The following is a 115,100-nucleotide window of genomic DNA, read 5'->3' on the forward strand; positions in this document are numbered from 1 at the left end:
CGTCGAAGCAGGTAATTCTTTTCCAATGCTTCCTGTTCCTGCTCCGAAGTGTCTGCGGGAAGATCGATTTCCTCACCGTGGTCGTCGGGAACCGAGTGGATCCGATGCAGCGCGGTCGTCCCGCCCCAGGCGATCGGCCGCTTCTGGTCGCGGCGGATGTGATCGCGGCAACGATTCAGGCAAACGGTCTTCAACCATTTTCGAAAGCTGTCTTCGGGCCGTTTCTTCGCGAATTGCTCCAGTTTTTGAGAAACGATTTGGAAGACGTCCTGAGAGACGTCGGCCGCATCGTCCCGCGACAGGCCAAATTGACGGCACCAGCTGTACACCAAGGGGCCGTACAGCTGCGAAAAGCGATTCCAACTGGCTGGCTCTCCCAACTCCATCTGCCTGAGCAGACTGAGCGAAGTGGTCCGCGAGTTTCCCGCCACGGGGTTCTCACTGGATGGAACGTGGGGGCGTTTCATGAAAACATTGCGACGCCGGTGGCGTCTCGGGTTTGGATTCGGAAAGTTCTTGATGCAAAGGACTTGCGTCAATGAAAGGGTTCCGGGCCGGATCGATCGTCCGGACAAGCCGGACGCCCAATCAAACCGGAGGCATTTTGGGGACTGTTTCATTGAGAGCCCCTGGTTTCGAGTTCCACAGCGCGCAATCTTCTCCGTAAGGGGGACAGAGCACCTGGGGACCGTCGCGGGGACCATTTCCGCCACGGGGACAGAGCACCTTGGCAAGGGACGGTGGGAAGGAACGGGGCAACGCCCCGATGTTTGCCCAGCCCGGTCCGAAGGGCCGGGGAAAGGAACGAATAACAAACCGAGGGCCAGCGGCCCGGCCATTTATTTGTGGGGTGTTGTCGGCTCGACGAGATTTTGCGGGTGCAAACGGCCAGGCCTTCGGCCCTCCACGTTTCGATGATGTGGAGGCACCAGCCCTGGCGGGCTGGGCTGGGCAAACCCCCGGGCTTTCAGCCCGGCGAATCCGCCGAATGGATCGCGTCGACTTGCTCTGTCCCCAAATGCTGCCTTCTTCGACGTGCTCTGTCCCCAAATGCTGCCTTGCAATCTTTCTCCATTCGTCAGAATCCGATCGCTCCCACCAGACATCCCGCACGAGCGGGGGATTGGTTGTTCGCACGGATCGCAATGCGACGATTCGGGTACGGCTCGGAATGGACTTCGGGGATGGCTTCAAATCGGAAGGTGCAAGGATGTCTCAACGATTACTTATCAAGGTGACCGTCATTTGGATCACGGTCGTCGCATTCGCGACGGGGAGTGCATCTCAGGCATCCGCGCAAACCTTCGGTATTGAACTGCACAACACCATGATGCCGGCATCGGGCGGGATGGCGGGGGCCAGCTTGGCACGCCCCCAAGACTTGCAATCGGCCATCTACGGCAATCCCGCAACGCTGACGCAGTTCAAAGGCACCCAGTTTTCCGTCGCCGCGGGCTGGGCCGAGCCGACCATCAATATCGACCAGCAGGCGGCCCTTCCGCTGGTCGGCGTGACACCCTACGCCGCAAAATCCGATACGCCGGGGAGTGCGATCCCGAACATTGGCGTGACGCAGGACGTGAGTGCTCTGGGGTTGCCGATCACATTGGGGATGGGGTTGATGACCAATGCGGGCCTGGGGTCCGAGTACCGCGGGGTTCCCGAATCCGGCGGAACGTCATCTCAGTACTTGGCGCTGGACGTCGTCAGCGGGCTGGGGGTGGAATTGACGGAACGATTGTCGGTGGGCGCCACGGTCGCAGTGGGCAGTTCGTACTTGGATGGGCCATTTGTCGATCTGGCCGCCATGACCTCTGCCTACGGTCTGCGGGGCACCTTTGGTGTGACCTATCAGGCCGATCATTGCACCACCCTCGGTGCCTACTGGCAAACACGCAAAAGCCTGGAATTCGAGAACGCAGTCCTGTTGCCGGTTGGTCCCGCAACCGCGAGGGACCTGGATTTTGACCATCCGGAGAACTTCGGTTTGGGGTTGGCCAACCAGTCACTGATGAACGGTCGGTTGCTGCTCGCGATGGATGTGCTGTTTAAACGCTACAGCGATGCCGATTTTTTTTCAGCGATCTACGACGACCAGTGGGTGTACCAGTTCGGTGCCCAATACGCGCTCAATCAACGCGTGCGATTGCGTGCCGGCTACGCCTACAACGAGAACCCGATGCGTCAAGATGCGACGTTCACGTCGATCGGCGGAGTGCCACTCCCGGACGGCGTCCCAGCACTCCGGTACATTCAGGGGCAATTCGCGGCAATCAGTCAACACCGGATCACCGGCGGGATTGGGGTTCGTGACGTCCTTCCCGGCATTGATTTTGACTTGTATGCCGGTGGCATGTTCGAGAACACCGACCGATTCGCCACCACCTTCGCGTCCGTGGAGGGCTACTGGCTGGGTGCCGCGGTGACCTGGCGATTTGGACGGGGAGCCGATCACTGTCTGCACATTCCCGACAGTTGGGATTAGCCGGGCAACGCCACGCAGTGCTGCGGGGAAAGCGCGGCGGGGACAGCGCACGTTGGTCGGTGACGGTGCCGAAGAACGGGGCAACGCCCCGTCGGTTTGTCCAGCCCGGCCCGCAGGGCTGTCGTTTATACACAAGTCAGGGCTCGCCCGGTCCGGTTGGCCCGAATGCTCTGTCCCCGAATGCTGCCCGTTTCCGCTCTATGTCTCCGATTCCATTGCCGGAAGTTTTGCTTTCGCTTTTCTGAGTGGTACTTTTTACCGACGGGGCGGTCACGAAGCATTCATTTACCGAAGACATTCAGAGTGGGCATCAGAGATCTTTGCGTTGCTTGGTTTGTGATTCTGATCACAATTTCTCCTGCGACGGCGGCGACTGTTTCCTTCGTCGGCTTGCTCAATAACGGAAGTTCCGGCTCGGCCCTGGGAAGTCTTCCGCGTAATTTCGAGCTGACCTTGAACTATTCTGCCAATCCGGTGGGCGGGCCGACATTCGCTTCGGGGAGCTTGTTCTTCCCGGCGACGCCGAACGCCGACGTGAGCAACCCGAGCTCGCATCCCAGTTTCTCCACGGCAACTTCGGGAAACCTCACGATTAGCAATGCGGCTGGGCCGGGCGGCAACGATGTGTTGACGTTCGATGGAAGTATTGCCGCCAAGGTTCTGGCGAATAACAACCACGCGGTCACCTATTCATTCAGTTTTTTCAATCCTGCCGCGACCATCGACAATCAGGCGGTGAATCCTGCCAACATCGCGGCGCTGATCAACGGCCAATCTTCGATCGCATTCGTCAACAACCAGTTCAACGCTTCTGGGACGATTTCGGGCGTCGCAGCCGTTCAAAACACGCCCGAGCCTCGGACGACCATCGCGCTGGTCGGACTGGTGCTGTCAGGCGCCGTCATCGGATACCGGCGACGAAAGCCCGGCCGCCAACGGCTCGCCGGCTCCCAGTCGTCGACCTGAACACGTCGACCGCTTGCCCGGTTACCAACGCCGTTCGCGAATCGAGCTTCCTCACTCTCGTTGGCCGATACTGCTTCGCTGGACAGCGACATTGCGGCGGTGCTTCGAAGAACGCACCGCCTGCAAATAGCACGTTGCCTCAGCGCCTCGCCTTGATCGCAGCGCCGCTAATGTCTGGTACCACGCCCTTGATCGCTCCGGCAACCAAGGCTTGCAGGAGGAATTCAACAGCGGCGCGATGTCCACGACGAGCCACTCGGCGTTTGGCCCGGATCGGGTACACTGTCGCTCGCGGAACCTCTGGAACGATTGCGAGAATCTGACATGGGCGAACCGGATAATAAACCATTCAATGTTGGGGAAGGGAATTCAGTCGAACGTCCTTCCGACGCGCTTGGGGAGACGATGGACGGTGGTGGCGACACCACGTCGGGCGGCGCGAGTCCTCCGCGGTCCGACCCGGAGTCTTGGGTGGGCCGACGCATCGGCAAATACCAGATCACTGACCTTCTGGGGGTTGGTGGCATGGGCGTCGTGCTCAAGGGTTACGATGCGACGATTGAACGCAATGTCGCAATCAAAGTGTTGCCCGAGGAACTGTCAGCCAATCCACAATCGTTGAATCGGTTTCTTGCCGAAGCGAAGAGTGCCGGCAAACTGAATCACCCCAACACGGTGACCATTTACGAGATTGCTCAAGACGGTGGCAATCACTTCCTGGTCATGGAAGTCGTTGCGGGTGGCAGCACCGAAGACCACCTCGAGAAGTCGGGTGCCTATTCTGTTGGCGAGGCGACACAAATCGTCATTGACTCCTGCCGCGGGTTAGCAGCGGCGCACAAGTTGGGCCTGGTTCACCGCGATATCAAGCCGGGGAATCTGCTGTTGACCGAGACCGGGACCGTGAAGGTTGCCGACTTTGGGCTCGCAAAGCGAGCGCAAACCCAGACGTTGCAGCTGACGCAACAAGGGCAGATCGTCGGGACTCCCTATTTCATGAGTCCGGAGCAGTGCGAATCACGTGACGTCGACGCGCGAAGCGACATCTATTCGCTCGGTGCAACTTACTACGCGTTGCTGACCGGCAAGAGTCCCTATCAGGATAGTGGCAGTGTCGTTCAAGTCATGTTCGCGCACTGCAACTCGACGCCGCCCGACCCGCGTGAGATCCGCAAGCACATTCCCGCCGCTTGCTGCCAGATCATCGAGCGCGCGATGGCAGCGAAGCCGGAAGACCGATACCAGTCGATGGACGAGATGGCCGAGGATTTGGAGTCCGTGTTGGCTGCGATATCAGGCGTCGGGATTACACTTCCGAGTCAATCCGGTGTGTTTAACCCGACATTGACCGGCGAAAAAATGAGGTCCCAGGGCAACCCGAACCGCAGGAGCCTGCTTGTCGCGGGTGGCGCCGGCGTCGCGCTGCTGGGACTGATCGGCTTCGGCGGTCGACTGCTGATGGGCCGAACAAGCGGGGGCTCATCGGAAAAGCCGACTTCTGGAGTCGTGCCGCCCACCGGAGAACCGATCAAGGTCGGAATCCTGCACTCGCTTTCGGGGACAATGAGCGATAGCGAGTCACCGGTCGTTGATGCCGCTCTGTTGGCGATCGAGGAACTGAATGAAGAGGGTGGGCTGATCGGTCGCCCGCTCATGGCCGTTGTTGCCGATGGGCGTTCCGATTCAGCGGCCTTCGCCCGCGAAGCCGAGCGGCTGATTCTTCAAGAGAAGGTGTGCACGGTGTTTGGTTGCTGGACTTCGGCCAGTCGCAAGACCGTCGTGCCGCTGTTTGAAAAGTTCGATCATCTACTGGTCTACCCTGTGCAGTACGAAGGAATCGAAGAGTCACCCAATGTGATTTACACCGGAGCTACTCCGAACCAACAAATCATCCCCGCGGTGAAATGGGCTTACGCGTTCGAAGGCAAGCGTCGTTTTTTTCTCGTCGGAAGCGACTACGTTTTTCCTCGCGTTGCGCATGAAATCATCAAGGATCAGCTGAGCGAATTGGGAGCCGATCTGGCCGGAGAAGAGTTTTTTGCGTTGGGCAGCACCGATGTTCAATCGGCGGTTGAGATGATCCTGCAATCGAAACCCGATGTCATTCTCAGTACGATCAACGGTGACAGCAACACAGCGTTTTTCGCGGAGTTGCGAAAGGCGGGCGTCACAGCAGAGGAAGTGCCGACGATCTCGTTCAGCATCGGTGAAGAAGAGATTCGGCACTTGGATGTCGATGCGATGGCGGGGGATTACGCCGCATGGAACTATTTTCAGAGCATTGAATCCCCCGAGAACGAGCGGTTCATCGCGAACTTCCGAAGCAAATACGGTCCCCAACGTCTGGTCACCGATCCGATGGAAGCGGCGTACTTCGGGGTCAAACTTTGGGCTTCGGCCGTTCGTGACGCACAGAGCACCGGCACCGCCGAGATTCGCCGGTCCATGCGAAACCAACGGATGCGCGCTCCCGAAGGTGAGGTGCGAATCGACGCGGCAACTCAGCACACTTTCAAAACGCCACGGATCGGCCAGGTACGGAACGATGGGCAGTTCGAAATTGTCTGGACGGCTGCAACGCCGCAAAGCCCCGATCCCTATCCGGCGTCTCGAACCACCGAGCAATGGCGCGCCTTCCTGCACGATCTTTACGCTTCCTGGGGCGACCACTGGTCGGCGCCGGCCGCTCAGTGAGACGCTTCGGCGGAATTGCCCAGATTGGCATGATGTCGCTGACGTGTGAGACGGGGCCACCGCCGTTGGCGGTCCTGGTTGCCACGGGACCGCAAACCCATTTGATCGCCTTACCGAATTGATCGCAGCTGGTTGGCAATCGCGTTCATCGGGGCCATTCGATCGTCTCACGTCCCATTCTGGTCGACAGGTTGCGCCAAAGCTCATGATCAATCGAGTCGGAAATGAATGTGACCGATCCGTCGGTCATGCCGATCTGCACTCCGCCGATGTGATAGCTTCTTGAGGTGACGGCGGCGTAAGTTCGTGCCGGGTTGGTGAGGTCCTTGCCTTCACGCATGCTGGTCCAATCGACGTCGTATTCGGCCCCGGAGACCGTACACAGGACTTTGCGGTTCGGGGTGAAGACGGTCGTGAAACCGGCTTGATGCACACGCCCATCCACCCACTCGGTATGCCCGGTTTCGGTTTTGAAGCTCCCGCCCAAAGCACAGATTTCGGTGGTGGCTTCTGGAAGGGGAATGTTCCCGGATGTTGCCACGTCCCGGAAGTACGGTGTCCAGCCTTTGACCTCCGCCATGGCAATGGTATTGCTCAGTCCGTCCAGACAGTCACGAAACTTGAAATACCGGCCGGGGGCAAACATGCCGTCGCCAATCTTGGAACGGTCCATCGGGTCAAACACGAACCAGGTGCCTTCGTTGGCCGCGTAGTTGAGTTTGTAGTATTCAGGACCGGTGGAGCCAAAACGAGGTTCATCCAGCGGATCACTGGGGCACTGCAAGGTTGGCACCCGGATTGACGACACTGGAACGGCATCGCCATCGATCACCAGAGTCGACTGGCCGTACCCGTGGTCAAAACGAATCCCGTCGGCCAATGCGACCTCTTCGACGAACGGAAGAATCCTCGCCTGCATCGACCAGCCTTTTCCGTCGGGGGTCACCGACCAAGCGGCCGGTAGCGATTTGTACGCCGACTCGTAGTTGTGCGTCGCGAGAAGCAATTGCTTCATGTTATTGCTGCAACTCATTCGCCGAGCGGCGGCTCGGGCGGCCTGGACGGCTGGGAGCAGCAGCCCCACCAGGATCCCGATGATCGCGATCACGACGAGTAATTCGACAAGCGTGAAGCCGGTGCGGTTTGATGTGCTCGAGCGGTGATCAACACGTTGGCGGCAAGAGAAATTCACTGCGGTGACTCCGAGTTCTAGGGCCGGATGGGGGGGCAAGTTTCTGGCTGGCTAGATCACGAAGTCCGTGCCGTCGCTGGCTACGGAAAGATGGTAATGCGAGTCATTCTCAATAGCAAGCAGGGGCGTCAGTGCGGGGATCGCCTCGATCCGGAGCACGCCCGCAGTAGGCATTGACGACCGAATCGTAACCAGGGGACAGAGAAATCCGGTGACCCCGGGGACAGAGCACCACCGGGAGCATCACCGGGGGGCAGAGCACCACCGGGGACAGAGCACCACCGGGGACAGAGCACGAGGGTAACCGAAGCGGTAAAGAGTCACCCGCTGACGACGTGGCGCGGCTTCAACGATTGCGACCACGCCGATTCTTGCCCGGGGAAGCCTTGCCCTGGCCACTTCCATTTTGCGAACCGAAACCCGGTCCGGCGTTTCCTTCGGGGGGCGTTCCGAGTTGCCGACCATTGGATTGCGCCTGCTGGCCGCGGTCGTTGATCCCACGTCCGTTGCCCGCGGGTCCCTCCCCCTTTCCGGAAGCCTTCGCGATCGCGTCGAATTCTGCCTGCGTCAGAAACTCGGCGCGATAGCTCGCGCCCTGCCCTGCGATCTGCCCGGCAAACGCTCGCAAATGGTTTTCCGATCCACGCATCAAGCGGTTGAGAGTTTGCCGAGCTCTCGGTTCAATCGTCTGAGCCGCCAAACGCTTCAAATCCGCAATGTCCATCTCTTCGATCCGCGCCCCCACCATCAACGCATCCAGCGGGCTTCGCGACCCTGCGGCAATCAGTGATTCGTAAAGTTGCTGATTCTCGGCGAATGCAAACAACCCGGGCTTGTCGTTCAATTGACCCGCGTTTGCGCCGCCGGTGCGGATCAATCGCTCGATCGACTGCATGTGCTGGTTTTCCGATCGGGCGATGTTTCGAAAGATCGTCAGTTTGGAGGTTGTTGCCAAACTTGAGTACACGTCGCGAGCCAACTTCTCTTCTTCCCAGATGCGCAGGAAGTCAGGTTGCCCGCTGTTGGGCGACTGAGAACCGAGTTGCTTCTGGCCCTGGTTTTGTCGCAGCGCGTTGGGGCCTTTTCCAGCTTGTTGCGAACCACGGTCTGGCTGGCCTCCACGGCCATCTCGCGTTTGCGTTGCTGATCCGCCGGACCCGCCACCACGCTTGCCCGCGCCACCGCGACCTTGTTGCGCGACCGCGTCGGAGGTGACCAATGTGAAGACCAGTAGGATGCCGCAAACGTATAGAAGGATTTTCATCAGATTCTGCTGTTCCGTGTGCTCGTTTTCGTCGGCATTCGAATCCGAATGCGCGTCAAAGCTTTGAATTGGCGTCAACGCAAATCGGGTGCCGCTTTGTCCAGCGCAGCGAGAACGACGCGCAAGAGGCGGCGATGCGGAGAAGGTTCAACCAACACCCTGCGTCGGATCATTGCCCGGAGGTGCTGTTCTGTAACCGCAGCAAGGTGCGGCGATTGAACGCTGCGGAATCTCGACGCTTCGAGCCAGGGGGCTTTCATTCGGCGAAAGCACGGGGAACGCGAATGGCTCAATGTGTCAAAAGAGCACGTAAAAACGCACATCGGAAAAGCCAACTCTTCGGGACCGTAGAGAGCGGGAAGCGTTGACGAGAGGGCGTCAATCGGGAGGGGGAGCTGACTCGCCTGGAGATGGCACTCAGGTCATTGTGACCGCGAGAGAGGCTCCCAGGGTCAATGGACCGGAGACAGTAAACTGTCCAGTTCCAAGACACGGCGGTGGGAAGAGGAGCGATCGAGAGATATCCATATTGGCAATGCGGTTGTAGGACGCTGATTGCCTGACTTTACGGGGATTCCTCCAAGGTCTTCAATCCAAATATGAAGTCAGAACGTCTGCGGACTTTTTCGCTAGACTACCGAGAACGAAAAGAACTCGCGGAGCGAAAAATCTTTGTAATCTGGGGCGAAATCTCGATGGCACTTGAGGGCGCATGAATTGCTACGTATTACTCAGATTCTCGAACGAATTGAGTCGGGCGACGATCAGGCTGCTGAGCAACTGTTGCCGATTGTTTACGACGAGCTTCGCCGGCTCGCGAGAGCGAAGATGTCATTGGAACGTCCCGATCACACGCTCCAGACCACGGCGTTGGTCCATGAAGCTTACGTGCGACTGGTCGACCAGAATCAGGTCCAGCGTTGGGAGAACGCCGGTCACTTCTATGCCGCCGCTGCTGAGGCGATGAGAAGGATACTCGTCGAGCATGCTCGACGAAAACTTGGCAAACAGCGAGGCGGTGACCGCGCGAAAGTCGATTTGAAAGACGACTTTGGAGGCAAGATGACCAATCCAGAATTGGTGATGGACGTTCACGAATCCCTGGAAAAGCTTGCTGCTCACGATCCGCAAATCTCCCAGCTGGTGAAATTGCATTGCTTTGCGGGGTTCTCAGTGCCCGAGGCCGCAAAATTGCTGGGGATCCCGACGTCCTCGGCCTACCACCATTGGAACTACGCCAAGGCTTTGATGGCAAGAATGCTGGCTTGAGTAGGCCTATGGGGTTGCTACCGAAAGCAAATGCAAGGAATCTCAATTTACGATGGAAGATTGGCGGACTTTTCTCGCATAGCATCCGGAGACTGAACCAGACCGAGCTTAGTCGTACGTCAATTTCCAATGCCCGAACCAGATCCATCATTACCAATTTCGATCGCGGCAGATGCCAAGCGACTATTTCTGGAGTACTTGAACGCCTCAGACGACGCGGCGCGCGAGCGGATTCTCAATTCGGCCGACCCGCCAATCGCCGATGAAGTCCGCCGACTGCTGGGCGATATCGCCCGCGGCGGTGCCATCGATCGGATCTTCGAGATGACGGGTATCGCCGATCTTAAGGCGACTCAGGCAAGCCACGCCGAGGCTTCGCCGACCAGTGCGGATTTCTGGATGCCGAGCCTTCAAGGGCCGGAAAGTGAATTTGGTAAGTACAAGCTACTGGAGCAAATCGGCGAAGGAGGAATGGGCACCGTTTTTATGGCCCAACAGACCCGGCCGGTCAAACGCCGCGTGGCGATCAAGATCATCAAACCCGGGATGGATAGCCGTCAGGTCGTTGCCCGGTTCGAAGCCGAGCGGCAAGCACTCGCTTTGATGGAACATCCGAATATCGCTCGTGTCTTCGACGGCGGTTCGACCGACCAGGGGCGACCCTATTTCGTGATGGAACTGGTCAAAGGCATTCCATTGACGGACTTCTGTCAACGAAAGAAGCTGTCCCTCCGACAGCGACTCGAGCTGTTTGTCGACGTCTGTCACGCTGTCCAACATGCACATCACCGCGGGGTGATCCATCGTGATCTAAAGCCGAGCAATGCTCTCGTGACGTTGCACGACGGAAAGCCCGTCGTGAAGATCATCGACTTCGGCATCGCCAAAGCGGTCAATCAGGAACTTACCGACAAAACGCTGTTCACGCAGTTCGCGTCGATGGTCGGAACGCCACTCTACATGTCCCCCGAGCAGGCGGAGATGAGTGGCCTGGACGTCGATACCCGCAGCGATATTTATTCACTCGGAGTGATGCTGTACGAACTTCTGACGAGCACGACACCATTCGATCGTGAACTACTGAAGAACAAGGGATTGGACGAAGTTCGTCGGATGATACGGGAGACGGAACCGCCACGTCCGAGCCAAAGGATCAGTACCGTCAAAGCAGCGGAATGTGATACGCTGCCGGTTGAGACGCTGCGTGAAATCAAGCGTTCCAAATCAGAGCTCAGCGGCGAACTGGACTGGATCGCGATGAAGGCGCTCGAAAAGGACCGCGAGCGACGTTATCAATCGGCCTCCGATTTTGCCGATGACATCAATCGCTACCTTGAAGGCGATGCCGTCAAGGCTCATCCGCCTTCGGTGCGGTATCGTGTCGGTCGATATGTGCGCAAACACCGTTTGCTGCTGACGTGCGCCGGTCTGGTGATGTTTGCTGCCGCTCTGGGAACTTCGGCAAGTCTGGTCTTTGCAGCTCGGGCTCGATCGAATGCTGCGGATGCCGTTGCCGCGAAGAGCTCGGCTGATCAGGAACTTGCACGCGCCAATAGATTGGCCGAGGAACGTGACGCAACCGCAAAGCAACTCGCCGCGGAAGCACAGCGAGCGAAAGACGCTGCTCAAAGAGAGTCACTCCAACGGCGCGTTGCCCAGAGTGCGCTCTACCGTGCGGATGTCCGCGTGGCGGATGGCTATCTGCGCAACGGAAACGACGCCGATGCACGACGCACGCTGCTGGCGCAGTTCCCGCAGAACGGTGAAGACGATTTGCGATCCTGGGAGTGGTATTACCTACTCGGAAAAACCCGGCTTTGCGATCGAGTCTGGTACACGGGATCCGTCGGAAACTCAGCTGAATGGATCGACGACGGCGATCGGATCTTCACTGCGGGTCGAACGGAAACCAGTTTAACACAAGGCTCCGGATATCCAGAAAGTAAAGTCTGGGACACTCGTAGTGGAAAGTTGCTGAAACGAATTGGCGGATTGTGGGGTGTCACACGCCGAAGTCCCGATGATTCAAAGCTCGCGATCACCTTACACGCAACGGGTATCTACGGGAGACTTGTTGGCGACAGGGGGGTGATACAGATTCTTGATCTGGAAACCAACGAGCAATTTCCGATCACGCTCCGGAAAGCAACCAATCCGACGCTGCTGGAGTGGAATCGTCAAGGAAATCGAATCGCGGTCGCTTGTAGAAATGACGGGACCGTCGCCGATCTTCAGGACGACTCAGGCGAGGTATTCGTCAATGTGCTTCAAGTTCGGGGCGATCAAGCGAAATGGGAAGTAAAATACGAATTCAACGATGTTCATCTCCCGGTGGGCTGGAGTCGCGATGATGAGTTGTTCGCCGCGACCGTCCGCGATGACGAATCGACGCTGCAGTTGTACGATGGTCGAACGCTGAGACCTGTTAGAAAAATTCGGGTGGAAGATGACCTTCTGGTAACCTCAGGTCCATTTGCCCATTGGCATCCTAGTGAGCCGTGGATCGCCCTGCCCACGGTCAAGCATCAGTTGGTCGTCCTGAACGCGGAATCCGGAGAAGTCACTGCTCGCCTTGACTTTGGCCAGGATTCCCGGGATCTGCGTTGGAGTCCCAATGGCGCGTATTTAGCGGCCATCGGAAATCAGGGAATGATCAACGTCTGGAAGGCTGGTGAGTGGGAAATCGTTGATCGCATTTCCGCGCACGATACCTTTGGTGAATCGGTTTCGTGGTCTTCCGATTCCGATCGTCTTCTGTCGATGGGGGCCGACGGATACTGTGCCATCTGGTCATTGAATCAACCCTCAACTGAGATCCACGTTGATGTATCGTCCCGCACAGAACCTGGCGGCATCGCGTGGGCGGGAAATGACACGATTCAGTACACCGACGGTGATGATAATTCCGTCGTTGCGGTCCAGCTTTGCAACGGATCGCGACAACGTATTGCCTCATTCCTCGACGGCGAGAATGGGAGGATGGACCAAGCGAATCTGGCGTCCCAGCTTTTGAACATTGGCCAGACAGGTTACGTCGATATCCGTGACCTTGCCAATAGACGAAATTGGCGCTTAGAAGTTTCGCAAACACCTGAGTATGAAAGTGAGTGGGCAATCAGCCGCGACAAACAAAAAATTGCTATCGCAACGAACCACCGCCTAACGCAGAAGCGCAAGATCATCGACATCGGATCCGGGCAGTCGACGGAAATCAACGTTCTATCCAGCCGACAGCTTCCCAGTGTTCATTGGTCCCCCGACGGCAATCGGGTGGCCTTTGCGGGTAATGAAGATCACCATCGTCCCGCAGTCTTCATTCACGATGCGCTCAGCGGTGAAAAGCAGATTGAGTCATTGATCGGTACTTTAGACTCTGGAAATGCCCTGGAATCCCTGGCATGGGCACCGGATTGCACCAAACTTGTTGTAGGTAGTCCCGATGGCCACTGTCACCTCGTAGATGCGAATTCTGGAAGCATCGAACTAGCTGTCCGACCTTTCGGTGGCCGCGTGCGGGCGCTCGCCTGGCATCCCAGCGATGACCGAATCGCGGTGGGAGGGGGCACGGGTTGGGTCGTTGTTTTGGATGCAATTTCAGGCGAGGTGTTGTTGAAGTTCGAGATCGACGAAGTTCCCCACCAACTTGAATGGTCACCTGATGGACAGCGGCTTGCGGTTCGACTTGCTAACGGTGGGATCCAAGTTTGGGATGCCGCTGTAGGTTACGATCGAAGCCGATCTCCCGCCATCGAGGACTACCGGCGAGAAAGTTATAAAAAGGATGCCTGGTCGGCCACGGCCGAGGCAGTCACGTTCTTCAGAAAAGGAAAACTGACCGAGGCGATTGAGGTCCTCCGGCCCTGGGTCCTGTCCGATGCGACAGGTCCCAAAGCGGAGGAATTGCATCCATGGGCACCGGACAAGATTTGTTCGCTGTACTTTCTACTAGAAAGTGTCCTCGCAAACCAGCAAAACAGGCAAGACGATCAGGTCGATGCGATGGTGAGGGCAGCACGCTTCGATCGGTTTGACCGAGGCGAAGTGCAACAGCTTTCGCATTTGATTGAGTCAGGCGTCGAAGTGGAAGGTTTCGAATCGCTTGTCGATGAGTGCTACCAGGCCTTTCGAATGTACTTTTTTGAGCTGTACCGTCTGCTGGATGCCGGAGACGAAATGCGCGTAAGCGCGAGCACGAAAGTGCATGAAGAGATCGCGTTGATCGAAGATCAGTTCGCGTCGATCTACAAGCGAGGAAAGTGCACTTTGGCCAAAGTGATTGAGCATCGTGAACTCTCCGTACGCTACCAGCCGAACAATGCGGAGTATCTCCATCGTCTGGCATCGGACTATTGCGAGGATTCCCAAATTGATCGGGCAATTAAAACTGAAGAACGAGTTCTCGAAATAAAGCCTGACTGGGATGCGGCAATTCAGCAACTTGACGAGTACCGTGCAGTCCTCGACGAATAATCCCTGAAGCTTCACGACGGCTCACTTCTTCACTTCCGCTCTAGCGAATGAGGGCACTCGCGGTCGGTGCTGTTCGTCAGTATTTGAGAGAGGGCGGAACTCCCGCTGGCTTCGGCGACCATCGCTTCAATTGAGCCGAGGCACCGATTCCTCTTCCTGTTCTGGGAAAACAGAAAAGCTTCAGGGATGAAAGGCCCGATCATCATTGGCGGTCTCCTTTCTCGAAAATCCCTGGAATTTGTTGGAATCAACGCAGCGAACTTTCGCATTGGTAATGGCGTTTGGCCGAAGCCGGGTTAGCGAAGACGTTTCGTTGATCTCAGGCATGTCTCAACGTCGCTCGATATCAGCGAGCTGGTCGGTTCCGTGATATCAGAGCAAACTTCCCGCCGACCGACACCAAAACGAAAGAGAAAATGCCATGAAACGATTTGCACTCTTCGCAAATGCGCTGCACATCGTCCTGCTCATGACTCTGTTGGCACCATCGTCATTTGCCGGCAAGCCGAAGGATGCAGGTGGGGGTAACGGCGGCGGAGGCAGCGATGGTGGTGGAGGCGATCCGCCACCCGTGACGGTTTCGTTCCATTACGAAGTCACTTGGCTTGCTGCGACCGATGATTATTCAGTGAAGTCCGAACTCACATTGATCGACTGCAATAACCATGGAGTCATGGTGGGGTATCGAGCAGTTGGCACGGTGTTTGATCCCACGGGTTTCATCGCAACCAAGCAGGGAGTGATTGAGGCCGAGGAGTACATCGGTGGATTTACAGCTTTACCTGAAGGCTACCCATTGGTAATGGTTGTGTCGATAAACGATGCGGGGCAGTTACTCTGCATGGCCCGAGAGGGAGCAATAGCCGACGGCAATTTCCGCCTTTACCGCTTCACTCCTCCTCTCGAGAATCCAGATGGCAGCATCGCGCCAGCAGCACTCGAATATCTCCCGGAGTCCGGAAACTACGCCGGGGCTCATCTCCTGGAGAATGGAGATGTTGTCTATGTTTCCGCCTTAACTGGGGAATCCGTTTGTTTTCCAAGCGACGGCTCGCAAGCTCTGACATCTTTTTTTCCGACGGCTGTGGAGGATGTCAGTCAATTGGGGCAGTTCATCGTCAACGATGATTCGGGTTGCTACCTCTACGAAAGTCTGGGCGGCGGAGATTTCCAGCTTGAACACTACTTTTCACGCTTCGCGGCAAATTGTCTGAATGATCTCGGAGAAATTGGTGCGAGAGCGACAGGAGGCCGATTTGCTCTCGATGCCTATCGTCTAAACGGACCAGATGGAGAGAAACGAGTCGCTGACGAAGCTAACTGCGAAGCGATCAATTCGTTCGGAGATATCGCTGGAACTCTCAAGTTGCAACATGTAGGGTATTTCCCTTACATCGATACGCTAGATTACGGCTTCTTAGATCTGGACAATCTTGTTGTAGGAGAAAGGGAAAAGTGGAATGCCGCTTTGTCCCTGAACAGACTTGCCAGGTACAACCTGGCGATCACGGAGCGTGTTGATTTGGAGATCGACGGGCAAACGGTTTCCGCCCCAATCATCTGTGGCTCGACTACCGTTCAGGGGCTCATTGGGGGCGAGTTACCCCTTGTCTACGAGACTTTCATTCTGAATCCAGTGCCATAACCGTTTGCATCCCAAGACGGTCAGGCAAGCCGAACGCGACCGGGGACAGAGCACCTGGCGCGACTGGGGACAGAGCACAGCAGCGGCGCGACCGGGATCTTGCGATGGTCGAAGTTCTTGCCGGTGAGCGTGTCTTCACCGAGCCGATCAGGCTCCACGTGATCTGATGCGGCCTACCGATTTGCCGCGGGTCGATGCTGCGCCTTGGGTTCGTTCGAACGCGAACAAAGGGCCGGGCCGTTGGCCCTACCGGTTCCTGGGTGTTCCGTTTTTCCCGGCCCTGCCGAGCCGGGCTACGCAAACGCTTGGGGCGTTGCCCCGTCGGGATGCAAAATAGACGGACAAACGTCTTTTAGGAAGGTGCTCTGTCCCTGTGAGTGCCTTTCATCGGAAAAACCAACACTTCGGGACGGAAGAGAGCGGGAAGCGTTGACGAGAGGGGTGTCAATCGGGGTGGGAACTGAATCGCCTGGGAATGGCACTCCGGTCATTGTGACCGCGAGAGTGGCTCCCAGCGGACCTTGATACCGGGACGCAACCGACGCAACTCTTCGGCTCCTTCGGCAGTGACCTTGCAGCGTCGAAGGACGACGTTTTTGAGCCGTGGAAGTGCGGCCAAGTAATCAATCGAATCGTCGGAGACTCGGGTGCGCGTCAGGTCCAGATACTGGACCGCGGGCATCGGGCCGAGCGACTGGAGGCTGTGGTCGTTCAGACGCGTGCGGTGAAACGACAGCCACTCGAGCGTTGGCGACGCTGACGTGTTCAGCGTGTCACCGATGGGTGTTTCAGAGATTCCCAGGCTTTGCATGGGCAACGCGAGCAGTCTCGCTGCATCCTTCTCGCTGATCCGCACATGGACCACCAGTTTCTCGATCGACGGATTGCGGCCGATGATCGCGAGCAATTCGTCGGTCTCGGAAGTACTCAACGCGTCATTGTAAAGACGGATGTACGTCGGGTAGCCCTTGAACTCCGGCGCATATCGGGAGAGGAAGTGATCGCTTGGCGTCTCCAGGTCCACCACGAACCCCAATCGATCGAGTCTTTCCACATCCCGACCGATTTGCTGGTAGCGATTGATTCGACCGCGGGCGACCATCAAGCCGATGGCGGCCACGGCCACCGACAACAAGAGCACGCGCGTCGAGAATCTCAGTCGTTGCATCGCGAATCGGAATCGGTTGAGCCCGCCTAAAGGACCAACCGACATTGTAGAATTGACGTCCGGTTGCCACGGGCGCAAAGAAAAAGCCCGCACTTTTGCGGGCTCTTTCGGGGAGCGGAGGACACGGGACTCGAACCCGCAACCGCTTGCGCGGCAACTGATTTCGAATCAGTCTGCTAGCCAATTCGCATATCCTCCTGGCACCATGCGACCGGCCAAATGCTCGGCCGCCGCATGAAGGATAGAGTGTAAATCACAGCCCGGGTTCGCGGCAATGGGCCCGGCGAGTTAGATCGACCTCAAATTCTCGCTCTTCGCCCCGATTCTCGACAGCACCCGAGTCCCGTCGACGTCGCGCTTTGTGCCCACCGTGTGTGCGCGTGCACCGGGGCCCATTCAATCCGATGACATCAGCCAGCGGTAATTCCAGACCGGGTTGCCGCACACGTCGCATTTTTCGCCGTTGTCCAGGACGTCGCCGTGACAGGCTTGGCAGTCCATGATGCCCGGCAACCAGAAGGCTTGCCGCTTTCGTTTGGAATCCGCGTCGTCGGTCTGGTCGAAAGCGATCGAAACGACGATCTGCACCGCCAGCGGCATCAGTTGAAACAGAACCAGGGGACACCGACTGGTGTTGGGGTACACCTTTCCCAACGATTGAAGCAGCCGCCGCCGACGATCGTCACTGTTGCCGGCGCGGTAAGCGGCCAGGCGTTTTCGAACGGAATCGTTCTGGATGTTCCGGCCCAGACGCAATTCGCCCAGCCACAGACAGCCCCATTCCTGATCGTCCAAATAGCCACAGCTTTCGGCATGGAGCACCGCTTCGGCCACCTGCCAAATCTCGATCTCGGCCTTGGCCCGATCTTCGTTCCCGTCCGTCGAAAGCGGGATGCTCATCGAGTCCATTCCGAAACTGACGACGACATCCTGGTCGACACGCTGGACCAGTTCCTTCCGCGTCGTGTTCAAACCGCTGGCAAGGCTGTCGACGATCTTGCGGCCCTGCCGAGAATCGTAGCGCTCGTCAAAAAGCTTTGCCGCGCGCTCCCGCCGTTTGGGGTGATGAAGCACTTTCATCGTGGCATTCCTCCGGTAGCAGTCGGCAGGAACCCTAGCAAAGCCACGTCGCACGAACAAACAAATTCCCCGGCGGAGAATCTAAGGGCTCTCCGCATGCCGTTCCTGGGAGTGTGGGGAGCTTCAGTCGCCGCCGAAGAAGGCTCGATTCGAATGGTCGCTCGCCTAAATCGACGGCGGTCCGCGCCTCGTTTGGCGAATACGTGCTGATCGATGCGTCCGTTGACGAGCCATCAAATGCGACCGTCGAACGATTGCCGTGTTCGGGCAGCGTGCGGCGAACGGATCAGTGGGTGTGGTACACCTTGAAGCCGTATTCCTTGAACCACTTTTCCCACTTGACCGCTTCCTCGTGGGTTTTGACGGGCAATTGTCGTTCTTTTTCGCAGCGGTACTTCAAATCAATGTGTCCGTCGTGGCCGCTGGATTGAACTTCGCATTTCAGCTTTTTCAGCGTCTCGGCAATGGTTTTGGCCTTGTCGGTATCGTGAATGTGCTTGGCTTTCCATTCTTTGCACTGATAGTGCACGACTTCGGCTGCTGAGATAGCGGGGGGATTAGCGAGCGACAGTGCGGCACCGGCCAAAACGATCAGGAGCAATTGGGCTCGGATCATGGGTGGGAGTCCATGGGGTAATGCGATTGGGGGTTCGAAGCTCGGGGCCGACATCCGTGGCCGCCGGGCGACTGAGGGTCCTGATATCGGACATCGCAGGCCCGGGTCAAGAGACTTGTCCGACGCTCGCCTTGTCAAACCAGGGTCGCCCCTCGACAATCGCCCCCTTCACGAGCCCGATGATTCAGCCCGCCCAGCCAGGGGCGGCGGTCCCCTCCGACGACAGATATGAACCAATCTTCCAATTCAGCCGGCACCTCGTCCGCAGCCACCGGCGACGACGCGTTGACCGATCCGCGAGCGGCACGGCGAGAAAAACTGCGTCAGATCGAAGCGATGGGGATCGACCCCTTCGGATCTCGTTTCGATGACCGCACGCTGATCGCCGATTGCCGCCGCCAGGCGTCCGAAATCAAGTTCAAAACCAACGACGGTGAACTGCTGGCGCTGCCAGATTTCGATGCCGAGGTGGATTACCGTCAATGGAAAGCCGATCATGGCCCCGGTGAGGAGATCGGACCGACGGTTCGAGTCGCCGGGCGGATCATGCTGTCTCGACCCACCGGCAAGCTGATTTTCTTGAACATCAAGGATTGGACCGGCTCGATCCAAATCTTCGTCGGAAAAAAACAGGTCGGGGACGACGATTTCTCGCTTGCGAAGCTGTTTGACCTGGGCGACCTGGTTGGCGCCGAAGGACGGTTGGGACGCACCAACACCGGAGAACTGACGGTGTTCGCGGAGAAACTGTTCTTCCACACCAAAATGCTGGAGCCGCCGCCGGAGAAGCACGCCGGTTTGACCAACGCGGACCTGAGACAGCGGATGCGGTACGCCGACTTGGCTTTCAACGACGGGCCACTGGAAACATTTCTGAATCGCACGCGGATCATCAAGTCGATTCGCGAAACCTTGGACTCAGATGGGTTCTGCGAAGTCGAAGGCCCCACCCTGCACACCGTTGCCGGTGGCGCTGCCGCCCGCCCCTTCGAAACACATCACAACGCCCTGGACATGCCGCTGACCATGCGGATCGCCTTGGAACTGCACCTGAAGCGGTTGATGGTGGGGGGCATGGAACGCGTTTACGAATTGGGGCGTGTGTATCGCAACGAGGGCTTGAGCCCGCGACACAATCCGGAATTCACGATGCTGGAAGCCTACCAGGCCTACGGTGACTACGGTTCGATGATGGATTTGACCGAGCGAATCATTTGCAACGCGATCGAATCGATCGGAGGCGGATACGAGCGGGAGTACGGCGGGCAGACCATCGATTTCACGCCACCGTTCAAGCGAGCGACCTACGCGGAACTGTTCCAACAGGCGACGGGGATCGACTCCGGCGACGAGGCCTCCGTGAAGGCCTACGCGCTAAAGCTAGGGTTGGAGATTGAGGGAAAGCATCCGGATGTCATTCGCAACGAAATCTTTGAAGAGAAGGTCGAAGACACACTGACCGGACCGATCTTCGTCATCGACTACCCCGCCAGCATCTGCCCGCTGACCAAACGCAAGCAGGGCAACCCGGACATCGCCGAGCGGTTTGAACTGTTCATCTGCGGAATGGAATTGGCCAATGCGTACACCGAACTGAACGATCCAGATCTGCAGCAGAAACTTTTTGAGACGCAGCTGGAAGGACTGGACGATGAAGAATCGATGGCCAAGATGGACCACGACTTCATCCGAGCGCTTCGTCACGCGATGCCACCGGCTGGCGGTTTGGGCGTCGGGATCGATCGCCTGGTGATGATTCTGACCGGGCAAAAATCGATCCGGGACGTGATCCTGTTCCCGGTGCTTCGCCCGGAGAGCTGAGTCTCCGCTGCCAGCCCGCGTGACGTGGTACGGAGAAGTTACGCAAACACTTCGGCCGGCTCGAATTCCTCGCCGACAATGGGAGCCGGATCGGTTTCCAGCCAGTTTCGAAGCACCGCCGCGTAAACCCGGCGGAAATCGGTGTGGTGCTTCAGGTCACCGTCCTGCAGGTCGGTCAGGCTGGGATGACCGCCGATCAAACCTGGCTTCAGGCCACCGCCGCACAGGAACATGGGCCCGGCAGCGCCGTGATCGGTGCCTTCGCTGGCATTCTCGGCGACGCGTCTTCCGAACTCGCTGAAAGTCATCACGCACACGCGATCGTGATGATCGTGTTGTTGCAGGTCGCGGATGAACGCGTTGACGGCGTCACTCCATTGCCGCAACAAGATGGCGTGCGTGTCGCGTTGTTGGGCGTGCGTATCGAATCCGTCCAGCTGCACGTAGTAGACCCGTGTCGTCAAACCGCTATCGATCAGCTGGGCCACGATGCGAAGCTTTTCCGCCAGCTCCGATTCCGGGTAGGCGATGTCAGAACGATAGCCCCTGGCAGCTTTGCGAACGCGGTCACTTGCCGCCAACGCGCTCTCGGTGTTGGACTGGACAAAGCCCAGCAAGCTGTCGGCCGAGTCGTCGATCGAGGAGGTTTCTCGGAGCAGTTGAGAAAGCGATCCCGTCGGGTCGCCGCGCAGCTGAAACTCTTCTAACCGTTGGACCGTCGGGACGGGAATGTTTCGCGACGCGAGCGCGAAAGGTTGTTGTCCCCGTCCAAGGTGCATTGCGGGGACGTCACCGCCGGATCGCCCCGCAGCCGTTTCCAGGTAGCGGCCCAACCAGCCTTCGGTACGGGATTCCGTTTTACGCCGACAGGTGTGCCAGATGTCCATCGACTCGAAATGGGAACGATTCGGATGCTCGTATCCCACGCCCTGGATGATCGAGGCCATCGCGTCGTCGATCAATTCCGCAATGCCCGTCAGGGAGGGATGCAACGCCAGTGAGTCATCCAGCCGCAACGCATCGGCGGACCCGATCCGCAGTTTCGGACGGGACCTTTGGTAGGCTTCGTCCGCGTAAGGAATCACCGTGTTCAATCCGTCATTTCCTCCGGTCAACTGGACCACCACCAAAATGCGTTCTCCCGCTGGCGGAACACTATCGGCAGCCTGGCAGAGAGCGGCCGGGACGACGCTGCCGATACCCATGGCAAGCGATCCGCCGACGGAACACTTGATGAAATCACGCCGGTCAAGCAGAGAGGGATGTGACATGGATCCGAATCCGAAAGGGTGGAATGTCCGGTGGAACGATCGGCAAGGTTCGTCAACCGAGTTGGCATTCGGGGAGCGAGACAAATTGGTGCAGCAAATCGCGGAATCCGCCATCCTCCGCGCTGTTGCCGCTGGCGAAAGATTGCAACAGTCGGGAACGGACGGGGGATGGCAGGGGATGTGGCAGCAGGCGAGTTTCCCATTGCTGCAGCGCCTGCTGCGGTGTTTCGATTCCCTGGTCGCCCAGGTATTCCTGCAACGAGTTTCCGGCGAAGGCTGTGTTGGAATCGTTCAGGACTTGTTGAAACAGGTTCGCCCGGCCGAGCAAGGTGGACGAATTGATCCACGCGCGGCCCCCGTCCCAGCCTTTGACATTGGGCGGATAGAACAGGCCCTGGCCGATGTCGCGGAGACCCCGGGCAAGCAACTCGGTGTTGGTGGTTCCTTGCAGGCTGCGAAGTGTTCCGACGAGCGATTCGACCGGCGACTTGATTTTGCGGCCGACCGAAAGCGAGGAGAAAAACAGATTGCTGCTGAACAGTTTTTGCAACACCGGGGCGATGTCGTATCCTCGGTCACGAAAGGTTTCTGCCAGCGGCATCAACAATTTATCCGGGGGAGCCGGTTCGTCGCAGACAAAGAATCGGAACCACTTTCGGCACAGGAACAACGGCATCGAGGGCTGGTCGATCACGATCTCGACCGCGGCTTCGCCGTCAAAGGCTCCCTCCTTCCCAAGCAACCGTTTCACGCCGTTGTCATGCTGATAGCGGTTTTTTCGAAACCGGTCGTTCTTGATTTCCCAGCCGGTAAAGCAGCGTGCCAATTCCTGCACGTCTTGTTCGCTGTAATGGCCTTCGCCCAAACAAAACAATTCCATCAACTCACGCGCGAAGTTCTCGTTCGGATGTGCTTTGCGGTTGGAAGCCGAATCCAGGTAGATCAGCATCGCCGGATCTTTCGCAATCGCCTGCACCAGTTCGGAGAAGTTCCCCAAGGCCTGCTGTCGCAGCAATCGGTTCTGCTGCCACATCATGGACGCATCTTTCACTTTGTCCGCACCGGTTGCGAAGTGCCCGTGCCAAAACAACGTGGCCTTTTCCAACAGTTGGGTCGGAGTCAGCAACAGCCGATACACCCAAGCGGCGGACAACGTCATGGGATCGCCGCCAGCGAGCACCGTTTTGGCCAGCGCATCTGCGACGGTACGGAACTCGGACGTTTCCTGATTCTGTGCGACCAGTTGGGCGACGGCTTCGGCCGGATCCAGCTGCGCGGCCCGGTCCAGCTGGGACACGTCGGCGCCGAATCCCGCGCGGCGGTACAGATGCGCCGCCCCGCGGCGGTCCCATGGTTGATCCGCTGACGGCTGAAACGGCTGCCAGGCCCACTGTGGATCGACCGATTCAAGTGAGTTCATTGCGTTTTACTCCTGGGATTCAGAATCCACTCGGACGGCAGCCGACAATCGAAGCTGGTCATCGTCAACGATCAATGACACCCTCGCGTCTCGAAGCAGAGACACCAAATCCAGCAACGTCCCGATCTCCGCTTCGGCCTGGGCGGGGGCGTGTCCCTTTTCGAGCATGTTTTGAGCGACGAGCTGAGCACGGTTTTGTTCCAAAACCCGTTTGAGCGTTTCTCCATTCAGAATCGCTGCGGTGTTTGCATCGCTTTCGACCGCGACCGGTGCCGGAGGCTCAACCGTTTGCACCAAGCGATGCGCCAATTCGGTTGTGCTGGAAAGCACCAACGTGGGGCCAGCAAATCCAAGCGTCGGTGAGAAATTGAAGTTGATCGGCGCTTCGGTACTCTCTTCCTGGCCGACTTGCGGGACATAGGTGGCGGTGATCAGCGTCGCCGAATCAAGCTGAACGCTGCCCAAGTCAAACTGTGGTTGTCCATCCATCGCACCGACAACGTTCAAAAACCCGATGAAGCTTTGGAACACGCGACGAAACTCCGGCCGTGTCCGTTCGGGATCCTTCATTTGGAATTTCAGTGCGAACGCCGGCAACTTGATCGCGGGCTGTGGCTGGCGGTGCTGAAAATCTTGCACCGTCACCACCAGCTGGATGTCCGGCCGTAGCGATCCCAGGATGTCTTCGCCGAAATCGCGGCCCGAGAAGAAAGTGGTCAGCTGTGTATCCGCTTTGGCCAGTCCCTCGTTCGCCTTCTCCGTCATCAGGTCCCCGGAGCGCAACCACATTTGGGAAAGATCGCGATGCAGGCTGGCGGCGAACAATCGGTCGGGAGGATGCAGCAACGGTGGCGCGACGTCGGATTGCGTTCCAAAGAAGTATTCTCGGCCGGTTTGCCACTGGCGACGATGCGGTGACGTCGCGTTGACAGCCACCCCGTCTTGATCCACGTTGATCGTCGCCACGGCAAACGGAGTGTGTTGCAATTCACTCAAAATGCCTCCGGCGAGGACTTCGGCCAAGGGGTTATCCGTTTTGCCCTCGTATAAGCGCGGCGCAATGCCGGCATCGCGAAAAGCTTGGACGTCGACCCAGCCCCAGGCGGAGACGTCGGCGATGCTCGCGCATGCTTGCCGGAATTTCGGCGACGACGCCAGGTTGTCATCTCCGCCGTCGAGGTACTGGTCCAGAATCCGTTTCCCCAATTCGGACTTGTTGGTGACGAGCAACCAGTCGTCCAGCTGAGCCATTTTCAGGTTGGCGTTGATCGCCTGGGCCGTGATTCCGCGGTACTGTCCCTGTTCCAGCGGTCCGATACGGCCCGTCGTCATCTGAGCCAACCCCAGCACGAAGCCTCGAAAGCGTTCCAACGTTGCCGAATTGTCGGCGCGGATCAGCAGCGCAACGCCTTCGGTCGAACGATCCAGCGCGAAATGAATCCCGCCGGAGGTCAAGCCGGACAGGGCGTCCCGCCAGGGCATTCCCAGGCTGGCTTCGAATGCGGCCACGGCATCGGAAAGCTTTCCAAAACCTTCGGATTCCCGCAGTGCACCGTAAGCCGGTAGGGCCTCGACGCGTTGACGCAGGGGATGGTCCAACAATTCGGTTGCGGTCGCGCTCAGGTCGGGGATCTGCGCGTACGCGACGACCGTGGGTGGCAGCAGTTGCGCGGCTTCAGGGATGGTCCGCGGTTCGGATTCCGCAGCCGCCACAGAAGTTGCCAACAGCAGTCCGAGCGGAAAAACAAATCCACAAGCCAACCACGAAGATTTCATGTTGAGATTCCTGGGGAAAACAGGCACGTGCCGGCACCATTCGTTTTAACAAGAGTTTCGTGGCGAGCGGCCCGATCTTGCTGATCAAAACGGGAAGATTTTTGCAACGATCGACGCGGGTGCCAGATGGTCACTTCAGCGAGGCGTCGGGAAACGGTTTTGCGGCAGGCTGCGGCGGGCCACCGCGAACCGAAAACGGCTAGACTGATTTCCTTCGTCATCCCGGGCAGCGGCGCTCGGGATACTCGTTCCGTCATGGACCGCAGTCGCGGAGCGGTTGTTTCAGCTGAGGTGGTCGCTTGCAGCCACAATTTGGGATTGAACCCGATTTGACCGTCGAGGAGTTCATTGACATCCTGCGTCGATCGACGCTGGATCAAAGACGTCCTGTCGACGACGTGGGCCGGATGGCACGGATGCTTCGGGCGGCCGATGTCATCGCAACGGCGCGACGCGACGACGGGAAATTGATTGGGATTGCCCGGGCGATTAGTGATCGAGCCTACTGCACGTATCTCTCGGACTTAGCGGTGGACGTGCAGCACCAGCGTCAAGGCATTGGCGGGCAGTTAGTGGACCTGGTCCACCGGGAGGCCGGTTTGGAGACGACGCTGATTCTGTTGGCGGCGCCCGCCTCGGTCGGCTACTATCCAAAGATCGGGATGGAGGCACACCAGTCGTGCTGGATTCGGCGTCCCGTTGATCCGATCACCAATGGCAATGAACAACGGGAGCAAGGCGTCGATGGATGAGTCAACGTTTTGGGCGATCATCGAAAGTGCCGGATCGCCGGACCGGTGTTCGCCCGATGAGCAGTGTGAGCGGATCACCGAAGCGCTCGCGTCGCTGTCGCAGTCGGAATTGGTGGGTTTCGAAAACCGACGAAATGAGTTGCTGCATCGCGCCTACACGTGGCCGATGATCAAAGCCTGTTTCGTGGTGCTCAGCTATGTTTCCGACGACGTCTTCGAAGACTTTCGGCACTGGCTGATCCTGAACGGCCGGGAGCGATTCGAAGCGGCCGTGAAGGATCCGGATTCGATGGCGGACTTTATTGACGTGGAAGATCCCGCCGAAGAGATCTCGGGAGAGCCCTTGCTGTTCGTCGTGGACAATGCGTGGCACGGCGACATCGAGGAGATCGAGGAACAGGTTGAGTTTCCAGAGCCGCCCGATATTTCGGATGATTGGCCGCCGAAGGAGACATTGCAGGCCGAGTTTCCAAAGCTGTTTGAAGGCTTCTGGGACGAGGACCGCATCAGCGAAATCCACGGCGACTGAATCCTGCGTCGCCCTTCGGAGGCCGATCACTCTTCCGTCGGCTCCTACCGGCGGCAGGGTTCGCTTTACGACTGGCGTCAAGGACGGTCGAGCGCACTTGCGGTACCTGACAACACCGGAGATTCGGTGCGGTTCGGTTCAAACCAGCCGGCAAAGCACAACGCGATGACCAGCAGGCCGGCGGGAATGCACCAGGCGGCGAACCAGTGCAGTTTTTCCTGTCGGCTCCAACCGATCAGCCACTTGAGTGCCACAATCCCGACCAGGAATGAAACCAGGGCCCCGGCAACCAGCTCCAGGGGGCCCTCGTCAAGCGGTTGCCCCAGTTGGATCTGTTCGACCACGTCCTTGATTGCGAGCAACGTCGCGCCGCCAATCGCGGGAATCGCCAGCAAGAATGAAAACGTCACCGCATCGTCGGTTTTCAGACCCATCAGGCGGCCGCCCAAGATGGTTGACCCGCTGCGGCTGATCCCGGGCAGAATGGCGAATGCTTGAAAGCAGCCCACCAGGAAGGCCCCCAGAAGCGACAGATTCCGGTATTCCTTGTCCCGCTGCGACAGTTTTCCCAGCAGGATCAGCATGCAACCGGTGACAATCAGCATCGCGCCGGCCAGCAACGGATTCTTCAGGATCCAGGCGAATTGGGCCTTGATGGTCAAACCGATCACGGCCGCCGGCAGGGTCCCAACGATCAGCAACGGAATGACCCGGCGATCGCTGCTGAGTAAATCCAGAATCCTTCGCCAAAAGACGACCAGAATCGAACCCAGGGTCCCGGTGTGAAGAATGATTTCCAACGTCGGCGATTCGCTCGGCAGTGTGCCGGTGATTTGATTCATCAACGCGCCCAGAATCACCAGGTGGCCGGACGAACTGATCGGAAGGAATTCGGCGATTCCTTGGACCACGGCCAGAATGATGGTCTCGATCACGCAACTGAATCCATTGGGTAGTCAAAAAACGCGAGGCGACGGTTCTCGAAACGGTGTGTCGCGATCACACTGTCGCCGCAGTATTCATCGCAGTCGCGGGCAAAGGAACCACGCATGATGTCACCGGAGAATCAGAATACCTTGCAGGAGCGAGTCGATCGGAATATCGGGGATGTATCGGATCCGTCACCGTCGGATCGTCCTGGCATTTCGCAGGATTTGATCAACGCGCTGAGAGGATTCCTGATGGGTGCCGCCGACACCGTCCCGGGAATCAGCGGCGGGACCGTTGCCCTGATCCTCGGACATTACCAACGTTTGGTGACTGCCATCAGTCGTTTCGACCACCGATTTTTGGCGATGGTCCGGCAGGGACAATGGCAAACCGCTTGGCGACAAATCGATGGGCGGTTTTTGATGGCGCTGGCGATCGGGATGGCAACCGGGATTTTAGCCTTGGCCGGATTGATGCATTGGCTGCTGGATCATCGGTTGTCGGAGACGTACGCCGTCTTCTTTGGATTGATCTTGGCCAGTGTTTGGATCGTGCGGCGTTATGTGGTCCGTTGGCGAATGTCCTGCGTCGTCACCTGCGCTTTGGCGGTCGTGGCGGCCATCGCAATCGGGCGTCTGTCACCGGCTTCGGCCGATCCATCCCTTCCCTACCTGTTTGTTTCCGGCGCGGTGGCGATCTGTGCCATGATTCTGCCGGGAATCAGCGGCGCATTCGTCCTGCTTCTGTTCGGGGTCTACCATCCGATCACGGGAATGATCAAGGACATGGTCAAGATGGATACGGATCTGTCCCGTCTGGTGCAGATGGGCGTTTTCGCTTTCGGCTGTCTGTTCGGGCTGCTGGCGTTTTCGCGATTGCTGCGTTGGCTGTTGGAGCGACATCAGAGTGTCACGATGGCGGCATTGATCGGATTGATGCTCGGCAGCCTGATCAAACTGTGGCCGCTGCAGGTTCCCACGGCGGAGACCGCCAATCTGGATGCCAAGGAACGCGTGATGGAATTGGTTTCGCCGGCTCATTGGCAGGGCAGCCTGGTGATGCCGGCGGTCCTGATCGTGATGTCGGCCGCGTTGGTGCTGATGCTTGAACGCGTGGCCGGGTCGATTGCTGACGACGAACCGTAGAGGATGAACAGCACCCTCAGTGCCCGCGGATCCGGCGGTTGAAAATGTCGGGGTCAAATGGGTTGTTGACCTTGGGCATTCGTCGAACGTTCTTGGCGGCCGTCGCTTCGCTCGGCTCGCTGGCGTCGGATTTGATCGCTCCGCGTAACTGTGGTGCCGGAATCGTGTCGGGGGACTCGCCGTCCAATTCCTCAGAAACCCGGTGCAGCTCCGGAGGCGGCGACGGCGCCAGCGCTGAATCCGCAGACGGAAAATCCGGATCGTTCGTCGTTTCGTCCGGTCTTCGCAGGGTGCTCAGCCAGCCGTCCAGGTTTTCCATCATCGGCGAGGCGGAATCGCCAAACGATTTGCGTCTTCCACCGTGTTGGTCCATGGCCCGCGTTCGCAGCAAACTTTCCATCGGCCGGTCCAAGTCAACAAACTTCATGACCGATCGCAGATTGTCTTCCGCGACCCGTTTCGGAGCCCAGCTTGACGTGATCGCCGCGTGCAAAGGGAAGTCACCGACTCCCTTTGCGGACCGAGCGTGGCATCCGGCGCAGCGATTGGTCAACATCGGTTGAATCCGAGTGACGAATTGGTTGAACGAGTCTTCGTCGATGGACGGTTCGGGCTCCTCGGGAACCGACGGCATGCTGGATTCCTCGTGGGAAACTTGGCGTACCGACGTCTTTTGCCATTGATTCCAGCGATCTTGCTGGTCCGAGGTGTCCGATTCCGTGATGCTCTTCAAACGCCGAGCCACCTGTCGGATCAACTGTTGGGTTTCGGGATCGGAAGGGGCCAGCGATTTTGCCAACAAGACGTCTTCGGCTGCTTGGCGGATCAGCCCGTATCGCAGACACCAACGCGCATCCGCTTGGATTTGCGAAGCATCCCCGGTCAGGCGGTTGTTGCGGCGGTACTCATGAAGCTCCAGAATCGAAGCACCGGTGCATGCCACCTGGTCTTCCGAGAGCTGAATCGCTGAGCCGTCTTTTCGGGTCAGGTAGATCACCTGGCCGACTTTGGTCGCTTGGCCGAATAGGACGTTGCCGTTGTGCAACAGGACGCAGGGACCATCGACCACTTCGGTCAATGACGATCGATCGTCAGCGCGGGCGGCAGTGACAAGAAAGGCTGCCTGCAGCAATCCCATCACAGCCAGCCATCGTTTCAAGCGATGGCGGCGATTCGGTGGTGATTGGCGCGAGGGTGGAGGTGTGGACTGCATGAGACGCGAACTAGCAAATGCGACTGCCTCGGGTCAAGGTGACCCTGTGGGACGTCCGTCCACCAAAACACCCCCCGGGTTCCAAGGCTCCCGCCTTTGGAACCGGCTGTCTGGCAGGCTCTGCCTGCCGTCGCAGTGTGGCGAGCGATTGGTGGTGGGCTGGCGGAGCCAGCCTGCAGTGCGTTCCCGGGCGGGAGCCCGGGAACGAGGTGCGGTGTTGGCACGCCCGAGACGAAGGAAAACGCAGGGCCGAGGGGTGACGGCAGCCCACCGGAACCGGACTTGTTGGAAACCCGATCGGATCGATAGCATTCAGCAGCGATGTGATCGGGCGAGGCGAAATCGGGGCTGACTACTCGTCATGGCCACTCGCTCACCGTTGGGGGAATCACAGGAACTCGGGAACTTGTCATGATCATCATCGCCCGACGCTACGGCCAGCTCGGAAATCGCCTGATACTGTTTGCCCATCTGATCGCCGCTGCGCGACACTATGGCGTGGAGTTGCGGAACCCTTGTTTCGGCCGGTACGCCACCTACTTCCCCAGCACACGGAATGACGTCTGGTGTCGCTACGACCGACACCTGGCTCGCGCGACCGCGCCGCTCGACGCGGATTTGGCGACCGCGGATCCGCCGCGTCAAGTGATTGGGCCGGCGACCCATTGGACCCGCTCCGCCCGTCGTGGTCTGGAAAGCCTATGTGAAGTCACCACCAAGACCGCGTATCTGGCGAAGCTGCGACGTTTCCCGGCTCACATTCTTCGCATTGCGCCGGGCGAGGAGTGTGACCCACTGGGGGATCGTTTCCGGCAGGCCGTGGGATCCGGTCGCCCCGTCCTGGTTCAGGGCTGGCGGTTTCGCAACGCATCGCTCTTGAGGCAACATCGCCAGCCCATCATCGATTTCTTTCAACCAGACCCGACCGATCGAGATGCCGTGGAGCGGCTGATTGAACGTGCCCGAGATCAATGCGACGTCCTGGTCGGAGTCCATGTCCGGCGCGGGGACTACGCGCGATTCATGGGCGGGCGCTATTACTACTCCGATGCCGATTACGCTCGCTGGATGCATGAAGTGGAAGAACAACTGCCGGGACGCAAGGTGCGGTTCCTGATTTGCACCAATGGTCAGATCCAATTGGATGCTTTTCGCGAACTTTCCTTCGAGCTCGGACCAGGATCGATGATGCAGGATCTGCATTCTTTGGCCCGCACGGATCTGTTGATCGGACCGCCCAGCACGTATACCCGTTGGGCATCGTTCTACGGAAACGTTTCGCTGCAATCGCTGGATCATCGGATGGCGAAGATCGATGCCGCCGTCGCGGTGGCGGAGCATCCGTTCGATGAGCCACCAACGCCGGTCCAGCACGTCAGCGATTCCTACCATTCGACACCAATCGCCAGAGCGTCTTGAAATGGGGCCAAGTGAACCGGAATGGCCCAAGGGACTGCCTCCCACGATGCTGGTCGGTGCCGGCGTTGTCGGATTGGCCATCGCGGACGATCACGTCAGTCGTTCGATCCCATTTTGTCTGGTGGACAAAAATGCCGCGGTCCTGAAGTCGGCGTCGCAGCGCTGGTCGCATCTGGATCTTTCGGTGCGTGACGTATCGATTGGCATTGATGGCTTGTCTGCGATTGTGGTTGGCGATGGCACCGGTGAACCGCCGGTGACGATGCCGATTGTCATCGAGTCGATTGCCGAGATCGATTCGGCCAAGCGGGACCTGTTTCGATCGCTGCACGAGGCCTTCGGCAGCGAGGTCGCGCTATGCAGCAACACGTCGACTCTCCGCATCGCCGAGATCGCTGGCGATGAACCGTTCGCCCGCCAGGTTTGCGGACTGCATTTCTTCATGCCGGTGCCGCAACGGCCGATGGTCGAGGTGGTGGTCAACGAACACACCGATTCCGCGGTGATCGATGCTGCGATCAAGCATGCCCGTCGGCTGGGCAAACGCGCGCTCAGGGTCGGTGACGGGTCAGGGTTCATCGTCAATCGAATGTTGTCGCCTTATCTCAATCAAGCGCTGGTGCTGTTGTGTCGTGGCGTCACGGCATCGCAGTTGGAACGGGCCGCGATGGTGTACGGAATGCCGATGTCACCGTTGGAGTTGATCGATTGGATCAGCACGCCGACGATGTATCACGCGGGGCGCGCCTACATGCGTGCGTTCCCAGGTCGCATCGATCCGTCTCCATTGATTCCGGCGATGGTCAAACGAAAGCGTTTCGGGCGACATTGTGGTCACGGCTTGTACGATTATCCGGGCGGAAGGCGTTCGGCCGAGTTGGCCCCCGAGACCAACAAGCTGATTGAGACCTATCGCGTCGCCGACGATGTGTTCACCGACGGTGACGTGTTGCGATTGCTGACACTGCCAATGTGGATCGAAGGCCAGAACGTCTTGCAGGAAAAGGTGGCCGATTCGCTTGAAACGGTCGACTTGGCGATGGTGGGGGGATTGGGGTTCTCGGGGCACACGTCCTGGTCGGCTTTCTTCGCTGAACTTGGCAGTCAAGACATCGAAGCGTCCATTGACAAGTGGCAGTCGACTTACCGATCGCTCTCGCGCGCGTGAGTGATCGGAGTGAAGCACAACCGCAAGAGTTCCAGTCGCAAAGGGACGACAGCCCCTTGCCGTCGGCGCTAGCCGACGGAAACGGCGAGGGAGCGTTAAATCAAAAGCCAACCAATTGTCATAGGTACCAGTGATCATGAGTTTCCCCCGTGGCGTGTTTGTCTACGGAACGCTCAAGCGTGGGCAATGCCGTGAACACGCCTGGCCGGCCGTACCACGTGACATCCGGCCGGCATGGATCCGGGCCCGATTGTTCGGACGCGCCGACTACCCGGCGATTACCGCCGGCGAAGACCGGGTCGTCGGGGAATTGTGGACGTTCGACGACGGGCAAATGGATTCCGTCTTGCGTGTGCTGGACCAGATTGAAGGGACGTCCGGGAATCAGCCACACGACCTTTATCACCGGCACGTGGTTCAGGTCAGCGGTTTGGATGATCACCCGTTGGGAGACGCGTACACGTACTTCTATAACAGCGATCCGGCCCGCGACGGGTTTCAGCCGGTTGCCGTCGCGAACGGTTGCAGCCGCTGGGACGGTTGACGCGTAACGCGGAAGCAACGCAGACGCGATGTGGCGGTCGTGTCGCCATCGGCTGGGGCGATATCGCACTCTTCAGAACCTTGCGTCCGTGAGGCGGATCGCGTGGCCGGTTCGCTCCCTCCGGCGATTCAATTTCGACTACAATCTGCCGTTTCATCGCCCACCAATGACAGGCACGATCCCAAGAAACCTCGCGACCGCACGAGAGCGACTGCTTGACTTGTGATCCCATTCCGCCGATTCGTGTTCCCTCCCACCCCAAAGGCCAGGTTGATGCAACCACCCGCGAAACAGAATCCCTCTCCGAACGGCAGCCGACGATCCTTCTTGAAAGCAGGGGCGGCCGGTGCCACGGCTGCCGCCGTCGCGATGCCACAGCGCGTTCAGGCGGCGCCGAAGGCGAACGAGAGGATGCGAATCGGTTTCATCGGTCCGGGCGGACGAGGCTTCGGTGCGCACGTCAAAACGCTCTGCAATCTGCACGCGGAAGGTCGCAACATTGACCTGGTTGGCGTGGCGGAGGTCTATGAAACCCAGCGGGACAAGGTTGCCGATTTCATCAAGGAGAAAACCGGGACGGATCCGGCACGGTACGTTGACTACCGAGATATGATCGCCAAGGAAAACCTGGACGCGGTCTGCATCGGAACCCCTGACCACTGGCATCACAAGCAAACGGTCGACGCGCTGGCGGCGGGGTTGAACGTGTACTGCGAAAAGCCCATGACCAAGACCGTCGAGGAGGCTTTCGATGTCGAGTCAAAATGGCGCGAGTCGGGAAAGGTGATGCAGGTCGGTGTGCAGTCGACCAGCCTGCCGGTTTGGAATGAGATTCGCGCGTTGCTGCAAGACGGGGTGCTGGGCAAAGTGCTCGGATTCCAGACTGAGTACTTTCGCAACAGCAACGTCGGTCAGTGGCGGTACTACAAACTGGTACCCGACATGTCGCCCAAGAAGATCGATTGGGACCGCTGGCTGGGCAAGGGCGAGGGATTGGCTCCCGAGATGCCTTTCGATCGCGCCGTCTACAAACAATGGCGACGATTCTGGCCGTTCGGCAGCGGGATGTTTACGGATCTGTTCGTGCACCGCACGACGTCGATGTTGAAGGCCACGGGGTTGCGTATCCCGGGACGAGTCGTCGGCGCTGGGGGAATCTACTTGGAGTACGACGGACGGGACGTCCCGGACGTTGCCACCGTGGTCGCGGACTTCAACGAGGGTGTTCAAGGCCTGGTCACGGCGACGATGTGCAACCAGGAATCACGCGTCAACCAGCTGATTCGCGGGCATTACGGGACATTCGCTTTGGGCAACGGAGAAGGTTTCGACGGATTCGAGTTCATCCCGGAACGTCGTCAAGTCACCACCCAGGGCGATTCAGGCAGGCGGCGCTTCGAAGCGGAGACGATTGCGACCGAGCCGGTCAAGAACACGACGCACGCCCACTTTGCAAACTTCCTGGACGCCTGTGAGGCGGGCGATCCTTCGATGTGCAACAACCCGCCCGACCTGGGTGCCGCCGCGATGGCCGTGGTCAACCTGGGCGCGCAAAGCTATCGCAAGGGCCACGTCTATTTTGTTGACTCGGACTCTCGAGAGATTTCTACCACCGACCCCGGTTGGGCAAAGAAGTGGGAAGCCAAATCGGCGGCCCGCCAATCGCCGAACCATATCCCGGGATGGAATGCCGGAGAATTCGGCAGCCGATTGGACGAGCCGACTTACATGGACCAGGCAGGCCCCTGGATCGATGGCCAAGACCCGGCCGGTGCCTGAGCCGGTTCGGAAGATCTGTCTTTCGAGGGGGCGTTTCGGTCTGTGACCAATGCGCCCCGTCCCACGGATTGCGTCGCCGCGCAGCGTGTCCGCTGTCGATGTGTCACCCGCGGACTGTGATTCCCAGGTCGCGAAGCTTTTGACACAGGATCCGCTTGGCGTGGTCTTCCCCGTGGACCAGCACGACCTCGCCAGGCGGTGACGGCATTTCGGTGACGAACCTCAGCAGGTCAGCCTGGTCAGCGTGCGCCGAGTATCCGGAGATCGAATGCACGGCGGCGCGCACCGGATACACCGTACCGTCCAATCGTACCTTGTCATGGCCCGCCTGGATTTCGCGTCCCGGAGTGCCGTGGCCCTGGTAGCCGATGAACACCACGTCGGCTTTGGGGTCGGAGATGAAACGCTTCAAATAGTTCACGACCCGACCGCCGGTGCACATGCCGCTGCCGGCCACGACGATCGCCGGCAGGTCACTGCGTTCCAGGTAATCCAGGGTCGAACTGTGCTCCTCGTGATCCAGGATCGAGGTCAGGTTCTCAAACACCAACGGCTGGTCGTCATAACGCAGGACTTGCTGTGCCTCCTGGTCCCAGTAGGGTTGCAGTTCGTTGTAGATTTCGGTGAAGCGGCAGGCCAATGGCGAGTCGACAATCACGTCGACGCGTTTCATGATCCCGGCTTCCTGCTCGCTCTGGACGCGTTCAAAGATCATGTTCATCTCGAACAGCAATTCCTGTGTCCGTCCCAGGCTGAAGGCGGGAATGATGGTCACGCCTTTGTTTTCCAACGTCTTTCTCAGCACTCGTTCGAGCGTCTGTTGACGTTCGGCGCGTCCCTGATGGTGACGGTCTCCGTAGGTGGATTCCAGAACCAACAAATCGGCACGTTCGGGAGAGTCGGGAACCTTCATCAAGGGCGCGTGTGGGGCGCCCAAATCGCCGGAAAAGACCGCGCGTCGATCGTCGGCTTGAATTTCCACGTAGCAGGAGCCCAGGATGTGCCCGGCCGGCTGCAACCGAACCTGGACGTCATTTCCCAGGTCTGTCCACTGGTGGTAGGGCAGCGGTTTCAGCCTGGTTTGCAGCGTGTCCAGGAACGCTTCGATCATCCGGGTGTTTCGCGTGAATCCGATTTTCAATGCGTCTTCGATGGTCAACGGCAGCAGTTTGGCGGTCGGCTGCGTGCAGTAGATGGGGCCCTCGTAGCCGGCGGCCATCAGGTAGGGCAACCTCCCGACGTGGTCCAGGTGAACGTGGGTCAGCAACAGGCCGATGACGCCCGTCAACGGGAATTCGATTTCCAGGTCGGGATGCCGGTTGGCGTCGGAGCCTTGGAACAGACCACAATCGACCAGCACGGACTGGCCGGAGTCGAAAACCAATTGGTGGCACGAGCCGGTCACGCCCTGATGCCCGCCGTGATGACGCAATTCCATGATGTCTCCGCTAGCAATGTCCCAACGATGCCGACGGAATGATCCTGGTTTGCCAATGCCCCGGGCTGGGGCCGGTGGACAAAAGGCCCTTTCCACAGTCTGATAATCGGCCAAAACCGATGAAAACATTTCTTCGTTCGCCCTCAACTTAGATTGCCGCGATGGTTGCTTTCACCCCACCGATCTTTTCGACCAGCCGTCATGACATTGCCGGGCAATCCGTGGTCGAATTGGCCAAGTCCTTTGGGACGCCCCTGTATGTGTACGACCTGCTGACGATTCAGCAACGGATCGCGGACCTGCACGCGTTTGACGCGATTCGCTATGCCCAGAAGGCATGCAGCAACCTGGCCATTCTGGATCGCATGCGGCGTCAGGGGGTGGTGGTCGACGCGGTCAGCGCGGGTGAGATCCGTCGGGCCTTGGCCGCCGGCTACTCGGGCGGAGGCAAGGAGATCATCTACACCGCGGATATCTTTGACGCCGAATCGCTGGATCTGGTGCTGGAACACGATTTGGCGGTCAATTGCGGATCACCCGACATGATTTCGCAGTTGGGCCAGCGTCGCCCGGGGGCGGACGTCACGTTGCGGATCAATCCCGGTTTCGGACACGGGCACAGCCAGAAAACGAATACCGGTGGTGAACAGAGCAAGCACGGAATCTGGTTTTCGCAAATTGACGAGTGCTTGCGTCGCGCCGATCAGGACGGTGTGACCGTCACGGGGCTGCACATGCACATCGGCTCTGGCACCGATCTGGAACACCTCAGCCAGGTGTGTGAGGCGATGGAGCGTGCCGCGCTGGAGGTTGGGCGGACGATCAAGACGATCAGCGCCGGAGGCGGACTGCCGGTTCCCTACAGCGAAGCAGAAAGCTACGTCGATTTGGACAAGTATTACTCACTTTGGGATCAGACCCGTTGCCGGTTGAGCGACGCGTTTGGCCATCGCGTGGAATTGGAAATCGAACCGGGGCGATTCCTGTCGGCCGAGTCGGGATTCCTGATTGCCGAAGTTCGCAGCGTCAAGAAGATGGGGGATAACCTGTTCTTCCTGCTCAATGCGGGATTCAACGATCTGGCCAGACCGGTGATGTACGGTGCCCACCATCCGATTTCCGTTTGCCCCGCCGATGGATCCGACGCCGCCCAGCGGGAAAAGGTCCAAGCGGTGGTGGGGGGCCCGTTGTGTGAATCGGGCGACATCTTCACGCAACGCGAAGGCGGCTACGTCGACAAGCGAGAGCTGCCGATGTGTCGTGTCGGCGACTACGTGATCCTGGAAAACGCCGGGGCGTACGGTTTCGTCATGGCCAGCAATTACAACAGCAAGACGCGGGCGGCCGAAGTCATGATCGAGGACGGGCAGCCGAAGTTGATCCGACAGCGGGAAACCTTCGAAGACCTGGTTCGTGGCGAGATGATCCCGGATTGAACCGTGTTATGCCGATTGATTGCCGGGATGCCGACCCGGCAAACGCCTGCCCCAAGGCTCCCGACGGTCGCGTCTCGCGACCGGCCGCATGCAGTGCGGCTGTCGGTGACCGCGAAATCCGATGTCTGGGGGGAAAGCACCGCCAGAGCCCGCAGAATCCCCTTGGGAAACCGGACGCCGAAGGCTATACATAGGGGATGGATGCCGGCCTTCCCGCGTCGCGGAAAGTCTGCCGAGGGGAAGCGGGCGGCCCAACTATTTCAGCGAACACGTCATTGGTCTCCCGTGCGCGTCACGTCCAGCTTTTCCCCCCCACGGTTGTCAACCGAGTCCTTCTGGGCAGGTCTTTCTGGGCAGGGCTGTTCGGATGCCCGCTCCGAGACAGATTTCTCCGAGCCAGGTCTCCGGGATTGGACCACTTCCCGCGGCGTCTCTCGATCGACGAGCCGCCTGCTTCGAAGCGTTCACGGTTTGCTGACCGTCCCACCGAAACAAACGACCAGAACACCGAATGTCTGACAATTGGAACTTGCTTGCCAAATTGCTTGGCACCCCCGGGCCGGCCGAGCCGCCCAAATCATCTGAATCCGACGAAACGAAGAAAAAGTCACTCGAATCGTCCTCCTCTGCCACGCCACCAGCCGACCAAGAGAAACCGGACGCTGCCGAACGTCCCGCATCGGCCAGCCAGGGGCTTCCCCCGGTTGCCGAGGCGGCGGCCAACGTCCCCGCCGACTCCGGTCCCAACGATGACCTTCCCGCCGACGACGATCTGACGGCCGACCGCGTGCTGGACGCCCTCACCTCCGCGGCGTCCACCGCCAAGCTTCCCGGCTTCGGCGTTTCGGAGAAAGATCCTTCCATCGACAAGCTGACCGCCGGCGGACCGCCCGCGGAGGAAGCTCCGGTGATCGAAGAATTTCGCACGCTGGAGCGATCCGAGACCGCGTCCGATCGCTTGTTCACGGAGCAGTACCAGGCCGAGGAAAATTCGATGGAGGCCAGCGAGACGGAGCAAGCTGAATCCGACGAGAACGACTCCGCCGAGAACGATGCCGCTTGGTCGGAACTGGCTGGTGAACTGGGCATCGAAGCCGGCGACGAACCGGCCCCACACCGCCCGCCGACTCAGGTTGAGTCGCGGGTCCCCGAAGGCAAGACAACGAAGCCCAAACGGTCCTCCGGCGGTTTCGGCAGCGGACTCGGGCTGGATTTGCCTGAAGAGCCGGAACCGGAACCATCGGAACCCGACACAGAGGCACCGGCGGCGGCGGCCAAATCGTCGCCGCAGCCCACACGCTCCACTTCGCAAGAATCGGAGATTCCGGATCCCCTGTCCTTCCGATCATTTTCCGACTTGGAACCGGACGAAGACGACGAGGAATCGCCCTCGGCTTCCGGCGAGAGTGATTCCGGGGACGAGCCCGAAATGGAACGCTCGCGGGGCGGCCGCCGAAACTCTCGGTCGCAGCGTGGACGTCGGGATCGCTCCGAATCGGGACGGGCTTCTTCGGGACGTTCGTCCGGCCGCGATGAGGAGGAAAGTGACGACTTTGCACCGTCGGAGCGGAATGCTCCTTCGACGGGCGATGACGACGATTCCGGCGAAGGCTCACGCCGTCGCGGCCGTCGCGGACGCCGTGGCCAGCGCCAACGAATGTCGGAGCCCCAGGATGATGCTTCGCAGGATCGAGCATTGGACCAGGACGACGACGATTCATTCGATCCGGAGGATCGTGATACCGGCGACGGCGAGTCTCGCGGACGTAGTCGGCGGCGTGGCCGCCGTCGCTCGGAAGGCGACCAACGCGAGGAAGTGGAAGATGCTTCATCGGAATCACGCGATTCAGACGACGACGACGGTTTTGGTGCCGGCGTGGACTCGGATGAATCGGACAGCGGCTCCCGCCGCCGTCGCCGTGGTCGCCGTGGCCGAGGCGGTCGTCGCGGTCGCAAAGATTCTGATCGATCCGGTGAAGAGTCGTCGCGGCAGTCGGAGAAGCGTGACTCCTACGACGATGACGACGATGAGTTGGAAGTGAAGCCGCTGCCGGTGTCCGCTTTCGACGACGATCACGAAGACGACGAAGAGGTCGAAGTGATTCGTCGAGATCGTCCGCGCCGCGGACGTCGAGGCGGCCGGTCTCGTTCGGGACGCGGTCGCGATTCGGGATCCGAATCCGCACGCGATGAGATCAACGGGTCGGAATCGGACTCGGATTCCGACGATCGGGGCGATGATTCGCGCCGTCGCAAACCTGTCCCGACGTGGCAAGAAGTGGTCGGCATTCTGGTCGATCAAAATGTGGAGAATCACAAGAAGTCGTCCAAGAGTCAGGGCCGCGGTCGCGGTCGCCGACGCTAGCGGACGGACGAATCCTTTCCGCTAGATCAATCTCGCGCCGGCCCCCCTGGGCCGGCGTTTTTTGATTCGGGGACGTGAGGTTCCCGCCGAGTACCGCGAGCCGGCGCCGTCCAGGTAAACTGCGGGGCGTTTCCCCGGTTTCTCCCTCGGTTTCAACGGTTTCATCATGATCCGCACGCTCACCACCCTTTTCGTTCTGATCAACTTCCTCCTGGTGCTGCCGGTCGCCGGGCAAGAATCGGTGGTCAACGTATGGCCGGGTGATCCGCCCGCTTGGGAAGCGCCGGAGGGAGCCGAAGCGGATACCACCGGCCCGGACGGCCGCCAAGTGGCCGGACGCGACGTGATTCGATTGGGAAACGTCAGCACCCCGCAACTGTATCTGTATCCCGCCAAGGATTCGGAAACGACCGTCGTGATCTGTCCCGGAGGCGGCTATTCGATCTTGGCTTGGGATCTGGAGGGCACGGAGATCGCCGAGTGGTTCCAGAAGCATGGGGTCAGCGCCGCCGTGCTCAAGTACCGTGTTCCCACGCGAAATCAATCACCGCGTTGGAAGGCACCGGTCCAAGACATTCAGCGCAGCGTGTCGATGATTCGCAGTGGCGTGTTTGAATCACTTCCCAGCGAACACGTCGGCGTGCTCGGTTTCTCCGCCGGTGGCAACGCCACGGCGCATGCGGCAACCGCCACCGAACGATTGTATGACGCGATCGATGAACGCGACGAGGCGTCGCCGGTTCCGGACTTTGCCGCGTTGATCTATGCCGCCTACTTGAACGAAGGCGGCAAGGAATCGATGGAGTTGGCCGATGGGCTGACGGTCAGCAAGGACACGCCGCCGATGTTTTTCGCTCACGCATTCGATGACCGAATCAATTGTCTGGGACCGATCGCGCTGTTTTCAAAGCTCAAGCAGAACGGCATCGCTTCGGCATTGCACGTCTTTTCCACCGGCGGCCACGGGTTCGGCGGTCGCGATACCGGCGAAGCGAAAGACGCCTGGCTGTCGCTGTGTCTGGCATGGATGAAAGACCAGCAGTGGGTCGACTGACCTGGCCAACGGAAGTCGTCATTTGATCGACTTGCGATAGGCCTTCGGTGACACGCCGACTTGTGATTTGAATTGCCGATAGAAGGTCGACAGGTCATTGAATCCGCATTCGAAGGCCACCGAAGCGATCGACAGATTGGTTTGCGCGAGCTGGTGTTTGGCATGCCGGATGGCCAGCGCCCGCACGCGGCTTAGCCAAGTCTCTCCGGTCACCTCGTGGAACAGTTTCGTGAAGGTCCTGCGAGACATGCCTAGCGATTTTGCGGCCGCGTCGATCGTCGTCGCTTCGTAAAACTCAAATCCCAGTCGCGCGACGTATTCTTCCATCACGTCGCGATCGCTGATCACGCCGGAGCGTTTGGTTCCGGTGCGGTCAGCATGCTGTTGGGCCTGCAGAACCCATTCAATCAGCCGCAGAGCCGAACCGACCAGTGAGATCGCAACCGATCGATCCTGGTTCGATTGTTTGTGACGCATGCGGCGAAGTTGGGTGGCGATCCGGTGGGACAGGTGGGGATCGCCCGAAATCAACCGGGCTTTGCCGTCGTCACTCAAGTCCGCGATCAAATCCGGATCGAACGCCACGCGATCGGACGCGATGCAGCAGACATACAAGCTGCTGGCCGCGTCCGGGGCATCTGTGATACGATTGGGCATTCGTGGTGGGACGATGACCAGATCACCTTCATGAAAATGAATCACCTGCTGAGGAAACTCCAGCACGCCGCGGCCTCGCAGCACGTAGACCAGTTTCAGGAATTCGTGCTCGCGCCAATCCATGCTGAATTGCGGCGAGTGATGACTCTCCAGGACCAGCACGCCCCAGGGCGGCAGATTCTCTTCCAACGGACGGTCGGTCAGCTTCGGCTTGTTCATCAGGTGATCCGGAGGCACGGCCCGCCGAGTTAGATGTGCCCGATTTGCCAAATCGGAATTTCCGTTTTCCCAAGACGATTCATTGGGGTTAAGTTACCTTCTTGAATTATTGACTGCGAATTGCCCAAAACGCAACCGGAGCTCCGATGGACCCACTGGTACTGCCTGAACCGACGACGATGCTACGCCCGCGACGCAAGGTGACGGGGATGTCGGCGATTTTACTGCCGCTGCTGTCGGACGACTCGGTCGACTGGTCCGGCTTTGACGACCATGTCGCACGCACCTTTGATTGTGGGTTGGTTCCCGCGATCAACATGGACACGGGCTACGGGAACCTGATCGACGAATCGATTCGGGAACAAGCACTGCGGCGGACGCAAGGAATTTCCGGCGGACGAAGTTACGTCGCCGGCGCATTCGTCGCCGACCAGCCGAACGCGTCGCTCGACTGCGACGGATACCGAAAGCAAATCGCACAGATTCAGTCGTTCGACGGAACGCCGATTTTGTTCCAATCCTATGGACTGGCGCACGCGGACGATGAAGCGGTCGTCCAGAATTATCGGACGATCACTTCGGATTGTGACGCCTTCTACGCGTTCGAATTGGGCACGATGTTCGCGCCCTTCGGAAAGATCTATTCGTTGGACGTGTACCAACAACTGATGCAGATCGACGCTTGCCTGGGTGCCAAGCATTCGTCGCTCAGTCGTTCGCTGGAATGGCAGCGGCTGTTGTTGCGGGATCAGATTCGCCCCGAATTCAAAGTGCTGACCGGAAATGATTTGGCCATCGACATGATCATGTATGGCAGCGACTACCTGCTGGGGCTCAGCACCTTTGCACCGGATGCATTCGCGGCCCGCGACGCGATGTGGGAACGTGGCGACCCGGATTTCTATCCATTGAACGATCTTTTGCAGTACTTGGGATGCTTCGCCTTTCGTGCTCCCGTTCCCGCTTACAAGCATGATGCGGCGATGTTTTTGAAACTGCGTGGTCAGATCCAAACCGATCGGACATTCCCCGGGTCCCCGCAACGCGGTGACGGCGATCGCGACATCTTGGAGCTGATTGCGAAGGATTTGGAGACGCTTTTGGCGAAGGTGCCGTCGTCCGAACCGGCCCTGGCTGAATTTACCCATTGATCGGTCGGCTTCTCGGTCCCGATCCGCGCATCGTCGCCGCGGCTGCGAAGATCATCCGTCGACGGGCCCATCGTCGTTCAATCGCCGATCCTGCAATCTGCTCAACTCAACTGTTCTTACATTCCTGGTGGACACTCCCGCGATGGCAACTTATCCCCGATTGGCAAGCCTGAAGACGTTTGACGATTTTCAGCGACGGCTCGACGAACTGGGCTTGGAGCTACCGGCCGACCGCGAAGTCACCGCGGGGGCGGAGTCGGTACTCGCTCAATCAGCCCAGGCGGGCACGCTGGCGATTGGCAATCGTTTCTGCATCTTGCCGATGGAGGGTTGGGACGGAACGTCCGACGGCAAGCCCAGCGATCTGACTCGCAGGCGTTGGAAACATTTTGGAATCAGCGGGGCAAAGTTGATGTGGGGCGGCGAAGCCGTGGCGGTCCGACACGATGGTCGCGCCAACCCGAACCAACTCTGTTTGACCGAAGCCAACCAGAAGGACATTGCCCAGCTCCGCGAACTTCTGATCGCTGCTCACGTCGAACGATTTGGAGACGATGACGGCCTGGTGGTGGGACTGCAGTTGACGCATTCGGGACGGTACGCCAAGCCGAACGACCACCACACGCCCGAGCCTCGGATCGTTCAGCGGAACCCGGCGCTGGATCCTCGGGTGCGAGTTGATGACGACACGCCAATTCTGACCGACGACGCACTCAAAGCACTGATCGATGATTTCGTTGCCGCGGCCGCGCGGGCTCAAAAACTTGGTTTTGATTTCGTTGACATCAAGCACTGCCACGGATACCTGGGCCACGAACTTCTTAGCGGCATCGATCGGCCGGGTGAATTCGGAGGCAGCTTCGAGAACCGCACGCGATTTCTACGCGACATCGTCGCCGGGATCCGCAGTGAAGCACCTGGGTTGGAGTTGGGGGTCCGGCTGAGCGTGTTTGATTTTGTGCCTTATTGCCAGGCAGAGTCGGGCGTTGGCGTCCCGGACCCGTTGGCCGATCCCCGGTTGGTGTTCGGATCCACTCCGGGGGGCGACGGCATCGATTTGACCGAGCCCCTTCGCTTCTTGGAACTGATGCAGCAGCTCGGCATGCGACTGATTTGCACGACCGCCGGCAGTCCCTACTACACACCGCACCTGCAACGCCCGGCCTTCTTCCCACCCAGCGATGGCTACCAGCCGCCGGAAGATCCGTTGGTCGGCGTGCAGCGCCAGATTGCGGCGACGGCCCAGCTGAAGCAACGGTTTCCGGAGATGTTTGTGGTCGGATCGGGGTACACCTACCTGCAGGATTGGCTGCCGAACGTTGCCCAAGCGGTCATTCGCGATAGACTCGCCGATTCGATCGGTCTGGGCAGGATGGTCCTGTCCTATCCAGACCTGCCGGCCGACGTGTTGGAGGGACAGACCCTGGCGCGAAAGCGCATCTGTCGAACCTTCAGCGACTGTACGACGGCGCCACGCAAGGGCATGATCAGCGGTTGTTACCCGCTGGACACGTATTACAAGGAAATGCCCGAGCGGAAACAGTTGCAGGAGTTGAAGAAGCTTTCCGTTCGCAATTCCTGATCGGTCTGTCGTCGGGACCGCCACACCCTGGTTCCAAAGCTCCCGCCTTGGAACCCGGTGCAATGCAGGCTCCGCCTGCTGGCGAAGCTTGGGCTGGCAGAGCCAGCGAGACAGTGCGTTCCCAGGCGGGAGCCTGGGAGCGAGGTTGTTCGATGCCCGCTGTATTCAAGGCTCCCGCCTAGGAACCCGGTGCAATACAGGCTCCGCCTGCGAGCGAAGCGGGGGCTGGCGGAGCCAGCGAGACAGTGCGTTCCCAGGCGGGAGCCTGGGAACGAGGATGTTCGATGCCCGCTGTATTCAAGGCTCCCGCCTAGGAACCCGGTGCAATGCAGGCTCTGCCTGCTGGCGAAGCAGGGGCTGGCAGAGCCAGCGAGACAGTGCGTTCCCAGGCGGGAGCCTGGGAACGAGGATGTTCAATGCCCGCTGGATTCAAGGCTCCCACCTAGGAACCCGATGCATTGCAGGCTCCGCCTGCTGGCGAAGCAGGGGCTGGCAGAGCCAGCGAGACAGTGCGTTCCCAGGCGGGAGCCTGGGAACGAGGTCGCGTGTGGCTGCCGCTCAGTGGGCCTGCTGGTTGATCGGCTCTTCGACGACCAGCGAAGCGGGGAAATCGGCCGCTTCCTTGCCGCCCTTTTCCGCCCAGCGTTTGTTTTGGCTGCGGCCTTTCGGTTGATTCATGGGAATGTCCATCCCGCCCGCTTCACCAAGCATCTCGTACAGCTTGTTCTCCATCTCTTCCGCCACCGAGTTGTAGTCGGGGTTGTTGATCAGGTTCTTGGTTTCGCCCGGGTCGGTCGTCAGGTCGTAGAGCTCGTCGACATCCCATAGTCCGTAATAGGTGATGTACTTGAAGCGATCCCCGCGAAGGGCGAACTGGGTCGGCGATTGGGGGAAATTCTTTTCCCAGTAGTAGACGTACAGAAAGTAGTCGCGCCAGGGCATGTCCGGGCGGTTGGGAATGTCCAAAAAGCTTCGTCCGTCCATGTAATCGGGTGCCTGCAATCCAGCCGCGTGCAGGATCGTCGGTCCGACGTCGATATTGCCGATCACGTTCTCGACGACGGTGCCGCCTTTGAACAGGTTCGGGCATTGCATCATCATCGGAACGCGAATCGACGCTTCGTAGGAAACGCGTTTGTCGATCAATCCGTGCTCTCCCCACATGAAGCCGTTGTCGCCCATGTAGATGACCAGCGTGTCGTCGTGGATTCCCATCTTCTTCAGCTGGTCCAGGACGCGTCCGACACTGTCGTCCACCGCCAGAACCGATTCGCAGTAACGACGATACAGGTAATCCAGTCCTCGAGCGCTTTGGTAGGAGAAATCGATGCCGTGCCAACTGTTCTTTTGATCCCGCACCCACCGCGGAGCATCGTTCTCCGCTTTGATGTTCTCTCCCCGCGGAAGAAAGCTCAGGTCCGCGTCGGCGTACCGGCCCTCGTGACGCTTTGCCGGAGTAAAGTTGGCATGAACGGCCTTGTGGGACAGGTACAGAAAGAACGGCTCTTCGTCATCACGTTGATCCAGCCAATCGATCGCGTAGTCGGTCAATTCATCCGTGATGTAGCCCTTTTGCTTGACGCGTTTTCCGTTGACGTTCAGCGTGTAGTTGGGCCCGGGCGGCAGATAATTCCCTTGGCCACGAAAGCTGATCCAGTGGTCGAATCCGGGACGCGGATCGTCGTGATGACCGCCCATGTGCCACTTTCCGATGAAGGCCGTTTCGTAGCCCGCCCGCTGAAGGTATTGCGGGAAGAACAACGTGCCTTCGGGGACCGTCCGGTTGTTATCGATCACGCGGTGTTTGTGCGTGTACAAACCGGTCAGGATGGAAGCGCGACTCGGGGAGCACAAAGACGTGGTCACAAACGCGTTCTTCAGGTGCACTCCGTTGGCCGCCAGAGAATCCAGGTGCGGCGTCTCCAGGAACGGGTGCCCGGCAAAACCCATCGCGTCGTAGCGGTGGTCGTCGGTCAGGATGAAGACCACGTTACGCGGCTTGATCGCATCGCGTTTGGGAGTTTCCGGCAAGTCCTCCGCAGGGCACACAGCGGAAAAACCGATCAGCGCGGCAAGGGAGAAAGCGGATGCCAGGACGGTAACACGGCGGGAGAGAACAGCCATCGGGGGCGGGGCTCCGGGTTCGGTGGGGAAGAGGCGTGAATCGCTTGGAACAGTCTAAACCGAATGCCAAGCCAGTCACAACGATCCCCAGAAGTTTGACCGGACCGGTGGCGGAGTTGGCCGGCGTGATCAACTTGCAATCGCCGAAACCCCGTCGCCCTCTTCTCCAGACGGCGAAGAACTCAACCCCGTAGCCGCCGTCGCCAGACGGCGGAGAACTCAGTCCCGTAGCCGCCGTCGCCAGACGGCGAGGAACTCAGCCCCGTAGCCGCCGTCGTCGAAGAACCCAACCCCGTAGCCGCCGTCGCCAGACGGCGGAGAGCGGCGATTTGAATTTTCGCAAATCACTTCACCCTGCCGCGCGGAGGGCGTGCAGCCTTATTTCACCCTGCTTTCCATGGTGGGGCGAGCGCTGCGTGGGGAGAATTGCTTTGCCTCTCGCCTGAGCCGGTTGCTGTCGCCGCTTCGCGGCTGGCCTTTAATGGGCGACCGTTTCCGTCGGCTCACGCCGACGGCAGGGGGCTGTCGGCGCGTCGCGACTTGAGGGCGTGCAGCTTTATTTCACCCTCCTTTCCTAGGAGGGCGAGCGTCACGCTTCGCCGCGAGTGCGTCCGCGAGTCAGAGTTCAGGGACGGGTGGCAATGCGTTGCCCCTTGGGCCGCAGCACGTACACCTTGGGGTCGTCAACGATGAACGTGGTGCTCCAACGTTGTCCGTCGTCGGCACTGCAGATGTTGTAGAAGAACGTGCGGAAACGCTCGGCCCGGTAGCTGTACGGGTACTGGCTGCTGATGTAGTCATCCTCGGTCAGGTCGTCGACACCGGGTGAAGCGTAATAGTGCACCATGCCGTCGGGCGTCACGCTCATCCCCATGGTCCACCAACCGGTGGTGGTAATTTGCGGGCCGCGGAAATCGCCGCCTCGCTGATTGCCTCGAATCCGCAGGTAGGCATAGTCGTTCGGTTTGCCGGTTTGCGATTTGCTCTCGAACTCGACAAACATGCCCGGCCAGTAGACTTCGTTGCCCATCTCTTCGACGGTGCGTTTGAAGATCCCGATCCCGACTTCTTTGTCGACCATCGCCGTGGTCTCCAATGCCAGCCGGAATCCGAAGTGGGGACCGCTGCGGTTTTCCCAGGTATCGACGGGCGGCAGGAACACACGCGTGGTGACGCTGGGCACCTCGGAGATGTCGAGGCGGCGTTTCAAGCGGTACTGCACGTTGGCGACAAAGTCATCTTGGTGCATCGTTCCGCTGGGACGGCCGGGAATCCCCGTGAACTTGCTGCGCATCAGCAGTGCACCGGTGCTTCCAGGAATGCCTCCGGGTGGCGTGGCAACGCGGCGGACCACATCGGGGTGCCCCCGTTTGATGCCTTCATACCAGCGGCCGTTGGTCGTGCGACCCATCGGGCCACGCTGGTTCTCGTCGATGTCTTCGGTGCTCTTGGGATCCCGCGGGATGTATTTCCACTCGGGGTCTTCGAAATCATCCGCGACGCCGACGATCTCACTTCCGGTTCCCGGGACGACCGGCCGTTGGGCGTCCGCGTCGGTAACGCCGGCTGTTGCCAGTAAGGCCAGGCCCAGGGTCGCGCGGCTCACCGCGTTTCCGGTCTCCGCCGCCCATCGGCACAGCAATGCCCTTCCCTTTCGCAGGCGGATCTGGCGAGCGTCCATCGATAAGCGTCCTAGCGAGATCTTCATCGCTTCTCATGTCCGTTGGCGGCAGTCTTTATCCAAGCGCGGGGCGGACATGGCGACACGGTGCGGCGCAGCACGCCGTCACGCCGAATCAGACCTGGCCTCCCCTGTCATCCGTTGATCGGCATGGCCGGGTCCGGACTGTACCGATTCTCCCGGTTTTCACGCATTCGCAGCTTGGTCGGAGACGGTCAGTCGAAGGTTCGGTCGACCGGCGACGGTGACTCAGGCGGTGCGGAGATGGACGCTGCGACAAAGCTCCGCGATGCCGCCTTCGGCGGCCAGGTGAAAGGTCGGGATGTTGGCCGCAATCAAGGGGCCGGCCAGGGCTCCATAGTCATTGATGTCGAAAGTGTTGATGATCGCTGCGACCGCTCGGCCGCGCCGGGAGAATCCGATCAACGCGGACAACGTTTCTTCGCTGGCCATTTGAAAGATCGCAATCAGCGTGGTTTCGCTGCTGATCCGGGACTCGGTCTCCGTCAGCAACTGTCCCAGGGACATCGCGTCGGTGCGTTCCAGCCGAGCCAAGGTTCGACGAAGTTGTTGAAGATGGACGGCACCGCGACCCAGGTCCACGACGACCGGGCGGATTCGATCGCTGGCTTCCAACATTTGCGCCGATTGCCTGGCATGGTCGCGAACCCGATGATCACCGGACCAGCCTTCCTGGCGGATTCTGTCGGCAGCGTCCCGACCATTGCTGATCAGGGCAAAAGGCTGCGATTGCTCATGCAGAGAGTTCGCGATGGAGACCGCGGTGGTGATCGCCAGGTCCGTGCGGATCGGTTCGTTGCGGACCGGATTGGTGTCGCAGTGAAGATCCACCACCAGCGTTGCGCCGGCGATCGATGACGGTTCGTAGACCTTGCTGTGAAGCACTCCCGTGCGGGCCGTTGCGGACCAGTGCACCCGTCGCATCGGGTCTCCCGGTTCCCACCGCCGGATTCCGCGCAGCCGCGTCGGGTCCTCCATCACGTTGTCACGCATGCGAATCTCCCCCATCGGACGGCGCGACCCAATTTCGTAGTCGGTCAGTTCCACGACCTTTGGAAGGACGGTGACGTATTGCGGTTGGGCGCCCACGCGGTAGCGGCGATACAGGCCCATCAGGTCGCCGGTTTCCAGCACCGTGGGACCGATTTGGAAATAACCCCGGCGGCGGCATTTGATCTGGTATTTCAGGTGGTGCGTCTGTCCCGGCCACAGCAGCAGGACGGCCACGCGGTCGCCGTCGACCTCCAGGGTCGGCGGGTCATGGACGGTGGCCCAGCGTGGCAGCAAGTCCTCGACCAACAACCAAAACACCGGCACCCGACTTTGATTGGTGATGGAAACGTCGACCGGCAGGATCTCGCCCACTTTCAGTTCGGCATCGCCTCCTGCGCGGGACGCGATCGAACAGTTCGTCCAGGTGGATGCCAGGAACCGATTGATCACGATGACCAACGCCGCGGCGATGGCGGCCAACACCCACAACGAAGCTCCAAACAGCCACCCCAGCAACAGCAGGGCGGCGGCGCCGGCGATCATTCCGAATCGTCGACTCGGTGGGGGCGTTGGGTCGGAGGGTGACATCGCCACATGATAACCCAAGGCGGTGCGCCTGACGGTTCTGTGCGTCGGGTCGCTGCGTCCGGTTCACCGCGTCCCGTTCGCGGCCGATGCTCAACCTATGGATCGTCAACTGCGGTCGGTCCGACGCCGTCCAAGAATCCTCACAGCGGCGCGGGCAAATCTCGCTTTTCAAACACCCGCGCGGCGGCCAGGTAACAGAGGCCACCCAGCGTCACCAGGATGCCGGAATACACCAGCGGCGGAAACATCGCCTCGGGCATCACTTCGGTCAGACTCCAGGGAGCCCGCAGGTCGCCGTCCTGGACCAGTGTGGTCAGTTTCTGAGGCCGATAGCAATTGAAAAACGACAGCGGTTGTAACCAGTGCAACACTTCGGTCGCCTTGCCCAAGCCGAACATCACCAGTTGGACCACATAAATCGCCATCACCACGCCGACCGTCCGCCATCGATAGCGGTCCAGACTGCTCAGCAACGTGGACAATCCCAGCAGGAAAAAACCGAAGGCAAACAAGTTGAACGTGGCCGCACCAAACGCTCGCACGTCGACACGCTCGGACAACGGAAAAGATTCTTTCACTGGGTCGCCAGTTTGCAGGGGGATTTCCCAGCCCAGTAGCGGAACCTCGACGCTAGGCGGCGGAACGGTTTCGTCGACGGTGGTCGCGGAAACGCCGACGGCGATGCCGACCCAAACCATCGCGCACAGCAAAGCCAGCCCGGCGACGGCCACGGTCGCGTGGGACCACAGCAACGTGCCACGGCTGATCGGTTGCCCCAACATCATCTCCATCGTCCCGCGTCCCAGCTCGCCGCTGACCACGTCACTGCCCCGTGAAATGCACCAGATCACGGTGCACAAGATGACGATCGGTTCGTCGAACGTCATGCCGACACGGCCCTGGTACGTGAACAGCGCATCGAAACTGATCGGCGCTAACTTTTCGAACTGGCGGAACTGTTCCAGGATCGTTTGAAACTGGCCCATGTCCAGCAGACTGACCACCCACACACGGACCCACGCGAACGCGAACAGGGTCAGCGAACAGGCGGCCAGCAGCAGAAAAGATTGTTTGATGTAGCTGCGAACGAGAACGTGGTCGATCAAACCGAGGCCTCACGTGCGGCGGAATCCTGCGAGCCGGAGGCCGTTGGATGCATCAAGCTTTCCGGGGCCTCCCGCGGAAACCGAAGCGTGTCGCGATGCACGGAATCGTAAACCGCCCTCAAACCCAACGGCTCGATGCGAATTCGCTGTAGCTGCAAAGAGGTGATCCAGGGAAGCAATTTCGCCAGGTCGCCGGCAATGTCGATGCGTATCGGATACACCCCGTTCCGGGCAGTCGTCGAAACGGAGTGGACCTCCACGGCCTGACGCAGTTCCTCCGGAACCATCGCCGACAGCGTGCCGTCATCCGGCCGATGCTGGTCGCGAAGTTCTCCCCAGACACGATGACGCTGGAACAAGTCGTCCATTTCCAACTGGTGGGCCAACACGCCGCGACGCAGAAATGCTACCCGGTTGCAAGTCTCTTCGATTTCACTGAGGACGTGCGAGGAAAGAATCACGGTGCGCCCTTGGGCGTTCGCTTCGCGGACCAGGTCCAGCACGGTGGCGCGAACCGTCGGATCCAGGTTCGCCGTCGGTTCATCCAGAATCATCAGCGGCGTCGATGGCGCCAGGACGATGGCGAGGGCCAGCTTCTGTCGCATTCCGGTCGACATCATCCCGACCCTGCGGCTGGTGTCCAGTTCCAACGCGTCGGCTAGCTCCAGGCTGCGTTGCAGATTTCCCCTGGGGTGCAACTGCGAGAAAAAACGCAGCACGCCATGACCGCGCAGGTGCCGCGGCAGCCGCGCATCCCCCGGCAAGTAGGCAACGTTGCGGCGGACTTCCACCGAATCCTCCGCCGGGTCGTGACCACACACCACGGCGCGACCCGCCGTCGTCCGCAGGAATCCCAACAGGGAACGAATCAACGTGGTTTTGCCGGCGCCGTTGGGGCCCAGCAGCCCAAAGATGTCGCCCGGGCGTACCTCCAACGTGCAATCGATCAAGGCACGAAATTCGCCGTAGCTCTTCGACAGTCCGCGGCACAGGACGATCGGATCTTCCGCGGGCCGATCCTGGGTGTTGCTCACGGGCGTCTCGACCACACCGGACATAAACAGGCGATGACTGTACGAACTGGAACGATCTGATTGATGATAGCCCCCGGGATGATAGCCCACGGGCGCGAACCTGCGAATGACCAAACGCACTATTGTGCAAGACGGTCAAACCGAGAACACTGACCGGCGTCACTTGGACGTTCCCCCCTAAAAGTTCCTCGCGGTCCGCAACGTTCGGCAATTTGTTATGACTGATTTCCAACTTCCAGTCGGGTTTCGTTTCTCCGGCGTCGCGGCCGGCATCAAGAAGAGCGGTAAACCGGACGTGTCGTTGATTGTCGGGGACGGCCCCCTGACCGCGGCCGGCGTGTACACCCAGAACCAGGTCGTCGCGGCACCGGTCCTTTGGTGCCGTCAACGGACACCGTCGGATTCGGTTCGCGCCGTGATCACCAACAGCGGCAATGCCAACGCCTGTACCGGGGACCAAGGACTCCAGGATGCCCAGACCATGTGTCGCCAAGTCGCCGCGGCGGTCGCGATCGATCCGGACGACGTGCTGGTGATGAGCACGGGGATCATCGGGCAGCCGTTACCGATGGAAGTGGTGTGCCGGGGGATCGATGCCGCCGCCGACCAGTTGGGCGATTCTGCGGAGGATTTCGTGAGAGCCGCTGACGCGATCCTGACCACCGACCAGGGGCGCAAGGTTGCCTCGCGCGTCGTCGTCTTGGGCGATCAGCCGGTGCGAATCGCCGCGATGGCCAAGGGGGCGGGCATGATCGCGCCCAACATGGCGACTCTGCTGGCCGTCGTGCTGACCGATGCAAAGCTGACTCCGACGCAGGCTCAAGAATTGATCGCGGGCGCCGCCGATCGTTCTTTCAACTCCGTCAGCGTCGATGGTCATACCAGCACCAATGACACGCTGCTGATGCTTTCCAGCGGTGCCAGCGGCGCGGAGGTGACCGCGGAACATCTGCCGGCCTTCGCGGCTGCCGTGGAACAGATCTGCCAGGAATTGGCCTGGGCATTGGTGGCCGACGGCGAGGGGGCGACCCACGTGATGAGAATCCAAGTCACCGGTGCGGCGTCCGACGGAGATGCCAAAGTGATCGCGCGGGCGGTCGGTGAAAGTCTGCTCGTCAAAACGGCCATCACTGGCGGCGATCCCAACTGGGGCCGCATCGTATCCGCCGCCGGAGCGGCCGGACCGAAGATCGAGCCGACGAAAACGGCGCTGAAAATCAACGGCACCCCGATCTACAGCGACGGCGGCCCCACGCGCTACGACGCCGCCACGCTCAGCCAGTCGATGAAGGCCGAAAAAGAAGTCCTGGTCGAACTGACCGTTGGACAGGGGTCGGGACAAGCCACCCGGTGGGCCAGCGACCTGACCGTGGAGTATGTCCGCTTCAACAGCGAATACACCACCTGAGGCGGTCCGCCGGGCGATCGCCACGGAGGATCCAGCGTCGGGGAGTTTTGGCATTCTTCCCCAAAAAGAGCCGACAGCCGGATTCGAACCGGCGACCTAATCATTACGAATGATTTGCTCTACCAGCTGAGCTACGTCGGCAAGCTGCGGGAGCGAGAAGCTTTATCGGCCGCCCAAGGGCACCACTTCACGTTCCTTCGCTCAGAAAAGTACAAAACCCGCCCCATCTTCGCCAGTGCCTATCGGGCAAGACGGGCGCCCCAGACCGCGATTTCTGCAATTGAGCCGAAGGGGCGGGAAAAGAATTGGGCGAGCAGCGTGCCACGACTCGACAAAAATTATTTTTTTCGTTAAAAAAATCTTTCCGGCAACGGGTTTCCCCGGTGACCCCGGTCCGCGCCTGGCCTTCCCCGAGAGCCGGTCAGGCAAAAAATCGGCCCGATGATTGCCTCGCCGGGCGTCAGCTGGGCGCGGATTCCCGCTGATGCGTCATCACGGCGATATCGACCGAACAACCACACGCTCGCTGGGCGAGCAGGAGAATTGCACTCGATGAACGAAGTCGAACTGGAAGTCGTCGACTTGAAGGAAATCATTCTTTCGAACAACTCCTTCGGCCCGAACGACGTTGCCGAAATTCGTCAGATGATCGCGGAGAACTACGGCCACTTTGCCGAACTCCGTGACGCTGTGAACGAAATGGAGACAGATTCGGCGATCACTCCCGCCGGCAAGACCAAGATGGGCGTCTGCCTGTTCTTGCTGGGGCGGTTTTCCGATTCGCTGCAAACGCTGCAGTCGGCCGATGGCAGTGCAACCGCACTGTTCTACTGCGCCCGCTCCCTGTTCGAACTGAAGCAGTTCGATCGGGCAATTGAGTATTACGAGAACGCACAAAAGGCCGGTTACAACGCCGACCAGTGCAAGATCTTCATCGCCGAATCCCACCGCTACTCCGGCCGGATCGAAAAGGCGATGTTGTTGCTCGATGACATCTTTGGCCCTGCCGAGCAAACCGCCGAGTACATGTACCAACGCGCCGCCACCGTGGCCGCCATTGGCGGACGCCGCGACGAAGCGATCACGCTGTATCAGCGGGCAGTTCAGACCGACGAGAACCACGCCGGTGCGTTGTTCGGATTGGCTTGGGAAAACGACCGTATGGGCAACGATGACGAAGCGTTGAAGCTTTACGAGCGTGCCGCCAAAGCATTTCCCACCGGCGTCGGTGCCCTGGTCAACTTGGGGCTGATCTACGAGGACCGAAACGAATTCGACAAAGCCCAGATTTGCTACAAGCGGATTTTGGACGCGCATCCGGACGATACTCGGACGCAGCTGTACATGAAGGACGCGTCGGCCAACGGCAACATGCTGTACGACGAAGAAATGCAGCGCCGAAACGACCGTTTGGCCCAAACCTTGAACATGCCGGTCGCCAACTTCGAGCTCAGCGTTCGCAGCCGCAATTGCCTGTCCAAGATGGGAATCGAAACGATCGGCGACCTGACCCGGACCAGCGAGTCTGAATTGCTGTCCAGCAAGAATTTCGGCGAGACCAGTCTGATCGAGATCCGCGAAATGCTCTCCAGCAAGGGATTGAAGCTGGGGCAGTTTGCGCACGAGAAGAAGACCACCGAGCCGCCCGTCGATACCAGCCACCTGTCGCCCGACGAACAGGCGATGCTGGAACGACCGATTTCCGACTTGAACCTGTCGGTACGTGCCCGCAAGTGCATGGCTCGTTTGCAGCTGAACTCGATCGGCGAACTGCTTCGCAAGACCGGCGACGAACTGCTGGAGTGCAAGAACTTCGGTGTGACCAGTCTGACCGAAGTCCGCGAAAAATTGACCGACTTGGGGCTGAAGCTCCGCGGCGACTGATCGCGGCGCCCGCTAGCGGAGGCTTCCTCCGGCAGGCCACGCTGCCATGCGTGACCGGGCGACTCGCCTGGCACGCAGGCATGTCAAACGCCCGCGGGCCCTTCGATTCCTCGTTCCCCGGCTCCCGCCTGGGAACGCACTGAACAGGGCCCTTCGATTCCTCGTTCCCCGGCTCCCGCCTGGGAACGCACTGAACGCAGGCTCCGCCTGCATTTTTTCTGGCAACCAACGCCGTCTCCGTCTGCGCCCCCGCGCCCGCCAACCGTACCCGGCTCCCGTCACGATCGCGGCGGCTACCCCAGGACCTCATGACGTTCCGCTACGAATTGCTGCGCACGGATCCTTCCACCGGGGCGCGTCGCGGAACCTTCCACACGCCCCACGGGCCGGTGCAGACGCCGGGCTTCATGCCGGTCGGGACACAGGGCACTGTCAAAGGTCTGACCATCGATCAGGTCGCCGGGACTGGCGCCGAGATGATTCTTGGCAACACCTATCACCTGGCGCTCCGCCCCGGACCCGAAACGGTCCGAGCCCTGGGTGGGCTGCACGCGATGTTCGGCTGGGAAGGTCCGATCCTGACGGACAGTGGCGGATTTCAAATCTTCAGCCTGAAAGACATCAATAAAATCACCGAACACAGTGTCGTTTTTCGCAGTCATATCGACGGGGCGATCATCGATTTGACGCCGGAGCGTTCGATCGAGATCCAGGAGGCGTTGGGAAGCGACGTGGCGATGGTGCTGGACCACGTCGTCGCCTTGCCGGCGGAACCGGATGAGGTCCAGATGGCGATGGAGCGATCGATCCGTTGGGCGGAACGCTGTTTGAATGCCGCGGGTCGATCGGACCAGGCCCGCTTCGCGATCGTCCAGGGCGGATTGGATGTTCCACTGCGGGTGCAATGCGCCCGGGAGCTTTCCTCGATGGGGTTCGAGGGATATGCGGTTGGCGGATTGAGCGTTGGAGAAGCGCCCGCGGAAATGTACCGGATCACCGGGGCGACAACTCCGGAGTTGCCCACGGACAAACCGCGTTACCTGATGGGGGTCGGTCGTCCGGTCGACCTGCTGGAAAGCGTGATGCGGGGAATCGATCTCTTCGACTGCGTCATGCCGACCCGGAACGGTCGAAACGGGCTGGCGTTCACCGACCTGGGACCGATCAAAATCCGCAACGCCAAACACCGTCATGCGACCGAGCCCCTGGAACCGGAATGCCCGTGTCTGGCGTGTACCCGGCACACTCGGGGATACTTGAGGCACCTGTTCATCGCCGGGGAAATGTTGGGGCCGATTCTGATGTCGCTGCACAACCTGACGTACTACCAACGTTTGATGCAGGGGGCCCGCGAAGCGATCGAAGCCGGTACACTGGCGGAGTACGTTGCCGAAAAGAAACGGGGCTGGGGAATCTCGTGAAACAAATCATCGCCGTCGTCCGACCGCACCTGGCCGAGAAAGTGTTGCAGACGCTCAAACGGGCCCCCCTGGAGGCCCTGACCGTCAGCGAAGTGAAGGGATACGGGCGTCAGAAGAGTTACCTGGATGAGTACCAGGAAACGGAGTTCTCCGAGGCGTTCCTGCCGAAGGTGGAGATCACGATGTGGGTCGACGATTCGCGGTACGACGAAACGCTTCAAAAAGTGGTTTCGGTTGCCCGCAGCGGACGCATCGGAGACGGAAAGGTGTTCACACTGCCCGTCGAAGTCTTCCAGTAACAACCCGCTGGTTCCAAGGTTCCTGCCTTGGAACCTGATGTCTCTTTCTGGCTCTGCCTGTGGTTGGAGTCTGGGTGCTGGCGGAGCCAGCGAGACAGTGCGTTCCCAGGCAAGAGCCTGGGAACGAGATTGGGCATCGTCCAATTCACCCGCACTCCTGGTTCCAAGGCTCCCGCCTTGGAACCGGATGTCCTCCAGGCTCTGCCTGCGGTTGGAGTCTGGAGTCTGGAGTCTGGAGTCTGGAGTCTGGAGTCTGGAGTCTGGCGGAGCCAGCGAGACAGTGCGTTCCCAGGCAAGAGCCTGGGAACGAGATTGAGCGTCGCCGACTTCACCGGCTCTCCTGGTTCCAAGGCTCCCGCCTTGGAACCGGATGTCTCTTTCTGGCTCTGCCTGTGGTTGGAGTCTGGGTGCTGGCGGAGCCAGCGAGACAGTGCGTTCCCAGGCAAGAGCCTGGGAACGAGATTGGGCGTTGCCGACTTTACCCGCTCTCCTGGTTCCAAGGCTCCCGCCTTGGAACCGGATGTCCTCCAGGCTCTGCCTGTCGCTGGAGTCTGGGGGCTGGCGGAGCCAGCGAGACAGTGCGTTCCCAGGCAGGAGCCTGGGAACGAGATTGGGCGTCGCCGACTTCACCGGCTCTCCTGGTTCCAAGGCTCCCGCCTTGGAACCGGATGTCCTGCAGGCTTTGCCTGACACGGCGCGCAATTCGTTGCCGTCCAGTGCGACACCACAAGACGTTGGACCGCGACCGCTGAAAAACTCCAACGGTGATCAGGTGGGTTGACTCGGATCCCGTGCCAGCAGGGGATGGCCGAGTGTCGAAAGAACCGCCGACCCGCGTTCCCGCGAAGGCGGATGACAACGCCTGCAGCGGTCGCATCGATCAGAATCATTGGCGCTCACCGCGTCCGACCGAACTGCTGCGAGTGCGCGCAAGAAATTCATAATTTCGGACGCAAACCCCTGGGCGCCGGAAGGGTGATCGACGATAACTTCGGTGCGGGATGGAGCAGCCCGGTAGCTCGCGAGGCTCATAACCTCGAGGTCGTCGGTTCGAATCCGGCTCCCGCAACTTCTCTGTTCGGTTGGGAAACTGACCGCCAGGGGTAAACTCCGAAAGCCGGCGTCTCGCAGATCGCGAAACGCCGGCTTTTTTTCGTGGTTTCGCGGCGTTTTGCTGCTTTCTCTTGAGTCTCTGACCAGAGACGATTCCTACCGCGAACGCCCCGGATTAGCGGTGATCTCGAGTTCGATTTCGCCAAAACTCTCGGAGATCTCTGGGTGATGAGAGACGCTGGGTTATGAGGCTTGGGTAATTCGCTATCCGGCCCGCTCGGGATTCTTTTTGACGACCTGTTCCGGGCCGGTCGGACGACAGGGTTCAAGAAATCCCGAGTTTCGGGTGATGAGTCACTGCCGTATCGAATCGCATAGCTAAGAAAGGGAGAGCGCCGTTGTTGGGGTCTCGGTTTCTGGCTCGATTCGGAGGACTTGGCTATTCAGAATCTGGACTCAACGGCAGCGACGCGGATCGATCCCGCGACGGTTCGGTTTCGTAAGATCGCCGCCATCTTGGCTCGGGGCGTCGGGCGTGTGCGGAGTGCGGCGAAGGTGCCGGCCGACGAAGCAACTGTTTCTGGAAATCTCGCGGAGTCTTCACCCGATCCGCTTGAGATTGCTCGCGAACCATCGCTCTCTGTGGCTCGCGAAGTCTACGACCACGCGGGTCGGCCGACTGTCGCGGATTCGAAAAACGATGGAGACGCAAATTGAAGAACGAAGTTCGATATCAGCAGATCGCTGCGTTGCTGGCCAAGTCACTGCGACGCGATGCGGTTCGGCCAAACCGAGATGAAACCCGAGAAGTCGCAGAGACAGAGTTGGGTGAATCGACGCGTGCGAGAGAACCAGAGACTGTCGAGACGACCGGAGGTGAGCGATGAGTCCGAAGGTTGCCGCCGAAGTCGCTCGGCTGCCTGACATGACGGTGAACGAGCTGATTCATCGCTACGAGCAGGTTTACAACGAAGAAACGCGAAGCCGGAACAAGCAGTACTTGATCAGGCGGATCGCATGGAAACTGCAGGCCAACGAAGAAGGCGGCTTGTCCGAACAAACGATCGGCCAAGCCATTGGACTGGCCGCGGATGCTCAAACGCGAGTGACCGCGCCGCGAGAAAACCCGAACGTGCAGACCGCTCGGCAACAGCCAAACGCGTTTATCGATTGGGATCCTCGTTTGCCACCGCCCGGTCAAATGCTGGAGCGTCAGTACAAAGGTCAAATGATTCGAGTGGCGGTTTTACGGGAAGGCTTTGAATACGAAGGCCAGCGGTTTCGATCGCTGACGGCGGTGGCAAAAGCGGTGACCGGATCGCACTGCAATGGGTTTCTTTTCTTTCGGCTGGGGAGGCGTGAAGCATGATTGCACCAAACAAGACATCAACGCCAACGACTCGTTGTGCCATCTACACTCGCAAATCGACCGAGGAAGGACTCGATCAAGAGTTCAATTCGCTTGATGCCCAGCGAGCCGCGTCCGAATCATTCATCCAAAGCCAACGCGAAGAAGGCTGGGTGATCAACGCCGAACGATATGACGATGGCGGGTTCTCGGGAGGCAACATGGATCGGCCAGCGTTCAAACGGCTGATCGAAGACATCGAAGCCGGCAAGATCGACTGCGTTGTCGTTTACAAAGTGGACCGGCTCAGCCGTTCGCTGCTGGACTTCTCACGGGTCATGGAAACGTTCGACAAATACGGCGTGTCGTTTGTTTCGGTGACGCAGCAGTTCAATACGACTCATTCGATGGGCCGGCTGACGCTGAATATCCTGCTCTCATTCGCCCAATTCGAACGTGAGATCATCGGCGAACGCATCCGCGACAAGATTGCTGCCAATTGCCGGCGTGGTCAATGGACGGGCGGCTATCCGATTTTGGGTTACGACGTCGACCGGACCGAACGGACGCCGAAGCTGATCATTAATGCGCAAGAGGCGGCAAGGGTCCGGCAAATCTTCACGTTGTACCTCGAATTAAAATCGCTGACGGCGGTCTGCGACGAGCTGCACCGACTTGGCTGGAAGAACAAGTCTTGGATGACAAAGAAGGGAGACGTGAAGGGTGGTCGTGAGTTCGACGCTGGAAGTCTGCACGCATTGCTGCGGCACCCGCTGTACATCGGTCGGATCAAACACAAGAACGAGACCTACGCCGGTCGGCACGAAGCGATCGTCGACGCGGCCATCTTCGATCGTGTGCAAACGCAACTACGGGCGAACAACAATAATCGCGGCAACCGGTTGCCAAGCAAGAGCGGCGGTTTGCTCAAGGGGCTGTTGCGATGTCCACAGTGCAACATGGCGATGGTGCATAACGTCAATCGTCGCGGATCGCGAAGCTATCGCTACTACACCTGCTGTGGTGCACTTAAACGCGGCCGAAAAAGTTGCCAGCACCCGAACCTGCCAGCGGCTGAGATTGAAGCGGCGGTGGTCCAGCAGATCCATTGCATATCGCGAGACGATGGTCTGCGAGCGGAGATCGTTCGGCAATCGGAGGAGGCGGTCCGTCTGCAACGCAAAGAGTTCGACACGCAGCATCAGCAACTGACGCGACAACTGACCCGCGACCACGCCGAGGTTCAGCGATTGTCGACAAGCGAATCGATCAACTCGATCACGACTCTGCGATTGGCGGAGCTGCACGAGCGAGTCGAGAGGTCGGAGCGGCAGTTGAGAACTGTCAAAGCTCGATTGAATGAAATCGACGAAGGGCGACTTGATGCCAGCGAGATTGCAGCCGCTATGGGCAACTTCGATCGAGTTTGGACCGCATTGACGATTCGGGAGCAAGCCGAACTCTTGCAGTTGCTCATTGCAAGAGTCGAATTCGATCAAACGGATTGCACGATCGCGATCTCCTTTCACGCCAGCGGCATCAAGACACTTGAAGAACTGCAAACCGAACCGGAGGCTATCGATTGATCACTGTCAAAACGAAACTGAACGTTGAGATCAAAGCCCGCGGCCGAAAAAAGATTTCCGCGATCGCTGAGTTTGAATCCTGTGACCGCCGGCCAGTGCAAAAGAAGCTGCACCGGGTTACGAAGTTGATGGCCTTGGCGATCAAGTTTCAAGAAATGTTGCGGCGCGGTGAGGCTCATGACCTGACGGATTTGGCACGCATCGGCAACGTCAGCCAGCCGCGGATGAGCCAGATCATGGCATTGAACCTGTTGGCTCCCGACATCCAGCAAGCGTTGCTCGACCTGCCGCCACAGGGACCGGGCAAGCCGTTCCTGCACGAGAAACGCATCCGCCCGATCACTGCGATTCTGGACTGGCAGGAGCAGCGACGGGCTTGGGACGAGATATTGGCCCAGGAAGCTGAGTTGGCGGAAGCCGAGAACGCCGACTAGCACGTTGCCGGCCTGCCGCAATCTGAAAATCCGCTCTCGCTCATCCGTAGTCAAGCGATTTTCTGGGTTCCGCAGGAAAAATTTTTCGCACCGGTTTTTACGGCGTTTTTTGCTGGTTCGCGAAAAAAACTTCTCAGCTTGGACCAAACGTGTCACAGCCCCTCGGTTCAATACGACGGCAACAGTTGCGTTTGCTAGCAATCGGAATGGCTGGCTTCATTTTCTCCATTTCCAGGGAAGCGTATCCACCCAGCGCGAAAGTTTTGATCTCGAATGGCTACCTTCAACCCAAAGCATTTCTCCAACGCGGACGTCCTCCGAACCATCGACCCGGCAAGACTCCTTGACCTATTGAAACCTCACGAAGACTACCTGAACCGTCAGGGCTTGTCCTTGCCTTCGGCCCAGCAGGCAGCGGTCCTCGATATCGATCGACTGGCCGATCTGCTCGAAACCCCCGATGAGACTGCACCCCAGCAACTATTGAACGCAATCGGCTACATCGACGAAATGTCGACGACGCAGGCGATGGACAAACTACTGTCGGTCGCGATTGAAGCCGGCATGAAGTTCGATCACGCCAAACAGCACTCGCCAGCGGACGTTGCGGTTCAGGTGTGGCTGTTCGATCCGTCGATCGTCATCGACCAGCACGCATGGCATACATGGAGGTCGCCGCGAAGAATGGATTGTTTTCGTCCGGACGGCGACACGCTCAAAACGCGGAAAAAGCTGACGGTGGCGAGGATCAAACAGGGCGAGAAAGACCTGAGCGATTGGTTGCACACGAACAATCGCAGCTCGTTTTGCAATTTCTCGGTTCGAACACTCGTCGACCGGATTCAAGTATCGATTCAGCGTGGCGATCCGTTTACCCGAAAGCCGACGATTGAAAACGACGCGATCCAAAACATCCACTACCGACCGGCAGGCAAAGACACCGTTGTCCTTCGGCTGGCCGACCACATGCTGGAGTGCAATACCTCCATCCGAAGGGCTTTGCCGATCTACTGCCGTGTGTTCGGAACAATGTTCTTCGGCGATCCGGAATACTTTTCGGAATCCAAGATCGTTTCGCTCGCGTTCTTGGAGGAGTACGGTGAGGAAGCGGTTTCGTGGGGCGACGTCGATGAGATTGAGCAGATCTATTTCGTCGAATATCAAGTCGACCTCGGCGGTGATCAAAATGCGACGATGACCTATCGAGCCGACGACATCCTTGCTGATCTGGCAACCCGCGATAAGAAGTTGCACTTCGAAGGACGTTTGAAGGACGCGACGTTCAAGGTCAAGTTTCGTGGCACTCACCCACTTCGAACCGTGAAGGTCTACGATGGCAATGCAACTTGCTACACACGGGATGCGAATGCAACGTTTGCCGAACAATGGCTGAAGCTCCGTAATTTCATCATCGAATCGAATGCGAAAGTCGGAGTTGAAGTTGATGACAAGGCTTTGGCGAGCGCTTGAAGATAGTCCCACGCTCAGGGAGGTGATCGTGGGGTGGCGAAGACAGCTTGGAACGGAGTTCGATGTGCTTCGTCACTTCTTCATTGCGACCAGCAGTCTTCCGTCATCCTGCTATCTGTCGAGTAGAGATCGTTGGCGGTGGTTGGTCATCGATGATGGCCACCGCATTTTTGCTCGCGACCCAAAAACGTTTGAAGACCGCTGCGTACAACGCAGTGACGTGTTGCTTCATAGAGTCGACATGCGTGCCATCGCGCGGCAGATTTGTGAGGCGATGCAGGGGACCGATCGGTTCGAAACGCTCGGCGGCACTCAGCACCTGACTCGCGTCGGAAATTTGCCGGCAAGTCTGAACTCGCTTCCGATGTACTTTTGCACTCAGAGGTATGAGTCGGACGTTGTTCGCTCGGTTCATTTAGCGAGCAGCCATGCGGAGCAAGAGTTTGTGCTCCTAACACCGACGAACCGTCCGATGAGTCCCGAGGCGGCGCGTTGGCTCGGCCGTGCTGGCGGCGTGTCGATCGCGGCAGATGAGTTGGTGAAGGTCGAGGACGGGAGATTCCTCCGCCGCGAAGATGCAGTGACCAAGATTCAAAGACTACTGGGGATGGAAGTCTCCGAGTCTCCTGCATACCAATTCCAGCTTTGCGGTGAGAAGCATCGCTTGGCTTCATTTGCCGGCAACACATTTGTTCTGAACGAAACTCCCGGCACGTTTTATCTGGCCATCGTGCTTGCGTCGCCAAGACAACTTCATTCGGCGACTCGGTTGGAGTCGATGCGATCGGGGATTCACGAGGTAGCCAAGTCGGGTGCGGTCGGAACGCAGATCGACGAGCAGGCGAAACGCGACTACGGCCAACGGCTGCGTGATGTGATGACTGAGATCGAAGAAATCCAGTCGTCCGCCGGTGAAATTCGACTCGCCGAACTTCATGCCGAACGCGAAATGCTCGTTCAGACCTTGAAATCGGCGACCGGACTGGCCGGCGAACTTCGCGAAAGGGTTGACGCCGACCGGTCACGGCAATCGGTCTGTGCGGCGATTCGGCGAGCTTTCAAGTCAATTCGGGCGAACAACGCCGAATTGGCCGAATACCTCGAAACCACCGTCAACCTTGGATTCGACGTTCAGTATCTGCCGCCCACGGATCTCGACTGGCGTCTGTAATTTCTCGCGAATTCACGATGTGACGCGCCGCGTCACATTGTGACGCAACTTGTCACGCCACGTTTTCGGCTGAGAGGACGTGAGTGACTCGCCTCGCCGCCCGCCTGTGTTTCTTCGCGTTTCGGAACGCGACACAGCTTGATGCGGGTCGGCGATTTCGGCGGTCACACGTCGCCTCCGGCCGGAGGATTTGACCGTGGCTCCCACCTTTCAACATACCCACCCGGAAGTGTTCGACTACGCGATCGACATGACCCAGCGAGTCGCTTCGCTGGTGCAGTACCGTCCTGAGTTCAAGCACAAACTTCAAGACGACGATCTGCAGCAAGAGTTTTTGTTGTATGTCTTGGAACACATTGATCAGTACGATTCGAAGCGTGGCGATCATAAAGTGTTCGTCAACATGCTGATCCGCAACTGCATTGCCAAACTGATCCGCGAAAACAACCGGATGAAATCTCGACCGCCGGCGGGTATGGGGTTGGAGTCCACCGACGAGGTCATCGAAACCGTTGACGGAACGCATGAGGAAATGTTTCGCTCGCTGGGCATCGACGACAAAGACCGTCGGACGCTTGGTGAATCGAGTGACCCGTTTGAGCAAATGGACATGACCGAGGGCGTCGAGCACCTGATCCGCACGTTGCCTCGCGGTTACCGGAAGATCGCTCGCAAGCTAATGGCATGTTCGCGTGCCGAAGCAGGCCGTGAACTGGGCATTTCGCGTCGTCGGATGGCACAGGCGGTCGAAGTCATTCGCGAACATTTCGGTAAAGCGGACTGGCTCGCAAACTAATTTTCTTGAGTCACCGTCGCTTTAGATCGCATAGCTAAGAAAGGGGTGAGCGGTTGTTTCACTCACCCGGTTTCATCAGCGATCGGAGAGCGAATGACTGGAATGGACATTGAACGCCGCTTGGCAATTTCACTGGCGGTGGGGCGGTATCTGCGTTCGGCAGACCGTTTCAACGAAGCGTCGAAAGAGTTTACTGGAGCCTGCAAATCGCTCCGCAAGCACCTCGGACAGGCCCAACGGTTCGTCGTTCAAATTGATTTCAAGCATTACCTGGTAACGACCGATTGCGACGGAAATTTCGACATCGAACACGTGCCATCTATCTGAACAAACCATTTATCAACCTTCAAACTTAACCATTCAAACTTCCAATGACCAACTTACTCGAAACCATCCAATCCGGCCGGCAATCGAAGCCGCCTCGCGTCTTGCTTTACGGTGTCGAAGGGATCGGCAAATCGACCTTCGGCAGCCAAGCCCCCAAGCCGATCTTCATTCAAACCGAAGACGGTCTCGATGAACTCGAATGCGATCGCTTTCCCCTTGCGACCAAGTTCGACGAAGTCATCGCCGCTCTGAAAACGCTCGTCAATGAGGAGCACGATTACGAAACCGTCGTGATCGATTCGCTCGATTGGCTGGAGCGACTCGTCTGGGATAAGCTCTGTCAACAGTATGCCGTCGAATCGATCGAAAAGGTTGATGGCGGCTACGCTCGCGGTTACATGCACGCCCTCTCTCTGTGGCGTGAAGTACTCGATCTACTCAACGTGCTCCGCTCGCGTGGCATGGTGACGATTCTGATCGCGCATTCCAAGGTCGAACGCTTCGAGGATCCCGAATCGTCGCCCTACGATCGCTATTCACCGCGACTGCATAAACATGCCGCTTCGCTAGTCAAGGAATGGTGCGACGCGGTCTTCTTTGCGACCCGCAAGATGCGAACTCAAAGCGAGGACGCGGGCTTCAACCGCAAACGCACGGTTGCTCACGCAATCGGCAAAGACGGGGGCGAACGTGTCATGCGTGCTTATGGCTCGCCGAGCTGCGTCGCCAAGAACCGCTACGGCATCGCGGAGGAACTGCCGTTGTCGTGGTCCGCTTTTGTGGCCGCGATGTCCAACTGATCGATCCAACTACCGAACTTTCTATCCACAGACTCCAGACTAAGGACTACAGACTCCCCATGGCTAACCTTCAAGGCTTTGATGCCAACACTGTCGAACCGGCAGACGATCTCGAACCCATCCCCGCCGGCAAATACGTCGCCGTCATTGTGGACAGCGAAATGAAGCCGACGAAATCGGGGACGGGGAACTACCTGCAATTGACGTTTCAGATCGTGGAGGGTGAGTACGCGAACCGTCTCCTCTGGGTGCGGCTCAACCTCGACAACCCCAACGCGACGGCGGTCGAAATCGCTCGTCGTGAGTTGTCCGCGATCTGTCGGTCGGTCGGCGTCTTGGTGCCCACCGACTCGACGGACCTTCACAACCTGCCGTGCATGATCCATGTCCGTTTGAAACGCCGCAACGACACCGGCGAATTGCAAAACGAGATCAAGGGCTACAGCAAGCGGGACTCGGTCGCGAGTAAAACCCTCGAAACCACTTCGGCCTCAAGCACGGATGCGCCTTGGAAGCGATAGCCGCGGCCTCTTCTTGATCGCTTCCTCTCATCAGCCGGCCGGCACGGATTGTCGGTCGGCTGTTTTTGTTCAACCCCAGGCTGGCTCAACATCATGTTCAAACTCCAACTGCCATTCCCACCGTCAGTCAACACCTATTGGCGACACGTCGGCAACCGAGTCTTGGTCAGCAAGAAGGGCCGGCAGTATCAAGCCACCGTCAGCTCGTTGCTGGATCGTAAGAACACCAAAACGCTCGATGGCGAATTGATTGTTGATATTCGTTTAGTCCCGCCCGATCGTCGTCGCCGCGATGTCGACAATTCACTCAAAGCGTTGTTGGACGCGATGCAGTTCGGCGGAGCGTATCACGACGATGCCCAGATCGTTCGTTTGACGGTGGAGAAGCATCAACCCGATCCCGATGATCCGCGGGCCGAAGTAGTCGTCCAGCACGTCCCGGCACCCATCGGTGAAGCCGGATACAGGACTTGTTTGCGTTGCGATGAAGCGTTTGAAAGTGATGGGCCGGGAAACCGCATCTGCGTTTCGTGTCGGCAAATCAATTCGATGTTCGGTGACCTCGTCGAAAGCGAGCGAGGAAAGAAGCGACACAACGGCGAAATCATAACGGAGCGAGAGGAGGACTTGGTTTGAAACTCCGCGATTACCAACAGGCAGCCGTCGAAGCGGTCTACAACCACCTCCGCAGTCGCGACGACAATCCAGTCGCCGTGCTGCCGACCGGTGCCGGCAAATCGGTTGTGCTGGCGAAGATCGCGTCGGACGCAGTTCAGCAGTGGAACGGCCGCGTTCTGATCTTGGCCCACGTTAAAGAGCTGCTCGAACAGAACGCTGACAAGGTCCGGCGGCTGTGTCCCGATATCAAGGTTGGACTGTACTCGGCTGGGCTGAAGAAACGTGACACGAACACACCCGTGTTGGTCGCCGGCATCCAGAGCATTCACAAGCGAGCTTGCGATCTTGATCCGTTCGACTTGATCGTAGTTGATGAATGTTTTCCCGAAGGCACCCCAGTGTCGACGCCGCGAGGTGATATTCCCATCGAGCAGTTGCATGTGGGCCAGCCGGTGCATCATGCACTTGGCGTTGGCAAGATTGAAGCCATTTCGGCTCGTACCACCAAACATTTGATCGAGATTGAGGTCGAGGATGGAACAGCTATCCGTTGCACAGCAAACCACCCGATCTTCACCGAAGAAGGCTGGGTCAACGCCGCGTCCTTGGAGATGGGATCGTGTGTATTCCGCCGAGAAGATGTGCTTGCAATGCAGCGAGCCGTTTCGGCCGAGGGTCTATCTACATGCCGACGGGACTCCACGCCACTGCATGTCAGAAGGAGAGTGGAAGCGAAAGATGTATTGTTCCCCGACATGTGCGGGATTGGCGAAACGAAAACCAGTCGCCAAACAACCCAAACGCGTGCCTTGGCGAACGATTGCAGAACACGGGGCGATCAAACACTGCGAGTGTTGCGGGATAGTGATTCGCCCGTGGATCAAACGCGATGCAAAAGGGACGGTGATTACATGCATGGCCCGAACGGCATGGAGAAAGCAGCGTTTTTGCTCGATATCCTGTTCGAAGAAAGTTCAGAACCCAATGTTCGATGCTGCGACGAGAGACAAGGTCAGCAACGCATTGAAAGCAATTGGGCATCAGCCGATAGAGCGTGGTGGGAACGGTCAACTGACGATAGATCAGTCGATGCTGCAGCACGCTCTCGGTGCCGATTGGCTGCCGGAGTATCCGGTTCCGACAGGAGACGACAACCAGTCGGGGCTTCCCAACCACATCAAGATCGATTTGGCAAACCCGGAATTGAGATTGGCGATCGAGTTGGACGGCCGATCTCACGGCGGAAGAACGAACCGCCGGAGAGATCGGAGGAAAACTCGTTTCCTTCTCCGCTGCGGGTGGTCGGTATTGAGACTGTCAAATGCGAAAGCCCAGTCGCTGTGTACAACTTGCAAGTCAGCGGACACCCTTCGTACTACGCTCATGGAGTTCTTTCACATAACTGTCACTTGATCAGTCGCGCTGGCGACGGAATGTATCGCCAGTTCTTGGCTGATTGCAAAGTCATCAATCCGCACGTCCGCGTGATTGGATTGACCGCGACACCGTTTCGACTGGACAGTGGGATGATCTGTTCCCCGGATCATTTCCTGAACAGCGTCTGCTACGAGATCGGAATCAAGGAATTGATCCGAGACGGTTACCTGTGCCCGCTGGTGTCGAAAGCCGGCATCAACCGAGCGGACTTTTCGAGCGTTCACACCCGGGCCGGCGAGTTTGTCAGTGAAGAGGTCGAGCAACTGGCAGGCGACGACGCGCTCGTGTCGGCCGCATGTGCCGAGATCGTGGAACTGACGGCTGATCGTCGGGCCGTGTTGATCTTCGCAACGTCCGTGGCCCACGGGCGGCAAGTCGTCGAAACGTTACGAGATAATCACGGAATCGAGTGTGGCTTTGTCACCGGCCAGACGCCGGCGGAAGAACGCGATGCATTGTTGGCCCGTTTTCGGGGAGACCAACCGGCCCAGCGTTCTGCGGTCGGAACGCTATTTGACACCGGCAACGGAACGACCGGCCAAACTCCCCTTCGATTCCTCTGCAACGTCAACGTACTGACAACCGGATTCGACGCACCGCGCGTTGATTGCGTGGTCATGCTGCGTCCAACAATGTCACCGGGCTTGCTTTATCAATGCGTCGGTCGTGGATTTCGTTTGCACCCCGATAAACAGAACTGCCTGGTCCTCGACTTCGGCGGCAACATCGAACGGCACGGTCCGATCGACCAGATCAAACCGAAGGAAAAACAACTTCGCCCCGGCAGCGAACCGCCAGCGAAGGAATGCGAGAAGTGCCATGCCCTGGTCGCTTGCGGATATGCGAATTGTCCCGAGTGCGGTCATCCGTTCCCGCCGCCGGATCGCGAATCCCACGATGCCCAGGCGAGCGACGCCGGAGTGCTATCCGGAGAGGTCACAGACACAGAATACGAAGTTCGAGACGTAATCTTCCGCATTCACCGAAAACGTGATGCCGATGAAGACGCGCCGCGGTGTTTGCGAGTCGACTACATGATCGGGCTCGATCATTGGCAAAGCGAGTTTATCTGTATCGAACACTCCGGCTACGCCAGACGCAAAGCCGAAGCGTGGTGGCGTGAGCGTTGCCTTGATCCTTGTCCGACAACGGCGGAGGATGCTTTGGAACTCGCTGATGTCGGTCTATTAGCGACTCCAGAATCGATCACGGTCCGATCAATCTCCGGTCAGAAGTACGACCGGATCATCAAACAGTCACTTGGTGAAATTCCGAGTTTTGCAATGACAAACGACGAGGACGATCCAGTTCCCTTCTAGCGATTAATCCCAATGCAAAAAACATGTTTTAAGTGCAGACACACCAAACCGCTTAGCGAATTCTATCGGCACTCGAAGATGGCTGATGGGCATCTTAACAAGTGCAAATCCTGTGCGAAATGTGATGCACGCATCCACCGTGTTTCAAAGATTGATCAGGTCAACAAATACGATCGTGAGCGCGCACATTTGGACCACCGCAAAAACGATCATCGAGAAAGGCAGCGGCAATACCGCACGAAGTATCCCGAACGGCAGGCAGCATATAACGCGGTAGCGAGAGCGATTAAGTCCGGAAAACTATGCAAACCAAGTGAGTGCGAAGGATGCGGGAGCAAAGCGTCTGTGCAAGTACATCATGAAGATTATCTGCGAAAGCTCAATGTGATCTGGCTATGTCAAAAATGTCATTCTCAACATCATCACGTGCGGGATTTCGTGACGGGAGAGTGGCTCTAAGGGTTGACTACTGAACGGCAACGCGATGGAAGATTAATTGAGCGTCGGAACCAAATCAAACCAACAGACTGGCATCCGAGACCAAGTCGCGATTTACCGCCAGCGGGGCTGGTACTGTGTGCCGCTGCGCCCGCGGTCGAAGTCGCCTTCGCGTCGCGATTGGACCAATCTGCGATTGGCTCCCGACGTCTTTCCCGACAATTGCAACGTCGGCATCATCCTGGGTGAACCGTCCGGGTGGCTCGTGGGTGTCGACCTCGATTGCCCTGAAGCGATCGAGCTGGCCGATCAATATCTTCCACCGACGTCGGCGATCACCGGCCGTCCGTCGTCGCCAAAGTCACACCGCTGGTACATCGCCGCGAACGCGGCCACCGAGAAGCACCAAGACCCAACCGACGGATCGATGATCGTCGAGCTTCGATCCACCGGCGGACAAACCGTGGTCGGCCCGAGTATTCACCCCGATGGCGAACCTTATGACATCCTCGATACTGAACCGGCAACCGTTCCCGCACCGATGCTGGCCGCCTGCGTGAAAGCTTTGGCCGATGCCGTGATCGTCAAGCGTGGCGTACCAGCACCTATCAAACAACCGCTTACCAAGACGCGATCCACAATCGAAAGTGACGTCGAAGCCCGAGCGATCGCGTACATCGCCGCGATGCCACCAGCGATCTCCGGCAGCGGAGGTCACTCGCAAACCTATGCCGCCGCGACAGTACTCGTCCACGGGTTCGGCCTTGAACCAGATCGTGCCCTCGCAATCCTCGCCGCCGAATATAACCCGCGATGTTCGCCGCCGTGGTCCGACCGCGAACTGCAACACAAAATCAACCAAGCGGCAACCAAACCTCATGATCGGCCGTTCGGTTGGCTTCGTGACGAAGGACCGATCGAACCAATCGGCGAAACGGTCGACCTCAGCGGGTTCATGGCGAAGCCGGCTGTCGTTTCGTTTAAGGCGAGAACGTCCAGCAGCAAGTTTGGTGACAATGTTGATCCCGGACGGCTGCCCGAACGCTTGTTCAACGTTCCCGGCTTCGTACGCCGCGTGATGGATTTTTCTCTCGCCAACGCGCCTTATCCGAACATCGGTTTGGCATTCTGCGGCGCGATGGCTCTGCAGTCGTATCTCGCCGGCCGCAAAGTCTGCACCGCCGGCGATTTGCGGACCAATATTTATCTGCTCGCGCTGGCTGGCAGCGGCACCGGAAAGGAATTTCCCCGGAAGGTCAATTCGCAGGTGCTGTTTCAAATCGGCGAATCCAGGGCCCTCGGTGACAAGTTCGCGTCCGGCGAAGGCATTCAGGATTGCCTCGCTCGCAGCAACAAAATGCTGTTTCAAAACGACGAGATGGACGGCGTCCTGCGTCAGATCAATCTCGATCGCGATAGCAGTCGCGAATCGATCCCAAACATCCTGCTGACACTCTACACATCGGCCGGCGACGTTTATCCGCTGCGGGTCAAAGCGAACCAGAAAGAGGCTAACCATGTCGACCAACCACACCTGACGCTATTCGGCACCGCGACGCCTCAGTACTTTTACGAGTCACTCTCCAAGCGAATGTTGGCGAATGGATTCTTTGCGCGTCTGAACATTATCGATGTCGGTAAACGCGGCAAAGGTCAAACACCAGGATCGGCCAGAAACTTGCCGGACTCGATTCTCGATGTCGCCAAATGGTGGACCGACTTCCATCCCAGCGGTGGCAACTTTATGCAACTTTACCCCAAACCGGCGACGGTGCTTTTCGCTCCCGACGCGGAAGCGGCCATCACGGAACTTCGCCACCAAACCGAAGTTGAATACGACAAGGCGGATGACGTCGGCGATGAGGTCGCTCGTGCCGCGTGGAGTCGAACGTGCGAGCACGCCAAGAAACTGGCGCTCATCTACGCGTGCAGCGAGAACCATGAGAAACCGCTGATTACGCTCGATGCGGTTCGTTGGGCCAGCGAGTTCTCACTACATCAAACACGCCGTCAACTGTACCTCGCGTCGGTCCATGTCGCCGAGAACCCGTTCCACAAGGAATGTTTGAAGTTCAAGAAGCGTCTGGCCGAACGCGAGGGCTTCATGATGCCCCGTCGCGAACTGATGCGTTCGATGACGCTCAAGGCTAGCGACTTCGACCAAGTCGTCCAGACACTGATCCAGCAAGAAGAGATTGAATCGGTTTCGATTCAAACGAAGACCAAACCGGCCGCCGGCTATCGGCTGATCACGGTCCCCGAACTGCCGTCACAAACTGTCAGAAAATCCGTCAGCGAAACCGTTGACGATTCTGACGTTTCAGCCGTTGAAACGACCGATCCGACCGAAAAACGATCGAATCTGTCAGGTTTGTCAGTGAGTGCAACTGACGGATTCGCTGACGGTTCTTGAGCGTCAAAAGCCCCTTAATATAGATAAAAACCCCCTCTCTCTCTTAATACGTCAGTGTGTCAGGAGCACCCGCCCGCGATGTGCATTCGCACGTATGAGGGGGTGGTATGACGGATTTACCTCTGACGCTTTCCCGTTTTCCCTTTTTGATTGGAGTGTTCTAAATGACGCAGTGTCTGTCCTGCCAATTCTATCACGTCGAGCAACCGGCGACCGAGCGGTCGATCGGCTACGGTCGATGCCGTCGGCGTCCGCCCCAGTTCCCACAAAGTAAGCAAAGCCGCTTCCGATCGGAGTTCGCCGTCTTTCCGACTGTGGCGGATACCGATTGGTGCGGTGAGTTTCGCCCGCAAGACGCAGAATCAAGGGCTACGTGTGAATCAGCATCCTAGAAGTCCGAATTTCCAAACGGTCTGCGTTCAAGCGGTTGAAGTGAACGGCAGCCTGATGCTTTTAGATCGAAGTGGAAAGCGCTTGTGCGGTGCCGTTCGCCAGTCTGATCTTGGCGAATCACGAAACCTCTTTGTATTGAACGCTTGGCGTTGGTCCTTCGCCATCGACCGAATGAAGGTTCGCATCAAAAGACAGATCGACAACCAGACGGTCGACCCGTGGACGAGACGTGCGGGAAGTCTCGCTCAATCGCTACGAATTCGTAAAAGATTCGCCAGACCTGTTCCTTCGAGCCGTCGCCGGTTCGAGGCGTACACAACAGCAACATGGCCCGAGGCTGCGAAACGTCTTTGGCAGCAAGGAAACAATCGGCGTCGACGTCATGAGCGAACCGGGTGGGTGCGTTGGGCACACACCGTTGCCAACAATCACAACAAAAGAAAAGGAGGCTGTTATGCCAAAGACCTCGCCAGTAACCACAAACCAAATACTCGAGATGGTGCGATCGCAACAGCATCGGTGCGCGATCAGCGGTCGTGAGCTCACGCCCGAGACGGCATCGCTGGACCACATCCGTCCGCTTTCACGCGGCGGAACTCACGAGACCTCGAATCTCTGCATCGTCGAACATTTGGTCAACTCGGCCAAGGGGACAATGACGATGGACGAGTTTGTGTCAATGTGCCGGGATGTCACCGAGCACCAATCTCGCATGCGCACTGGGAACAACGCTTAGGTACTCCGCCAGCGATGACGCATGTCAGGCCCGCCGAATCAGCGGCCTTAGATCACAGAGTTTGTTTCGTGCCGATGTCCGACTTTTGACGATCACCGCCCGTCCGAGCGAATCGGATCGCAACCTACCTAACGACCGAACCAGCTATCTACCGACCGACCCTTTTCCGTTTCTTCCCCTTTGGAAAAGGACTCTGCCATGCAGGTCGAAATGTGGTCGCTTGATCGAATCAAGCCTTACGAAAACAACCCTCGCATCAATGACGACGCGGTCGCTCCGGTCGTTCAAAGCATCAACGAATTTGGCTTCCGGCAGCCGATTGTCGTCGATCCCGACGGCGTCATCATCGTCGGACACACGCGGTTCAAAGCCGCCCAGCAATTGCAACTGACCGAAGTCCCGGTTCATGTCGCTCGCGATCTCGAACCCGAAGCTGTGCGGGCCTACCGTATCGCCGACAATCGGACTAGTGAAAATGCCGAGTGGGACTACGATTTGCTCCCGCTTGAAATCGCAGCGTTGCAAGACATCGGTTTCGACTGTGAATTGATCGGATTTGATTCCGATGAATTGGCCAAGCTGCTCAATCCGGGAGTTGGTCAAGGACTGACTGATCCCGATGAAGTTCCTGAGCCGCCTGATGAAGCGATCACGCAACCGGGTGACATTTGGATCCTCGGCAACCACCGATTGATGTGCGGCGACTCATCGAAACCAGAGGATTTGGATCGGCTGCTGGACGGCCAGCCCATTCATTTGGTTCACATGGACCCGCCGTATAATGTCTCGGTTAGTCCACGCAGTAAGAACGCGATCGCGGCTGGCAACAGCACTTTCGCTGGCGATGGCAAGAAGGCCAAAGGCGAGCAGAAGATGCGGGCGAAAGACCGCCCGTTGGCCAACGACTTCATTTCCGAAGAGGAATTTGACCGTCTGTTGTTGGCTTGGTTCGAGAACGCATCGCGTGTCTTGGTACCGGGCGGGTGTGCGTATGTGTGGGGAGGCTACGCCAACCTCGGGAACTATCCTGGCCCTCTGAAGCAGGCAGGGATCTACTTCTCACAAGCGATCGTGTGGGACAAGCAACACCCTGTCATGACGCGCAAGGACTTCATGGGGGCGTTTGAACTTTGTTTCTACGGTTGGAAAGAAGGTGCCGGCCATAAGTACTACGGCCCGAACAACGCGACCGACCTTTGGCATGTGAAGAAGGTTAATCCGCAGGCCATGGTTCACTTGACCGAGAAGCCCGTCGAGCTTGCCGTCAACGCGATCCAGTACAGCAGCAAGCACGGCCAAAACGTTCTCGACCTGTTCGGCGGCAGTGGTTCAACATTGATTGGTGCCGAGCAAACCGGCCGCAACGCGTTCTTGATGGAACTCGACCCACCGTACTGTGACGTCATTGTCGAGCGGTGGGAAATGTTCACCGGAAAGAAAGCCGAGCGTGTGGGACAGGAGGTGTCGGCATGAGCCAATTGAACGAAATGGTAGAATCCGCCGAGGTATCTGAGGTACCGCTCTACCATTGGCGGCGAAAAGATTTTGAATGCCGGGCAGCCGAACTTTCAGATTTGGTCGCCAAGGATGACAACTTCGAAGGTTATTCGCTGGAATATCCAAAGACGGCGCGAATGGCCGCGGAGGAACTACGGTGCCGGGGACTCGATGTCGACATCGCCCCGCGGTTGCTGCTGATGGCAATTTTCGGCCAGGAAGATGAGGCAATTTGGTCCGCCGAGAGGATCGACGAATTGGCGACCGAGGCAGAACTCGACGGCTTGCTATTGCGATCAACAATGTTCTGTAGCGGAGCAAACGTTCGGTTTGGCCAAATGATGTTGGCCTACCTGTTTCGCTGCGTCTGTAGCCGGGTTTCATTCGGCCCGCAAATCGACCTCGACCGCTTCGAGTACGCGATTGTGCCAGGCGATCCGTATAACCGCGTGCAGTTTCTGCCACTCGGCCGTTTGGCATCGGTGATCCGGGAGTCCAACTATGGATAGCCTGCGACAGCCTGATGCGTCCAAACGTTTTCGTTCATCAAGTAAACATGCTCGGCGTTCAAGTACCGAGCGAGCGCCGGCAGCTCCTCAGCGGATTTCACTTCGTTGGTTCTCCGGCTGGTTTCGAAGTACTCCGGCATCGCTGGTCGCGGCGACAGCGAACGCACTTCGCCGCCTTGGATCAATTCGAGGGCTTCTTCCGGAACAAGGTAGCCGGTCGTCAGGATCGGCATCACGTGTTCGGGGTAGCCGTCGAAATGAAGGTAGGTTGCCAGGATGGTTTCATCCGGCAAGCAGATGGCGAGGATGGCTCTTGTGGACATGGATCAATCTCCGAGGGCTTGAGTTGTCGGCATGCCATCGATCAAGACGACAACATCCGGTGGAATGGAAAGCATCAATGACCGGCCGGTGTCCCAATCGACATCGACTTGAGTCCAACCGTTTTGTGGATACACGCCGGCGACCGTGCCGGTGGTGCCGGCGGGAATCGGGTCGGGGTCGTCGGTCATCGAAACCAGGCGGACCCGGTCGCCCGCCCTAAAATTGGCAGCGTTCATTAGTTTCTCATCCCGTTGGTTTCGTCCACCAAGGCGGCGACTTCGGAGAGCTGTGCGTTGATCAAGTTCAAGGCCCAAACGTGCGTCCAACGCAGCGCTTTGTTGTCCGGCGGGATCATTCGATCGAGTTGCAACTCGATGTGTTGCAGCAAGTCGCGTGAAATTTGGTGTGCGTTGTCGTAGGCCGCGGCCGGTTCGATCGGCCGCGGAGCCAGGGTTTGAACTTTGGCGTTCTTCATCGTCGTGTCTCCGTTGGGGGAAGATCTTGAAAACCGTATCGGTGAACACAGAGAGCCATGACGTTTCGCCAGCATCAAGCGAAGCTCGCCAAACATTCCAAGGAATATTGAATGTTTCTGGCCGGCCGAAGATGACCGCGACAAACGCCGCGTGTCGGCGGGCTCCGGTGCGCGGGATGGTCCGCCGCGTCAACGACAAAACGCCCGGACGCTACCAACGTCGGGCGTTGTCGGCGGCGTTGGGTTTAGAACCCGAGCGGCACCAAGACATGGGCGTTTGCGCCCGTGACATCAAATTCTTTGCCGGTCGTCGTCCGCGCGAGAATCCGATTCCCGCGGCGGACCAGAGATTTCACCGTGCCGGGCTCGAACCGGCCACCGATGCTTCGCAGTTCATAACCCATGTCGGGTTCCGGCCCGGCGGTTTCGCCATCGGCCAGGTCATCAACTTCGCGTATGTCGCCAATGAATTTCATCGCCGTTGCCTCCTTTCAAGTCCGCACCGTAAACCGGCCGCGCTCGGTCTTGACGAACCGGCTTTCGTCGCCGTTCTTCAAGTCGCGGAGGATGGCCGAGTACAGCGTCGCGTGCGGCGTCTTGCCTCCGGGGCTTTGCCAAAGGTTCTGTTCTTCCATGGCGGCGATCATTTCTTGGGCGTTCATCGGTTCCGGTGCATCGGCCAAGACTTGCAAGGCGGCTTTGACACAGGAAAGCTTCTTCTCACCGGCGGGCTTCGCAGTTTCGGCTTTTGCCTTCTTCTTCAACACCCGCTTGGTCGAGCGGGCGTCCGTCGTTGCCGACGGGACTGGCCCGCGAAGTCGGCCGGCGGTTTTGATTCGCACCTTTTTGCCGGTCGAAAGATTGGTCGCGTCCCAACCGCCGCTCGGGTGTTCTGCGTCGATCCGGACCGTGACCACTTTGTTGGTCACCTTCGATTGGTATTCGCCGCCGATCGTTACGTCTGCCTTGTTCATTTCGTTTCTCCGTTTCGTCATTCGATGCGTGGCTGCCATCGTCAGGCCGCGGGTACCGCCCCGCGACGACGCCGGAATCCGTCCCGGCGTTTCGGCTTTCGTTCAAACCGCCGCGCCCAGGTTGCTTTTGCGAAGCAGGTCGTACATCTGAATGAAGAGGTAGTGTTCCTCCAAAAGCGGGCCTTCCGGGCCGACATCTGCGTCGGCGTTTTCCAAGGCGTCGGCGAGCGGTTTGAGGTGATCGCCGATGGCGTGGAAGGCGTCGCGGATTTCTTGGTAGGTCGCCGGGTCGAGGGTTTGCATCGCGGTGCGAAGGGCGGCGGCTTTGTTGTTCTGGGGTTTGTTCATGGCCATCGTTTGGTCTCCGGTGTGAAGGTTGGTTTTCGTTTCGCCCCGTCGGCGTGTGACACATGGAGCCATGGAAATCACAGCAACTCAAGCGAGACTCGGCAGGAATCCGCAGGCGTTTTCGCAGCTTTTCGCAAAGCTGCGATAACTCCCGAGGCACGGGCGAATTCAGCCGTGAATGTTTTTCTGGAACTTTGCGGCCAGCCCGTCGATCGCGTCGTGAAGGTCATCGAGTTCGCCGAAATAGCGGTCGAACTTTTCGGGTTCGGCCGCTTCGAGGATCGGCATGTCTTTGACCGCCGCGTGCAGTTGCTCGATCAGTTCGAGCGTCGCGGTGCGTGCGTAAAGAAGGTCAGCTGTGCTGGGTCGGGTCTTTGCGGTTGCCATGCGTGTGTCTCTGTTGGCGAGAAAAGAATTCGTTTCGGTGACACAGATGAGCCATGGATCTTGCGGAAGCTCAAGCGAAGTTCAAACAAAACTTTCAGCTTTCCTTCCGTCGGCGACGTTGCGGCGTGTCGGCCGCCATCGAAGGTCTGGCAAGTGATGCCGACAACGACGAATCGCCGCAACGTTGGGCAAACGTCGCGGCGTGGGGTGCGAAGGCCGAAGGCCGGCGAGCTAGTTGCCGTCGTCTTCCGGCTCGTTTGGTTCGAGCAATTCGGCAAGCCGCGCGGCGTAGTGGCGAAGCGTACCAACGTGGTCCCAACCGATCCGCGTATCGCCGCCGGGTGCGGGTTGGTCTTCGATCATTTGCCGAACGGCTTCGGCCAACCGCAATGCGTCGGCGTGAGCGGCAACGTAGGCGTCTTTGAGGATTTGATTTTGGTTCATCGTTCGTCCTTTGGCTCGAATGGAAGAAGGCCGGCGGCGTTGTTCGCGCCGCCGGCCGGTTCGGTGTCGCGGTTAACAATCGCGGCAGGTTTCCCAGGCCCGTTTGCTTCCGTAACAAATCTGCCCGCCTTCGACGATGTAGACGGTCGCGTCTTCGGCGACGTCTTGGTCGTCCGCGAATTCGTGTGGATCGTCGTGTTCCGCTTCGTTCATCTCCGCGCCGCTGGTCACGCCAGCGATTCGGTTTTCGAAGGGCCAGTTTTGTTGCGTCATCAAACGCACCTCCGCGTCGTCGCCGTGCTCTTCGCGGTACTCGTTCAAAAGGTCGATCAGTTCGGCGATGGTCATGTTTGTTTCTCCGTTGGGGTGAATGGAAAACCGTCTTTCGATGACGACATGGAGCCATGCGAAACGAAACACAGCAAGCCGATCCTGCCAGCAATTCGCAGGCTTTTTGCAGGTTTCTGGACGCCGCCGACGTGGCCACACGTTTGGGCGTGTTGCGTTGCGGAAAACGCTCGCCCGCTACCTACTACCTATGCCGTTTCGCGGCGACGGTGCCCGACGTGGCCGCACAAAACGAAGAAACGCCGCGGGGTCAATCGCGGCGTTGATGTGGTTGCCCGTCGGCGTTTAGATCGCCCGGTCGTATTTGCGGGCCATTTCCAAAAGCTTCTTTTTGATCGGTTTCCAATCGCACGTTTGTTCGCCGCTGGAAAGTTCGCCGAAGCGTTTGTTTCGAAGGTCGCCCTTGTACCAACCCTTCGTCCAACCGAGTCGGTAGAAGAGCCGGTTGAGTTCCGTTTCCCCTTCGCCGGCACCCTGTCGGTCCCAGCAAGACTTGGTGCCGGGCTTTTTGGCGTAGTCCCAACCCGAGCAGCGTTTGCTGGTCAATGCGAGTTCGACCAAACCGAGTACCAATTGCAGGTAGCCGGCGATCTTGTCTTTATTCAAACTGCCGGCGAAGGCCCTGATCTCAATGCGGTTCCGGCCGCGGGCAAGGTGCGTCAAATTCAAAAGGTGGTAGCGGTCCGATTCGCATTGGCGTTTCGCGGCGTCTTTGTTGCCGTAGTCTTTAATGCGTTTTGCCCAGCGGTTCTGTTCGCGTCGTCGCGTTCCAGTCGAAGCGTAGATGGCTCGTTCGTGGTTGCCGATTAGCGAAATCAATCGGGCGAGCGCTGCGGCGTCGTTACCGAAGCTGACAGTCAGATGAAGACCTGTTGAGAAATTGACTCTCCCACCGCGAGCCGTGATCGCGTCGACCGCAGTCAGGACGCTTTGCAATCCTTCGTACCCGCGAAGGACCGGCGAAACGAACTCGCATCCTTTGCGGTTGGGGGCCAGCGTTTGAATGCTCGAATCTCGTTCGGCTTTCCAACCCGTTGGCAGCCAAGATACCGGCAACCCGTTGTGGTATCCGCCGATCGGCGTGGGGTCGGTTGCCGGAATCGTCGTTTCCAATTCAATCCCAAACTGAATGTCGTTGGCGTTCATGTTTGTGTCTCCGAAAGGCGTGTGAATTCGTTTGTTGAATGCACATGGAGCCATGCGTTTCGGGACACCTCAAGCGAAGCTCGGCAGTAATGTTTCAGTAATTTCCACCTTTCTTTTCATCGCCACACGCGGCCAGTTTTGCCCCGACGTGGCCGGCCGAGACATGCGGCCGAACATGCCAAACATGCGTCCGATCGCGACAGTTGCCGATGTGTTGGCCGTGTCGCGATTCCTCCCAAAGAATCCGGTCATGGAAGACAAACCGAAGCCCGCAAACCCGAATCGGCTGACGCCAGCAGAACTCGCCACGTTGTTATCGAACCGTCGAAAGAAACGCGTCGAAGTCACAAATATCCAGGCTGACATTGAGGCCGGCGCACCGACCAACTCCGACGGCACGATCAGCCTCGTTGCGTATGCCGCTTGGCTCTTGCAGGAGAAACATCGTGGCAGTTGACCTGTTGAAGATGCGGCCGAGCGAATGTTGTCGGACGCTCAACAGCACGCCGCTCGGTACCGTGCTGACCGATCGGCAGTTGTATCGCTATCGAACCGAAGCCGGCGTGTTGATCGGTGATGGAACCCATGTCGATCTCCTCCGCTTCACTGCGTGGCTCATTGATAAACGCCATGTTCCGAAACCGCCGGCGGATGCCGACCCGTATGCGAAGGTCAAAGAGAAGGCACGTGCCCGCAACGCCGCCGTGGCTCTCGCCGGACGAGACATCGGCGACCTTCCAACCGTCGAAGATCCAGAGCGGAAAGCGAGAGCGGCCGGCTCGTTTCGCTTCTTCTGTGAAACCTATTTCAAATTGACCTTCCATCTCGATTGGTCGCCGGACCACATCAAGGTCATTAACAAGATCGAAGAAGCGGTCGTTCGCGGCGGGCTGTTTGCACTTGCTATGGCTCGCGGAAGTGGGAAAAGCTCACTCGCCGAGGTCGCCTGCATTTGGGCGGTGCTCAACGGCTACTGCGACTTCGTTTGTTTGATTGGCAGCGACGAAGGCCACGCCTGCGATATGCTTGATTCGATCAAGACCGAACTCGACGCCAACGAATTGCTGCTGGCCGACTATCCCGAGGTCTGCTTTCCAATCCAGGCGTTGGACGGCATCTCGAACCGCGCCAACGGACAACTCTATCAGGGCAAGCGAACGCAGATCGGTTGGACGGCGAAAGAGATCGTTTTGCCCACGGTCGCCGGGAGCAAAGCGAGCGGCGCGATCATCAAGGTCGCCGGCCTGACCGGTCGCATCCGCGGGATGAAATTCAAACGTCCCGATGGCAAAACCGTTCGACCATCGCTAGTTGTACTAGATGACCCGCAGACCGACGAATCGGCTCGATCGTTATCGCAATGTGCAAACCGGGAAGCGATCCTCGCCGGCGCGGTGCTGGGTCTTGCCGGCCCAGGCAAAAAGATCTCCGGCATCATGCCATGCACGGTGATTCGTCCCGGCGACATGGCCGACAACATTCTCGACCGCGAAAAACACCCTGAGTGGAATGGCGAACGCACGCGTATGGTCGACTCGTTCCCGACCAACGAAACGCTATGGCAACGCTACGCGGAGATCCGCAGCGAAGGACTTCGCGCGGGTGATGGTGGTGAAGCTGGCACCGAATTCTATCGCCAGAACCAAGTTGAGATGGACGCCGGCGCTTCCGTGTCGTGGAAGGAACGTTTCAACGAGGACGAACTGTCCGCGATCCAACACGCAATGAATTTGAAACTGCAAGACGAAGCAGCGTTCTTCGCCGAGTATCAAAACGAACCGCTGCCAGAGGAAACGGTCGGAGCAGACCAACTGAACGCCGATCAAGTCGCCGCCAAGATCAACAACATGCCGCGTCGATCAGTGCCAATCGCCGGCAACCATCTCACCGCGTTCATCGACGTTCAAGGCAAACTGCTATTTTACGTCGTCGGAGCGTGGGAGGACGATTTCACTGGCTACGTCGTCGACTATGGAACCTATCCCGATCAACAACGCACACACTTCACACTCCGTGACGCCCGCCACACGCTCGAAAATGCAAGCGAAGGCACCGGTCTCGAGGGCAGCATCTATGCCGGCCTCGAATCGCTGACGGATGAGCTACTTGGTCGCGAGTGGCAACGCGATGACGGCGCGGCAATGAAGATCGGCCGCTGTCTAATTGACGCCAACTGGGGTCATTCAACGAACGTGGTCTACCAATTTTGCCGGCAAAGCCCACACGCTTCGATCTTGCTCCCCTCGCATGGCCGTTTCGTCGGAGCGTCTTCAAACCCCTTCAGCGAATACAAACGCCGACCGGGCGATCGAGTTGGTTTGAATTGGCGAGTGCCCTCCATCAATGGCAAACGAGCAATCCGCCATGTGATCTACGACACGAATTGGTGGAAATCCTTCACGCACGCAAGATTGGCCGTTGCGATGGGCGATCGTGGATGCCTATCGATCTTCGGCGACCGGCCTGAGATGCATCGCATGTTCGCCGAGCAAGTGACGGCCGAGTATTTCGTGAGAACCGAAGGGCGTGGAAGGACGGTGGATGAGTGGAAATCTCGGCCGGAGCAGCCCGATAACCACTGGCTCGATTGCTTGGTCGGTTGCGCGGTTGGTGCATCCATGCAGGGAGCTCTGTTGTTTGGTACCGACATCCCGACCGCCCCCCAACGAAAACGGGTGAGCTTCAAGGAAATGCAGCAACGTCGTCGAAGTTGATCGCCCGAGAATTTTTCTTGGGACGCCATCGTGACAAATCGCATAGCTAAGAAAGGGAGGGTGATCGTTTTCTTAGGGCGAATCTCAATGCCAGACAACCTCGAAGAAGAAATTCGCGAAAACGCCGCCGGCCCCGCAAAAGCATCCGGCGATGCGGGCAGTGTCGAGCAACACAAGCTGCAAGATCAGATCGCAGCCGACAAACACCTCGCCGGCAAGAAGGCCGTCTCGAAACCGCATCGCGGACTTCGCTTCAGCAAGATCGTGCCGCCATCGGCCGGCTGATCGTTGAATCCAACACCAACCCACAGGGCTGCCGGGGACGGCAACAGGAAATAGCACGGATGTTTTTCCGAGGACGTTTGTCAGGGATGATCGAGCAATTGCGCGACCGCCAAGCCTCCCGGCAGGTCGCCTCTGGACGCTCGCCCCGGCAGCCCTTGTTTCAACGATTGCGAGCGAAGTACGACGCGGCCAACACGACGCTTGATAACGTCAAACATTGGTCGCGTGCTGACGGACTATCGGCGGCGTCCGCGAATTCGCCCGACGTTCGCCGAACACTCCGCAATCGATCGCGATACGAGGTCGCCAACAACAGCTACGCACGTGGCATCACACTGACTCTTGCCAACGATGTTGTTGGTACCGGACCGCGATTGCAAATGCTGACCGGCGACGATGTGGCGAATCGATTCGTCGAATCCGAATTCTTTGCATGGTGCGAAGCGATCGGTTTGCCGGAAAAATTGCGGACGATGCGGCTCGCACGCGTTTCCGATGGCGAGGCGTTCGGGCTGCTGACTAGCAACGAACGACTGGAGACGCCGGTCAACCTTGATTTGCGTTTGATCGAAGCGGATCAAGTCGCCACGCCAACGTTGGTGCCCGATACACGTCGCTACCTCGATGGCATCCGCTTCGACGCCGACGGGAATCCGATCGCGTATGACATCCTTCGTCAACATCCGGGCGACGGAATGTTCTTGGTCGACGACGAATACGACACCGTGCCAGCCAGCGATGTGCTGCACTACTTTCGCTGCGATCGTCCAGGGCAGATTCGTGGCATTCCAGACATCACGCCGGCTCTGCCGCTCTTTGCACAACTCCGCCGGTTCACACTCGCCGTCCTCGCCGCCGCCGAAACCGCTGCCGAGTTTGCGGGGATTCTTTACACCGACGCGCCCGCGAATGGCGAAGCCGACGCGGCTGAACCTTTCGAGCCGATTGAACTCGAGAAGCGAATGCTTCTAACGATGCCCGGCGGTTGGAAGATGGCTCAGATGAAATCCGAGCAACCATCAACCACATACGCCGAGTTCAAGAAGGAAGTCCTCAACGAAATCGCTCGTTGTTTGAACATGCCGTTTAATGTCGCCGCCGGAAATTCGAGTGGCTACAACTACGCAAGCGGTCGGCTCGATCACCAAACGTATTTCAAATCAATCCGCGTCGAGCAAACGCAACTCGCCCGCGTGGTGCTCGATCGCATTCTAAAAGCGTGGCTCCGCGAAGCCATCCTCATCGAGGGCTACCTGCCCAACTCGCTTCGCACGCTCGATTCAACGTTCGAGCACCAATGGTTCTGGGACGGGCATGAGCACGTCGACCCGGCCAAGGAAGCCAACGCACAAAAAATCCGTCTTGCCAGTCATACGACAACTCTGGCTATCGAATTTGCGCGGCAGGGGCGTGACTGGGAGACGGAACTTAAACAACGTGCCAAAGAGATCGCATTGATGCGTGACCTCGGTCTAACGATCGAGTCCGACGAAACTGATTCTTCATCCGAACCCGAAGTCACGGAAGACCATGCCGAAGACGCAAAACAACAACCCGCTTGAAGCCGAAGCCGAATCGGTCCCCAGTAGTCTTCGCATCGTTTGTGACGACTCCGCGACGATTCAATTGGAAGCTGCCGAAGTCGCTGCCGACGGTGAAGACAAGCCTTCACTTCGCAAGTTCAACATGACAGCTTACACCGGCGGGGCAATGCGACTCGGGGGTTGGCCATACCCGGTGGTCGTCGACCTGGCGGGCATGCGTGTCACTCGCAAATCACGACCGATTCTCAAAGACCACGATCGCGGATCGATCGTTGGCCACACTGACGACATCACGATCACCGACAAGTCGCTGCAGGTCGCGGGCGTGATCAGCGGTGTCGGAGTCACGGCCCAGGAAGTGATCGCAACCAGCGAGAACGGATTCCCTTGGCAGGCGTCGCTCGGGGCGAGTGCCGACAAGGTCGTGTTCATTCCCGAAGGCAAGACCGCGAAGGCCAATGGTCGCGATCATCAAGGTCCGGTCTACATCGCTCGCAAGTCCACCCTCGGCGAAGTCTCCTTCGTGGCCCTCGGTGCCGACGACAACACCGAAGCCCGCGTGGCCGCTGGGATGGTTGATGGTGACGAGACCGATGAAACCGCAGACGACACCGAAACCACGGACGATCTCGAACCTGTCAACGCAAGTCTGACTATGAGCACCAAAACGAAGCCCGAACCTAACCCGAAATCGAGCCAAACTTCTCCGGTCGAGCAGATGCGAGCCGAAGCTGCGGCCGAATCTCGCCGCATCGCCGGCATCCGCAAGCTCTGTGCGGGCAACCATCCAACCATCGAAGCCGATGCCATCGAGCAAGGCTGGTCCATCACCAAAACGGAACTCGTCGTGCTGCGAAGCGAACGCCCGAAAGCTCCCGATCAAACACATCACTCACCGCGATACACCCGCGAAATCCTCGAAGCCGCTGCGTGTTTGTCGGTCGGCATTGAAGAGAAGGTGCTGCTCGCTGGCTTCGGCGAGAAAACACTCAACGCCGCTGATCCGCTTCGCCACATCGGTCTGCGGGAACTCGTCGCCGAATGTGCTCGCAGCGAAGGGATCGATGTTCCTCGTGTCTTCGGCGATGGAACCGCGACGATCCGCGCCGGTTTCAGTTCCATGAGCTTGCCGAGCATCATGGAGAACGTCATGAACAAGACATTGCTGGCCGCCTATCAAAACACGCCGATCGCCGCGTTCGATCTTTGCAGCGTCGGAACGGTAACCGACTTCAAAGAGGTCGCCCGTTATCGATTGCTCGGTACCGGTGGCTTTGAACAGGTCGCAGCCGACGGCGAACTCAAACACAGCAAACTGTCGGACCAAAAGTACAGCAACAAGGCTGACACTTACGGTCAAATCCTCACGCTGACTCGACACGACATCATCAACGATGACTTGTCCGCCTTCATGGACATCCCTCGTCAAATGGGACGCAGTGGTGCCGAGTCGATCGACGACTTGTTCTTCACCTTGCTGCTCAAGAACGCTGGCTTCTTCTCGTCCGCCAATGCGAACTTGCTGCAAGGTGCGGACACCAAGTTCGGTCCGGATGCACTGACCGTCGCCAAGACCACCTTCCGCAAGCAGAAGGCTGGCCCTGGTGGCAAACCCAAAGACCAGAAGCCGATCAACATTCGGCCCGAGTACTTGGTGGTTCCGGTCGAGCTTGAAACCGAAGCTGAGCTGCTCATGGGCTCGGCGCAATTGATGATCGACTCGCAAGGCGAAGCGACCAAGATTCCAGTCGACAACCCGCACCGCAACAAGTATCGAGTCATTAGCACGCCGCACCTGTCGGACAGCTACTACCCCGGTGCGAGCGCGACCGCTTGGTATCTGTTCGCCAATCCGAACGTGCTTCCCGCGTTCGAGATCGTGTTCCTCAACGGCCGCCGCACTCCGATCATCGAACGAGTCGAGATGCCACCGAACACCCTCGGCATGGGCTTCCGATCGTACATCGACTTCGGTGTGAACAGCCAAGACCACCGCGCCGCCGTGAAGGTCGCTGGCGAGTAAACAGGCGTGAGACCTGAGGCATGAGGCCTGAGGTCCAAACCGTCCCATTCCCTTCTTCTTCCTCAAGTCTCAGGCCTCGAGCCTCAAGCCTCTTATGCAAGCTCAATACGTTCACGACGGCAAGCACGTCGACTTCACTCCCGACGCTGATGTCCCCGTCGGTTCCATCGTCATCCAAGGCGATCTGGTCGGCATCACCAAACGCGATCTCAAAGCCGACCTGCTCGGCTCGATCGCCGTTGAGGGTGTCTTCGACATCCCGAAGGATCCCGCAGACGCCGAAGTCTACACTGCCGGCCAAAAGGTCTACGCGACCAACGACGGCATCGTCACTGATGTCGACTCTGGCACGTTTTACTTGGGCAAGGTGGTTGCCAATGCAGCTGCCACCGACAATTTCGTTCGCGTTCGCCTGAGCCAGTGATGAACCGCCGTGAGCAATCCAATCATCGCACCCGTCGGGGCGATCTACGTCCACGAGGGCGTGACGGTCCCGATCGTTCCTGAAACCGACATCAACGCTGGTGACGTGGTCGTCCTCGGCCGGCTTGTCGGCGTCGCCAAGTTCGGTATCGCCGCCGGAGCCCGCGGCAGCATCACCGTTCAAGGTGTCTTTGAAATCGTCAAAGACCCAACCACCAACATCCCCGCCGGCACGATTCTTTACTGGTCCAAGATCAGCCACCACGTGATCAAGAACCAGTACGACCATTCGATGATCGGCATCTCCGTCGAAGACGCACCTCCCAGCACGCCGACCATCCGCGTCCGGTTGCTGCAGTAACGTCTCGTCTCTCGCTTGCTTTCAAAGACTCCCACGCAAGGATGCCAAGTTGCGAAATCTAATCTTCGCGTGCGCTCTCCTCGTCTGCACCGGTTGTTTGCCGGAGCGTGATGTTCAAGTCCGACCGCTGCCGGCCCCGCCACCCGAACAGCCGATCGCCAACCTTCCGCCGCAGCTCCATCAACGCAACTGGACTGGCCGGCTCAATCAAGGCAGTTGCGTTCATGCATCGCTGGTCAATCACTTCCGTTGGCTTAACGAGTTTGAACTCGGCGAACGCTGGCGAGCGACCTACAGCGATGGCGAATGGGACACGCGTTTGCGAGACCGTCTCGACGCCGCCGGCATCGATTACAGCTACACGGTCAAAGCCGACCCGCGTTTTCTCGACTGGGCAAACGCGACGCGACGAGGTGCGATCCTTTGGTGGAAGCCCGCCCATTGCTGCACCTTCGTCGGTTGGGTGGAACGCGATGGCCAGCAATACGCCGCGATCCTCGACAACAACTATCCCGGCCGGTTTGAACTCACACCCCGCGAACAGTTTGTTCGCCTCTGGGCCGGCTATGGCGGATTCGCCCTGACGGTCATGGAAGATCCCGCCAGCTCTCTGCCCTATCGAAGCTATGAGGTAATCAATGAAGGATGAAATTCGGATCCGGCTCAGCGTGGGCCTGATTTTTGTCGCGGTGCTGCACGCCGTGATGCTCGGCACGATCTGCGTTGCGTTACACGAAGAACCCGAGGGCCAGCCGTGTCGTTGTGAAACCTGGGATCTGCCGAGTGCTAGCCCCGCTCCAACTGTCGGACGTCAAGTCGAACGCTTGCCCGAGCCGCCCAACGTGAACCTGGGAGCACAAAGCGAGCTGAAACAACAGACGACCTACTGTCCTCTTCCTTGTCCGCCAACGACTCAGCCGACGATCGTCCAGCCCTACCGTGTTGTGCCAAGCACTCCAACTGTCACGCAGCCGATCGTCATCACGCCCACGTCGAATCCAAGCGTTCCATCCGTTGCACCCGAGCCTACGCCGAAACGATACCAACTCGCCCTGTTCGTCAACGGTGACGCGAAAAGCCAACAACTTCTCGATTGGTTCGACCGTGACAAGAATCTGGTGAATCTAAAATCCAAGTGCGCGTTTCAAGTTTATACCGAGAACAACGCACTCTATCGAACGCGGTTTGCGGACATCGTTCCCGTCAGCCAGTTCCCAGTCGTCCTGTTCCAAGATGCCAGTGGTGGGCACGTCCACGCGGCCGGGCACACAATGTTGCCATCCACGCCCCGTGAACTCTACGACGACCTGCGGCACGGTTATGAACTCTATCAGCAAACACGCGAAGCCCAACGCACGGGAGCACTCAAGTCTCGCGGCTATTCGTGGGACTCCGCGATCAACCCGACGATGCAGCTTTCACCCGAAGACTGCCCCGATGGTTACTGCCCAATCGAACCAAAAGAACCGAGTTGGCGACCGTTTGATCGCGACCGAGACGGTGAACGCGATCGACTCTTCGACCGCGATACCTCCAGCCGTAATGCTCTGATCTGGGCGGGTGCCGGCGAACTCGCCACGCTCGCGTTGATCTTCGTCGCCGTTCTGTTGCTCGGATTCATTCTCATCAAACGAGGACTCTAACCCATCATGATTCTTGGAATTGCCATCGTTGTCGTTCTGGTCCTCGTCGCCATCGCGATCCTTCCCACGAAGAAACGAGACCGTGACGGTACACACACTAACTTCGTTCAGCCGTTTGTGCGTCCAACCAACTTTCGTCAGCAACAACTCAGCGAGGAAGCCGAAGCGATCGCGGACGAGTACCAACGGCGCGCCGATGAAGCCTGGCGAGATGAGCTTGGCGAGAAGGCTACGGCTCTCTTTCAATGCAAGCCGGCAACAAAGCCCAGGTCCCGAAAATCGTGAGCGATATGCTCCAGCGCGGGCAAGCTTGGCTTTCGCAAAAGCTAACCCAGCACGCGTCACGCCTAGTCACGTACCAGCGTGACGAGTTATCCGTCGAGCTACCCGCCACGATCGGCAAGTCCGAATACGAGCAAGACGATGGCGAGGGCATCGTCACTCGCGCCCAAGTTCGCGACTTTTTGATCAACACAAAAGACCTGCTCAGCAGTGTCATCGGAACCTGGCCCCGCCGCGGCGATCGCATCATCGAAACCGACGGCGAGATCACCTTTGTTTACGAGCTGATGTCGATCGGCAACGAACCGCCGTGGCGATACAGCGATCCGTTTCGCATCAAACTCCGCATCCATACTAAATTGGTCGACACCATCGAATGACAGCACCACTTGCAACCGTCATCCAAATCGCCGACAGCGTCGTGGCCGAAATCAACGCCGGCGACTTCAGCAAGAAGAGTCTCTCGGCTCAGCGGCTTTACGTTCCCAACTTTGACCTGGAGGATATGAAGGAACTGCGGGTCACTGTGGTTCCTCGCGAAGTCGAATACTTGCCGCTCGACCGCGTCAGCAACAAGTACCACGCTACGATCGACGTCGCCATCCAAAAGAAGTTCTCCAAGGGGGACGCGAAAGAGATCGACCCGCTGGTGCTGTTCGTCGAAGAACTGGCCGACTACTTCCGACTCAAACGACTCAACTCGTACGTCGCCGCCCGTTGCATCAAGGTCGAGAACGCTGTGTTGTACTCAACCGAACACTGGACTCAGTTCAACCAATTCACCAGCTTGCTGACGCTCACGTTTGAACTTGCCAAGTGATGCACATCCGGACGCGAGTCCGCCTCGATGCCAACCGCGTCAAGAAGAAAGCTGACCAAGCGTCGTTCAAGTCGCTTGGTCACGCCGGTGGAACGATTCGCAAGACTGCGTATCGAAGCATCCGCAAACGCAAGAACCCGTCGCGGCCCGGAAGCCCGCCGAGTTCACCGACTGGCCGACTGCGGAGATCATTCCGTTACGAGGTCGATCGACGAACACCAGGCGTCGTCGTCGGCCCCGTCAACGAGATCGCCGGCCGCTTGTGGAACCTCCACGAGTTCGGCGGCATCGCGAAGAAGCGCCGCAAACTCAAACGCCATCGATTCCGAGTCGGCCAGCACGGACCGATCCGTGTCATCGGCCCCGGTAAGTTTGCTCGGATCGAACTGCGAACCGCCGCTCAAACCAACCGCGCCCGCCGGCTGATTGAAGAAGAGAACCAACGTCGCGGAGCCGAAAAGCCGCGCCGTTACCCAAAGCGTCCGTTCATGAAACCAGCCCTCGAAACCCATCGATCCCAACTCCCCAAATTCTGGCGGGACTCGATTAGGTAAATTCACCATTCAACGGCGAGTCAAAGTCGTCAGCCATGAACAGAATCTTGCCTGACGCCGACCCCGCTTTGCAGCTGAAATCCTGCTCTTGTTCTTTACGAATCACAGCAACACGCTTGCCGTGATCAACGATCGCAACCTCCTCGCCGGGTGCTAACCCAGCAGGCACACTGGCCAGGTCTTGGCTGGCGTCGCTGATTTGTATTTCGCTCATCGCCAAACCTCCAGAAACGATGGGTAACGGCGGGTGAATTTCATTTACTCACTATACCCCAAGTCACGGAAGAGAATATGTCCGCTGAAGTAGTCCTCGGTCTCGACGCCGTCCTCACGATCGACGGTGCCGAGATCAAAAACGTCAAAGACCTGACCGTGTCGCTTGAGAAAGCTGAAGCGGACGCGAGCACGCGCGACAACAATGGCTGGCGAGCAACCGTCGGTACGCTCAAAGACGCCTCAATCGAGTTCACCGTTCTGAACAAGAGTGGCGACACATCGTTCGGCATGCTGCAAGGCCTTTGGAGCAGCGGGACGCCGTGCGACGTCGGCATTTCCGACGCCGGCGGAGCACTGACTTTAACTTGCGAAGTGATGAACTTCAACGTCAATCAGAACCTCGAAGAGGTCGTCTCGGCCGACGTGACTCTTAAGCCGACGCAGTCATCCACTGGTGGTGGGATGAATGTGGGTAGTACCACTTGATCCTAACCAAGCATTCGTTCATAGGAAGCATGATCGCCTATCCAGAACCAAAGCAGTCCGTCCTCAACCTCGACGGCTAATGCCCGGTATTGGATACCGACTCGTGCCGACCAGAATCGTCCAACCTTTTTAAAGTGAAGTGACGGGTGAGTCGGATTTTCTCTCAAGAGTGCAAAATTCTTGTCCGCCAGTTCCCGTATCGCATCCGGTAGTTCCGCATAAAGTTGCCAGAATCTTGGACTGGCATGATGGTTCATAGTGGCCTCGAATCACCAGCAGCGTGTTGACGCAACGCTTCATCCGCTAGCTGATCGAGTCGGCCTTCACGGGCGTCACGCTCAATACGCTCGTCAAACTGCTTCGCGTCGAACTCCAGGAACCACTCGCGAAATTTCGCCATCTGATCGGGTGGCAATTCGGCAACTCGTTCTTCCAGGTCTTTTAGCGTCATTGAATCAATGTCCTCGGGTCTGATCTCGCTCGACGTGCAATTCGCGAACTCAGCGAACGTTATTTCCGCGATCAGCCCCATTTTAACCTTCACCAGACCCCAGTCCAACTCATGCAAAAGTTCGTTGACCGCCACGGTCGTGTTTGGATCGTCGACATCGACAACACCACGCTTCGCCGCGTCAAAACGCTCACCGGTGTTCGCTTGCTGGACGCGGTCGATGGGGATCTGATTCCCCAGATGACGGAAGACTTTCTGCTTCTCGGAGAAGTCCTGTTCGCGGTCTGCAAGCCGCAAGCTGACAAAGACTCCGTCAACCAGGAAGCATTCGAGTCGGGGCTGTCCGGCGACTGCCTCACCGAAGCACGCAACTCGCTTGTCGAAGCGTTGTTGGACTTCCTCCCGGAGGACCAACGCCGTCTGCTCGCGAAAGCGGTGACGCATCAACGCGAGGTGACGGCACGCGGGATGGAGATGCTGCATCGCAAGCTGGACGATCCGACGCTGGCCGACAAGATGGTCGCGGAGCTCCAAGCAAATCTGGAGGTGCCAGGCTTGAACGCGAAATCTATCACCTCGCCGGTATCCTCGGCGTCGACCCCGGCCCGTTAACACTCCGTCAAATGGTCTGGATGGCCAACGCTCGCCGTCAACACGATTGGCAATTGGCCAGCACGATCGTCTGGATCACCGCCGAAGTCAATCGCGATCGCAAACGCCGCCGCAAGCCCTTCAAGCCTGACGACTTCAACCCCTGTGTCACCACCAAAACGGCTCCCGCAAAAGCATCCGTCGAACAAGTCGCGGGCCTTCTCGGTGCCAAGTTCCATCCTTCTAGCAACTAGCTTCTAGCAACTAGCCACTCTCAATGTCCCAAGTCCGTGCCGGAGCCGCCTTCGTCGAACTAACGCTGAAGAACTCAGCGCTCGTTAAAGGTCTGCGCCAAGCACAGAAGCAACTCAGCTCGTTCGCATCATCGACCACGATGTTGGGCACGAAGTTAACCGGACTCGGCGTTGCAATGGCTGCACCACTGGGAGCCGGCATTCAGAAGTTCGCCGAATACGACGACGCAATTCGCCAAGTCGCCGCCGTGACCGGAGCCACTGGCGATGCTTTTGATCGACTCAATGCCAAAGCCAAGCAACTCGGCGCATCAACAAGTTTCACCGCTGTTGAAGTGGCGAACCTTATGACTGAGCTTGGTCGCGCGGGTTTCAATCCAAAACAGATTGAAGCGATGACCGCGTCGGTGATGAACCTTGGACGTGCGACTGGAACCGACGCCACAGTTTCGTCAGGCATCATGGCCGCAACGATTCGCCAATTCGGAATGGAAGCCGGAGATGCGACACGTGTTGCTGATGGACTTACCGCCGCCGCGAACAAGTCGTTCAACACCGTCGAAGCTCTCGGTGAAGCATTGCAGTACGCTGGTCCCGTTGCTGCCGATGCCAACATGAGCCTTGAAGAAACGCTCGCGATCCTCGGTACGCTCGGCAACATGGGCATCCAAGGAAGTGAAGCCGGCACGGCGCTCCGACGACTCCTGACATTATCCGCTGCAGAGTCGCAGAAGTTCCAAGATGTGTTCGGGGTTGCAACGAAAGACGCTGCTGGCAACGCGCGACAGCTCACCGACATTCTTGGTGATGTGGCCCAGAGTGTTGCCGGTCTTGGAACCGCCGACAAAGCCGTCAAGTTCAACGAAGTGTTCGGCTTGCTCGGTATCACCGCAGCGTCCGCGATCGGCAAGACCGTCACCGACACGCGAGTGCTGCTCGGTGAACTAGAAGGAGCAGGCGGCATCGCCAAGAGAACTGCCGAACAGATGGAATCAGGTCTGGGCGGAGCATTTCGAGTGTTGGCGAGTTCCTTTGAAGCTGTCCGCATCGCAATCGGCGAAGCCCTCGAGAAGCCGATCAAGCGTCTCACGGAAAACCTTTCATCGGCCGCATCCGCCATCACCGACTGGATTGGCGAAAACAAGCGAGCCGTTCAAATCGCCGCCTTGGTCGCGGTCGGTGTTGTTGCAGCGGGAGCCGCACTACTCACGATCGGATCCGCAGCCGCGGCAGCCTCCGTCGCGGTCGGTGGTCTGCTCGGTATCTTCTCCGCGATCGGCACCGTAGTCGGCATGGCGGGAACCGCAGTCGCCGCGTTGCTCTCGCCGATCGGACTCGTCGTCGCCGGCATCGCAGGCCTTGGCATCTATCTCGCCAAAACATCCGGCTTGCTCACTCGCGTCTCGGCCTTCTTCAAGACCGCGTTCGCCCAGATCGCGGTCGATTCGCAAGCCGCCTTCAAATCGATCGCCGCATCATTGGCAGCGGGCGACATCACGGGAGCGGCCAAAGTGATGTGGGCTTACCTGCGAGGTCTCTGGAAACAAGGCGTCGCAGCAATCTCAGATACCTGGGATCAGCTCTCTTCCAGCCTCGACGGATTCGCTGGTGGATTGCTGACCGCCGTTGGCAGTTTGCTGCGAAGCACACTCGCCTGGGCCAACGAAAACCGAACCGCGATCCTCACCGCCGTCGCCGGGTTCGCTGCCATGAAAGTTGCCGCGACCGGAGTCGGTACCGCGATGATCGCTCTCAAAGGTATCACGTTCGGACTTTCAGTCGCGTCAAAAACACTCGCCGCAAGTTGGATCGTCTTAAAAGCGGTCGGCACCGGCATCAAAGCCATCTTCCTTGGTCTGGTCGCCGTCAAGAAGATCAACATCGCGTTGGCCGGAGTCTACGCAGCCGTCACCGGCGGCCTATCCGGCGCGTTCGGCCTACTCACCGGAGCGATTAGTGCTGCGGCCGGAGCGATGGCATTACTATTCTCGCCGATCGGTCTAGTTGTCGCCGGAGTCGCCGCACTCGGTGCTTACTTCCTCTACACATCGGGTGCGATCGGCAGCTCGATCGAGTTCCTCAAGGGCGCGTTCCAAAAACTCAAAGCCGACACGATGGCCGCGTTCGGAGCGATCGCCAACGCGTTGAAAGCAGGCGACATCAACGCTGCCGTCGATGTGCTCTGGTCCTACATCAAACTGCAGTGGACCAAAGGAACAACGTGGCTCTCCAGCATGTGGGCACAATTCACCGCGTACCTTTCTGACGCCTGGGGCGACGCCGTCTACAAACTGGCCGATCAATTGATCCAAGGTTTCGGTGGACTGCGAGCGATTTGGAACGCCACGGTCGCATATCTCGCCGATGGTTGGACCATTCTCACATCCGCCGTTCAAAAAGGCTGGAATCACACAGTCGGATTCCTTAAGAAAGGTTTTCTCCGGCTTCATGAATTGGTCGACATCGCGGGCGATGTTGCCATCCAAATCGGTGGCGTGCTTGTCAATGCACTCGCCGGCGTCGAAGGTGCCTGGGTCGAAACGATCGACTACCTCGCCGATTCGTGGGCGGTGTTCGTCGGTGAAGTCCGCAAGATGTGGAACAGCACCGTCGGCTTCCTTCGCAAAGCATGGGTCAAACTCAAGTCGCTCTTCGACGACGACATCAACGTCGAAGCCGAAGTCCGCCGCATCGACGCCGAAACCAACGCCAACAACACGGCCGAAGAACGCAAACGACAAACCGCGATCGCCGGTCGAGCCGAACGTCGCCGCCAACGTAAAGCGGAAATCGAAGCGAACCGAAAGGCGATGCAGGAAGATCTGCAACGTCAACTCGATGAGCGTCGAAAGTCACGCGAAGGCCAAGACATCGACGCCGACTTCGCCGCGATCGACGCTGACACCAACCAACAAAACGCAGACGTCGACGCCGAGCGTGATCGCCAGCTCAACGACAACGCTCAAGCGAACGAGCAACGTGTCGCTGACACCGAAAAGTTCACGACCGGTGTCCGCGACACGCTCGATCGGATGCGACGACAATCCAAAGCCGATGCCGCCGCGAAACGAGCCGAGCGATCGCTCGCCGAAGCCGATCGCCAATCAAAGGTCGCCGAGGCCGAAGCCGACTTCCAAGCCGCTGTCGACAAAGCCAACGCTCTCAAGCCGGCCGACAACGATCAACCAGCCGACGCCGACAACGAAAACCCGTCAGTCTCCAACGATCTGGCCGCCGCGATCGCCGAAGCCAAAGCCTCGCTCGAAGCCGCTCAAGCCGGAATGCCAAATGCCGATGAAAACGGCAACCCGGTCGCTGCCAACGAGCGGATCGAAAAGCTGCAGGCCGGCATCGCCGCAATGGAAGCCAAAGCCGCCGCAATTGCCGAGCGAGCCAACCCAAACGGCAAACTCAAACTGCCACCGGCGAAGCTTGAAGATGACGCCGTTGCACTGAAACTCGATCGCGAAGCCAAAGCCTCGATCGATGACTTTGCTGGGAAAGACGTCGGCGAACAATCCAACGAATCAGTCACCGGCAAATTCGATTCACGCGGCCTTAATTTCGGCAGCGGTGCTCGACGCATCGAACCACTCGCGCTCGATCCGCCAGTCGAGAAAGACAGACCGGTCGAGATCGATCAAGAACCCGAAGTGATCGTCGCTCCGCAACTGGTCATCGAAGCTGAGGCCGTCGAGCCAGAACACAACGAGATCGTCGAAGAGCCAGTTGCCGAACCTGAACCCACAATCGACGAAGCCCCCACCGGCAGTCTCGACTCTGGTCTGCAACAAATCAACGCGCGACTCATCGCCATCGGTCAACACTTGATGAAGTCCAACGAACTGCTGGCCGCCGGCAGTGGCGGACTTGATCCAACCGGCGAACGATCCGGTCTCGGTCTAAGCGAAGACGTTCAGCGTGCCATCGTCGAGACCGCCCAGAACACTCGCAAGCTGGCTGAGCGCTCGGGCGGCCACGGGTTGATCTTCACCTAATGAGCATCTCCGCCGGCGGATACGACTTCGCAGTCGCAGCTCTCTCGCCCAAAGCCACTCGTGGCATGCAAACCTCGGACACCGTTTCGTACGTCGCCAGCAACGGAGGCATCGTCGACCCGCCCGCGGCAGCCGACGCTTTGCTGCAACACTTCAAAACCAATCACCCTGAATCGATTCCGTTCCTGCGAATCGACGCCGAACACATCAACGAGAAATTCGCTCTCGTCACCGCCAACCAAAACGAAACCAAGCTCGATCCGGTTTCGTTCAACACGACCGGCGCGACGACGCACATCAATCAATCACTGCTGACGCGAGGCATCTTTGCCGCTCCCGGCAAGACCGCACCGAACTACCGAGGAGCGATCGGCGTCAGCGATTCAGGTGTCGCCGGCGTCGACATCACCGTGCCTGCTTTCGAGTTCTCGGTCCGCAAGAAGTTTGAGTGGGTTTCGACCTCATACCTGTTGGCCGTCGTCGCCATGACCGGCCGGACCAACAGCGGCTCGTGGTCGATCTTCGGCCCCGGCGAAGCGTTGTTCCTTGGTGGAGAAGGGGGCGAGGACGACAACAACTGGGTCGACATCACCTATCACTTCGCCGCCCGACCCAATCAACCCAACTTACAACTTGGCAACATCGGCACCGTCAACAAACGAGGCTGGGATTACTTGTGGGTCAAGCACGACGAAGAGGTCGTCGGCGACCGCGTCCTGCAAACCCCGGCGGCAGCCTACGTCGAGCAGGTGTATCCCGAAGGCAACTTTTACGCTCTAGGAATCTCTTAGTTGGCCAGACGTGTTCGACCCGGCGACAGTCTCAACATCACCGCGGTCGAATACAACCGACTGTTGGCAGCGGCCGAGGCAGCGCACCGCAACCGACTCCCCGGCGGAGCAGGTCCGCGTACGCATCTGCGAAACGCATCGACCGTTCGCGTTCACAATAAATCGGCTGCTCTCGTTCCGATCGGCGGCATCGTCGGTTTCGAATCACCGATCACCGATCCGGAAGCCGGCCCCGTTGAACTGGCCCGCTTCGTCCGCGACGCCACGATCGAAACGGCGCTGCCCACCAAAGACGAACACACCGGCCGCTTCGGAGTCGCCATCGAGCCGATCCGCGAAAACGAGGTCGGCCGAGTCGTCTTTGACGGCATCGTCGCCGCCCAAGTTGACATCAGCCAAACTTGGCACCGCTTCGCCGACGTGGCCGAATCCGGCGGCGATACATTGCAATCCAAGCCCGACGGATCAGCCCAGATCCTCTGGCGGAAGTACAACACCACCACCGGCAAACAATGGGCGATCGTCCGCGTCGGCCGCCCCGCCGATCCGGTCTATCTGGTCAAGGTACCCGCCGGCGGCATCGCAGCCCGTCGCGGAGTCCGAACCGGCGCGGCCGATTGTGACCTGTTCGAACTCGACACCGAAGGCGAGATCGCACCGGTCGTTGATCCCGCCGGCGCAACCGTCCGCATCACCGCTCGCAATCATTCCGCTCAACGCATCCGCGGCCCGATCGCTGGCAGCGGCGAAGACCAATACCTCGTCGTCACCTTCGACGGCCGCCGCTCGTGGGTCATCGATCCACCAAAACAGACGCTGCTATGCAAACCGACCAAGCGACTCAAAGCCAAGTCCTGGGGCACCGCTCGCGAACTCCGCTTTGACGGAACACGCTGGCGAGCGATCGGCGTCCGCGTCGCAGTTTACAACGTCTGCGATTACGCACTCCTCGCATCGCAACAGATCATTTGTCACTTCCACGAGGACACCGGCGATTATGTAACGATCGGATGCCGGTGCTGTGACGGCAGCAGTTCGTCCAGCTCGTCATCATCATCGGGCAGCTCATCATCGAGTGTTTCGTCTTCTTCCAGTTCCTCGTCTTCATCATCCAGCAGCCCATCAAGCAGTAGTAGCTCGTCGGTCAGCAGCAGTTCATCGAGCGGTTCTTCGCTGAGCAGCAGTTCGCTGAGCAGTTCGAGCGTAAGCAGTCTCTCATCAAGCTCCAGCAGTTCGCCATCGTCGTCATCATCAAGCTCCGTATCATCCAGCTCCGCATCTTCGAGCCCATCGTCCTCAAGCGGAACATCAACAAGTAGCAAATCATCAAGCTCAGCATCGACCCAATCCAGCAGCGATAGTTCATCAAGTCAATCGTCGATCTCAAGCAAGTCATCGCTCTCCAGCAAATCATCGTCATCGAGTGCGAGCAGCACGTCATCGGAAAGTTCAAGCTCAGATGCAAGCAGCAGCGAATCGATCAGCTCAACAAGCGACTCGATCTCGGTAAGCGGATCGACAGAATCCGAATCATCCTCGTCTGGTTCCGCTTCCAGCCAATCCTCAGTCAGCGAATCGTCCACATCCGAATCATCAGCCAGCGACAGCTCGCAATCGGATTCCCAATCAGCCTCGAGTGACTCACAAAGCGAATCCGCTAGCAGCGAATCACAAAGTGACTCTGAAAGCCAATCCGCAAGCCGATCCGATTCGGCACCATCCGAATCCTGGGAACCAAGCGGATCAACCGCCAGCAGCCATTCTGAATCCGAATCGACATCCGACTCCAATTCCGCCAGCCAATCGGACAGCGAATCCGCCAGTGATTCCGAAAGCACCTCGCCGCCCGAAAGCTCCGCATCGGACCAAAGCGATGACAGCGGCTCGCCACCCGATGAAAGCGGCTCCGAATCACGCTATTGGTCAACCTCAGCCAGCTATCACTCGGCATCGTCCACCGGCAGCGGAAGTGAGAGTACGAGCGAAAGCACAAACACCAGCGAATCCGAATCAACCAGCGACGATTCCGATTCGGCATCTGATGACTCCGAATCCGACTCCGACGCATCACAATCCGACGCCTCCGATTCAGCCAACCCGCCCAGCACGTTCGACGGATCCTCGTCCGCCCACAGCGATAGCCAAAGCGAACCATCACACGACTCGCGATCTGACGATAGTGACACGCCATCAGTCGACGATTCCGACTTCGACGCTAGCAGTGACTCCCGCGACGAAAGCGATTCCAACGCACAAAGCGGCAGCCGCGACGACAGCAACGAACCCTCTGTCGACGATCCCTCCGTCGACAGCCGCTCCGACGACGATTCTGGCGAACCACCTTCCGAAGACGAATCCACCGAAGAGCCGTCGCACACCAGCAGCGCAGGGTCGAGCGAACCGTGCAACAGCACCTGGGTTTGGTCGTGCGGTTGGGAGCTAGTCGACAGTGATTGCGAAGACCCCGGTGAACCACCCTCCAGCTCCGGAGCCTACGACGGCGAAGTCGCAGCGATGACCGCATGATCCACTGCCCGCACCTGACACCCAACAACGTTTGCGAAGTCGCCTCGGGCATGGCCGGCTGCCCAGCCAAAGTCACACCCGCCGCTTGCAACGCGTGCCAGAACGAATCTAACCCGCGAGCGATCAATGTCGTCACGATCGGGATGGCTTTGGTCAACAAGAAACGCCGCAAGCAAGACACGCGGGAACTGCACGCGATGCTCCGCAGCTACCTGCCCGATCGCCAGCCCGAACCGACAACGCTCAAGATCGCCGACTACCGCCCAGGTCCCGGCAACGAACTCAAAAAGATGCTCGCCTGGTTCGCCCGGCCGAGCGAGTCCTGCAACTGCGACACCCGCGCCGACACGATGAACGACTGGGGCGTCGAGGGCTGTTTGCAAAACATCGAAACGATCACGGATTGGTTACTTGAAGAAGCCGAAGCACGAGGCCTACCCCATGGAAGATTCACCCGCACCATCGCCAAGTCACTCGTCACCACTGCCATTCGACGGTTCCAGAGAAAGTTCCCCGATGGTGCACCCGAGCCAGACGAGGATGATCACGCGTGACCGCAGGATCGTCGAACGATGTTTCCTCATGAACCTCGATCGCCGCGAAGATCGACTCAAGGAATGGCTGCAACAACTCCCCGATCCCTGGCCGTTCCCGCAACCCGAACGCTTCGCCGCGATCGACGGCCGGCGATGCGCGACTCCGCCTCAGTGGAAAGCCGGTAACGGTGCATGGGGCTGTTACCGCTCGCATTGCCTCATCCTCGAAAAGTGTCTGATCGAAGGCATCGACTCGTACGTGGTCTTTGAAGACGACGCCGGGTTCGTCGAAGACTTCGCCGACCGTCTGCAACAATACGCCGATGAGCTGCCTGCCGACTGGGGACTCGCTTACCTCGGCGGCCAACACCTGTTCGCCGGCAAGCATCCGCCGCAACGAATCAGCGAACACGTCTACCGTCCTTACAACGTCAATCGCACCCACGCCTTCATGGTCCGCGGTCGTGAGAACATGAAAGTTCTTTACCGGCACCTTCATTGGAACGAGTGGCAACAGCGGCACCACATCGATCACCACCTCGGCCGGCTAACCCAGCGTCGCTACCAAGCCCTCGTGCAAGGTAAGAACATCGACAAAGAATCGATCGCCGTCTACACGCCCGATCGATGGATGGTCGGCCAGCTTCCTACCAAGTCCAACATCTGCGGACGCAAGTGGGAACAAACCCGCTTCTTCAACGACGCCAAGAACGCCGACCACAGCGACTCGCCCTTCTTCGCCGTTCTCGGACCGCACCGATCCGGCACCTCCTGCGTCGCGATGGTCATGCATCACCTCGGCGTCCACTTGGGCAACCAACTTTCCGGCTACGAAGCGACCGGCGGAGGCGAAGCGGTCGGCCTGGCCCAACTCTGCGAAAGCGCCATGCGATTCCCGGCGATCGATCCCGCCTGGCCCGATCACCAACTCGTGCAAAAGCTGAAGTCTTGGATCGTCCAACGAAAAGCCGAAGCGAACCGCGATAAAACCGTCGCCGCCGGCAAATACCCGCACCTCTGTCGCTTCGTCAGACAACTCCACGAAGCCCTCGGCGATTCGCTGCGAATCATCTCCGTCAACCGCGACATCGAAGCGTCGATCCGCAGCCTGAAGTCACGATCCGAAAAGCATCGAGGCCAATGGTTCGCCGCGACCGACGAAGATTGCGAACGCTTGCAACGCAGTCTTCTCGAACACCGCGACGCCTTCATCGCCTCGCATCCCGAAGTCCCCGTCTTCCACATCGACTTCAGCGAACTGACCACTTACCCCGAGGAAGTGATCAACAACCTGATCGAGTTCCTCGGCATCGAACCGACCGCTGAAGAGATCGCGGCAGCAATCGACCACGTCAATCCCCAACTTCGTAAGCACGGATGAGCCGGTACCCCAAGCCAACGGAAGAACTCGGCGTGATGTACATCGCGATCGGTGGTCGATCGTTGTGGCAGCTTCGCCGCTCCCTGTTATCTCTTCGGCATCATTGCCCAAACGTCCCCGTCGCGTTGTTTACCGACCAACCGGCCGACACGTGCCCGGACGTTGAATATCGCTTCGATGTCAAAGCGATTGGCGGGTATCAAGTCAAACCTCGTTTCATTCCATGGTTACCATTTGATCGCACGGTCTACCTCGATGCCGACACAGTGGTGCTCAAACCCTCGGCGATCGCACCCGCCGGTTTGTTAACCGAGCGATTCGGCTACGAAGCGAGCTATGTTCACGGCGTTTCCAGACGCTGCGACCAGGTCGGAATCTGCGGTGTCCCATCGATGAACTCTGGCGTCGTCATGCTTCGCAAGTGTCAACGCGTACTTGATGCCTTGGCTTATTGGCGACGCATCTACCGTGGCGGCAACGACGAAGTCTTGCTGACGAAGGCACTCCTGCGTCATGCGGTCCCCAGTTACATCTTGCCGGCTGAATGGAACTGCAGAAACCGCGAGCAAGTTCGTCATTACTCCGCCATCCGCATCACGCACCATCGGCCCGTTTTGCGATTAGTTCAAGCCGATGGATCGGTCCCGGGCGATTTGCTCAAGCAATGGTGGGAAGGCAGCGTCAAAAAACCAGATGGAAAAGATGAGCCATGACAATCCAACTGTCTGACACCACATTCTGCATCAAGACCATCCATCGCCCGTGGTCCTGCCACCGCTTGGTCGAGTCGTTGTGCAAGCACATCGTCGAACCCAACATCATCGTCGTCGATGATGGACAACCTGAACGTCGATTCCTCCCTGCCTATCCCGAAACCGCCGCTAAGTGCCAAGTCATTCACCCGGCACAAGTCGACGTCGGCGTCGGAGTCGGCCGCAATATCGCCGTTGAAGCGGTCACCACCGAGTTCATGTTCTTGCTCGACGATGACCACGTCGTCACACCGAACCTCAACCTCGACAAGCTTATCGATCGGTTCACCAAACTCGACATCGACATCTTCGGTGTCCGCCAAGGAGCCGGCGGTCGGCCGACGATGCTTTCACCGCTAATGAACGGCAAGCGGATCTGGATGCATCGCGGCGAGATCAAACGCAATGGCTACGTCGCCTGGTGCCACATGTCATCCAACGCGTTCCTTGCCCGCACCGAAACGATCCGGAGTCTTCGCTGGGATGAAGAGCTCAAAACCTTCGAGCACTGGGAGTTCTTCTACCGAGCCAAACTCGCCGAGTTGAAAGTTGCTGTCGCGGGCGACTGTTTCGTCAAACACGCTCACGTCGAATCCGCCGACTATCGAGTCCTTCGCCAGCGTTCCAAGTTCCGCTCGATGGGACTTCGCAAACACGGATTCCAGTCGATGCGACTACCGGGCGGAGGAGTCGTGCGTGCCTAAGTGCCCTCACGGGCCATCGTGATCATCATCGGATCGGGCAATTCGCTGGAACCCAACTGTCGGAGCATGTTGATCAACTGAGCCGACGTGTAGTGAGCATGCGTGCAAACGTGCAACAGAATGTCCATCAATGATGTCGCTCGTCGCTGACCGCCAACGGAACTCGTGCTGACCTTGAAGATTTGCTTTGCCAGGTCAATCGGTTGCAACTCCGACAGAAACGTTTCCCAGCGCGCGTCTAGCTCAGACCATCGTGCTCGCAGGTCCTCGAAAGAACGCACGCTATCCTCCGCTAGTTGATTGCCCACCAACTCGTCAGGTAAATCACCGGGCATCACCGGGCTCTCGTTTCCCAAGACCGTCTCGAGCCAAACGTACTCGGCTCCCATCAAGTGGAGCAGTGTTTGCCAAACCGAACCCTGACCGATCTCGAATGGGGCTCGAAGTTGCTCAACAGAGAGTTCGGAAGCAGCAGATAGCAGCTTGGCGTTCACCCAGCATCGATGTTGATGCATTCGGCGAATGGGAACAACAGCGTCCACGATCAACTCTCCCAACAAAGCATGATGTTCGAAACGGTCACATTCTGCATCAAAACGATTCACCGTCCACGGTGCTGCGCCGCGCTGATTCGAAGCATTCACAAGCACTACGGCGATAACCGGCCAAGGATTCACGTTCTTGATGACGGAAAGCCGGAACTTCGATTCTCCGTGAACTGTCCCGATGAGGCCACCATGGTCGATCGTTTGATCGAAACCGAATTTGACATTGGATTGTCGGCCGGTCGCAATCAGCTTCTCGATCTCGGTGACTCTCCTATCGCCGTATTCGCTGACGACGACCACCTTATCACCGAACGAACTCGTCTGCCTGACTTGGTGCGCAAACTCAATGAGCATCACGATCTCGACTTACTGGCCGGCCTCTCCAACAACCAAGAGCGACCCAAGCTTCTGCGAGTCGACGGCAAACGACTGCGGATCCCGCACGGTCACTACAAACAACGAGGCTCGATTCGTTGGTGCCACTACGTCGGCAATTGCTTTGTGGCCTACCGCGACATTCTGCAAGCGATCCGCTGGGACGAATCGCTCAAAGTTGAAGAGCACTGGGACTTCTTCTGGCGGTGCAAGATCGCCGGCGTCAACGTCGCCTGCGATGTCTCTCATTCATTCAAGCACGAACACATTGACCCACCGGGATACCAGCGTCGTCGACCCGGATTCCAACAAGCCGCACTTCGTAAACACGGACTGGAGCGAGTGATTTGGCGATGATCGAACTACCCGCATTGGAATACCACTTGGCCCACGGCTGCAATCTCTCGTGCCAACAATGCAGCCACTATTCGAATCATCATCTCGCCGGCGCGATGCCGACAGTCGAGCAAGCTGACACCGACCATTCCAAGTGGTCCCATCGTTTGAAGCCTCGGCGGTTTGCTTTGCTCGGGGGTGAGCCGCTGTTGAATCCAAACGTAATTCAACACATCCAGCTTGCACGTCAGCACTGGGCCGGAAGCAAACTGATGCTGGTCACCAACGGCTTTTTCCTTCATCGGTACCCGGAACTACCCGCGGTCTTGCTGGAAACCGATTGCAGGCTCGAGGTGAGTCAGCACGGTACGCATGACGAATACGTGAAGCGCTTTCGCGAAGTAGAACAGTTCGTTTGGCGATGGCGAGAACAGCATCCAGGTATCCAGATCAAGATCCGAAAATCACATCGCGGTTGGATGCGTCAGTACAACATCCAGAACGGCAAGCCGGTTCCGTTCGATTCAAAACCAGCCGCAGCCTACCGCGTCTGCATGCAAAGGACGTGCACGCAGCTCTTTCGATCGATGTTGTTTAAGTGCCCGGCCCTTGCCTACTTCAGTCAACTGGAATCCAAACTGAAGCTGCACGACCTTCCGCAGTGGCAACTCTTCCGCGACTACCAAGCCTGCCCGCCGGCCGCCAGCAGCGACGAAGTCCGACAGTTCTTGCAAACCAAATCCATCCCACAGTGCGGTCTCTGCCCATCGCGCCGCACCAAGTTCGTTCACCCCAACCCGCTGCAACGGAGTGCCCTACGATGACACCGCATGATCCTTACCATCCTGAGCTGCCGCCGCCACCATTCGTCCCACCATTCGATCCACCTGGCAGCCAATCGCCTTACGTCCCCGAAGGCAGCTCCACCGACGACGACAGCGACGAAGGTGACGAATCCACCACCGCCAGTACCAGCGACGACCTCGGCCCACGACCCGATTGGTGGCCCAAGGATTGGCCCTGGCCGCCCGAACCCGAAGAGCCAACGGTCATCGAGTCACCTCCGCCGATTCACACCTGGCCCCGCCTACCGCCCGACCATCCATACCACGTCCCGCCAGGATATTCAGCGCCGGACAATCTTCCCCCCGGCCACCCGGGTGAAGCCTATCCTGGCATGCCCGACTACCCCGTCATACATCCAGGCGACTGGGGCGAGGACTGAAGTCGCTACCCCGGCATCCTGGACGATTGGCCGCCAGGCGACGAAGACTAAGCCGGTTTCCACTGGTGAAAAAACATGACCCATGCGATGCCATTTCGCGTGGGTTTTCTTTTTAGGACCGGAAACCGTCCAGAGTCGTTCCTCAGGTCCACTGCTTCGAAGCATAGAAACCACGCTCGCTGCAGAGTTTGTGGCAGTCATCGAAAAACGGAGATTGATGCTAATGAAGTCAACAAAGAAAGTGATTGCCGTTTTGGATCTTCCTCCTGAACGGGCACCAAACCGAGTTCGCCAAAGCTACGCAGCAGCGGCAAAGCGATGGGGAGCCGAATTGCACTGGATCAAGAACAACATCCAACCTTGGCACCCCTTCTGGCAAAAGATGCTCGTTTGTGGGCATGTGTCCAACGAATTTGGTCCATCGCAGGTGCTGCAACTCGACAACGATATGCTGATCCGAAGCGATTGTCCGTCTCCGTTTTCCCTGATTGGCCCGGGTCAGTTTGGAATCGTAGCTGAGCGTCAGTGTGCCCAGAATCGGTTGGACCGTGGCGGATGGCACCGTCGTGCTCATTCGATCTGGTCACGGCGGTGCGGCGTCAAGCCAGCACCCACGTGGATCCATCCCAATGGCGGACTCTATCTCTATCGCACGGAAGAGTTCAACGCGATGTTCGAGACGATCGCTGACTACATTCATCGAACGAATGCGTCCATCGACCTCGGGCCAGACGAGTCGCTCATTATCAATCAGCTGTGGAACAGCTTTCCTCAATCTGTCACTTTTATACCGGGCGATTTCAATGTCAGCATGACACAAGCCCCTGATTGGGCGAGAAACCCGATCATGCAGTCTTTCATCTACCATTTCATCCGCAAGTCAAAAAAGCACATCGAAAATTGCGAGTGGCAACGGCAAGACCCGCTTCAGTTGCCCTACTCGCAGAACCAGCGATCCAAGAAGCTCATTGCGGCTTGGAAGGACAGTCCACCGGCCCATTACGACATGGGTGAAATCCTTCGTGTCGAACCCGTTGCAAACTTGCTGGCGGTCTACCCTGAACTGACAGTATCTGGAACTTGGAAGCACGGTCTAGCGATCAATGAAGATCGATTGACGCCCGATGACGACACAAGCATTCCCTACTTGATGTTGTCAAGGTTCCTGATCAGGCTTGGCGTCAACGCGCGTCGGTTTCAACTGAATACTGCCGGAAGTCTTGCCAACGACTAGAAAACCCAGCAAACCAACTGTTCAAAACTCGATACCCAAAAACGAAACGCCCGCGGCAATCGTTGTCGCGGGCGTTGTTCTTGTCTGTGAGACGCTCAGCAGGAAACTATCTGCCGCAGCGATTGACGCGAAAATATCGTTGCCCGCTGTTGTCAGTCTTTCCTGGAACAACAATGACGCGTCGAACCTGCATGACCTGAGCCGGATAATGAATCCGACAAATCTGACGAGGTTGTAAGGCTGGTTGGTTCTGTACTAGACCAACCCTGGATGTTGGGATCCCTGCGAGACTGACGGATCGACTCGAGCGAACTTGCCCGTGATGCAAGCAAACGGGATCCCGACGCACGATCGGCGATCCCACATCTTGAGTCATGCCGTCGCTCACTGTCGCAAATCCTGGGTGAGCGACTGGAAATGAGCCAGAGAGTTGATTTGTCATCTGGGATCGCGGAAGAAGCTTTTCAGCGTTTGAACTGAATGTTCCCGGCACCGGCAACAAGCTCCGATTCGTATCTGGGTAAACAACGACCGAACCCGAAGATTTTGCCGGTGGTGCGGTTCGTTGATTGCACTACCCCTCGGCAGTGCAACGGCTCGCCGGCCAGACTGGTTCTGCTTCGTCCGGCCAAGTCGCAATGGCTTCACGATTGGCGATTGCTGTTACGAGAACAAACGTCGCGAGGATTGTCTTTGCAGCCATAATTTTCACTCCAAGATGATGATCGTTAAGCACGGGCAGGTCGCTACTGACGCGATCTGGCCAACTCGGCAACGAGGCTGCGAACCTCTTCTGAATTCGATTCGCGCTCCAGTAGTCGGAGCAGCAACGACCGCGCACGATCATCCTCCAGCATGGCCAGCAGCCGTGTTCGACGCTCGTTTGGCATGCGTGAGAGGCATTCAATCAAGTCGGGCAGGTACTTCACCAGCATCTCAATGACCAGTTGCCAATTCATTTCAGTTTCCTACTTCGCTTTGGGGGAAAGAACTCTTGACGCGATTTCACCTTCAACCGAACAACGGAGAAGGCTTTGGCAGCGTCAATTCGCCAATGGACATGCACTCGGCTTGGGGAATCCAGGAGTCGAATAGGCTCAGAGGAATGACGAAGCATCCAGCGGGCAAACCTCGTCCGATCTCGCGATGCGCTCCGGCACCCCACGAATTCTTTACAAGCACGAACCAAGTGCCCTTCACCTCGAACACCCCGTAGATGGTCATGTTGTGGTACCAGGTGCCCGACCGACGATAGATCGTCATCTCATATCGCGAATCGAAGCCCGCCGACGCGAATCCCCAACCGCTGCAAATGTGGCAAGGCTGTTTCAAAACCGTCAGAACATTCATCAGGTCTTGGCCAGATCGCACCACGACCGACTCAGACATGCGAAACTCGCTGGCGATATCCAAATGCTCGTTGAGCTCATCACGCCGATTGTTACCCCAACTACGAACGTCAGACGATTGAGGAAATGGTCCGCGATAACGATCTTTGACTCGATCGCAGGGGAGAACCCCAACCGTCTTGTACGCCCAGATTTGCACCGAACAATACGATCCGTCGCCGCGCGAAATCGAGCCAACAAAACGCTCACCGTTCCAAAGGTTTTTGCAGCGACCGGCACCGTAGTGGTAGCCCGTAAACGGCATGGCGTGATCCCGAAGATTGTTTCCGTCTTCAGTCGACCACCCGACAGGATCTTCGATGTCGCCCTCGTTGAGGATTTCCTGGCTGGCTTTGGCGGCGATTGCGAGACCGCCGCCGGCACCGACACAGCTACCAACGCTGCCCTGCGAATGAACGAGCGGTTCTCCGTAGAGCAACTGTTCGCTAGCGTGGAATGACCAGCCGGCGTCGAACTGGAACATCGAGCGGCAAAGCTGTTCCATGGGTGATTCGGAATCGGCATCAGCCAGCATCAACCGTTTGTCGAGGCTCGAGAAGAACTGCTGGTCTTCCAATTCAACCCGTTGTCGACGCTCTTTGATCAAACGGTGATTCCCCCAGTCGGTTGGATCACCCCAACCGAGCTGATCGGCATGTTGAGAGTACTGACGTTCAATTGGCGTTAAAGATTGCATGGTTCGCTCCGGGACAACTTTGATTCGTGGTGGCGTCAAGCGGTTGATGGTTCAAGGGTCAGTCGGCAAATGCCTGCAGCCCAGTTCCAACGGCCGCAATGAAGCGAGCTGCCTTGGTTCGGTCCATGTCTCGCTGGTGCTCATCCCACACCTTTTCGATCTCGATTCGGCACGTCATCCAAACGGCGGAACTCTCGCCTTCCAGGATCTCGTCGTGACCCTCCTTCAGTACGACCCTGGCGGCTGAAACCGTCGGTATGATCGGCGTTGTGGTCCCGGTCAGTCGGTCGGCCGTCGATTGATACAACGCGGCTAATTCGCCGGCTGGGAAGGTCTCGCTAGCGTTGGCTTTCAAGAGAGAAAACACGCGGCGACCGAGATTGCCGAACTCATCGGCCGGCACGTCGTCGGGGCTCGGATCTGGTTCCGGCGGATTCGGCCCTGGAGGCATTGGTCCAGGTCCTGGTGGTGATGGATCTGGACCAGTGCCGCGGATCACAACACGTGCATGAGCTTGGGCGAGCGCTCCGTCGACTTGGCAGATCAAATCGATCTCATAGGTGCCCGGTGGGCCTGTCCAAATGGCCGCCTTTCCACCATCGATCCGCACGAGATCCGGACGAAAGCCGTCCGGCAATCGCCGAACAATCCATGCGAACCCACCGGCCTGTTCGCAACTGGCCTCGCTGCGAATCAATCGATGCGGATCGACCTCGTCCGGAGTGTTGATCTGTTGAGCGATTGCTGGTGTCGTGGCGAATGCCAAGGCAATACACACGAGCAACACGATCGACGATCTGCTGATCTGGTTTCTCCGACTGTCGGTCGCGCGAAGCGAGTCGCCAATGATCCATGCGACAAATAGCGTCACAACTGTCTGCACTTGATCCTCCGAGATTGGTAGACCGAAATGATCAAAGACAACGAATAACACACCCGATAAAGCGAGCCAGAATCGACGAGAACGAACAAGGTCTTTGAGTTTCTGCACCGGTATGCCTCGTAGCGATAGAAGTCGGGCATGCAGAGTGAGTCGCGACTCTGCGACAAACTGCTTTCATGACTTCTATGCATCGAGAACCGCAGGTGCGGGAAAGAACTCTGCCAAAACACTCGGATGGCGGCCCGTTGCCATCGTCGATTTTGCAGCGGCAGAAACACTATGCCTGCAAGCTACCTTCGCTGATAAAGTCGAATGGGCCGGCCAACTCTTCGGCGAACGACAAATCGCAGAACAAGGGCCGGTAGCGACGAGCGAGTGGACCCAATGCGGAAAGGATTTGTCGAACCAGCAAATAACTGGTCCTGGACGCATGAAGCTGCATGCTCACATCATCTGGATCCTGCAACACTCCGACCCGACGGTTTGCATGAATGCCGAATAGTTGCAGTTCAGGAAATAGAATCAGCAACTTGCACGCCGTGTCTGAGTCCGGTGAAACCAGACAACCCACTTTGTGTTTTCCACGTCGCACCTCCCGCGCGATGTTCCTTACCGGATCGTCATTATCCCAAGGCCAACCTGTGACTCGCCAATTCGCCTCGGCGAGTTTCTCCTTTGCGCCCATCGCGTAGTGAGTGATGTAGGTCGGAGAGAAATTGTCACGCAACAGCCAGCCATTCTGACACAGAACCGTGTTGAACTCTTGAGGAAGGAATCGGATCGCATCGCGACATCTCGACCACAGAACATTGCCAATGATACTTTCGTCCGCGCCCATGTCGCCGTAGTTGCTCCAACGTTTCTGCGCTTTTTCGATCCGTTGCCACACCGATAAGAAGTGGGGCAGCCCGTATAGATACAGTCCGCCATTGGGGTGGAGAGCCGGCGGTAATTGATCGGTATTCATGCGAGTCGCCCAAGTCCGATGGGCTCTCGCGCCCCAACTGCTTTCATCAACCCTACGGTCGGGTCGCTGGCGACCTGCGACCATCGCAAACTGATCAGGAGACACGAGGTCGAAAGGGCTGGGACAGTCTTCACGAATCAACATATCGTTGTCGAGTTGCAACACATGAGCCTCATCAAACCGATCAAGGACCGCGGCAAAGGCTCGCATCTTTCGCCAGAAACAATGACCTCCTGAATCGCATTGCGAAAACCAAATCAGTTCCGCATCCCATCGATCCGCAGCGGCTTGATAAGACTCTCGGACATTGCTGATGGCCCGTTTGGGAGGGAAGTCGGGGACGATGATCACACGTTTCATCCGACACCTCGCTGAGTCAGCGTCAGTGGCTGCAACTCACGGTACAATCGAACCGCTTGATCAAGTTGCTGTCGCAATCGTTCGCGTGCATCGTGCGAAACGCGAACGCGAGCGGGTGCAGCGTTGTGCTTTCGCTGATTTTCAATCGGCAATGGACGATTCAACCGCGCGAATAAGACCCGCATGCACGACGAAAGCGTGCGGGTGTCGTAGATCCAAGTCCGGTCCAGACACTCGCGGAAGCCACCGCAAAAATAGTGCGTCAGACCGCTGCTGACGTGTCCCAAAAACTCAAAAGCGGAATCCGCTTCCCGCGAACCAAGACCATCGCACCACGTCTGAGCGTCGGGAAATTGTCTGAAGAAATCCTGCTCACGGGGGCTCCAGTCCGGAGCCTTGCGACGGCGAGCATCAAATGCCGACAAGGCGTGTTCAACCGGTTCCCGAATGCCAATCAACATTTGATCTTTTGGGAACCGCTCGGCCGCGTCGGTCAGAGGGGTACAGTGTCCGAGCCAAACGTGATCAACGTGGCCATCACGCAGTACACGATGCACGTGGACACCCCCGGTTTTCCCAACGTGAATGCAGACCAACCTCATCCGTGCTTCCTCAGGTTTGGGTTGACATGGCCGACCGCGGCGTCGATCTCATCCGGATCTGGCGCGATGCCTAAGAACTTCACTAAACGCTCGACTTCGTGTTTGGTGTTCGATGTCAGCGACGCAAAATCGATCCGGTGCACCGGTATGTCTGGATGAGCGGCGATGAAGTCCTCACGATGCTTCAGTAAGCTGCGCTGCAATTGTTCACACTGTTGCGGCGTCGCCGCGTACCAATTGCCGCGGTGTTTTCGGCTGCGACTTTGCAAGCTACGGATCGAAGCTTCGATGGGTCGATCGACGGCGATGATTCGCATGGAATTTCCGATCGCTTTGTGAATGTGGTCGGCGAAACGGCATAGATGCGGGTACTTGCCACCGGCGACCGTCTCATCACGAACGGCTTCACTCTTCTTGCCCACGAAGAATTTTTTCAACCGATAAGTTAGGTCCGAATCGCTGATGGTTGGATCGGCGGCGGGAAACTTCATTACGGCTTCGCATAGCTCCATCAATCCAACGGCTTCGCCTCCACCGGTCGCCTCGAAGCCACCGAGCTGATTGCCCATGTGGACACCCAAGTGGTGGCAGATCATCGCGACGCAGGACGTGCCACTGCGATGCGGCCCCAGCACCGCGAAGAATGGTTCTTCTTCGTGATCTACATTCACGGCGTCGTTGAAGAATCGGGTCTCGCTCCATCGTCGCCCCGAAATGTTGCTGCGTGTGGGCAATTGACCAACCAACCAGCGATCCGGTGCGTAGACCGCAACCGACCCCTTTCCCACGTTTCGTCGGGCGATTCCGTGGTAACGCCGCTGGATCATCCGACCGAGGTGGTGGTCGATGTGATTGGCCTTCTTCCAATCGCGCGAGTGCAAGTGTCGGTAGAGCGACACCATGTTGGATCGACCACGGACCATGAAAGCGTGAGTCCGGTTGACGTTGTAAGGCAGGTAAACGTGCTCGGAGATTCTCACCGGCGGATGAGCGACTGAATACAGGTGTTGTCCGCCCAGATACGCGAGTCCCCAATCGTCCGGTAGCTCACAAACAAACTTCTGGAAACGCTTCGCGAAGTCATTGCAAAACCCAGCGTCGTCTTCGAAGACCACGTAGGAGTCGATTCCTTCCGACAAGCACTTTTCCAAGATCAGGCAGTGCGATCGGTAGCAGCCCCAAGCTCCGTTGCCGGCTCTCCAATGTGTCGGAGGCGGAACTCGCCTTCCGTCAATGGCCGCGAATCGCTCTGGTTTGGGAAAAGGCCACGGTTTGGGAAGCTGATCGAACCATTCCCGCAGCCGATCGTGACGACCATCGAGATTGATCAGAAAGCAACGCTCAACAAGGCTGTTTTGTTTTTCAGATTGTTTGGCGGCTAGATTAGCACGAGTGGTCGTCGAGGTCGCTGGCACGGTGGTCATCTTGATCTTTTTCCTTGTAAGGTTGGCGGACGGATGAAAAGAAGGCGGCGAGATCGTTAATCAGTTTCAAGCGGGCCGTCGGGGAACTTCCGCTCGTAACGCCGGATCGCGGTGAGAACAAGCGACCGAGCCGTCGGCAATGTGAATTCATCCGCGTCCATTCCCTGGCGGGCTGCTTCGTGAACAAGCCATGCGGCAATGGTCTCAGCGTTGAGTCGGCATCCTTTGACGCCCCAGTTGTTGATCGTGGCGATCCGTCGTTGGATTGGTTTTGCTTTCGCTGCGACGGCTAGCCAGGGAAGCATTCGCTTCAGCTCGCTTCCGGGGCCTGTCGATGACTGATTCCCGTCTGCTGGCCCTTCATTGAGCTGTGCGAAGTTTTGCAGACTCACTGCTTCATCGGTGAAGTCGCACCGATCTATTCGCTGTGCCAACGGTTGCTCGGGATCGCAGTCCACTGAGACATCTTTTCTTGTTCCCGTTTCGCAGCGGACGACTCCGTTGCGTTGGCTGAGATCTCGATCCATTTCGGACGTACCGTTTATTCAAGAGTTGAAGATTCACTGAGTTGCTTTCGCTGGCGATACAACAACGGACGACAAATCAACGATCCGGTCGCTTTCTCGCACGCACCTTTCTCTATGCCTGAACAGCCTTTTGCGAGGCACGAATTCCAACCGAATTCCGAAAGTTCTTTGCATGGACTGAATGGCGGTTTACCAGGTCGAATTCGAAAGATTCTTTTGCCGCGCTGGCGGACTTGGGTGCATAGGTCGAGTGGAAAACGATCCGATCCATTTCGTGACAATCCACGCGTCGTCGTTGTTGATTCGTCTGGAGTGGATCATCACCCTCTCAACGACAATCGACGAAAACCATGCAATCCAACAACCGCTCGCGAGCCAATTCCGAACTCACCGCCGCATCCGATGATTCGGTCCATTCGCACGTTCGCAAATCCACCGAATCAGAAGTTCGAAAGAAGCGATCCGAAAGCCAAGAAGTGAAGGTGACGAATGCCGGGCGGTACGAGAAAACATCGCTCCGAAATGAGAATCTTGAAGTTCAAACGAGCGAAAGTGAGATCTATCGATCAGCCCAGGCCGATTCTCATGGCGGAAACACTCGACGACTTCAAGAAGGTGCTTCCGTTCCGTCTGTTCAAAACCAAGCCAACGATGGAATCTCACCAGAGAATGCCGCTTCCAACTTCAACATTCCGGATCTTGACGAGTTGGCCGACCGGATTGCGGCGACGGGGTACGGCGGGTTTCGTGATGGCTTTGGTGATTCCGGTAGCGGCGGATCGGGTTCCGATGGCAGCAGTAGTTCGTCGT

At 58.4% G+C, this 115,100-nt stretch carries 109 protein-coding genes, 3 tRNA genes, 1 other RNA gene and 1 pseudogene (1 of these 114 cut by a window edge); 68 read left to right on the forward strand and 46 right to left on the reverse strand.

Annotated features, from left to right (window positions below):
* Positions 1-467, reverse strand: the 5' portion of a protein-coding gene (locus FYK55_RS29175) for an RNA polymerase sigma factor (protein ID WP_161604606.1). Its footprint begins 187 nt before the window's first position; 467 of the gene's 654 nt are visible here — the first part of the coding sequence; it begins with the start codon at positions 465-467; its stop codon lies beyond the left edge, outside the window.
* 743 nt (positions 468-1,210) lie between these two features.
* Between FYK55_RS29175 and FYK55_RS17990 the strand changes: the two genes are divergently transcribed.
* From FYK55_RS17990 to FYK55_RS18000, 3 genes are all read left to right on the forward strand, one after another.
* Entirely contained in the window at positions 1,211-2,485 is a 1,275-nt protein-coding gene (locus FYK55_RS17990; RefSeq protein WP_161604607.1) for an OmpP1/FadL family transporter, read from the forward strand.
* 534 nt (positions 2,486-3,019) lie between these two features.
* Positions 3,020-3,451 carry a hypothetical protein gene (locus FYK55_RS17995; protein ID WP_150077838.1) on the forward strand — a complete coding sequence of 144 codons (432 nt, stop codon included), beginning with the start codon at positions 3,020-3,022 and terminating at the stop codon, positions 3,449-3,451.
* 309 nt (positions 3,452-3,760) lie between these two features.
* On the forward strand, positions 3,761-6,145 hold the full coding sequence (locus FYK55_RS18000) for a transporter substrate-binding protein (protein ID WP_201743740.1): 2,385 nt from the start codon (positions 3,761-3,763) through the stop codon (positions 6,143-6,145).
* A 145-nt stretch (positions 6,146-6,290) separates the two neighbouring features.
* Here FYK55_RS18000 and FYK55_RS18005 read toward each other — a convergent pair whose 3' ends face one another.
* On the reverse strand, positions 6,291-7,337 hold the full coding sequence (locus FYK55_RS18005) for a DUF1559 domain-containing protein (protein ID WP_150077839.1): 1,047 nt from the start codon (positions 7,335-7,337) through the stop codon (positions 6,291-6,293).
* 346 nt (positions 7,338-7,683) lie between these two features.
* Positions 7,684-8,601: a DUF2202 domain-containing protein gene (locus tag FYK55_RS18010; protein ID WP_150077840.1), complete on the reverse strand. Its 918-nt coding sequence runs from the start codon at positions 8,599-8,601 to the stop codon at positions 7,684-7,686.
* Positions 8,602-9,318: 717 nt separating this feature from the next.
* On the opposite strand from FYK55_RS18010, the gene FYK55_RS18015 reads away from it, so the two are divergent.
* The 3 genes from FYK55_RS18015 (at position 9,319) to FYK55_RS18025 (ending at position 15,985) form a co-directional block, all read left to right on the forward strand.
* Entirely contained in the window at positions 9,319-9,870 is a 552-nt protein-coding gene (locus FYK55_RS18015; RefSeq protein ID WP_150077841.1) for an ECF-type sigma factor, read from the forward strand.
* A 129-nt stretch (positions 9,871-9,999) separates the two neighbouring features.
* Entirely contained in the window at positions 10,000-14,340 is a 4,341-nt protein-coding gene (locus FYK55_RS18020) for a WD40 repeat domain-containing serine/threonine protein kinase (RefSeq protein ID WP_235908784.1), read from the forward strand.
* A 421-nt stretch (positions 14,341-14,761) separates the two neighbouring features.
* Entirely contained in the window at positions 14,762-15,985 is a 1,224-nt protein-coding gene (locus tag FYK55_RS18025) for a hypothetical protein (RefSeq protein WP_150077842.1), read from the forward strand.
* A gap of 487 nt (positions 15,986-16,472) precedes the next feature.
* Here the strand turns inward: FYK55_RS18025 and FYK55_RS18030 are convergent, their stop codons facing one another.
* The 4 genes from FYK55_RS18030 to FYK55_RS18045 all read right to left on the reverse strand — a co-directional run bounded on the left by FYK55_RS18030 (position 16,473) and on the right by FYK55_RS18045 (position 18,849).
* Positions 16,473-17,153, reverse strand: a complete 681-nt coding sequence (locus tag FYK55_RS18030) for a hypothetical protein (protein ID WP_150077843.1) — start codon at positions 17,151-17,153, stop codon at positions 16,473-16,475.
* Positions 17,154-17,268: 115 nt separating this feature from the next.
* Positions 17,269-17,351, reverse strand: a tRNA-Ser gene (locus tag FYK55_RS18035).
* A gap of 198 nt (positions 17,352-17,549) precedes the next feature.
* A complete protein-coding gene (locus FYK55_RS18040) occupies positions 17,550-18,233 on the reverse strand; it encodes a hypothetical protein (protein ID WP_150077844.1) in 684 nt (227 codons plus the stop codon).
* A 286-nt stretch (positions 18,234-18,519) separates the two neighbouring features.
* Complete coding sequence (locus FYK55_RS18045; RefSeq protein WP_150077845.1) at positions 18,520-18,849, reverse strand: hypothetical protein; 330 nt, start codon at positions 18,847-18,849, stop codon at positions 18,520-18,522.
* 228 nt (positions 18,850-19,077) lie between these two features.
* Here FYK55_RS18045 and lysS point away from each other — a divergent pair, with 228 nt between their 5' ends.
* Positions 19,078-20,670: a lysine--tRNA ligase gene (gene lysS, locus FYK55_RS18050; RefSeq protein ID WP_150077846.1), complete on the forward strand. Its 1,593-nt coding sequence runs from the start codon at positions 19,078-19,080 to the stop codon at positions 20,668-20,670.
* A 38-nt stretch (positions 20,671-20,708) separates the two neighbouring features.
* Here lysS and FYK55_RS18055 read toward each other — a convergent pair whose 3' ends face one another.
* The 3 genes from FYK55_RS18055 to FYK55_RS18065 are packed head-to-tail and all read right to left on the reverse strand — an operon-like array spanning position 20,709 to position 25,137.
* On the reverse strand, positions 20,709-21,941 hold the full coding sequence (locus FYK55_RS18055) for a DUF1501 domain-containing protein (RefSeq protein ID WP_161604608.1): 1,233 nt from the start codon (positions 21,939-21,941) through the stop codon (positions 20,709-20,711).
* Between the two features lie 52 nt (positions 21,942-21,993).
* Entirely contained in the window at positions 21,994-23,361 is a 1,368-nt protein-coding gene (locus FYK55_RS18060) for a DUF1800 domain-containing protein (protein WP_150077848.1), read from the reverse strand.
* 6 nt (positions 23,362-23,367) lie between these two features.
* Positions 23,368-25,137, reverse strand: a complete 1,770-nt coding sequence (locus tag FYK55_RS18065) for a hypothetical protein (RefSeq protein WP_150077849.1) — start codon at positions 25,135-25,137, stop codon at positions 23,368-23,370.
* A gap of 299 nt (positions 25,138-25,436) precedes the next feature.
* Here FYK55_RS18065 and FYK55_RS18070 point away from each other — a divergent pair, with 299 nt between their 5' ends.
* Positions 25,437-25,889, forward strand: a complete 453-nt coding sequence (locus tag FYK55_RS18070; RefSeq protein ID WP_235908785.1) for a GNAT family N-acetyltransferase — start codon at positions 25,437-25,439, stop codon at positions 25,887-25,889.
* Complete coding sequence (locus FYK55_RS18075) at positions 25,852-26,418, forward strand: DUF4240 domain-containing protein (RefSeq protein ID WP_150077850.1); 567 nt, start codon at positions 25,852-25,854, stop codon at positions 26,416-26,418. The genes FYK55_RS18070 and FYK55_RS18075 overlap by 38 nt, the downstream gene beginning before the upstream one ends.
* Positions 26,419-26,495: 77 nt before the next feature.
* Here FYK55_RS18075 and FYK55_RS18080 read toward each other — a convergent pair whose 3' ends face one another.
* A complete protein-coding gene (locus FYK55_RS18080) occupies positions 26,496-27,353 on the reverse strand; it encodes an undecaprenyl-diphosphate phosphatase (RefSeq protein WP_150077851.1) in 858 nt (285 codons plus the stop codon).
* A gap of 114 nt (positions 27,354-27,467) precedes the next feature.
* Between FYK55_RS18080 and FYK55_RS18085 the strand changes: the two genes are divergently transcribed.
* Positions 27,468-28,493 (forward strand): DUF368 domain-containing protein, encoded by a 1,026-nt coding sequence (locus tag FYK55_RS18085; RefSeq protein WP_150077852.1) that lies wholly within the window; start codon positions 27,468-27,470, stop codon positions 28,491-28,493.
* Between the two features lie 16 nt (positions 28,494-28,509).
* On the opposite strand, the gene FYK55_RS18090 is transcribed toward FYK55_RS18085, so the two are convergent.
* Positions 28,510-29,652: a hypothetical protein gene (locus FYK55_RS18090; RefSeq protein ID WP_150077853.1), complete on the reverse strand. Its 1,143-nt coding sequence runs from the start codon at positions 29,650-29,652 to the stop codon at positions 28,510-28,512.
* Positions 29,653-30,117: 465 nt separating this feature from the next.
* Between FYK55_RS18090 and FYK55_RS18095 the strand changes: the two genes are divergently transcribed.
* The 4 genes from FYK55_RS18095 (at position 30,118) to FYK55_RS18110 (ending at position 34,616) form a co-directional block, all read left to right on the forward strand.
* A complete protein-coding gene (locus FYK55_RS18095) occupies positions 30,118-31,125 on the forward strand; it encodes an alpha-1,2-fucosyltransferase (protein ID WP_150077854.1) in 1,008 nt (335 codons plus the stop codon).
* Position 31,126: 1 nt separating this feature from the next.
* A complete protein-coding gene (locus tag FYK55_RS18100) occupies positions 31,127-32,293 on the forward strand; it encodes a 3-hydroxyacyl-CoA dehydrogenase family protein (protein ID WP_161604609.1) in 1,167 nt (388 codons plus the stop codon).
* Between the two features lie 136 nt (positions 32,294-32,429).
* The gene (locus FYK55_RS18105; RefSeq protein WP_150077856.1) at positions 32,430-32,837 is read left to right on the forward strand and encodes a gamma-glutamylcyclotransferase family protein; all 408 of its coding nucleotides are present in this window, start codon (positions 32,430-32,432) and stop codon (positions 32,835-32,837) included.
* 273 nt (positions 32,838-33,110) lie between these two features.
* Positions 33,111-34,616 carry a Gfo/Idh/MocA family protein gene (locus tag FYK55_RS18110; protein ID WP_150077857.1) on the forward strand — a complete coding sequence of 502 codons (1,506 nt, stop codon included), beginning with the start codon at positions 33,111-33,113 and terminating at the stop codon, positions 34,614-34,616.
* 103 nt (positions 34,617-34,719) lie between these two features.
* Here the strand turns inward: FYK55_RS18110 and FYK55_RS18115 are convergent, their stop codons facing one another.
* Positions 34,720-36,054: an MBL fold metallo-hydrolase RNA specificity domain-containing protein gene (locus tag FYK55_RS18115; RefSeq protein ID WP_150077858.1), complete on the reverse strand. Its 1,335-nt coding sequence runs from the start codon at positions 36,052-36,054 to the stop codon at positions 34,720-34,722.
* Positions 36,055-36,215: 161 nt separating this feature from the next.
* On the opposite strand from FYK55_RS18115, the gene lysA reads away from it, so the two are divergent.
* The 3 genes from lysA to FYK55_RS18130 all read left to right on the forward strand — a co-directional run bounded on the left by lysA (position 36,216) and on the right by FYK55_RS18130 (position 40,909).
* Entirely contained in the window at positions 36,216-37,490 is a 1,275-nt protein-coding gene (gene lysA, locus FYK55_RS18120; protein ID WP_150077859.1) for a diaminopimelate decarboxylase, read from the forward strand.
* 511 nt (positions 37,491-38,001) lie between these two features.
* Positions 38,002-39,855, forward strand: a complete 1,854-nt coding sequence (locus tag FYK55_RS18125) for a hypothetical protein (protein WP_150077860.1) — start codon at positions 38,002-38,004, stop codon at positions 39,853-39,855.
* Positions 39,856-40,021: 166 nt separating this feature from the next.
* Positions 40,022-40,909, forward strand: a complete 888-nt coding sequence (locus tag FYK55_RS18130) for an alpha/beta hydrolase (protein WP_150077861.1) — start codon at positions 40,022-40,024, stop codon at positions 40,907-40,909.
* A gap of 18 nt (positions 40,910-40,927) precedes the next feature.
* Here the strand turns inward: FYK55_RS18130 and FYK55_RS18135 are convergent, their stop codons facing one another.
* Positions 40,928-41,785 carry an AraC family transcriptional regulator gene (locus FYK55_RS18135; RefSeq protein WP_150077862.1) on the reverse strand — a complete coding sequence of 286 codons (858 nt, stop codon included), beginning with the start codon at positions 41,783-41,785 and terminating at the stop codon, positions 40,928-40,930.
* 146 nt (positions 41,786-41,931) lie between these two features.
* Between FYK55_RS18135 and FYK55_RS18140 the strand changes: the two genes are divergently transcribed.
* Both FYK55_RS18140 and FYK55_RS18145 read left to right on the forward strand, forming a co-directional pair.
* Entirely contained in the window at positions 41,932-42,936 is a 1,005-nt protein-coding gene (locus FYK55_RS18140; RefSeq protein ID WP_150077863.1) for a DUF993 family protein, read from the forward strand.
* 142 nt (positions 42,937-43,078) lie between these two features.
* Positions 43,079-44,518, forward strand: coding sequence for an oxidoreductase (locus FYK55_RS18145; protein WP_150077864.1), 1,440 nt, complete (start codon positions 43,079-43,081; stop codon positions 44,516-44,518).
* A gap of 558 nt (positions 44,519-45,076) precedes the next feature.
* Here the strand turns inward: FYK55_RS18145 and FYK55_RS18150 are convergent.
* From FYK55_RS18150 to FYK55_RS18170, 5 genes are all read right to left on the reverse strand, one after another.
* Entirely contained in the window at positions 45,077-46,642 is a 1,566-nt protein-coding gene (locus tag FYK55_RS18150; RefSeq protein WP_150077865.1) for a sulfatase family protein, read from the reverse strand.
* Positions 46,643-47,267: 625 nt separating this feature from the next.
* Positions 47,268-48,350 (reverse strand): hypothetical protein, encoded by a 1,083-nt coding sequence (locus FYK55_RS18155; RefSeq protein ID WP_235908786.1) that lies wholly within the window; start codon positions 48,348-48,350, stop codon positions 47,268-47,270.
* Between the two features lie 222 nt (positions 48,351-48,572).
* Positions 48,573-49,880: a DUF58 domain-containing protein gene (locus tag FYK55_RS18160; protein ID WP_235908787.1), complete on the reverse strand. Its 1,308-nt coding sequence runs from the start codon at positions 49,878-49,880 to the stop codon at positions 48,573-48,575.
* Positions 49,881-50,065: 185 nt separating this feature from the next.
* Positions 50,066-51,031 carry an ABC transporter permease subunit gene (locus tag FYK55_RS18165; protein WP_150077867.1) on the reverse strand — a complete coding sequence of 322 codons (966 nt, stop codon included), beginning with the start codon at positions 51,029-51,031 and terminating at the stop codon, positions 50,066-50,068.
* Positions 51,028-52,065, reverse strand: a complete 1,038-nt coding sequence (locus FYK55_RS18170; protein ID WP_315854056.1) for an ATP-binding cassette domain-containing protein — start codon at positions 52,063-52,065, stop codon at positions 51,028-51,030. Before FYK55_RS18170 ends, FYK55_RS18165 begins: the two co-directional genes overlap by 4 nt.
* Before the next feature lie 217 nt (positions 52,066-52,282).
* Here FYK55_RS18170 and argJ point away from each other — a divergent pair, with 217 nt between their 5' ends.
* Positions 52,283-53,473 carry a bifunctional glutamate N-acetyltransferase/amino-acid acetyltransferase ArgJ gene (gene argJ, locus FYK55_RS18175; protein ID WP_150077869.1) on the forward strand — a complete coding sequence of 397 codons (1,191 nt, stop codon included), beginning with the start codon at positions 52,283-52,285 and terminating at the stop codon, positions 53,471-53,473.
* Between the two features lie 68 nt (positions 53,474-53,541).
* Here argJ and FYK55_RS18180 read toward each other — a convergent pair.
* A tRNA-Thr gene (locus tag FYK55_RS18180) sits at positions 53,542-53,614 on the reverse strand.
* A 411-nt stretch (positions 53,615-54,025) separates the two neighbouring features.
* Between FYK55_RS18180 and FYK55_RS18185 the strand changes: the two genes are divergently transcribed.
* The 22 genes and pseudogenes from FYK55_RS18185 (at position 54,026) to FYK55_RS18275 (ending at position 75,943) form a co-directional block, all read left to right on the forward strand.
* Positions 54,026-55,357: a tetratricopeptide repeat protein gene (locus tag FYK55_RS18185; protein ID WP_150077870.1), complete on the forward strand. Its 1,332-nt coding sequence runs from the start codon at positions 54,026-54,028 to the stop codon at positions 55,355-55,357.
* Positions 55,358-55,665: 308 nt separating this feature from the next.
* Positions 55,666-56,778: a tRNA guanosine(34) transglycosylase Tgt gene (gene tgt / locus FYK55_RS18190; protein WP_150077871.1), complete on the forward strand. Its 1,113-nt coding sequence runs from the start codon at positions 55,666-55,668 to the stop codon at positions 56,776-56,778.
* Positions 56,775-57,077 (forward strand): P-II family nitrogen regulator, encoded by a 303-nt coding sequence (locus FYK55_RS18195; RefSeq protein WP_150077872.1) that lies wholly within the window; start codon positions 56,775-56,777, stop codon positions 57,075-57,077. The genes tgt and FYK55_RS18195 overlap by 4 nt, the downstream gene beginning before the upstream one ends.
* Positions 57,078-58,072: 995 nt before the next feature.
* Positions 58,073-58,146 (forward strand) — tRNA-Met (locus FYK55_RS18200).
* A 697-nt stretch (positions 58,147-58,843) separates the two neighbouring features.
* On the forward strand, positions 58,844-59,017 hold the full coding sequence (locus tag FYK55_RS29180) for a hypothetical protein (RefSeq protein WP_161604610.1): 174 nt from the start codon (positions 58,844-58,846) through the stop codon (positions 59,015-59,017).
* A complete protein-coding gene (locus FYK55_RS18205; protein ID WP_150077873.1) occupies positions 59,014-59,499 on the forward strand; it encodes a DUF2924 domain-containing protein in 486 nt (161 codons plus the stop codon). The genes FYK55_RS29180 and FYK55_RS18205 overlap by 4 nt, the downstream gene beginning before the upstream one ends.
* Positions 59,496-61,064, forward strand: coding sequence for a recombinase family protein (locus FYK55_RS18210; protein ID WP_150077874.1), 1,569 nt, complete (start codon positions 59,496-59,498; stop codon positions 61,062-61,064). Before FYK55_RS18205 ends, FYK55_RS18210 begins: the two co-directional genes overlap by 4 nt.
* Positions 61,061-61,498 carry a hypothetical protein gene (locus tag FYK55_RS18215; RefSeq protein WP_235908788.1) on the forward strand — a complete coding sequence of 146 codons (438 nt, stop codon included), beginning with the start codon at positions 61,061-61,063 and terminating at the stop codon, positions 61,496-61,498. Before FYK55_RS18210 ends, FYK55_RS18215 begins: the two co-directional genes overlap by 4 nt.
* A 273-nt stretch (positions 61,499-61,771) precedes the next feature.
* Positions 61,772-62,968 carry a hypothetical protein gene (locus tag FYK55_RS18220; RefSeq protein WP_150077875.1) on the forward strand — a complete coding sequence of 399 codons (1,197 nt, stop codon included), beginning with the start codon at positions 61,772-61,774 and terminating at the stop codon, positions 62,966-62,968.
* The gene (locus FYK55_RS18225) at positions 62,943-64,139 is read left to right on the forward strand and encodes a hypothetical protein (protein ID WP_161604611.1); all 1,197 of its coding nucleotides are present in this window, start codon (positions 62,943-62,945) and stop codon (positions 64,137-64,139) included. The genes FYK55_RS18220 and FYK55_RS18225 overlap by 26 nt, the downstream gene beginning before the upstream one ends.
* Positions 64,140-64,335: 196 nt before the next feature.
* Positions 64,336-64,935, forward strand: a complete 600-nt coding sequence (locus tag FYK55_RS18230) for an ECF-type sigma factor (RefSeq protein ID WP_150077877.1) — start codon at positions 64,336-64,338, stop codon at positions 64,933-64,935.
* A 102-nt stretch (positions 64,936-65,037) separates the two neighbouring features.
* Positions 65,038-65,262, forward strand: coding sequence for a hypothetical protein (locus FYK55_RS18235; RefSeq protein ID WP_161604612.1), 225 nt, complete (start codon positions 65,038-65,040; stop codon positions 65,260-65,262).
* Between the two features lie 44 nt (positions 65,263-65,306).
* Positions 65,307-66,062, forward strand: a complete 756-nt coding sequence (locus FYK55_RS18240) for an ATP-binding protein (protein ID WP_150077879.1) — start codon at positions 65,307-65,309, stop codon at positions 66,060-66,062.
* A 59-nt stretch (positions 66,063-66,121) separates the two neighbouring features.
* The gene (locus FYK55_RS18245) at positions 66,122-66,583 is read left to right on the forward strand and encodes a DUF669 domain-containing protein (RefSeq protein WP_150077880.1); all 462 of its coding nucleotides are present in this window, start codon (positions 66,122-66,124) and stop codon (positions 66,581-66,583) included.
* A 93-nt stretch (positions 66,584-66,676) separates the two neighbouring features.
* Positions 66,677-67,219: a RusA family crossover junction endodeoxyribonuclease gene (locus FYK55_RS18250; RefSeq protein ID WP_150077881.1), complete on the forward strand. Its 543-nt coding sequence runs from the start codon at positions 66,677-66,679 to the stop codon at positions 67,217-67,219.
* Positions 67,216-67,569 (forward strand): annotated as a pseudogene (locus FYK55_RS30130) (DEAD/DEAH box helicase); the annotation flags it as partial. The gene FYK55_RS18250 and the pseudogene FYK55_RS30130, both read left to right, overlap by 4 nt.
* A 721-nt stretch (positions 67,570-68,290) precedes the next feature.
* Positions 68,291-68,614, forward strand: coding sequence for a DUF559 domain-containing protein (locus tag FYK55_RS30135; RefSeq protein WP_390621736.1), 324 nt, complete (start codon positions 68,291-68,293; stop codon positions 68,612-68,614).
* Positions 68,542-69,957 carry a DEAD/DEAH box helicase gene (locus tag FYK55_RS29770; RefSeq protein ID WP_235908789.1) on the forward strand — a complete coding sequence of 472 codons (1,416 nt, stop codon included), beginning with the start codon at positions 68,542-68,544 and terminating at the stop codon, positions 69,955-69,957. Before FYK55_RS30135 ends, FYK55_RS29770 begins: the two co-directional genes overlap by 73 nt.
* A 496-nt stretch (positions 69,958-70,453) precedes the next feature.
* Positions 70,454-72,808, forward strand: a complete 2,355-nt coding sequence (locus FYK55_RS18260; RefSeq protein WP_150077883.1) for a bifunctional DNA primase/polymerase — start codon at positions 70,454-70,456, stop codon at positions 72,806-72,808.
* Positions 72,809-73,144: 336 nt separating this feature from the next.
* Entirely contained in the window at positions 73,145-73,741 is a 597-nt protein-coding gene (locus FYK55_RS18265; protein ID WP_150077884.1) for a hypothetical protein, read from the forward strand.
* A gap of 394 nt (positions 73,742-74,135) precedes the next feature.
* Positions 74,136-75,410: a DNA modification methylase gene (locus FYK55_RS18270; protein ID WP_150077885.1), complete on the forward strand. Its 1,275-nt coding sequence runs from the start codon at positions 74,136-74,138 to the stop codon at positions 75,408-75,410.
* Complete coding sequence (locus FYK55_RS18275; protein WP_150077886.1) at positions 75,407-75,943, forward strand: hypothetical protein; 537 nt, start codon at positions 75,407-75,409, stop codon at positions 75,941-75,943. Before FYK55_RS18270 ends, FYK55_RS18275 begins: the two co-directional genes overlap by 4 nt.
* On the opposite strand, the gene FYK55_RS18280 is transcribed toward FYK55_RS18275, so the two are convergent.
* The 10 genes from FYK55_RS18280 to FYK55_RS18325 form a co-directional block, all read right to left on the reverse strand.
* Positions 75,934-76,266: a hypothetical protein gene (locus FYK55_RS18280; protein ID WP_150077887.1), complete on the reverse strand. Its 333-nt coding sequence runs from the start codon at positions 76,264-76,266 to the stop codon at positions 75,934-75,936. The two genes, FYK55_RS18275 and FYK55_RS18280, sit on opposite strands and share 10 nt — an antisense overlap.
* A 3-nt stretch (positions 76,267-76,269) precedes the next feature.
* Positions 76,270-76,503: a DUF4314 domain-containing protein gene (locus tag FYK55_RS18285; RefSeq protein WP_150077888.1), complete on the reverse strand. Its 234-nt coding sequence runs from the start codon at positions 76,501-76,503 to the stop codon at positions 76,270-76,272.
* Positions 76,503-76,742 (reverse strand): hypothetical protein, encoded by a 240-nt coding sequence (locus tag FYK55_RS18290; RefSeq protein WP_150077889.1) that lies wholly within the window; start codon positions 76,740-76,742, stop codon positions 76,503-76,505. The genes FYK55_RS18285 and FYK55_RS18290 overlap by 1 nt, the downstream gene beginning before the upstream one ends.
* Before the next feature lie 245 nt (positions 76,743-76,987).
* A complete protein-coding gene (locus tag FYK55_RS18295; protein ID WP_150077890.1) occupies positions 76,988-77,218 on the reverse strand; it encodes a hypothetical protein in 231 nt (76 codons plus the stop codon).
* A gap of 15 nt (positions 77,219-77,233) precedes the next feature.
* Entirely contained in the window at positions 77,234-77,716 is a 483-nt protein-coding gene (locus FYK55_RS18300) for a winged helix-turn-helix domain-containing protein (protein WP_161604613.1), read from the reverse strand.
* A gap of 26 nt (positions 77,717-77,742) precedes the next feature.
* Positions 77,743-77,813, reverse strand: an RNA gene (locus FYK55_RS18305) — hammerhead ribozyme type II.
* Positions 77,814-77,818: 5 nt separating this feature from the next.
* Entirely contained in the window at positions 77,819-78,064 is a 246-nt protein-coding gene (locus FYK55_RS18310; RefSeq protein WP_161604614.1) for a hypothetical protein, read from the reverse strand.
* A gap of 168 nt (positions 78,065-78,232) precedes the next feature.
* Positions 78,233-78,451 (reverse strand): hypothetical protein, encoded by a 219-nt coding sequence (locus FYK55_RS18315; protein WP_150077893.1) that lies wholly within the window; start codon positions 78,449-78,451, stop codon positions 78,233-78,235.
* A gap of 231 nt (positions 78,452-78,682) precedes the next feature.
* Positions 78,683-78,895: a hypothetical protein gene (locus tag FYK55_RS18320; RefSeq protein ID WP_150077894.1), complete on the reverse strand. Its 213-nt coding sequence runs from the start codon at positions 78,893-78,895 to the stop codon at positions 78,683-78,685.
* Between the two features lie 72 nt (positions 78,896-78,967).
* Complete coding sequence (locus tag FYK55_RS18325) at positions 78,968-79,243, reverse strand: hypothetical protein (protein ID WP_150077895.1); 276 nt, start codon at positions 79,241-79,243, stop codon at positions 78,968-78,970.
* 56 nt (positions 79,244-79,299) lie between these two features.
* On the opposite strand from FYK55_RS18325, the gene FYK55_RS18330 reads away from it, so the two are divergent.
* Positions 79,300-79,509 carry a hypothetical protein gene (locus FYK55_RS18330; protein ID WP_150077896.1) on the forward strand — a complete coding sequence of 70 codons (210 nt, stop codon included), beginning with the start codon at positions 79,300-79,302 and terminating at the stop codon, positions 79,507-79,509.
* 19 nt (positions 79,510-79,528) lie between these two features.
* Here FYK55_RS18330 and FYK55_RS18335 read toward each other — a convergent pair whose 3' ends face one another.
* Entirely contained in the window at positions 79,529-80,389 is an 861-nt protein-coding gene (locus tag FYK55_RS18335) for an amidoligase family protein (protein ID WP_161604615.1), read from the reverse strand.
* 184 nt (positions 80,390-80,573) lie between these two features.
* Here FYK55_RS18335 and FYK55_RS18340 point away from each other — a divergent pair, with 184 nt between their 5' ends.
* The 11 genes from FYK55_RS18340 (at position 80,574) to FYK55_RS18395 (ending at position 90,484) form a co-directional block, all read left to right on the forward strand.
* A complete protein-coding gene (locus tag FYK55_RS18340; RefSeq protein WP_161604616.1) occupies positions 80,574-80,846 on the forward strand; it encodes a hypothetical protein in 273 nt (90 codons plus the stop codon).
* The gene (locus tag FYK55_RS18345) at positions 80,836-83,103 is read left to right on the forward strand and encodes a terminase gpA endonuclease subunit (RefSeq protein ID WP_161604617.1); all 2,268 of its coding nucleotides are present in this window, start codon (positions 80,836-80,838) and stop codon (positions 83,101-83,103) included. Before FYK55_RS18340 ends, FYK55_RS18345 begins: the two co-directional genes overlap by 11 nt.
* A gap of 87 nt (positions 83,104-83,190) precedes the next feature.
* Positions 83,191-83,388 carry a hypothetical protein gene (locus tag FYK55_RS18350; protein WP_150077900.1) on the forward strand — a complete coding sequence of 66 codons (198 nt, stop codon included), beginning with the start codon at positions 83,191-83,193 and terminating at the stop codon, positions 83,386-83,388.
* A gap of 59 nt (positions 83,389-83,447) precedes the next feature.
* On the forward strand, positions 83,448-84,950 hold the full coding sequence (locus tag FYK55_RS18355; RefSeq protein ID WP_150077901.1) for a phage portal protein: 1,503 nt from the start codon (positions 83,448-83,450) through the stop codon (positions 84,948-84,950).
* Positions 84,919-86,955, forward strand: a complete 2,037-nt coding sequence (locus FYK55_RS18360) for a phage major capsid protein (RefSeq protein ID WP_150077902.1) — start codon at positions 84,919-84,921, stop codon at positions 86,953-86,955. Before FYK55_RS18355 ends, FYK55_RS18360 begins: the two co-directional genes overlap by 32 nt.
* Positions 86,956-87,049: 94 nt before the next feature.
* On the forward strand, positions 87,050-87,379 hold the full coding sequence (locus FYK55_RS18365) for a DUF2190 family protein (protein ID WP_150077903.1): 330 nt from the start codon (positions 87,050-87,052) through the stop codon (positions 87,377-87,379).
* 9 nt (positions 87,380-87,388) lie between these two features.
* Positions 87,389-87,739 carry a DUF2190 family protein gene (locus FYK55_RS18370; RefSeq protein WP_150077904.1) on the forward strand — a complete coding sequence of 117 codons (351 nt, stop codon included), beginning with the start codon at positions 87,389-87,391 and terminating at the stop codon, positions 87,737-87,739.
* 49 nt (positions 87,740-87,788) lie between these two features.
* Complete coding sequence (locus FYK55_RS18375; RefSeq protein ID WP_150077905.1) at positions 87,789-88,388, forward strand: hypothetical protein; 600 nt, start codon at positions 87,789-87,791, stop codon at positions 88,386-88,388.
* On the forward strand, positions 88,378-89,382 hold the full coding sequence (locus tag FYK55_RS18380; protein WP_150077906.1) for a hypothetical protein: 1,005 nt from the start codon (positions 88,378-88,380) through the stop codon (positions 89,380-89,382). Before FYK55_RS18375 ends, FYK55_RS18380 begins: the two co-directional genes overlap by 11 nt.
* Positions 89,383-89,672: 290 nt before the next feature.
* Positions 89,673-90,044: a hypothetical protein gene (locus FYK55_RS18390; protein ID WP_449314226.1), complete on the forward strand. Its 372-nt coding sequence runs from the start codon at positions 89,673-89,675 to the stop codon at positions 90,042-90,044.
* Positions 90,041-90,484 (forward strand): hypothetical protein, encoded by a 444-nt coding sequence (locus tag FYK55_RS18395; RefSeq protein WP_150077909.1) that lies wholly within the window; start codon positions 90,041-90,043, stop codon positions 90,482-90,484. Before FYK55_RS18390 ends, FYK55_RS18395 begins: the two co-directional genes overlap by 4 nt.
* A 188-nt stretch (positions 90,485-90,672) precedes the next feature.
* Here the strand turns inward: FYK55_RS18395 and FYK55_RS18400 are convergent, their stop codons facing one another.
* Positions 90,673-91,047: a hypothetical protein gene (locus tag FYK55_RS18400; protein WP_150077910.1), complete on the reverse strand. Its 375-nt coding sequence runs from the start codon at positions 91,045-91,047 to the stop codon at positions 90,673-90,675.
* Positions 91,031-91,252, reverse strand: coding sequence for a type II toxin-antitoxin system Phd/YefM family antitoxin (locus FYK55_RS18405; RefSeq protein WP_150077911.1), 222 nt, complete (start codon positions 91,250-91,252; stop codon positions 91,031-91,033). Before FYK55_RS18405 ends, FYK55_RS18400 begins: the two co-directional genes overlap by 17 nt.
* Before the next feature lie 77 nt (positions 91,253-91,329).
* Here FYK55_RS18405 and FYK55_RS18410 point away from each other — a divergent pair, with 77 nt between their 5' ends.
* On the forward strand, positions 91,330-91,740 hold the full coding sequence (locus FYK55_RS18410; RefSeq protein ID WP_150077912.1) for a hypothetical protein: 411 nt from the start codon (positions 91,330-91,332) through the stop codon (positions 91,738-91,740).
* A gap of 253 nt (positions 91,741-91,993) precedes the next feature.
* Here the strand turns inward: FYK55_RS18410 and FYK55_RS29775 are convergent, their stop codons facing one another.
* Entirely contained in the window at positions 91,994-92,326 is a 333-nt protein-coding gene (locus tag FYK55_RS29775; RefSeq protein WP_235908790.1) for a hypothetical protein, read from the reverse strand.
* On the opposite strand from FYK55_RS29775, the gene FYK55_RS18425 reads away from it, so the two are divergent.
* From FYK55_RS18425 to FYK55_RS18440, 4 genes are all read left to right on the forward strand, one after another.
* Positions 92,303-92,803: a hypothetical protein gene (locus FYK55_RS18425; protein ID WP_150077914.1), complete on the forward strand. Its 501-nt coding sequence runs from the start codon at positions 92,303-92,305 to the stop codon at positions 92,801-92,803. The genes FYK55_RS29775 and FYK55_RS18425 overlap by 24 nt on opposite strands.
* Before the next feature lie 20 nt (positions 92,804-92,823).
* Positions 92,824-93,036, forward strand: coding sequence for a hypothetical protein (locus tag FYK55_RS18430; RefSeq protein WP_150077915.1), 213 nt, complete (start codon positions 92,824-92,826; stop codon positions 93,034-93,036).
* Positions 93,037-93,212: 176 nt separating this feature from the next.
* Positions 93,213-97,034, forward strand: coding sequence for a phage tail tape measure protein (locus FYK55_RS18435; RefSeq protein WP_161604618.1), 3,822 nt, complete (start codon positions 93,213-93,215; stop codon positions 97,032-97,034).
* Positions 97,034-97,825 carry a hypothetical protein gene (locus FYK55_RS18440; protein ID WP_150077917.1) on the forward strand — a complete coding sequence of 264 codons (792 nt, stop codon included), beginning with the start codon at positions 97,034-97,036 and terminating at the stop codon, positions 97,823-97,825. Before FYK55_RS18435 ends, FYK55_RS18440 begins: the two co-directional genes overlap by 1 nt.
* Positions 97,826-98,029: 204 nt before the next feature.
* On the opposite strand, the gene FYK55_RS18445 is transcribed toward FYK55_RS18440, so the two are convergent.
* From FYK55_RS18445 to FYK55_RS18465, 5 genes are all read right to left on the reverse strand, one after another.
* Positions 98,030-98,275, reverse strand: coding sequence for a hypothetical protein (locus FYK55_RS18445; RefSeq protein ID WP_150077918.1), 246 nt, complete (start codon positions 98,273-98,275; stop codon positions 98,030-98,032).
* A gap of 15 nt (positions 98,276-98,290) precedes the next feature.
* Positions 98,291-98,533 carry a hypothetical protein gene (locus FYK55_RS18450; protein ID WP_161604619.1) on the reverse strand — a complete coding sequence of 81 codons (243 nt, stop codon included), beginning with the start codon at positions 98,531-98,533 and terminating at the stop codon, positions 98,291-98,293.
* Between the two features lie 287 nt (positions 98,534-98,820).
* Positions 98,821-99,147, reverse strand: coding sequence for a hypothetical protein (locus tag FYK55_RS18455; RefSeq protein ID WP_150077920.1), 327 nt, complete (start codon positions 99,145-99,147; stop codon positions 98,821-98,823).
* 48 nt (positions 99,148-99,195) lie between these two features.
* Positions 99,196-99,663, reverse strand: a complete 468-nt coding sequence (locus tag FYK55_RS18460; protein WP_150077921.1) for a hypothetical protein — start codon at positions 99,661-99,663, stop codon at positions 99,196-99,198.
* Positions 99,664-99,765: 102 nt separating this feature from the next.
* Positions 99,766-100,011: a hypothetical protein gene (locus FYK55_RS18465; RefSeq protein ID WP_150077922.1), complete on the reverse strand. Its 246-nt coding sequence runs from the start codon at positions 100,009-100,011 to the stop codon at positions 99,766-99,768.
* Between the two features lie 336 nt (positions 100,012-100,347).
* On the opposite strand from FYK55_RS18465, the gene FYK55_RS18470 reads away from it, so the two are divergent.
* The 4 genes from FYK55_RS18470 to FYK55_RS18485 are packed head-to-tail and all read left to right on the forward strand — an operon-like array spanning position 100,348 to position 103,724.
* Positions 100,348-100,905, forward strand: a complete 558-nt coding sequence (locus FYK55_RS18470; protein ID WP_150077923.1) for a hypothetical protein — start codon at positions 100,348-100,350, stop codon at positions 100,903-100,905.
* Between the two features lie 28 nt (positions 100,906-100,933).
* On the forward strand, positions 100,934-102,268 hold the full coding sequence (locus FYK55_RS18475; RefSeq protein WP_150077924.1) for a glycosyltransferase family 25 protein: 1,335 nt from the start codon (positions 100,934-100,936) through the stop codon (positions 102,266-102,268).
* The gene (locus FYK55_RS18480) at positions 102,265-102,981 is read left to right on the forward strand and encodes a hypothetical protein (RefSeq protein ID WP_150077925.1); all 717 of its coding nucleotides are present in this window, start codon (positions 102,265-102,267) and stop codon (positions 102,979-102,981) included. The genes FYK55_RS18475 and FYK55_RS18480 overlap by 4 nt, the downstream gene beginning before the upstream one ends.
* Entirely contained in the window at positions 102,978-103,724 is a 747-nt protein-coding gene (locus FYK55_RS18485) for a glycosyltransferase family 2 protein (RefSeq protein WP_150077926.1), read from the forward strand. Before FYK55_RS18480 ends, FYK55_RS18485 begins: the two co-directional genes overlap by 4 nt.
* Here the strand turns inward: FYK55_RS18485 and FYK55_RS18490 are convergent.
* A complete protein-coding gene (locus tag FYK55_RS18490) occupies positions 103,721-104,239 on the reverse strand; it encodes a DinB family protein (RefSeq protein WP_201743741.1) in 519 nt (172 codons plus the stop codon). The genes FYK55_RS18485 and FYK55_RS18490 overlap by 4 nt on opposite strands.
* On the opposite strand from FYK55_RS18490, the gene FYK55_RS18495 reads away from it, so the two are divergent.
* From FYK55_RS18495 to FYK55_RS29780, 4 genes are all read left to right on the forward strand, one after another.
* Positions 104,234-105,004: a glycosyltransferase gene (locus tag FYK55_RS18495; RefSeq protein WP_235908791.1), complete on the forward strand. Its 771-nt coding sequence runs from the start codon at positions 104,234-104,236 to the stop codon at positions 105,002-105,004. The genes FYK55_RS18490 and FYK55_RS18495 overlap by 6 nt on opposite strands.
* A complete protein-coding gene (locus FYK55_RS18500) occupies positions 105,001-105,807 on the forward strand; it encodes a radical SAM protein (RefSeq protein WP_150077928.1) in 807 nt (268 codons plus the stop codon). Before FYK55_RS18495 ends, FYK55_RS18500 begins: the two co-directional genes overlap by 4 nt.
* Entirely contained in the window at positions 105,804-106,208 is a 405-nt protein-coding gene (locus FYK55_RS18505; protein ID WP_150077929.1) for a hypothetical protein, read from the forward strand. The genes FYK55_RS18500 and FYK55_RS18505 overlap by 4 nt, the downstream gene beginning before the upstream one ends.
* A gap of 670 nt (positions 106,209-106,878) precedes the next feature.
* Positions 106,879-107,442, forward strand: coding sequence for a hypothetical protein (locus tag FYK55_RS29780; protein ID WP_235908792.1), 564 nt, complete (start codon positions 106,879-106,881; stop codon positions 107,440-107,442).
* Between the two features lie 746 nt (positions 107,443-108,188).
* On the opposite strand, the gene FYK55_RS18515 is transcribed toward FYK55_RS29780, so the two are convergent.
* The 6 genes from FYK55_RS18515 to FYK55_RS18540 form a co-directional block, all read right to left on the reverse strand.
* Positions 108,189-108,401 (reverse strand): hypothetical protein, encoded by a 213-nt coding sequence (locus FYK55_RS18515; protein ID WP_150077931.1) that lies wholly within the window; start codon positions 108,399-108,401, stop codon positions 108,189-108,191.
* Between the two features lie 52 nt (positions 108,402-108,453).
* Entirely contained in the window at positions 108,454-109,527 is a 1,074-nt protein-coding gene (locus FYK55_RS18520) for a hypothetical protein (protein ID WP_150077932.1), read from the reverse strand.
* Positions 109,528-109,585: 58 nt separating this feature from the next.
* Positions 109,586-110,410 carry a hypothetical protein gene (locus FYK55_RS18525; protein WP_150077933.1) on the reverse strand — a complete coding sequence of 275 codons (825 nt, stop codon included), beginning with the start codon at positions 110,408-110,410 and terminating at the stop codon, positions 109,586-109,588.
* A 277-nt stretch (positions 110,411-110,687) separates the two neighbouring features.
* Complete coding sequence (locus FYK55_RS18530) at positions 110,688-111,737, reverse strand: hypothetical protein (protein ID WP_150077934.1); 1,050 nt, start codon at positions 111,735-111,737, stop codon at positions 110,688-110,690.
* Positions 111,734-112,198, reverse strand: coding sequence for a hypothetical protein (locus FYK55_RS18535; RefSeq protein ID WP_150077935.1), 465 nt, complete (start codon positions 112,196-112,198; stop codon positions 111,734-111,736). The genes FYK55_RS18530 and FYK55_RS18535 overlap by 4 nt, the downstream gene beginning before the upstream one ends.
* Positions 112,199-112,335: 137 nt before the next feature.
* Positions 112,336-113,670 (reverse strand): glycosyltransferase family 25 protein, encoded by a 1,335-nt coding sequence (locus FYK55_RS18540; RefSeq protein WP_261344956.1) that lies wholly within the window; start codon positions 113,668-113,670, stop codon positions 112,336-112,338.
* A 970-nt stretch (positions 113,671-114,640) separates the two neighbouring features.
* Here FYK55_RS18540 and FYK55_RS18550 point away from each other — a divergent pair.
* On the forward strand, positions 114,641-115,100 hold a 460-nt coding region (locus FYK55_RS18550), incomplete at its 3' end, for a hypothetical protein (protein WP_150077938.1).

Source organism: Roseiconus nitratireducens, assembly GCF_008629675.1.
Taxonomy (GTDB): Bacteria; Planctomycetota; Planctomycetia; order Pirellulales; family Pirellulaceae; genus Stieleria; species Stieleria nitratireducens.

Bases quoted from the DNA above. Each gene is read 5' to 3' on its own strand.
- FYK55_RS18275 (WP_150077886.1), top strand. From the start codon at position 75,407: ATGAGCCAATTGAACGAAATGGTAGAATCCGCCGAGGTATCTGAGGTA.
- FYK55_RS18440 (WP_150077917.1), top strand. From the start codon at position 97,034: ATGAGCATCTCCGCCGGCGGATACGACTTCGCAGTCGCAGCTCTCTCG.
- FYK55_RS18240 (WP_150077879.1), top strand. From the start codon at position 65,307: ATGACCAACTTACTCGAAACCATCCAATCCGGCCGGCAATCGAAGCCG.
- FYK55_RS18085 (WP_150077852.1), top strand. From the start codon at position 27,468: ATGATGTCACCGGAGAATCAGAATACCTTGCAGGAGCGAGTCGATCGG.
- FYK55_RS18290 (WP_150077889.1), bottom strand. From the start codon at position 76,742: ATGAAGAACGCCAAAGTTCAAACCCTGGCTCCGCGGCCGATCGAACCG.
- FYK55_RS29780 (WP_235908792.1), top strand. From the start codon at position 106,879: ATGTTCGAGACGATCGCTGACTACATTCATCGAACGAATGCGTCCATC.
- FYK55_RS18400 (WP_150077910.1), bottom strand. From the start codon at position 91,047: ATGGTGAATTTACCTAATCGAGTCCCGCCAGAATTTGGGGAGTTGGGA.
- FYK55_RS18395 (WP_150077909.1), top strand. From the start codon at position 90,041: ATGACAGCACCACTTGCAACCGTCATCCAAATCGCCGACAGCGTCGTG.
- FYK55_RS18245 (WP_150077880.1), top strand. From the start codon at position 66,122: ATGGCTAACCTTCAAGGCTTTGATGCCAACACTGTCGAACCGGCAGAC.
- FYK55_RS18020 (WP_235908784.1), top strand. From the start codon at position 10,000: ATGCCCGAACCAGATCCATCATTACCAATTTCGATCGCGGCAGATGCC.
- FYK55_RS18410 (WP_150077912.1), top strand. From the start codon at position 91,330: ATGTCCGCTGAAGTAGTCCTCGGTCTCGACGCCGTCCTCACGATCGAC.
- FYK55_RS18225 (WP_161604611.1), top strand. From the start codon at position 62,943: ATGACAAGGCTTTGGCGAGCGCTTGAAGATAGTCCCACGCTCAGGGAG.
- FYK55_RS18435 (WP_161604618.1), top strand. From the start codon at position 93,213: ATGGCTGCACCACTGGGAGCCGGCATTCAGAAGTTCGCCGAATACGAC.
- FYK55_RS18220 (WP_150077875.1), top strand. From the start codon at position 61,772: ATGGCTACCTTCAACCCAAAGCATTTCTCCAACGCGGACGTCCTCCGA.
- FYK55_RS18505 (WP_150077929.1), top strand. From the start codon at position 105,804: ATGACACCGCATGATCCTTACCATCCTGAGCTGCCGCCGCCACCATTC.
- FYK55_RS18330 (WP_150077896.1), top strand. From the start codon at position 79,300: ATGCGAAACGAAACACAGCAAGCCGATCCTGCCAGCAATTCGCAGGCT.
- FYK55_RS17990 (WP_161604607.1), top strand. From the start codon at position 1,211: ATGTCTCAACGATTACTTATCAAGGTGACCGTCATTTGGATCACGGTC.
- FYK55_RS18250 (WP_150077881.1), top strand. From the start codon at position 66,677: ATGTTCAAACTCCAACTGCCATTCCCACCGTCAGTCAACACCTATTGG.
- FYK55_RS18045 (WP_150077845.1), bottom strand. From the start codon at position 18,849: ATGATCCGAGCCCAATTGCTCCTGATCGTTTTGGCCGGTGCCGCACTG.
- FYK55_RS18520 (WP_150077932.1), bottom strand. From the start codon at position 109,527: ATGCAATCTTTAACGCCAATTGAACGTCAGTACTCTCAACATGCCGAT.
- FYK55_RS18320 (WP_150077894.1), bottom strand. From the start codon at position 78,895: ATGAACCAAAATCAAATCCTCAAAGACGCCTACGTTGCCGCTCACGCC.
- FYK55_RS18500 (WP_150077928.1), top strand. From the start codon at position 105,001: ATGATCGAACTACCCGCATTGGAATACCACTTGGCCCACGGCTGCAAT.
- FYK55_RS18065 (WP_150077849.1), bottom strand. From the start codon at position 25,137: ATGAAATCTTCGTGGTTGGCTTGTGGATTTGTTTTTCCGCTCGGACTG.
- FYK55_RS18425 (WP_150077914.1), top strand. From the start codon at position 92,303: ATGCAAAAGTTCGTTGACCGCCACGGTCGTGTTTGGATCGTCGACATC.
- FYK55_RS18110 (WP_150077857.1), top strand. From the start codon at position 33,111: ATGCAACCACCCGCGAAACAGAATCCCTCTCCGAACGGCAGCCGACGA.
- FYK55_RS18475 (WP_150077924.1), top strand. From the start codon at position 100,934: ATGAACCTCGATCGCCGCGAAGATCGACTCAAGGAATGGCTGCAACAA.
- lysA (WP_150077859.1), top strand. From the start codon at position 36,216: ATGGTTGCTTTCACCCCACCGATCTTTTCGACCAGCCGTCATGACATT.
- FYK55_RS18490 (WP_201743741.1), bottom strand. From the start codon at position 104,239: ATGCATCAACATCGATGCTGGGTGAACGCCAAGCTGCTATCTGCTGCT.
- FYK55_RS18135 (WP_150077862.1), bottom strand. From the start codon at position 41,785: ATGAACAAGCCGAAGCTGACCGACCGTCCGTTGGAAGAGAATCTGCCG.
- argJ (WP_150077869.1), top strand. From the start codon at position 52,283: ATGACTGATTTCCAACTTCCAGTCGGGTTTCGTTTCTCCGGCGTCGCG.
- FYK55_RS18485 (WP_150077926.1), top strand. From the start codon at position 102,978: ATGACAATCCAACTGTCTGACACCACATTCTGCATCAAGACCATCCAT.
- lysS (WP_150077846.1), top strand. From the start codon at position 19,078: ATGAACCAATCTTCCAATTCAGCCGGCACCTCGTCCGCAGCCACCGGC.
- FYK55_RS18535 (WP_150077935.1), bottom strand. From the start codon at position 112,198: ATGTTGATTGGCATTCGGGAACCGGTTGAACACGCCTTGTCGGCATTT.
- FYK55_RS18055 (WP_161604608.1), bottom strand. From the start codon at position 21,941: ATGTCACATCCCTCTCTGCTTGACCGGCGTGATTTCATCAAGTGTTCC.
- FYK55_RS18480 (WP_150077925.1), top strand. From the start codon at position 102,265: ATGAGCCGGTACCCCAAGCCAACGGAAGAACTCGGCGTGATGTACATC.
- FYK55_RS18270 (WP_150077885.1), top strand. From the start codon at position 74,136: ATGCAGGTCGAAATGTGGTCGCTTGATCGAATCAAGCCTTACGAAAAC.
- FYK55_RS18025 (WP_150077842.1), top strand. From the start codon at position 14,762: ATGAAACGATTTGCACTCTTCGCAAATGCGCTGCACATCGTCCTGCTC.
- FYK55_RS18310 (WP_161604614.1), bottom strand. From the start codon at position 78,064: ATGAACAAACCCCAGAACAACAAAGCCGCCGCCCTTCGCACCGCGATG.
- FYK55_RS18155 (WP_235908786.1), bottom strand. From the start codon at position 48,350: ATGAAGATCTCGCTAGGACGCTTATCGATGGACGCTCGCCAGATCCGC.
- FYK55_RS30135 (WP_390621736.1), top strand. From the start codon at position 68,291: ATGCTGCAGCACGCTCTCGGTGCCGATTGGCTGCCGGAGTATCCGGTT.
- FYK55_RS18340 (WP_161604616.1), top strand. From the start codon at position 80,574: ATGCGTCCGATCGCGACAGTTGCCGATGTGTTGGCCGTGTCGCGATTC.
- FYK55_RS18160 (WP_235908787.1), bottom strand. From the start codon at position 49,880: ATGATCGCCGGCGCCGCCGCCCTGCTGTTGCTGGGGTGGCTGTTTGGA.
- FYK55_RS18360 (WP_150077902.1), top strand. From the start codon at position 84,919: ATGCCGAAGACGCAAAACAACAACCCGCTTGAAGCCGAAGCCGAATCG.
- FYK55_RS18095 (WP_150077854.1), top strand. From the start codon at position 30,118: ATGATCATCATCGCCCGACGCTACGGCCAGCTCGGAAATCGCCTGATA.
- FYK55_RS18235 (WP_161604612.1), top strand. From the start codon at position 65,038: ATGGACATTGAACGCCGCTTGGCAATTTCACTGGCGGTGGGGCGGTAT.
- FYK55_RS18380 (WP_150077906.1), top strand. From the start codon at position 88,378: ATGAAGGATGAAATTCGGATCCGGCTCAGCGTGGGCCTGATTTTTGTC.
- FYK55_RS18210 (WP_150077874.1), top strand. From the start codon at position 59,496: ATGATTGCACCAAACAAGACATCAACGCCAACGACTCGTTGTGCCATC.
- FYK55_RS18325 (WP_150077895.1), bottom strand. From the start codon at position 79,243: ATGACCATCGCCGAACTGATCGACCTTTTGAACGAGTACCGCGAAGAG.
- FYK55_RS18315 (WP_150077893.1), bottom strand. From the start codon at position 78,451: ATGGCAACCGCAAAGACCCGACCCAGCACAGCTGACCTTCTTTACGCA.
- FYK55_RS18145 (WP_150077864.1), top strand. From the start codon at position 43,079: ATGGCAACTTATCCCCGATTGGCAAGCCTGAAGACGTTTGACGATTTT.
- FYK55_RS18125 (WP_150077860.1), top strand. From the start codon at position 38,002: ATGTCTGACAATTGGAACTTGCTTGCCAAATTGCTTGGCACCCCCGGG.
- FYK55_RS18280 (WP_150077887.1), bottom strand. From the start codon at position 76,266: ATGTCCACAAGAGCCATCCTCGCCATCTGCTTGCCGGATGAAACCATC.
- FYK55_RS18105 (WP_150077856.1), top strand. From the start codon at position 32,430: ATGAGTTTCCCCCGTGGCGTGTTTGTCTACGGAACGCTCAAGCGTGGG.
- FYK55_RS18355 (WP_150077901.1), top strand. From the start codon at position 83,448: ATGTTTTTCCGAGGACGTTTGTCAGGGATGATCGAGCAATTGCGCGAC.
- FYK55_RS18495 (WP_235908791.1), top strand. From the start codon at position 104,234: ATGCATTCGGCGAATGGGAACAACAGCGTCCACGATCAACTCTCCCAA.
- tgt (WP_150077871.1), top strand. From the start codon at position 55,666: ATGACGTTCCGCTACGAATTGCTGCGCACGGATCCTTCCACCGGGGCG.
- FYK55_RS18515 (WP_150077931.1), bottom strand. From the start codon at position 108,401: ATGAATTGGCAACTGGTCATTGAGATGCTGGTGAAGTACCTGCCCGAC.
- FYK55_RS18300 (WP_161604613.1), bottom strand. From the start codon at position 77,716: ATGAACAAGGCAGACGTAACGATCGGCGGCGAATACCAATCGAAGGTG.
- FYK55_RS18030 (WP_150077843.1), bottom strand. From the start codon at position 17,153: ATGCAACGACTGAGATTCTCGACGCGCGTGCTCTTGTTGTCGGTGGCC.
- FYK55_RS18430 (WP_150077915.1), top strand. From the start codon at position 92,824: ATGGCCAACGCTCGCCGTCAACACGATTGGCAATTGGCCAGCACGATC.
- FYK55_RS18450 (WP_161604619.1), bottom strand. From the start codon at position 98,533: ATGATTGCGAGCGGTGATGCGGACGGTTGCGCCGGCGGGATCAACGAC.
- FYK55_RS18350 (WP_150077900.1), top strand. From the start codon at position 83,191: ATGCCAGACAACCTCGAAGAAGAAATTCGCGAAAACGCCGCCGGCCCC.
- FYK55_RS18405 (WP_150077911.1), bottom strand. From the start codon at position 91,252: ATGAGCGAAATACAAATCAGCGACGCCAGCCAAGACCTGGCCAGTGTG.
- FYK55_RS18075 (WP_150077850.1), top strand. From the start codon at position 25,852: ATGGCAATGAACAACGGGAGCAAGGCGTCGATGGATGAGTCAACGTTT.
- FYK55_RS18335 (WP_161604615.1), bottom strand. From the start codon at position 80,389: ATGAACGCCAACGACATTCAGTTTGGGATTGAATTGGAAACGACGATT.
- FYK55_RS18365 (WP_150077903.1), top strand. From the start codon at position 87,050: ATGCAAGCTCAATACGTTCACGACGGCAAGCACGTCGACTTCACTCCC.
- FYK55_RS18530 (WP_150077934.1), bottom strand. From the start codon at position 111,737: ATGAAACGTGTGATCATCGTCCCCGACTTCCCTCCCAAACGGGCCATC.
- FYK55_RS18185 (WP_150077870.1), top strand. From the start codon at position 54,026: ATGAACGAAGTCGAACTGGAAGTCGTCGACTTGAAGGAAATCATTCTT.
- FYK55_RS18390 (WP_449314226.1), top strand. From the start codon at position 89,673: ATGCTCCAGCGCGGGCAAGCTTGGCTTTCGCAAAAGCTAACCCAGCAC.
- FYK55_RS18205 (WP_150077873.1), top strand. From the start codon at position 59,014: ATGAGTCCGAAGGTTGCCGCCGAAGTCGCTCGGCTGCCTGACATGACG.
- FYK55_RS18470 (WP_150077923.1), top strand. From the start codon at position 100,348: ATGATCCACTGCCCGCACCTGACACCCAACAACGTTTGCGAAGTCGCC.
- FYK55_RS18130 (WP_150077861.1), top strand. From the start codon at position 40,022: ATGATCCGCACGCTCACCACCCTTTTCGTTCTGATCAACTTCCTCCTG.
- FYK55_RS18010 (WP_150077840.1), bottom strand. From the start codon at position 8,601: ATGAAAATCCTTCTATACGTTTGCGGCATCCTACTGGTCTTCACATTG.
- FYK55_RS18060 (WP_150077848.1), bottom strand. From the start codon at position 23,361: ATGAACTCACTTGAATCGGTCGATCCACAGTGGGCCTGGCAGCCGTTT.
- FYK55_RS18150 (WP_150077865.1), bottom strand. From the start codon at position 46,642: ATGGCTGTTCTCTCCCGCCGTGTTACCGTCCTGGCATCCGCTTTCTCC.
- FYK55_RS18285 (WP_150077888.1), bottom strand. From the start codon at position 76,503: ATGAACGCTGCCAATTTTAGGGCGGGCGACCGGGTCCGCCTGGTTTCG.
- FYK55_RS18100 (WP_161604609.1), top strand. From the start codon at position 31,127: ATGGGGCCAAGTGAACCGGAATGGCCCAAGGGACTGCCTCCCACGATG.
- FYK55_RS18295 (WP_150077890.1), bottom strand. From the start codon at position 77,218: ATGAAATTCATTGGCGACATACGCGAAGTTGATGACCTGGCCGATGGC.
- FYK55_RS18040 (WP_150077844.1), bottom strand. From the start codon at position 18,233: ATGAAAGTGCTTCATCACCCCAAACGGCGGGAGCGCGCGGCAAAGCTT.
- FYK55_RS18115 (WP_150077858.1), bottom strand. From the start codon at position 36,054: ATGGAATTGCGTCATCACGGCGGGCATCAGGGCGTGACCGGCTCGTGC.
- FYK55_RS18140 (WP_150077863.1), top strand. From the start codon at position 41,932: ATGGACCCACTGGTACTGCCTGAACCGACGACGATGCTACGCCCGCGA.